This window comes from Clostridium sp. YIM B02551 (assembly GCF_022324735.1).
GTDB classification, from domain to species: Bacteria; Bacillota; Clostridia; order Clostridiales; family Clostridiaceae; genus Clostridium_T; species Clostridium_T paridis.
Window position 1 is genome coordinate 1 of the sequence record NZ_JAKGTF010000010.1, and the last position, 115,343, is coordinate 115,343.

Sequence of the window (115,343 nt, forward strand, 5' to 3'; positions counted from 1 at the left end):
TTATTCTATTATACATAAAAGTACCCCATAGAATAGGCTTTTTTAAATTGTCTATTCTATAGGGTACATTTTACATCTTCACTTCCATGGCTTTATATTTATTTCGTTATGTACAAACTATTTTCTATGAAGCTTCCAAGTTCTCCTTCATTTACTTCCTTCCATTCACCCTTTTCAACTTTTAGCTCAACTGTAATTGTTTTAGCTTCATCTGATATTTTAGGATTTTCAAAATATTTGCATACCTTATCTAAAGCTAAATCCTGTGCTTTTTTCTCTAAAGTTGCCTCATCTGTATATTCTTTAGCTAACTGTTTTATTTCATCCTGAGTTATTAACTTCTCTGGAGTTAAATCAGCTTCATCTATTACAACAGGATAAACTGTCATTTCAACCTTGGCACTCTTATTATCAGATTCAACAGTTTTAATATTATATTTTACTTTAGCTATTCCCTTCTTTGCTGATTCTATTAGCTTATTAGAACTTTCCTTGTCTAAACCACTTGAATCACTTGCTGCAATACTTTCATATTGCTTATCAATTTCATCAGTTAATTTCTTAACTTCAGAATCTGGTATGCCTAATTTCTTAGCATCACCTATTTGGTTTTTTACTGCTAAGTCCAAGAAAAAAGTTAAATATTGGTCTGGTGTAACTGCTGGTTTTTTACTACATCCTGCTATTAAAGCCATTGACATTACTACTGCAACAGATGCTGCAAAAACTCTAAAATATTTTTTCATATTGTTATCCCCCTTAGTTTAAATACCGATGCAATTATACCATAAAACGACTTCTTCTTTCAATTTTTTACACAAATCTCACTTTCTTCAACCTCATTAACATTAATTTAACACTACGCTTTTCTTATGTTAACACTACTATGCTATATTGGTTTTGCTTAATTAATTGTTATAAAGAAAGAGGCGTCTCAAATGATAAATAATTCCACAAACTTAATTACTTCTGATATTTCTAAAGAATTTAACTCAATTCTAGATAAGGATTCTATAATAACTCATTATCAACCAATTGTATCCCTTATAAATGGTGAAGTACTTGGCTATGAAGCCTTAACTAGAGGCCCTGAAGATTCTGTTTTGCGGAATCCTGAAAAGCTATTTGATACTGCTCATAAATTAAATAAAAGTTTAGAACTTGAACTTTTATGTAGAACTAAGGCTCTTAGAAATTCTAAGTCTCTTTCTAAGGATAAACTATTATTTATAAATGTTGATCCTAATATATTTAAGGATGAAAGTTTTAAAAAAGGACTAACAAAAGAAATTCTTAATGGAGAAAATATCTCAACAGAAAATATAATCTTTGAAATAACTGAAAAGACTTGTATAGAGGATTATAAGATTTTTAAAAAAGCTTTATTTAACTATCTTGATCAAGGTTATAAGATTGCAATAGATGATATGGGGTCAGGTTATTCAGGTTTAAAGATGCTTTCTGAAACTAGACCTCATTACGTAAAAATAGATATGGATTTAGTAAGAAATATAAATGAAGATCTGTTTAAACAGTCCTTAATAGAATGCTTTGTGAAGTTAGCACAAATTACTAATATGAAACTTATCGCAGAAGGTATTGAAACTCAAGAAGAATTACAAACTTTAATTTCTCTAGGCGTTTATGCTGGCCAAGGTTTTTTTCTAGGACTTCCTTCCCCTGAAATAATGGATATTGATTTAAAAATAAAAAACTACATTAGTGAATCAAACAGAATGAAAACTTCAACTTTTAGTGGAATACCTAACAACTACATTGGAGAAATTGTAAGAATAGATAAACCTTTTTCTCCGAATACTCTTTGTAAAGATTTAAAATCATACTTAGATTCAAATGAAATTACTGGTGCTGCAATTGTAAAAGATTCTATTCCCCTTGGTCTTGTTATGAAAAATTCATTAGATTCATTTTTGGCCACCCAATTTGGAGTTGCTGTATTTTCAAAAAGACCTGTTTCCTTGGTTATGGATACTAATCCCTTAATAGTTGATTATTTTACGCCTGTTGGAGAAGTATCTAGAATCGCTATGACTAGAAAAAATGATACAATATATGATTACATTATTGTAACTAAGAATTCAAGGTATTATGGTGTTGTTACTATTCAATCTCTACTTAATTTCACTACAAAAATAGAATACAATTATGCCCGGCAACTCAACCCTCTCACCGCTCTCCCAGGTAATGGGGTAATTGAAAAAGTTATTTCTGACTTTATCTTATCTAACTCATGTTGCTGCATGCTTTATTTTGATTTAGATAATTTCAAAGTATATAATGATACTTACGGTTTTGAAAATGGCGATAAAATAATAAAATTTACTGCACGCTTAATTGAAGATGAAGCATATAAGTTATCTCCTCAAGGTCCATTTGTTGGTCATATTGGGGGCGATGACTTTGTGTGCATTGTACAGCAACCCTATGAAGACTGTACTTCACTATGTAAGAGAATAATAGAAAGATTTGATACGGAAATACTTGATTTCTTTAGTGATGAACATAAGTCAGATGGATATATTGAATCTCTTGATAGAAAAGGTAATCATGAACGTTTCTCTTTAGCTTCCCTATCAATTGCCGGGTTATATGGAAGAATAGGTGCTTTAAATAATCCTGAAGATGTAGGCGTGTATGTGGCCTCAGTAAAGAAAAATGTGAAGAAAATTAAAGGAAGTTGTTTTTTAATTAATAAATTATAAACGAAAACTGATAGTTGCTAACTTCAACTATCAGTTTTTTTATATTAGTACTCTATCTTTTCTTATAATCTTTAATTATAAATGGAACAGTTATTGTTGCTATATTCTTATTCTTTAGTAATGATCTCTTTAAGAATATTGCTGTTTGATTATGAAGAATATTTCCCCACCATTTTTCAGAAGTAAATTGTGGAACAACAACAGTAACTATATCATCTTCACGTGTACAAAACTCGTCTGAGTTAATAAAGTTTACTAGTGGCTCAACTACATCTCTATATTCGGACTTCTTAATTACTAGTGGTATTCCCATATCATACTTTTCCCATTTTGCTTTTAACTTTTCAGTAACTTCATCATCTATGGAAATATGGAATGCTGTAATATCCTTTGATAAGCATTTAGCATAACTTATTGTTTTAATTACTGCTTCATTTAGTGATGCTACTGGCACTATAAATCTTCTAGCTTCATTTTTATTAAACTCTGGAAAGTAATTATTGTCTAAACTTAATTGTTCAGCAACTTTCTTGTAATGTCTATTTATTCTCTTCATTATAATTACGCCAACTGGAACTAAAATAAATACTACCCAAGCTCCGTGTATGAACTTATTCACTGATATTATTATTGCAGTACCTAAAGTTATTAATGCACCAAAACCATTTATAAATGCCTTATGTCTCCAGCCTGCTTGTTTACTTCTTATCCACTTCATTACCATGCCTGACTGTGATAATGTAAATGATACAAAAACTCCCACTGCATATAACGGTAATAAATAGTGATTTTCTCCTCTGAATATTACTACAAGTATTGATGCTGCGATAGAAAGTAATATTATACCATTAGAAAAGCTTAATCTTGAACCTCTCTGAGCAAATTGTCTAGGAGCATATCCATCTCTTGCTATAAAAGATAATAACAATGGGAAATCAGAAAATGCTGTATTTGCTGCCATAGTAAGTATTAATGTAGTTGCTATTTGCATAAGGAAAAATAAAAATGTATTTTGACCAAAAACTTGTTCAGCTATTTGTGATATAACTGTTTTATCTAAACTTGGTGCTGCATGATATACACTTGCAAGTAAAGACATTCCTCCAAATAATATAACTACTATTCCAAATAATAGGTATAAAACTTGTTTAGCATGCTTTGTTGCTGGAGCCTTAAAGTTAGGTACTCCATCACTTACCGCTTCTAATCCTGTTAATGCTGTACACCCAGCTGAAAATGCTTTTAAAAATAAAAGTATTGTTAAATCTCCAATTTGATTAGAAAGAACTACAGTTTGTGCAGGTTCAATTCCTAATATAAAATATTTATACAAACCCACTACAATCATTAAAATTGCTGTAAATAAAAATAAATATGTAGGTACACTAAAGAATCTAGCCGAATCTCTAATTCCTCTTAAGTTTCCTATTGCCATGAGTATTATAATGCACACAGCAAGTTCAATCTTAAAATCTAAAAGCCCTGGAATTGCTGATGTGATTGCTGCAACTCCGGCAGTTGTACTTACCGCAACTGTTAGCACATAATCTACTGTAAGTGAAGCACCCGCCACTAGGCTAGGTATTACTCCTAAGTTCTCCCTAGAAACTATGTATGAACCTCCTCCATTTGGATAGCTCTCTATAGTTTGTCTATATGAAAAAACTAGTATACATAATAATGCTATAATCGCTAATGATACCATTCCTAAATATTTGAAAGATCCTATTCCCATGATAGGCACAAGGACCCATAGTATTTCTTCACACGCATAGGCTACCGATGAAATTGCATCTGACGATAATACAGGTAATCCATTGATTACTGAAAATTTTTCGTGATGAATTTGAGATGATTTAAGTGGTTTACCAATCAGATAACTTTTTAAACTTGACATTGAAGCACTCTCCCAATATAAATAATTCTCTTAACTCAATAGATATTATCATCATTTAATTTACTATTCAAAATTATTATCAAGTTTAAAAGTAACTTAAAACCTTATCATTTATAGCATAGAAGAGTTATTTTCACTTGTTAGCCTATAACTAGGTGAAAACTCTGAAAATATTCAAATATTTAGGATAAGCTTTCATTTTTAAATATTAATTATTATAAATACATTTATTTATAGATTAAATTCGTTTTTCAGTTTAAAATATTGACTATATTTCAATAGAATTTTAAAAAATATTCAAATTAAAAGAGTGAATTACAATTCACTCTTTTAGTCTTTTTAAGAAGAAAATCTATTCTTGATTTACAATAAATAAACTTAGTATTTAGTAAGTCTCTTATATATCAGCGTTACACTCATCACATAGGCCGTCATTACGTTCATATTCTTCTTCTGATATTTCAGTTTCGCAAATGTCACAGGAGAATACTTCTTCTCCTTTATATTCAAAGTTTCTTAGGAATTGCTCATTGTTCTCCTCTTCCTCATGTTGATAATTTACTTTCATTTTATTTACCACCTTAATTCCTCCTATTTATTTAAAATTCAATTGTAAACTTAACTCCATTATCAATATTTTCAATCTTATAACCAAACTGATGTAATTCTAATATTTTCTTTACAATGTAAAGGCCTAAACCACTGCCACCAGTTTTTCTATTTCTAGATTTCTCTACCCTATAAAACGGTTCAAATAACTTATCCAAATGTTCCTCATCTATTGATGCTCCAGTATTTATAACATCCAAATAAGCTCTTGAATTATCTGACTTACTTAATTTAATTATTATATTTTCTTCTTCTTTAGAATATTTTATTGCATTAATTATTATATTTGAAAGTGCCTTATTTAGCCTGTTATAATCTCCTTCAATTGTAAACTCTTCGTCTATATCTATATTTAATCTAACCTTTTTTTCTTCGATGAAAAAGAACATATCCTCCATTATATCATCTACTATTTCTGAGAGATTTATTATGCTCTTATTTTCTAACTTATCATTGCTTTCAAGCTTATATATATCCAAAAGCTCATATACTAATTTCTCCATATCTTTCATTATAGAGAGAGATTTTTTCAAATATTTATCTCTGTCTTTATATGCTCCTATACTATAGAGCATACCTTCTATCTGCCCACTAACAGATGTTATAGGTGATTTTAATTCATGGGATATAGTTGCAACAAATTCTTGTCTTTCTTTCTCTCGTATTTTTTGCTTCTTTATGTCATCCTTAAGCTTCATATTCGCATCCTTCAAATCATCCATATTCTTTTGAAGATTACTAGCCAAAGTATTCAAACTACTTGATAACTCACCCATTTCATCCTTGCTAGATATTTCAGATTTAATACTAAAATCTAATTTTGATATTCTTCGAGCTACATCATTTAATGTTAATAGTGGGTCCGTTATCTTTCTTGAATAAACCAGTGCAGTCCCTAAGGCTATAATGACTATAAATAAAAACATGTACGGCATTAAATATAAAATAACCTTAGCAGCTTCATCAATTGGTTGAAGTGGAGCCTCTATCATTAAATAGTAACTACTAGGATCATCTTTAAAATATACCTTTTGGGTATAAGCATAGACTTCCGAGTTATTTTTTTTATTTATTATTTTACCTGATGCATTACTAGCTTCATCTAAGGGGGGGCCATCTGACTTCTTATCTTGAGACATACCTTTAAGCCATTCATTTCCCGAAAATCTACTAAAGGAGTTTGGCAAAAAAACTAAATTATTGCTATAATCTAGTAATACTAAAGATACATTATAGTTTTTCATAAAATTATGTAGCAGTGTTTGTGACTCCTGATTATCCTGAGATTTTATATTTGTCTTACTTAATTGCCCACTTAATGTTTTTATACCTTTTTCAATATTCTTCATTTTATAATTATAATAGTACTTTGGTAGCGCAAGATATAATGTTGTTAGAATTATCATTGTACAAACTATAAGAATTCCAGCTGTAGAAATAAAAATTTTAAATTTAATACTATTTCTCTTCATCTTTAAGCTCCAATCTATATCCTATCCCTTTTACTGTCTGTATGTATGGCAACTTAAGTTTCTTTCTAATATTTTTAATATGCGCATCAACAATTCTATTTTCTCCATAAAAATCGTATCCCCATATTCTATCTAAAAGCATTTCTCTAGTAAGAACCTTATGAACATTGCTCATTAACAAGTGCAATATCTCAAATTCCTTAGTTGTAAATTCTAACTCTTCTCCATTCTCATATATTTTATATGTTTCATAATCAAGTTTTAAATTTCCATACTCAATTATATTTTCTTCTTCCTTCTTTATTCTCCTTAGCACAGCCTCGACTCTTTTTATTAAAATGTTGAAGGAGAATGGCTTTGTAATATAGTCATCAACATTAAAATCAAAAGCCTTTAATTGGTCTTTCTCATCATTTAGTGCTGTTAAAATAATTATCGGAACATTAGATTTGTTTCTAATCATTTTGCAGGTAGAAAACCCATCTAAATTGGGAAGCATAAGGTCTAAAATAATCAAATCATACTCCCCATTTTTAAACTTATTTATACCTTCAACTCCGTCACTAGCTGTATCTACTTCATAATTTTCTGCCTTTAAAAATTCTGAAATCAATTCTTGTATATCTAAATCATCTTCGATTACTAAAATATTTGCTTTCATATCATCACCCATTATAATTTTAATCTTCTAATATGAAAATTCAATGAATTTATCACATATAATGCAAAAATCATATTACATCTTATAGGCTATATAAAAAGAAAAACAGAGGCAAGCCTCTGTTTTCATCTCAAAATTTCTGATTACTTGTTATTTTATATTCCTATCGCTTACCTTTTTCATAAGGTATTCCATCTGCTGCTGGTGCTTGTGTCTTTCCAACAAAACCTGCAAGTGCTACCATAGTTATTATATATGGGAATATTGCATATACTTCTGTTGGTAAATTGAATCCAAATGCTTGTGATTTTAATTGTAGTGCATTTGCGAAACTGAATAACAAACATGCCCACATAGTACCTACTGGCTTCCAGTTACCAAAGATTAATGCAGCTAGCGCTATAAATCCTCTACCAGCTACCATTCCATCTCTATATAATGGAGTCATTCCTAGTGATAATGCAGCTCCACCTAATCCTGCTAACATACCGGAAATTACTACACATATATATCTTGTTTTATATACATTTATTCCAAGAGTATCAGCTGCTTGTGGATGTTCTCCAACGGATCTAATTCTTAATCCCCATGGAGTCTTATACATAATAAAATGTGTAACTACAACTGCTATTATTGCAAAGAATACAAACCAGTTTAATCCAGAAACAAATCTTCCTACAACTGGTATATTTCTTATGATTTCAGGAACAGTATAATCTAGACCATTAACACCATCAGTTTGGCCCCCTTTTCCGAATAATTTAAATATTAGGAAAGCTGCCAAAGCTTGTGAAAATAAGTTTATTGCTGTACCAGAGATTACTTGTTCAGCTCTAAGTGATATACTAAGGAAAGCATGCACTAATGCAATCAATCCACCAGCTATTACTGCAAAAGCTAACCCAACTAACGCACTTCCAGTTATATGAGAACCATATACACCAAAAAATGCACCTATAATCATCATACCTTCAAGTCCGATATTTACTACTCCAGACTTTTCAGAAAAAACTCCTCCAAGTCCAGCAAAAATTAGTGGTGCTGCTAAAGCTAAAGTGGAGGCTAAAAGTTCTACTATAATATTAATGCTACCCATTTATCATTGCCTCCTTCTTCTTCTTTTCTGAGAAGTATTTTACTATATAATCTGTTGCTACAAATATAATTATAATTGCTTGAATTAAGTAAACTATCTCCTTAGGAATTCCGTTAAGTTGAAGAGTTTTTGAACTACTATCTAAAGCTCCGAATAAAACTGCTGCAAAGATACAGCCAACAGGATTACTCTTTGCTAACAATGCTACTGCCATTCCTGTAAATCCATATCCAGGTAAAGTACTTAAGTCATCCATATAGTACTTTCCACCTGCCAAATGCACAGCTCCTCCTAGTCCTGCTACAGCTCCTGAAATAACCATCGCTAGAATTACGTTCTTTGCTATACTTATTCCACCATATTCTGCACCAGAAGGATTTGTACCTACTGCTCTTAGTTCATAACCTATAGTTGTTTTCCATAATAACCATGCAATAAATACTGCTACCACAATACCTATAACAACTCCGTAGTTAGCTTGATATTTAGGTATAAATCTAGCTAACTTTGCACTGTCTTCAATAATAGGTGTAGCAGATTTTCCTGCTGCTCCTAAAGGAGTTCTTAAGATTACAAAGTTGGATACGTAAAGTGCTATATAATTCATCATAATTGTGTTAATAACTTCATTTGTACCGAACCTTGCTTTTAGGTATCCAGGTATCCCTCCCCAAAGTGCTCCTGCTAATATACCTACTAATATTACTAGTGGAAGATGGACTACTCCTGGCAATCCATGTATAGAACCAGTAACACCAGCTGCTAACATACCTACTACAAATTGGCCTTCAACGCCGACATTAAATAAACCAGTCTTAAAAGCTAATGCATTTGCAACTCCAGTAAATAATAATGGTGTTAAATAAAACACAGTGTTTAGTGTGTTCATCTGAGTACCAAAACTACCTTTCCAGACAGTACTAAATAAGTCTCCTAATGCCCTTGGATATTGTAAAATTGAATAACCTTTTGCCCAAACTACGAAAAATGTAGCAACAAATATAGATATTATAATTGCAAAAATCGGGAAAAGTGTAGGTTTTATTATTTCATAAATTTTATTTTCTTTATTATTTTTACTCAAGGTCTTTCACCTCTTTCTTTTCGTCCTTTAAACTTCCGCCTGCCATCAATATTCCTAATTTTTGTTCAGTTGCTTCTGCTCTATCAAGAATATCCACAACTTGCCCATCATACATTACTGCAATTCTATCTGAAAGAGCCATAATTTCATCTAGTTCTAATGATACTAATAAAACAGCTTTTCCTTTATCTCTTTCATCAATTATTCTCTTATGAATGTATTCAATAGCTCCAACATCCAAACCTCTAGTAGGTTGACATACTATTTGTAATGCTGGCTCCTTTGATATTTCTCTTGCAACTATTAACTTTTGTTGATTTCCTCCTGATAATGCAGATGCCATGACTTCATCATTCGGAGTTCTTACATCAAATTGTTCAATTAAATCTTTAGTGTGTTTTCTTATTTCCTTATAATCCATAACGATACCCTTTGAATATGGCTTCTTGTTATGGAATCCTAGAACTGCATTTTCAAAAAGAGAATATTTTAATATTAACCCTCTCTTGTGTCTGTCTTCAGGTACATGTCCAACTCCTGCTTCCATTACAGCTCTTGGAGATTTATTAAATATATCTTTACCATCTATTTTAATAGCTCCTGAAACTGCTTTCCTAAGTCCAGTAATTGCTTCTACAAGTTCTGATTGTCCATTTCCATCAACACCAGCAATACCTAGAACTTCTCCAGCCTTTACAGATAGGCTAAGATCTTTAACTGCTGGTAAATTTCTATGATCATTTACATTTAAATTAGATATACTTAAAACTTCATTTCCTATTTTAGCTTTTGATTTATTAATAACTAGATTAACTTTTCTACCTACCATCAATTCAGCTAATTGATCTATATTAGTTTCCTTTGTCTTAACTATACCAGTAACTTTACCTCTTCTTATAATTGTTACTCTATCACTCATTTTCATTACTTCTTTTAGCTTATGAGTAATAAGTATTACTGACTTTCCTTGTGCTTTTAAATTATCTATAATAACACCTAACTCTTCAATTTCTTGGGGAGTTAGTACTGCTGTTGGCTCATCTAATATAAGTATTTCTGCTCCTCTATACAAGGCTTTAAGAATTTCAACTTTTTGTTGTTGTCCTACTGTTATATCTTCAATAATTGCGTTTGGATCTATTTTAAACCCATATTTCTTAGAAACCTCTACTACGTCATCAATGGCTTTTTTCATATCAATTTTCATGCCTTTTTTAGGCTCATTACCTAAAATAATGTTTTCTGCTACAGTAAAATTGTGCACAAGCATAAAATGCTGATGTACCATACCAATACCTAGTTTTATTGCATCATTTGGATTATTAATTTGGGCAAGCTTTCCATTTATGTATATTTCCCCTTTTTCCTGTTGGTATAACCCATAAAGGATATTCATTAAAGTGGTTTTGCCTGCCCCATTTTCTCCTAATAAAACATGTGTTTCTCCCTTTTCCAAATCAAAATTAACATCGTCATTTGCAATAGTGCCTGGGAATACTTTGGTTATGTTTTTCATTTCTACCACTTTTGTCACTTTTTATCTCTCCCATTCTTAAACAAACTTTTTAATAACTTCCTAATAACTTTATAAGAGCTAGATAAATTTTTTCATCTAGCTCTTATATAATTGAAATTTTTACTCTGTCTTAAAAACTATTTTACATCTACTGGCTTAAATGCCTTTAACTCATCTATAGTTGATGGAGCTGTTATTTTTCCATCTTTTATAGCATCTTGATATTTTTGAACTAAATCAAGAACGTCTTTAGGAGTGTTCTTGCTTGAAGTTTCTGCTATTCCGATAGCTCCTTCTTTAATTCCTAATACTACATTTTTTCCACCTTGGAATTTATCATCTACAACACTCTTTGTAGCTTCATATGTTGCAGTATCAACTCTCTTAATCATTGAAGAAAGTATAATGTCAGCATATTGTGGAAGTGTTTGTGCTTGGTCCATATCTACTCCGATACCCCAAACTTTGTTACCTGCTTTGTTTGCTTCTTGAATTGCTTGGAACATTCCAACTCCAACACCACCAGCAGCATGGTAAATTACATCGCAACCTGAGTTAATAAGATTTTGAGCCGCTTGTTTTCCTAATGCAGCATCAGCAAAACTGTTAACATATGCAACGTTCTTTCTATTTAGTAAATCTGCAGCTGCAGTTGGGTTTACTGATTCAACACCAGCTACAAATCCTGCTTCGAATTTATTTATAAGTGCTTCATCTTTTCCACCTATAAATCCTACCTTGTTAGTTTTTGTAGTCTTTCCTGCTATAACTCCCATTAAGAAAGATCCTTCTTGTTCCTTAAATGTATAAGAAACTACGTTTGGTTTATTTACAACTGTATCAACAATTGCAAACTTTTTATCTGAGTACTTATCTGCTACATTTCCTAGAGCAGTTTCCATTTGGAATCCTATTCCAAAAACTAAATCTGATCCATCTGCAACTAATGCATCTAGATTTGATTCATAGTCATCTTTAGTTTTTGATTCTACTGCTTTATAACCTACTTTAAGGTCATTAACAGCTTTTTTGATACCAGCATCTGCTGATTGGTTAAATGACTTATCATTTAATCCACCTTCATCTGTTGAAAGTCCTACCTTTATTTCCTTTGTGGTTTTAGTAGTAGAATCATCTTTCTTTGCACATCCTGCAAACAAAGTTGCAACTACTGCTATTGCAGAAATTGATGCTATTAATTTTTTATTCATACCTCATACCTCCAATATGTTATCGCTTACGCTTAAATATTATCTCACTAAACTACCGTAGTCAATGAAATTTTTTAAAAATAATGGAAATACAAATTTTTTTTATATTTTATTAATTAAATTTCGTTTTTTTAACAAATTTTATTATTTCCACAGCAGTTTTTAATGATATTCTATTGAAAAAAGTAAATAATAGCTTTCTTTTTCCTATTATTTGTTAAATTAATAGACAATATACTCTAATTTTTTATTAAATTAATAAAAATTTCTTTATCCACTGTTTCGATTCAAGTATCACATATTTTTCTCTAAAAATCTAGTAGTATCTTAGATGTAATTTATTCATATTTATACATAATATTAATGAAGCTTACAATTAATTCATCAATTTAAAATTATTATCTGTTATTTTAAAATTATTTTTTAAACCTGAAGTAACATACACCTTATTATCTTTTGTGACAAAAATTGCCTCAATACCTTTTTGACTTTCAATAAATTTCAATCCATTATCTACACCGAAACAAAATGCTTTTGCTAGAGCATCTCCATCTATTGACTTATCGGTAATAATTGAAACACTTGCTAGTTCATTATCAACAGGATATCCAGTTGAAGTATCTAAAATATGATGATACTTCTTGCCATCTTTAATGAAGTATCTTTCATATATACCAGAAGTAACTACTGCCTTATCAGTTACCTCTATTGTTCCTAAATAATCTCCTCTTTCATTATTAGGATTTTGTACTCCAATTTTCCAGTCTGATCCATCAGTCTTAGAGCCTACAGTTAAAATGTTTCCACCTAAATCTATAATCGCATGACTTACTCCATTACTTTTTAGAACCTCAGCTACTGCATCACCAGCATAACCTTTCGCTATTCCGCCTAAATCTAAGGACATTCCTGGTTCTTTTAACATAACTTCTTTTGTATCTTCTTTTAAAAGAACATTTTTATAATTAACAAGAGACTTTGCTTGATTTATTTGTTCTTGCGTTGGAAGTGGTTCAGTATCATTTTCTTTTCTTTGATTTACATGCCAAAGTTTAACTAATGGACCTACACTAATATCAAACTTCTCATTAGTTAAATCTCCATATTTTATTCCTTCTTTTATAACATAGAAGGTATTATCAGATACTTTTACATATCCTTTTCCTGCTTGATTATTTACCGCAGAAATCTCACTATCCTCATTGGCTGCATTCATTTTTTTATCTACTTCTCTTAATTTGTCAAACGCCTTATCTAAAACATCACTTGACACATTATCATATATTGTTACTTTACAAGGTGTATCTAGTAATATTTCGCTTTTTGAAATAGGTTCTGTTGTCTTTTTACCACAAGAAACTAAACTTCCTATTAGGGATAATGTAACTGCTCCCAAAATCAGTCCTTTAAAAACTCTACCTTTAGTCATTTGTCTTCCTCCATTTTCGAAACTGTACTATAGATATTTTAACATAATGATTAATGAATTCAATAAAAGTATTTCTACTAATTCATATATTAATGTTAAAATAAATACTATTCATATAATAAAGGAGTATATAAAATGAGGAATACCTTAAATCTACGTAAAATACATCATGTTGCAATTATTTGTTCAAACTATGATATATCAAAAAATTTCTATGTTAATATACTAGGCCTAAATATTATTCGTGAAGTTTATAGAAAAGAACGGAACTCATATAAACTTGATTTGTCTATTGGTGAAAGTCAAATCGAACTTTTTTCATTCCCAAATCCACCTGAGAGGCCAAGTTATCCCGAGGCTTGTGGTCTTAGGCACCTATCTTTTGAAGTTGAGGACATTGATGCTTCAGTAAAATACCTCAATGCAAATAATGTAGAAACTGAACCTGTAAGAATTGATGAATTTACAGGCAAAAAGTTTACATTCTTTAGTGATCCCGATAATTTACCTATTGAGATTTATCAATTTTAAATTTTCAAAATATTCTTGACATTGTTTTTGCATAGTTATACAATACTAACAATAACCAATTTAATATCAAAGACTTTGATGAGGAGGAGTATATATTCTCTGGATTTAAAGAGAGGGAAAGCTTGGTGTAAATTTCCCATGAAGGAACTATAGAAGGTAGCCTCGGAGTCGTTAATCGAAATGTAAAGAGTAGAATTAAACGTAGTCTCAACGTTAAAGGAGAAGTAGTATCGGTATTATAAGTTTCAACTATATGTGCCCGTACTATATTTAAGAGTGTATTATTTTTATACAAAAATAGGTGGTACCGCGGAGATTCAACCTTCGTCCTTATATATAGGACGAAGGTTTTTTATTTTATAGAAATTTATATTATTTAAAGGAGTGTTTATTAATGAATTTATCTGGGGCTGAAATTACTATTAAACTTTTAGAACTACTTGGCATTGATACTATCGCCGGTATTCCAGGAGGTGCTAATCTCCCGCTTTATGATGCATTATACAAGAGCAATATTAGCCACATATTGGCTAGGCATGAGCAAGGGGCTGCTTTTATTGCTCAAGGTATAGCAAGGTCAACTGGCAAAGCTGCTGTATGTTTTGCTACATCTGGGCCTGGAGCTACAAATTTATTAACGGCTATAGCTGATGCAAAACTTGACTCTATACCTCTAATTGCAATAACTGGGCAAGTTCCATATTATGCAGTTGGAACTGATGCTTTTCAAGAAGTTGATACCTATGGGCTAACTATTCCAATTACTAAGCATAACTTTTTCATACATTCAATCGAAGAATTATTTGATATTATCCCGGAGGCTTTCAGGATTGCTGAAGATGGCAGGCCTGGCCCTGTGGTAATTGATATTCCAAAAAACATTCAAACTCAAATATATGAATTTAACTCTTGGCCAGAAATCAAACAACAAAAGTCATCTAAAATGCATATATCCTCACAAGATATTGATACTGCAGTAAATTTAATTAACTCCTCTAAAAAACCCATTCTTTATATAGGAGGAGGTATTATAAATGCTGAATGCTCCCATGACTTATTTAAATTAGCAAAGAAGAATTCTATTCCTGCTACCACCACCTTAATGGCTTTAGGTTCTTTTCCATATCATGATGAACTATATTTAGGTATGCTTGGTATGCATGGTGCTAGATTTACTAATCTACTATTGAATGAAGCAGATTTAATTATTGCTTTAGGTGTTCGATTTGACGATAGGGCTGTATGTAAGATATCTGAATTTTCTCCTAATGCAAAAATTATTCATGTAGATATAGATGAATCTGAAATAAATAAACTCAAAAAAGTTGACCTTTCCATAATTGGTGATATAAGTATTATAATTAAATATCTTATAAAGAAAGTAGATTTAAATCCAAGAGAAGATTGGTTAAAAGAAGTAGCTAACTGTAAAAAGTCATACCCCCTAGTTCTTCCAGCAGAAGAAGATTTGTTTCATCCATTAAATATAATTAAGCAGGTTTCTAAATTTTTAGATGAGGATGCAATAATATCTACTGACGTTGGTCAACATCAAATGTGGACAGCTCAGATATATCCTTTCAACAAACCTAGAACACTACTAACTTCTGGGGGATTAGGTACCATGGGATTTGGACTTCCTGCTGCTATCGGTGCAGCTTTAGCTAATCCTGATAAACAAATTGTTTGTTTTTCTGGTGATGGTTCTATTTTAATGAACATTCAGGAACTTGCTACCCTATGCGATCTTAATCTTAATATTAAAATAATAATTCTAAATAACAATCATTTAGGATTAGTTAAACAACAGCAAGAGTTATTTTATGATAAACATTTTATAGCTTCAAAGTTTATAACTAAAACAAACTTTGCCTTAGTTGCCAAAGGATTTGGTTTAAACTCATGTAACTTAAACTATGAACAAAATCCAATAGCTAAACTTGAATATGTTTTGAGCTTAAATGAACCTTATGTAATAAATATTGACATCAACCCAGAAGAAAATATATTTCCAATGGTTCCTCCTGGAGAAAGTTTAAACAACATGATCGGTGGTGAAAATATATGAATAATAAATATTTAATAATTGAATTATTAGTAAACAATCATCCCGGGGTAATGTCTCATATAACTGGATTATTTGCAAGAAGAGCTTTTAACCTTGAAGGAATATTATGTGGAGAAGTTGGTGACGGACTTAAAAGTAAAATGTACCTCTTGGTAAAAGATGATGTGTTTCTTGATCAAATAATAAAACAATTAAAGAAACTATATGATGTTTTACAGGTTGAGATCCATGACGACTATGAAGAAATAATATTTAAGAATCCAGAATTATTTTTAAAAGCAAGATAATATTTATAAAAGGCAATTGTAGTAACTTATAATTAAGACTGCTACAGTTGCCTTATTTTTCCCGAATAAATCCATTTATTTTCAGATTAATATTCGTAATTCCTATTGCTTATATCTAATTTATTTGATAATATATTCAAGTGATTTTTTTTAGGCGTAAAACAAAAGAAAGTGTATTGTAGAAACTTCAATAGATTTTTTTACAATTGCTTATGTGAAAAGGAGACATATATTCAATGTTAGAATCATTTTTTAAACTAAAGGACAACAAAACTACTGTAAAGACTGAAATATTAGCTGGAATTACTACATTTATGACAATGGCTTATATACTAGCAGTTAATCCTTCAATTCTTTCCGCAGCAGGAATGGATTCAGGTGCAGTATTTACAGCGACTGCAATATCAGCGATAGTAGCAACTTTGTTAATTGGGTTACTTGCAAAACTTCCTTTTGCAGCAGCTCCTGCAATGGGACTTAATGCATTTGTAGCTTTTACAGTTGTTAAAGGTATGGGATATTCATGGCAATTTGCTATGACAGCAGTTTTCTTAGAGGGAATTATATTTATACTATTAACAGTATTCAATATACGTGAAGCAATAATAAATAGCTTGCCATTAAATATTAAAAGAGCTATTTCAGTAGGAATTGGTTTATTTATCGCACTGATAGGTTTATCAGGTTCTCAAATAATTACTCATATAGATGGTAGTACTATCGTTTCACTTGGTGATTTAAAAAGTCCTGGCGTACTACTTGCAATTATAGGCATTATTATAACTGCCATTTTATTAGCTAGAAAAGTAAAAGGTGCTTTATTAATTGGAATAGCTCTAACTACAATAGTTGGTATACCACTGGGAATAACACACCTTCCTGGGATCCTTGTTAGTGCTCCACCTTCATTAGCTCCAACATTTATGAAATTTGAATGGACTCATGTTTTTAGCCCAGACATGGTTATAGTTCTTTTCACTTTATTGTTTATGGACATGTTTGATACTATAGGAACTTTAGTAGGCGTATCAACAAAGGCTGGTCTCCTTGATGAAAAAGGTAATGTTCCAAGAGCAAAGGAAGCCTTACTTGCTGATGCAATAGGAACTACTGTTGGGGCTTGTCTTGGAACTAGTGCATTATCCGCTTATGTTGAAAGTGCTTCTGGTGTATCCGAAGGAGGAAGAACTGGATTAACAGCGGTTTCAACATCTGTAATGTTTATACTTGCATTATTCCTTTCACCATTATTTTTAATGATACCTACAGAAGCAACTGCTCCTGCATTAATCTTAGTTGGATTATTTATGTTAGAGCCTGTTAAAGAAATTAACTTAACAGATTTTTCTGAAGCTATACCTGCGTTTATCGCATTGCTTTTAATTCCAATGAGCTATAGCATAGCTGATGGTATTGCATTTGGTATGATATCTTATGTAATATTGAAATTAACTACTGGTAAGTTTAAAGATATATCAATTGCTACTTGTGTAATATCCATAATATTATTAGTTAAGTTTTTCATTTAAAATGTTTATATTAAAAGAGGCCGTATATGGCCTCTTTTTAGTTACTATCTAACTTATATCCAGTGTGTTCAATACACCTTTTAATTTCTTCCCCTGTTGCAGGATTATTAAACTCTACTTCAACAGTTCCCCTGGCTAGATCAACTTCAACTTTATGAACTCCTTCTATTTTATCTAATGCATTATTTAATTTTGTTTTACTTTCAGAGCCTGCGAGTCCACTTACTTGATAATGAACATTATTCATATTGAAACCTCCTTAATAATTTATACATTATATTATGGAGAGCTACTTTGTTTTTTATCCATTATCAATATCTTAAAAAATAAACTAGCTGATGTAATTACAACTACTCCAATTATTATCCAACCTATTGATATAGAATAATCTTTTGCCACAAATCCCATGCCTAAAGAACCTATAAGTCCGCCCGATTTCATAAATAGAGATTCTAATGATAAAAGAGTTGCTCTATTCTCATTTTCTACATGATTATTAAATAGTGTATAATATGGTGATTCTGCCATTCCATTAATTGCATAAAGTAATAGATATACAATTACAAATGTTATTATATTTTTTTGAAAAGCTAGGATTATAAATGAAATCCCAAGTAAGGTCCTTATTAAAATCAATACCTTTAGTAAGTTTCCTTTAAACAATTTGCAAATAGGAGAAATAATTATACTTCCAATAGCACCAGCAAAAAAATATCCTGCATTTATAACTCCAAACACTACAATTTTAGTTTCTTCTCCTAATATATTCTTTACTTGTGGCTGCCAATAAACTTCTAGAGCTGAAAAACCTAATCCCCAAACTACTGTTGATAGCATCATAAAAAAAATAGCTTTATTTCTCACTACAATTTTAAGAGAATTTTTCAATGTCTTGGGTGATAATTTTAAGCTTTCTAGTATTTTAGCTTTTTTATTTTCATGAATTTCTTCAACTATTAATCTTTTTGTTAATATAATCTGAATAATTATAAGCAGTATTTCTACTATAAAATTAATTGAATAAATGCTTAAGTGTAGTTTTTCATGAAGTATAGTTCCAATGCTCATAGGAAGTATCCCCGCGAGCAATGAACTCCCTCCTAAGGATATTAATGTGAATACATTAGATTTAGCCAAGGCACTTTGCAAGTCACCCTTAGGAAACTCATTGTTAAATTCATCCACAAACCATGCATCTATTGTACCTGAAGAAAGTGCTTGTGCTATACCCATAAATACAATCCCTATAGATACTTGAAGCAACCCCATAGAAAATATATAAGTTATTGCTGCAACACACATCATCATCATAGAAATAATATAAACATTCTTTCTACCATAATTATCTGCTAGTGCTCCTGATGGTACTTCGAAGATTATAACTGTGGCTGATTGTATAGCTACAAGTAACCCTATTTGTAATAATGAAATTCCCTTATCCATAATGAATAGTGTTGATATTGGTAATATCATACCTATTATGCACCAATGAATAGTTTTATTTATTATAAATTTGTTTGTTAAACTTATTTTTTTCATTTAATAACCCCCTGTCAAATTAATCTTACTCTGTAGTGTTCAGACCATTTCAACAGGTATTTTAAAAAATTTTTCTACTAAAATAAAAAAAAGGTGGGGTCAACCCTACCTTTTACCATAATAATTATAAGTATATACCTTTTCACCTTTTTTAAAGTAATTCTCAAACGGCCCTCCTTCTTCTACATAATCAGAAGTCCTTTCCGTTTCTAACTTATAACCTAATTTATTTAAGTTCTTTTTAACATCTTCAAGAATGAAATTAATTCTAAACTTTTTCTCAACAAAACTATCAGCAACAAAATTTTTAAATAAAATATAACTTCCTATAAGCTCACTATGTTCTTTTACTTTATTATCTACTAAGTCCAATAGAAAATTCTTATTCTCAAAACCAAAATTACTTGTTCCTGAAATATCCATCACTATATCTATAGACTTATTTTTAATAGGCATATTTAAGAAATCACTACAAACAAATAGAATATTTCTCTCATAATTCAAATTTTCTAAGATTGATTTTAAAAAGATATGGGAATTTATATTTCTGTCTACAGCTATATAGGTGCTAGACTCAGGAAGTTCACTATATATGCTCCTTAAACAATATCCCCAACCTGTTCCCAATTCTAGAATTACCTTGTTATTAAAACTATTAAAATCAAGTTCTCTATGCAACCACTCATTTGTTTTATATAAGTTGTCTAAATATTCTTCACTTGTTTCTAATATATAATCCTTTATTGAACTTTCTTTAAAAAAATCCTCATTATTAGCAAGCTTATTTTCATCCATTAAAATACCTTCACTAATTATATATCTTTTACCACATTTGCAACTTAAAGTTCCATCTATTATCTTATTATCAGTTATACTTGCTTGTGTTAATGATAGTCCTTCGTTACAAAGACTGCAGCTAAGTAAGTTTAATACACTTATATCAACTCCAATTTTTCTCTGCTCAACATCTTCTGATAACTCCATTGTCTTTAGCTTTTCTTCAAGCTTATTTTTTATATCTGCAAGCCTTTCTAGCTCCGCTGAAATATCATTATACTTTCTTTTAAATATACCTTTATAATATTTCTTTTCTTCATTTTTAACCAAGCTAGCTAATTTTTTAAAAAAGAAAATTGTTTTGATTTCATTCAAACTAAAACCTAACGCCTTTAAACCCATTATCTCTTCTATGTCTAGTTGGCATCTTTCATCAAAATCATATTGTTTTCCATTTTTATTTGGTACCAACAATCCTAGGTTAATATAATGTCTTATAGAATCTAAAGTAATATTATTTTTCTTAGAAAAGGCACCTATTTTCATATCTTCACTTCCTAGTTTTTCTACTCTTTTTTCTTGAGAAAAATTCATTCCATAAATATTTTCCTATTTTAATAATTAAATAGATAATAAACAGGTACAAAAACCCCATTAATCCTGCAACTATATCCTCAAACTCCATGTTTCCTCTTTTAGTTATCTTTTGACCAATTTCTATGGCAAATACTATTACTACTAGTACTGTAAATGTGTATATAAATGATATAGCTGTGATGCTATACTTAGATAACTTTTTGAAAGCAAGTTGAGTAATAGCAAAAATACATATCCCAAGTAATCCAATTATAATAAAGTGAAGTTGCTTATCATTAAGTCCCACTCCCATTTTATTAAATATCTTTTGAAGAAAATCATGTAAATTATTAACTACGTTCATTAAAAATTGTATTACGCCAGCCATTATAACATCCTACCCCTATCTATTCATTTAATTTAACTTTTATTCTTACTAACTCTGATCTACTCCCTATTCTTATAGGAGGCCCCCAAGTCCCAAAACCGGAAGAAACTATTTCAGTGAAGTTTCCTTTTTTAAGCATACCCCAGTCAACCTCAAAAAGCTTTCCTGTTATTAGCTCTCCAGGGGCTAATTGTCCTCTATGCGTATGTCCAGAGACTTCTAAGTCCACTCCTGCTTCAACTGATTCCTGAAGATTCTTCGGTTGATGATCCATTAAAAATATAGGCTTACTTCTATCTACGTCCTTCATTATTTCTGATAAATCTTTTCTCTTCATTCCAGAATAGCTCATTCCCGATATATCATTTCTTCCTACTACGTAGAAGCTATCATCCACCTTAAAATATTCATCTTGAAGAACCTTAACTCCAGATTCCTCCAAAAAATCTACTAGTTTATCTGCTTTTCCACTTATATATTCATGATTTCCAGTAACTGCAAAAACTCCATATTTTGATTTTACTGCTTTCATATACTCACTTATATTCTCATCTATATATGGTTGTATATCATCATTTATTATATCTCCAGCAAGTAGGACCATATCTGGATTTTCCCTATTGGTCATCTCAACCAACTTTTCCATCCTATCCTTATATCCAACACTTCCGATATGAATATCTGATGCCATAATGATCTTTAAATCTTTAATAGCTCCTGCATTTTTATTTATGTTTACTTCATAATCCTTTATAACAGTGTGACTTGCATTCCAAGTTCCATAAACCAAAATAAACATAATAAAAATTGTTATAACTATACCTACAGTTGCCTTAAAGAAATCTGTTATTTGAAAAATACCTAGTTTACCATTTAATATTCTCAAAATATCTACTATAGGTAAAATTATTAGTAAATACATCATTACAGCCATATAATATGATCCTATGTAATCTAGTCCACCTATAACAGTTTTAGGTAGAATCTTAGGTAGTGCCATACTAAAAATATAGCTAAAAGCAATAACCCAAAAGATTACCCATAAAACTTTAGTATTTATACTCTTGTTTAAAAGTTGTACTAATTGAATTCCTCTTAACCCTATATAGTAATTAATGATAACATACAATGCTAAAGCAAAAATAATTGCTGCTATTTTCATTAAACTTATTCCTCCCAAAATTCCTGTGCTTTTATATTCACTGGATACATTCCCCAACTTATTATTATCCATAATTCTAACCTCTTTCAAATATCTTATAATAAATATTTCTATTACTATCTACTATACTTCAATTGCCAATTGTTCTCAACAATCATTGTTATTAATATTTTACTTTATAATGCAATAAAATACAGAAGCTTCCTACCATTAAGAAAACTTCTGTATTTTTAACTATTTTTCAATATGCAAATGGGTATTATCTTCTTTCTTCCCATTTATTATACTTAAGATATAATTACGTTGAAACATAGATGTATCCTTTTCCCAAAGTTTGAATCCTTCAGTGTTTTTTATTTCATCACCAATCTTATATTCAGTTCCTGCAAAATAATTAAGATTTACTATTCTCATTATATTGCTCATAGCTTTAATTTCTTCAACTGTATATTGTCCTGAACTAGCTAGATTTTCGTATGCCCTATCATATGCTTTATCCCCAAAATACCCTTCGGAATAAGATTTAAAATTAATTAGGTTTTTATCTTTTAATCCATTTTCTTTCGCATAGGCTTCAACATCAACAGATTTAGTACTATAATCGTATTCCTTTTCCTTATCATAATTTATGATTCCGTACTGCTGAGGATATACCGCCAATGAACTAGTTGCTATATCATAAATCTTGGTATTGTTATCTTGAGCGGAGTTTATATTTTGAATATGTATATGCCCTGTCAAAACCAAGTTTATTCCATCTTTTGTAAATTCATCAATAGCATCTTTACTATTATCTAAAGTATAATCTTTTTTCACCACTCCACTGTGATCCATTAAGTTGTGATGCATAACTGTTATTAACTTTGCATTATGAGCTTTTGCTAAATCACTACATTTTTTAATCCATTCAAATGTTTCTTTAGTAATCTGTCCCCCTACTTCTGGAGATCCATTTTTAATGTTATTCATATATTTTGCTGTATCTAGCATAAGAAACCAAGTATCTTCTGTTGGTGCAACCAAATAACTTAATGTCTTCTTATCTCTTGAAACAGCTTCATCATATCCAAAATCCTTATATAACTTTGGAAACTCTATATTTGTTATATAATCAGTTTTATATTGATCTTCTCCCCTAAAACTTCTTGCATTAGGATTCAAAATATCATGATTTCCTGGAATAACATATACCGAAGTCCCAAGTTCCTCTATCTTATGTAACTTCTTAATCAATTCCTCATGACTCGCCTTTTCACCATTACTTGTTAAGTCCCCACTTATTATAAGAAATTGAGGTTTACTTTTTTTAATATCATTTATAAAGGCATCTGTAATTTGTTCAATATAATCCGTTTGTTTCCCATCACCTAAGCTTACAAATCTTTGAAAAGCTTCCCCATGATCATTTATACTATCAGGTAAGTAATGTATATCTGATGTTACAAATATTGATACCGGTTCCCCTCTTTTAATCTTAGGATCCACTTTCTTATCCCTATTTGTATTTAAATTATAAATATAATAACCACCAGCTAAAAAGATTATCAAAATTAGAGACAAAAACAGCCAAGGTTTCTTTTTAATTTTCATATTATCCACTCACTTACTTATTAAAATGTTATGTTCTTAATATCTCATATTATTTAATAATTATAAAGAAATTTTTCAAAAAAGGATGGATTTTTTAATCATCCATCCCTTAATCTTAATATTCTATTCACTTATGTTTTTAAATTGGTTAAAGTACATATTAGAATATACCCCTTCTTTTTTAATAAGTTCGTCATGATTTCCACTTTCAATAATATTCCCGTTATCTATAACCATTATAGTATTGGCATCCCTTATAGTGCTTAATCTATGGGCTATTATAAAGCTCGTACGCCCTTTCATCATATTTAACATGGCTTCTTGTATTCTTCGTTCTGTTCTTGTATCAACACTACTTGTTGCTTCATCCAATATTAAAATACTTGGTTTTGATAAAATAGCTCTAGCTATAGCTAAAAGTTGTCTCTGCCCTTGGCTTAAGTTTCCTCCACTTTCCCAAAGCATAGTATCATATCCACTAGGCAATCTTTTTATAAAAGCATCTGCATTTGCCATAATTGCCGCTACTTCAACCTCTTCATCTGTGGCCTCTGGTTTTCCATACTTTATATTTTCCTTTATTGTACCTGAAAAAAGATAAGTATCCTGAAGAACTACACCAAAGGCTTTTCTAAGGCTTTCTCTTGTATATTCTCTTATGTCTCTTCCATCAATTAAAATTCTGCCCTCTGTAACATCATAAAACCTAGTAAGCAAATTAACTATTGTTGTTTTACCCGCTCCGGTTGGCCCTACTAGAGCTGTATCTGTGCCCTCTTTAGATTCGAAACTAATATTTTTAAGTATAGGAACGTCCGCTCTATACCCAAAGGATACATCTTCAAAAACTACATGTCCTTTAATATTTTCAAGGGAAATTGCATTCTCTATATCCAAAGGCTCCTCTTCCTCATCCAAAATATCGAAAACTCTTTCTGCACCAGCTACTGCTGATTGTAGTGTATTAAAAATATTTGCCAAGTCATTTAAAGGTCTAGTAAATTGTCTGGAATAACTTAAAAAGCTAGCTATTACCCCTACTGTAATAAGGTCGTTTACTGCTAAAGAACCACCAATACCAGCTACTACTGCAAATCCAACATTATTAATTACATTCATTAAAGGCATTAGAAACCCTGACCAAATCTGAGCCTTAAGGCCCACAGTGCATAAACTTGAATTTAGCTCCTGAAATTCTTCAATAGCCTTATCTTCATGATTAAAAGCTTTTACTACATCTATTCCTGAAATAGTTTCCTCAATATATCCATTTAATCTTCCTAACTGAACTTGCTGCTCTTTAAATAATACCTTTGTTTTCTTAGCTATTACCTTTGTAAGTAAATAAACTAAAGGAGCTGTTATTATGCTTGCTAAAGTTAATATTGGACTTAGGACTAGCATCATTATTAAAGAGCCCAAAATCGTAATTGCCCCAGACATAAGCTGAGTTGTTGATTGAGATATGGTACTACTTACATTTTCTATGTCATTAGTTAGCCTACTCATTACCTCACCATGAGGATGGGTGTCAAAAAAACCTATAGGTAATTTCTGCAGCTTACTAAATAAAGTTCTTCTAAGACCTTTTACTATTCTTTGAGATATACCTGCCATTAGCCAGCCTTGCAGAAAATTTAGAACCGCATCAATAAAATATGCTCCAAATAAGGCTATTATAATGTATGTTAATATTGAAAAATTCACTCTATGATTATTACTAGACATTGCATCTATGGACTTTCCAATTATATATGGAACTAAAAGTGTTATTACTGCATCAATAATTATAAATACAAAGGTTATTAACAATAGGTTTCTCTCTTTTCCAAAATAGTTCCACAACCTTTTCATAGTTCCTTTAAAATTCTTTGGTTTTACTACAGGTGCCATTCTATTTCCTTGGCCTGGACCTCTTCTCATCAATGATGGGGGAGTAACGTTATTTGAATTATCTTCCTTCATTCTTATATTGCCTCCTTCCCAATTTGTGACTTAAATATCTCTTGATAAGTTTCACATTCCTTCATAAGTTCCTTATGAGTTCCAATCCCTACAATCTCACCTTTATCTAAAACAATTGTTCTATCCGTATTCATTACAGAAGTAATTCTCTGAGCTATGATTATAGTAGTAAGCTCACTTGAGTATTTTCTTAATTCTTCCCTTATTTCAGCTTCTGTGGTAACATCTAGTGCACTTGTGCAATCATCTAAAATCAATATTTCCGGATCTTTTACTAACGCTCTCGCAATTGAAATTCTCTGTTTCTGGCCACCTGAAAAATTCACTCCACCTTGTCCTATTAAAGTATCATATCCATCTGGCAATTTCTCAATAAAATCATGAATTCTAGCAATAGTTGAAACTTTCTCTATATGCTCTTCAGTTGCCTTTTCATTTCCCCACCTAATATTCTCAGATATTGTACCAGTAAATAGAACTGTCTTCTGAGGCACAATAGCTATCTTTTCTCTTAAGACCTTAGTATCTAACTCCTTTACATCTATATCATCAACTCTTATTTCACCATCAATAGCATCGTAAAACCTTGGAATCAAATTCACAAGAGTGCTTTTACCTGAACCAGTAGATCCAATTATTCCTACAGTTTCTCCTTCTAAGCAACTAAAGGATATATTATTAAGTACTTTTTCCTCATAAGACTCTGAATAACTAAAGCTTATATTTATAAAATCTATCTTACCTTTTGAAGCAAACTCTTTTATTGGTTTGCCCTTTATAATCATTGTATTTTCTTTAGAAAATACTTCTTCTATACGCTCTGCCGAGGCTTTTGCTCTTACTAACATGTTAAATACATTTGAAATTATCATAAGTGAAAATAAAATTTGGGTCATATAGTTTACAAAAGCTATTATTTGGCCTACCTGCATTTGCCCTTGATTTACCTTTACTCCCCCTAGCCATATCACTGCAACTATTCCTAAATTTACAGTAAAGGTAATTGCAGGAGAAAATATAGCCATCCTCTTCATTGCTTTAGTTGATATTTCTGATAATTCTTCGTTTGAATTTCCAAACCTATTTTCTTCATAGCTAAATCTATTAAATGCCTTAACTACTCGTATTCCCGACAGATATTCTCTCATTATGCTATTTACCTTGTCTAAAGCTTTTTGCACTTTCCTAAACAAAGGATATCCTATCTTCATGTTCATAGAAATAATAATAAATACCACTGGAATTACTGCCAATAATATTAGAGCCAATCTATAATTTAATCTTATAACCATAAATAAACTTCCTATACATAATAAAGGAGCCTTAACAAAAATTCGCATAAGACCATTAGCAAAAACTTGGATTTGATTCACATCATTTGTCAATCTCGTAATCAGGGATGCTCTATCAAATTCATCTATGTTTTTGGAAGAAAAACTTTGTATCTTCTTATATAAATCTAGTCTTAATTCTGCACCAAAATTTTGAGAAACATTAGTTGCTATTATATTTCTAGTTGATGCCGCTATAGCTCCTACCAATGTTACTAAAAGCATTATGCCTCCTAGTTTTATTACATAGTCCATATTCTTTTCAGCTACTCCAATATCTACTATTCTTGACATTATTGTAGGCTGTAATAAATCACACAAAGCCTCTAATGTAAGGAAAAGAACTGCAAGAAGAAATAATCTCCAGTATTTTTTAATATACTTGTTTAAAAAATCCATATAGGTTTCACCGCCTCAAAAAAGTCATAGCGAGCATTGACTATACCCACTATGACTCTATCTATAATTCTAAAATCATTATACTCTTTTTTTATCTCACATTTACTACTTATGCAAAAACTTTACGGATAATTAAAAATTTCTAATGTATTTTTATTCATCTTTATTTAAAGGCAAACTAATAATTATCTTAGTTCCCTTATCTAAAGCACTCTTAACTGATATTTGTCCCTTATGACTTTTAACTATCCACCTTGCTATGGATAGTCCAAGCCCCGTTCCTCCTGTTTCTCTTGTTCTAGACTCATCTGCTCTATAAAATCTATTGAATATTTTAGGTAAATCTTCTTCTGATATCCCTATTCCATTATCTTCAATTAATATTAAAACTTCTTTCTTTTCTAAATAAGAGTTTAGCTTTATAGTTCCATCAATTGGAGTATACTTTATACTATTATCAATGAATATTCTTAGCATTTGCTTAATTAGCTTTCTATCACCATAAATTTCTACACTATCATTTCTTTCTAGAATTATATTGTGATTGCTATCAATTAATTGAGTATCCTTTAGTATTTCCTCCATTAAATTTTCTAATGTAAATATTTCAAAATTTATATCTTGTGTATTTTTATCTCCTCTTGCTAAAAACAAAAGATTCTCAACTAGCTTCTTCATATTTTCAGCTTCAGATTTAATTGCATCAATAGATTCTTGTAGAACCTTTTGATCCTCTTTTCCCCATCTATCTAGTAACTTTACATATCCTTGAATTACAGCTATAGGAGTTCTTAACTCATGAGATGCATCTGATACAAATTGATTTTGAACTTCGTAAGATTTTTGAATCCTATCAAGCATATCATTTACTGTTATCGATAAATCCTTAAGTTCATTTTGTGTCCCACTTATATTGAGTCTTGTATTCAACTCATTTATTGTAATATTCTTAACCGTATTATTCATTTCATCAATTGGCTTTAATATCTTCTTTGTTCCCTTAGTTGCTTTACTTAAAGATAATAAAATTAGTACAACCTCTACCAATATTAATATACTTAATATTATCTTTAACTCATTTAGCTCTTTAGCAAATCCATATTGAGCTACTACCTTGATATCTCCGTTCTCAGTAGTAAGCCTTTTTTCATATACATAATTAATATTTAATAGTGTATTTATTTTCTTATTTAAAGCTTCCTTTGAATTAAATGGATTTTCATTAGTTTTCAATGAATTTTCATTATCTATTTTAAAAACCGTATTAATTAATTCTGCAGTCTCACTATTATTTGCGTACATTAAATTATTATTTTCATCATAAAAATAATAGTTAATCCCCTCAGTATGTCCAACGCCTTCAATAATCCCTGTAGGCAGATCTTTTTGTTGTTTTTGTATTTGAGATATATAACTAACAGACTCAATTACCTTACTTTTATTTGTCTTATAAACTGCATAACCATAAATAATGCTAATTGCAATATTGAAAAAAATCAACATCCCAATTAACCGCAAGGTATACATAGTATTTAACTTTAAAACTATTGACAATCTAATCCTTGTAATTATTCCTTCTGAAGTTTTCTTAATTTCTTTTTTCACATTTTCAGCATATTCTTTGCTTATATCGTTAAATTTATTGTTATTCATCTTTCACTGAATACCCTACCCCTCTTACGGTATAGATTATTTTTTTATTAAACTTATCATCTAATTTACTTCTTAAATATCTTATATAAACATCTACTACATTAGTATCTCCATAGTAATCATAGCCCCAAACTTCTTCAACTATTTTTTCTCTAGATAATACTTTGTTTTTATTTTCTAGAAGATATTTTAATAGATCAAATTCTCTTTTGGTTATCTCTATCGCTTCTTGATCATAGCTTACAGTGTATTTTTCCAAGTCAACCTTAAGCTTTCCTGCAGTTAATATATTGCCCTCAATTCTACTTACACTTTTTCTCTTTAAAGCCACCCTTATCCTTGCTAATAACTCTTCAATCTCAAAAGGTTTTGTTACATAATCATCTGCCCCAAGATCAAGCCCTGTTACCTTATCTACAGTTTCGTCCTTGGCGGTTAACATAATAACAGGAATTTCTGATATTGCTCTTACACGTCTTAAAACTTCAATTCCACTCATTGTAGGCAGCATAATATCTAATAGAATCAAATCAAAATTTCCATTCTTAAATGTTTCAAAACCTATCCTTCCATCATGAGCCTTCTCTACTTCATACCCTTCATAATTAAGCTCTAATTCAACAAATCTTGCTATTTTAACTTCATCTTCAATAATCAATATTTTTCCCTTCATTATTTCAACCCCTCAAGTATTTTAATTAAATTATAACCTATCATAAAAATAAAATAAGGATATTTTTAAAGAATCTCGTATCTCTACTGCAACTCTTTAAAAACATCCCCTTGATTATTATTTAGCAAATTCACTTTTAATGTTTTCTGCTGTTGTGCTAGCTTTATCCATTGTATCATTAGCCCTAGTTTTCTCTATATCGTCTCCAATAAATTTAATTTTATGGCCTGTAAATAACGCTAATAATAGTAATGGTATTGAGATATATGGTGCTAATACAACTACTAAAACTATTACTGTTAGTGAAAGTCTTAGTATTACATTATCATTTTTCATAATCACTAAGTGGTTTGAATTGCCTTTTCTTAAAACATTCTTTGACCAAGAAATCACTTTGCATACAGCCTTTGTAAAACCATCTTGCTCTTCTTTTTGTTCTTTTTCGTGCTCTTCTTTAAACTCTTGTTTTTTTGAATTAACCTTATTATTTCTCTCAAGATATATTATAGCTTCTAAAATATCTCCTTGAGAGTTTTCTAATGCTTCTTTAGCATCTTCGTAAGTTACATCTACTCTTGCTCTTAATTCATCAATCATCTCTATTGTTATCATAATAATCCCTCCAAAATTTATATGTTTTTCATTTTTTTAAATCATTCATTTACTCTACACTTTTATTATAGATTTCATTAATTATAGAATGATTAATGAATTATTAGAATTTGATTAGAAAATTAATTTTATCGTAATTTTTTATTTATTTAGTTTAATGCTAAGATATTGTAATATAATATATATGATATTATGAAATCATTATTTATTAATTTTAGAGGTGCAGGATTATGACAAAAACAATTAATGAATCCCTTCATGAAATGAGAGGAAAATTACTTTATTACTCAAAATTATTAGAAAAGTTATCTAAAATCGAGAAAGAAATAATAAGAACTAAACATCAACTTATGGCATTAAGTGATATTTGGGATAACGAAGAATCAGATGTTAAGGAATTAAACTCTTTCTCTTTAACTACACTTTTTTTAAAGCTATCAGGTAAGTACGATAAGAAGATTTCAGAGGAAAATAGGGAACTTCTTGAAGCAAAAGCAAACTTTGAAAAGTGTAATAATTATCTAATGACACTTTTAGAAGAAAAAAAACAATTATCAGAAGAAGCTTCTAGCTACTATACCTTGGAACAAGATTATAATAAATTATTAAGTGAGAAAGAGGCATCTCTTTATGCTTCAGACAACCCTAGTAAAGAGAAATTAGTTGCGATTTCTAGCAATATTAACAAGCTTAACCTTGAACTTAAAGAAATTAATGAAGCTATTGATCAAGGTTCAGAGTTATATTCAGTATTAAGAAACTTAACTTCAGAATTAGAAGATGCAGAAAGTGTATTAAGAGAAACCAATCTTAATAAAGTTACAAGTCAACTTAAAATAGAAAACATTTCCGATTACATAAATCAAGTAAAATTACAATTAAGTAAGTATAAAGTAGAATTAAGTGATTTAGATGATACACTACAAGATACTATAAATCTAAATGAATTAGATTCTTTATGCGATAGTCTTTTTGACAACTTCTTTGCAGATCTTATGGTTGAAGCACCAATAAAAGATGCTCTACAAGATGTTAAAGCTTTAAGAACTGCTATTGAAAAAATTCAGTCTTCCTTAAGAGATGATAAAAAATCTTTACTTGAAAATATATCAAATCTAAAAACAGAAAAAGATACGATTTTAGAAAAATCTTAATCATAAAAGATGGAATAAGCTTATAGACTTATTCCATCTTTTTATATTACTCACTTATATCCTTTGAAAATAACCATTTCTTATCATTAAAGCTCCTGCCTTTTATTGTTACCTTGCCATTATTTACTTCCACGTATAGCCCTTGATTATAGTTTACATTCTGTCTGTTACCCGAACCATCTGTTACTATAGTATAGGCTACAGCTCCTGTATGGACTGTTGTAAATGGGAGATTAGTTTTTATACCTTTCTCATCTAACGGAGCATGCGTATGGGAGGTAAATAAGACTACCTCTGGATATCTCGATAGTATATCCTTAACTTGCTGCCCTTGTTCCACTCCTGTAAACCCTTTTCCATTATTATTTAATGGTTGATGTAAAAATACAAAAATAGGTTTACCCTTTACGTATTTTTCTGCTAGCTTTTCTTCCAACCATTTTAATTGTTTATCAGATAAAAATGCCTTCATAGATCCAAGTTCTTGAGTGTTTCCAGATTCCGAACCAAGAGATATAAAGTGATACTCTTTAATCCATTTATCATGATATACAAGTTCTTCTCCTGAAAAGTCTAGATATCTTTTTTTAAATACTTCAACTTGCTCTGGAGAATTTTGCTCTATATTATAATCAAAAAATTCGTGATTTCCTATATTACTTATTATTATCTTAGGTAAAATTGAACTCTTTTTATCCAATGCTTTTTTTACTGATTCATATTGACTTGGAATTCCTTGACCTACTACATCTCCATTCATTATTAAAGCATCCATTTGTGGATTTATTTCATGAAAATCTTCAGCTAATTTATAAAAATTATCTATTTTTTCGTGCAAATCCCCAATCACTCCAAATGAAACCTCTGAACTTGTAGATACCTCTTTAGCTGATGATACCTCCCTATCCATTGCAAGTTTTTCTTTATAACTAAAAAAGGCAATTGCCGCAATAAACATGATTATAACATCAAGTAATATTAATACTTTCTTCAAAATCCTCAACCCTTACAAATTAAATTTTTTCTATATTTTTCCCTTAAATTATCTTTGCATCTTTATTATATTTTTATTCATATAAAATATCAATTAATACCTATTATTAATATACAAATAATTGTATCCATACATTTTGCATTTTTTTTAAATTGTTTTAAGATAATAACATTAATAATATTAAGGGGGCAATCATCATGACATCAAACACAACAAACAAATCAAAAACAAGTGATATCGCGCTTTATGGATTATTTATTGCATTAATCTATGTAGCAACGAGATTCATAAATATTCCTGGACCTACTCCAGGTGGCCTATTTCATTTAGGAAATGTTATGGCTTTTACCATTGCAATAGTATTTGGTAAAAGAGCAGGAGCAATATCAGCTGCTTTCGGAATGGCACTATTTGATATAACAAGTTCATTTTTACCTTGGGCACCTTTTACTTTTATAATTAGGTTTGCCATGGGATATACTATAGGTTATCTATCTGATAAAGGCACTAATGGTAAGGCCTCAAAATCTTTATTTTTTAACCTTTTGGGAATAGCTTTAGCTACCATAATAATGATAGGTGGATACTATATAGCTGAAGTTATTCTTTACGGAAACTTATATGCACCTATACAATCAATTTGGGGTAATTTTATGCAATGTGTAGTAGGCACAGTCTTAGGTCTTCCTCTTGCAACTGCAGTTAAATCTGCTTTTATAAAAAGAAATTTATTAACTAGAGCTTAAGGAGATATAAATGGATAAATTAATTATGACTCCAGGTCCAACTTATATAAGAGAAAATGTAAGAGTGGCATTAAGCCAAGAAATTACTAACCCTGATTTGGACCTAGATTTTTATGAATTTTATAAAGAAACTTGTAATAAACTTCAAACTCTTTTAAAAACTGAAAATAATATCCTTATTCTATCTGGAGAAGGAATACTAGGTTTAGAAGCGGCTTGTGCTTCTCTAGTTGAAAAGGGCGATAAGGTATTATGTATTGAAAATGGAATATATGGCGAAGGGTTTGGAGATTTCTGCAAAATATACGGTGGGGAAGTTACTTATTTTCATGATGATAGAAGAAAGGGCATAGATTATGATAAGCTTGAAAACTTTCTACAAGAAAATCATGATTTTAAGATTGCAACCTTAGTTCACTGTGAAACTCCTTCTGGGATAACTAATCCAATCTCTGATATATGTAAGCTACTTAATAAGCATGGAATTATCTCTATAGTTGATGCTGTTTCTAGTATTGCTGGAGAAGAAATAAATATAGATGAATGGAAAATAGATGTGGTCATTGGAGGTTCGCAGAAATGTCTTTCTGCACCTCCAGGTTTAACCTTCCTATCTATAAGCGAAAGAGCACAAGATGCAATGAATAATAGAAAAACTCCTGTACAAGGTTTCTACACCAACTTATCTATATGGAAGAACTGGTATGAAGAAAAATGGTTCCCTTATACTCAACCTATTAGTGATATTTATGCACTAACTCAAGCAATAGATAACGTACTTGACGATAAAAACATTATTAAAAGACATACGCTATTTGCTAATGCTGTTAGAGGTGCACTAATAAACTCAGGATTAGAACTTTTCCCTAATGATCATTTTTCAAATACTGTAACTACAGTTCTTGTTCCTTCTGGAATTGAATATAAAGATATATTTAATAAATTAATCAAGGAGCATAATATAATAATTGCAGGTGGCTTTGATTTTTTACAAGATAAAATCTTTAGAATTGGCCATATGGGAGAAAATTGTTATGAAGATAAATTATATCTTACATTAAAGGCACTTAATACGGTATTAAAGGAACTAAACTTCGAACTTAAAGCAGAGCTTCACCAAGAATTTGTTAGATTGCTTCCATAGTTTCCATAAAATTGACTTATTTTAAAAGCTTATTATACAATGAGTATAATAAGCTTTTTATTTGAGAAAAAATTTATAAAAGTTGCATTTTACTTGGAGGATTAACATGACATCTAATCCCTTATCCACTAAAAAATTAACTGTATTTAAATTAACTTGGCCAATATTCATTGAAACCTTGCTTTTTATGCTTCTAGGCAGCGTAGATACCCTTATGTTAAGCAGATATTCAGATAATGCAGTTGCCGCTGTTGGTGTTTCAAATCAACTTATTACAATGATGAATATAATGTTTGGTATTCTTTCTACTGGAACATCAGTGCTTATTGCTCAAAACCTTGGTGCTGGGAATAGGAAAATGGCGTCTAAAGTTGCTACAGTATCATTAATTATCAACTGTATTTTTGGACTTTTCCTAAGCTTAATAATGTTCTTAGCTGCTCATGGAATTCTTAGTACAATGGGAATAAGACCAGAACTTATGAGCTTTGCAGCAGAATATCTTAAGATTGTTGGAGGATGTTTATTCCTACAATCAGTTATGATGACATGTACAGCAATTGTTAGAAGTCATGGTTTGACTAAAATATCTATGCTTGTTACCTTGGGAATAAACATTGTACACGTTATTCTCGATTATATCTTTATATTTGGCCCCTTAGGCTTACCTGTTTTAGGAGTACGTGGAGTAGCTATCTCTACTAATATTAGCAAATTATTAGGACTTATAATAATGCTTTATGTTGTATTTAAAAATGTAGAGCATGGCATAAGCATTAAAAATATAACCCCTTTTCCTAAAAATATTGTAAAAGACCTCCTAAAGATAGGCATACCTACTGCCGGGGAGCACTTTTCATATAATTTATCTCAACTTGTCATTACATATTTCATAAATTTCCTTGGAAATGAAGCCCTCACAACAAAGGCTTATGTTCAAAATATAGTTATGTTTGCATATCTATTTTCAGTAGCAATAGGGGAAGGAACTGAAATATTAGTGGGTCATTTAGTTGGGGCAGATGAAAATGAGAAAGCATATAAGACTTGCCTTAAAAGTTTACGTTTAGCTCTTATAATATCTTTTAGCATTGGAACTCTATTCGCCTTGCTTAGGATTCCGGTATTATCAATATTTACAGACAACCCTTCCATCCTCATTGTTGGTGGAACAGTTCTTATTATAGACGCAATTTTAGAACCGGGGCGATCATTTAATGTTGTTGTGATTAATTCTTTGCGAGCTGCTGGCGATGTTAAGTTTCCAGTTTATATGGGCATTTTATCCATGTGGGGTGTCAGTGTAACTCTTTCCTATATCTTCGGGATAAAGATGGGGTTTGGTCTTGCAGGAATGTGGGTAGCTTTTGCCTGTGATGAGTGGTTTAGAGGTCTACTTATGCTTTGGAGATGGAGAACCAAGAAGTGGCAAACAATGGCCTTTGTTAGAAAGCCTGTTTAATAAGAAAAGACTGAAAAACATGTGTTTTTCAGTCCCTTAATTATTTTTTATCTTTATTCTCTTTATTATTAGAGCCTTCTTTTCCATCACTTGAAGATTTCTTTGTTTCTACTTGATTATTATCATCATTTTTCTTACTTTTTGTATCTATATTACTATTCTTAACTTTGTCATCTTTATTCTGAACTTTATCTTTATTTTCCTTTTGTGTAGTAGCATTTTTATCACTATTTACTTCTTCAGAGTTTGAGTTTTCTTTCTTAGTTTCAGTTTTATCTTCCTTCTTAGCTTCATTTATTGCTTTCATAATTTCTTTTACAGGTTTATTAGCATATTCTTCTGCACTAACCCCTTGTTCTTCTGATTGAAGTTTTTCAATAAGTAACATCTTTCCTGGAGATATTCCTAACTTTTCTGCGTCTTCACGTCTTTCTAGGTTTAAGTTTTGTACTACTACTTCAGTTTTTCCTAGATCAGCGTCCTTTAACTCTTGTTTAAGCTCATCTTCTAACTCTGCTACTTTATCTTCACTATTTTTACTATTTGAAGACAATGTTATAGCAACTGCATTATCTTCTCCTACTTTTAAATATCCATTATCTTTAGCTGCCTTTATTAGTTCTTTAAGTGCTTCCTCTTCTTTTTCTCCTTTAAGCTTTAACCCACTATAAATTTTCTTTCCATCTTCATTTAATGGATTCACACCAATTACTCTTCCAAACATATTAGACTTTAATTCTACACTTGGGTTAATATCTAAAGATATATAAGAGCTTGGTTTTGCATAAGCATAGCCAAATGATACAAAAAGCATTACCATCGCGAAACTTGCCACTTTATATATTAGACTCCTATTAAATTTAAATCCTGAATTATTAATATATTCTTGCCCTATAACTAAGCTATCTATATTTTTAACTTTATGAAATTTTCCTTTTTCATCAAGAACTATCCCATATCCTTTATGTTTCTCTAATACTATTCCTTTCATCCTTATACCTCCAAATTAATGTAGTCTCTTAAATATTGATAATCTCCAATAATAACTACTAGCACTGCTATTATATATCTACGAGATCTTTCAATTTTTTTTCGGGGTAGGGATGTTAACTTTTCTAACTCCTTAATATTCAAAGTCTTTTTTCCAATTAATGCTTCCATGACTTCATTACTTTTCAGTGAAGCATTTATTATCTGATTATATATTTTTTTAGTTGTACCCCATTTAGGAGATGCTTTTACCAAGTCTTCAAATGTTATTCCATATTGCTTTAAATCTATTGTTAATTGCTCAATCTCAAGTTTTCTAAGATAGCTTATCCCCTCAGTTTGATAAACTTCCATTGCATTTTTGTCAAGAATATTAAAACTTTCGGATTCTTCATTTTCAAAATTTCCTTCAGTCAAAATATTTTTCTGCTTGCTTTCCTTACGCAAATAGTCTATTAACCTATATTTTATTATGTTTTGAGCAAAAGACAAAAAACCGCCTTTTTCGAAATTGTAAGTCTTAATTGCCTCATTAAATGCTAATAATGCTACACTATATTCCTCATCGTTATTATAATCAATATAATTATTAAGAAACTTACTTGCAGAGGAAACTATAAATGGTTTAAATTCTTCAATAAAAATATCTATTTCTTTATTATTATTTTTTATAGACTCAACTCTTTTATCTATACTTCTAATCAAGTTAATATCCTCCTGTAAAGCTTAATAAATGCACTCATTAATTTTTGAATGTAATTCATAATATATATTCGCACATTAGCCATACTTTTATGAGGTAGTATCAATTTTTTTTGTTTTGAATATTATTCTAATTATTATTACTAATATTAATACAGCTCCTCCACTGACTAAAAAACCAGCTGAAGCACCTATTTTATCGCATATCCATCCAGTAAGAAGACTCCCTATTGGTGTTGCTCCTGCAAAAACTAGCGAGTATATACTCATTACTCTTCCCCTATATTCATCCTTAGAATTAAGTTGTAATAAAGAGTTTGAAGTTGTAGAGAATGCGATATTAAAAAATCCAGTTATAATCAATAGTAAGCTTGTAAAGGCTAGACTCTTATTCAATCCATTTAATATAAGCATAGCTGATATAACGATAGAGCTTATAAATGCCACCTTCATCTTAGGACCTCTCTTACTCCTTATAGAAACATTTAAAGCTCCTACTAAAGAGCCTGCCCCTAAAAATGACATTAATAACCCATATGTCTTTTCATTACCATCTAAAACTAACTTCGTAAATGAAGGAACTAGAACATTGTAATTAAATGCAAATATACCTATTATGCATACCATTAGTAGGGTCTCTAAAAGCAGTATATCATTCTTCACATAAGATAAACCGTCCTTTATTTCGCTTATTATATTGCTTTTAACTCTTTGTTTAATATTGTTTCCATCTACATCAATATTGTAAAGTCCATACAACACTGCTAGATAGCTTACTCCATTGAAGAAAAAACACCAGGCTGCTCCAAAATAAGCCATAACTACTGCTCCTATGCTTGGTCCTAATATTCTTGCTAAGTTAAAGATAGATGAGTTTAGTGCAATAGCATTCATTAAATCTTCTTTTCCTGCAATCTCTACAGTAAATGCCTGCCTTGTTGGCATATCAATACAATTTATACATCCAAGTAAGAATGCCACTATTAATATATATTCATATTTAACAGTGTTACTAAACACCATGGCAGATAGTATAAATGCTAATATCATTGATGAGGCTTGCGTAAAAAGTAATAATCTTTTCTTGGGAAATCTGTCCACTATAACTCCAGCAAATAAAGAAAATATTGTTACAGGAATGAACTGAACTGTAGTAAGAATGCCTAATAAAAATGGAGAGTTAGTTATAGATAAAACAAGCCAACTTTGTCCTATATTCTGCATCCAAGTTCCAATTAACGAAGCACATTGCCCCATCCAAAAGTATCTGAAATTTTTATGCATTAATGCATGAAAATTTCTTTCTATAAGTTTCTTTACTCTCAAAATACCACCTTCTCTTTATGTAAAAGTTACCTTTTATTGGTTATCTATATCACGTTTAAAATCTCTTTTTATTTCTAGCATATGTTCAAAATCATTTAAATACTGAAAAAGCATTGCTCTGTTTTCAAACTCTTCCCTACTTTTAGGTAGCTCTTGTTTACTGCATTTCTTAAAGACTTCTTTTAAATCCAATAGCAATTCTTCTGCCGTATTATATTCATGCAGGGCTGCCGCAACTCTTTCTGTAAATGATGCTACCAATTCTGTTTGATAGTAAGCAATATAAAACTTTGTAAAATGTCCTCTCATATATTTTAACACCTGTAATTGCACTGTTCTCATTTGCATATACTTAACGTAATATTTGGCTTCATACAAAATATTATTGTTTAGATTTATGTATGCTCTTTCTGTAGCTTCTTTAAGTTTATCTTCTAACTTACTGAATAGTTCTTCCTCACTAATACTTACAGATTGATTTCTTAAACTCTCTGCCATACTTAATAGGATTCTTTTCATATAACTTTCAATCTCTTCCTGATCTGACTTAATTCTATCTTCTACTTTAGGCATATATGTATTTAGTAAAATTGCTATTCCTGCCCCTATGGTCATTAAAAGCAGCTCATTTTTTATCCAAAAGAAAGATATTGAATTTTCTACCAACAGATGTGTTACTAGTACTGAACTAACTACAATTCCATCCTGCATCTTAAATCTAACTGCAACAGGAATAAAAATAAGCAAATATAGACCGAAAGCTATCGGGTTGTATCCAACTATAGAAAATAATATTGCTGAAATTAGCAACGCTAATAAGGTAGATCCTAACCTTTGAAAGGCCAAAGTTATTGAATGTTTTTTTGTATTTTGAACACTTAGTATTGTTATTACCCCTGCAGACACTGCATATCTTAGCCCTAAGACTTCTGAAATCACTATAGCTATTGTGGCACCTACTGCTGTTTTTAATGTTCTAAGTCCAATAAACTTTTTCATAAAATCACCTACCTTTAAATATATTCACTTTATATCTTACACCATTTTGTCTGAATAAAAAAATAAGAGCCCCTAGTATTTTCATTATATTTCTAGGTGACTCTTTTATATTCATTTTATTCTACAGTTTACTTAGTATATCAGTTGATATTCCCTCAAAGCCTTTTATAACTAAATCTGCTTCAGAAAGATTCTCTTCACTCCCTACGCCTATAACCTTCATTCCTCCATTATGTGCTGCCCTAATTCCTGCTAATGCATCCTCAAATACTACACACTCTTCTGACTTTAACTCCATTTCCCTGACTGCTGCTAGAAATACCTCCGGATCTGGTTTTGCCTTACTTATTTTATTGCCATCTATTATGCAATCAAAGTAATTCTTCAATGCTAGTTTGTCCAATATAAATCTTGAATTCTTTGAGGCTGATCCTAATGAAATTTTTATTCCTTCATTTCTTAATTCCTGAAGAAATTCTTTAACTCCTGGAAGTATTTCTTCTTCTTTTAATTTATCTATACACTCAACGTACTTCTTATTTTTCTTATCTGCCAGTAACTCTTTTTCTTCTAGTGTCATTTTTTTATTTCCTAATGATAGTATTATATTAAGTGACTCCATTCTTGAGACACCCTTTAATCGCTCATTATCATCTTCATTGAATGCAATTCCTAACTCCTTAGCTAAGGAACTCCACGCTAAATAGTGATATTTTGCTGTATCAACAATAACTCCATCTAAATCAAAAATGCAACCCTTTATCTTATTCATAAATCTCACTCCAAACTACCTAGAATTACTTTTCCAAACAAAATATATAACATAAAAAGTCATTGCTTCATTAAAATTTCTTAAATCCATGGATATTTCTCTTTTTATTTTGTCTAATCTATATAGCAAAGTGTTTCGATGAACAAACAACTCCTTTGATGCATCGCTAATATTTAAATCTCTTTGAAAAAAAGTCTCTATGGTTTTTAACGTATCTGAATCTTGGCTATCTAAATAATTTTCATATGTGGCTATTATCTCTTCTTTTAAATTATTATTTATTCCATCCATGACTCTCTCAAAAATTATGTTACTTGAGGTTAATATCTCTTTTCTTATTCCAACCCTATCACTTAATTCAATTAAACTTTTAAGACTTTTTAAAACTTCTCCTATATTAGTTTTTCCGTAAAGAGCCTCTAAAGCTATTCTTGGACTTCTAATATTTAGTTCTTCAACATTATGCAAGATACTTTTGCAATGATCATAAACCTCATCAAAAATTCCTAACAGTACAACATACTCTTCCCAAATACAATACCTATATTCCTCTTCATTATTGTAAGAATATTTGACTATATCATAAACTTCCTTACAATGATTCTTCGCCTTAATAAGTATCAGTGTCCCTTTCTTCAAAATTTTGTTTATTATTTCATCATTTTCTTTAAAACTTGAATTTCCTTTGATAAGATTAAACAATTCATTTCCTTTTAACTCTTGAACCTCTTTTAATTTCTCTTCAAAAATGAATCTTAATAAAGGGATACTCGTTTCTTCTTTCTTTTCTATCTCAACATAATAAACGATATCATTGTATTGAATAGGGAAGTGTATACCTTCAAGTTTTTTAATTTTTGTTGACTCACAAATATAATCTCCATTCTTGTCTGTCACTTCGATAATATATGGAAACTTATTCATGAGTTCTCTCACATAATCCTTAAATGAGTCCATGTCTTTCACCTCTATTTAAAAGAAATCTCTTTTATATTTTTAAAGGCATATTTCTTATTACTCTTATATCCCTCACACTCCTTTTCTAGCTTTGCTTCATGGGCTGAATAACTAGCTCTGTATAAATTATATTGTCCCATTTTATAGTTTTTGCTTATCCCATCATCCTCATAAATTATTCCAGTGGCCCTTTCTCCATAAGGAATTAATGTCACCTTATCTGGGACATTGTCCATATTTAAGTAATTATCCTCATAAATCGGAATTATTGACCCCTCTTTCACAAATAGAAGAATCTCATCTAAATTAACTTTAAAGTTATAGAATTTAGTTCCTTGGTATTTTTGCCCATTAACCAAATTATACCAATTTCCCTTTGGTAAATATACCCTTTTTTGTCGTTCCCCTTCATATAAAACTGGTGCAACAAGTATACTCTCACCAAAAAGAAATTGCTCCTTCATATTTAATACCTTCATATCTTTGGGATAATCAAATACCATTGCTCTAAATACGGGTATTCCTTCTTTATAAGAATGATAGAAAGAAGTATAGATATATGGCATTAACTTATATCTCAAATTAATAAACTTTCTGCAAATATTTTCTACATCTTTACCAAAACTCCAAGGTTCTTGTCTTCTCGAAAGTACATCAGAATGATTTCGCATTATAGGTAAAAAACTCCCCAATTCCATCCATCTTATAAATAATTCTTCATTGGTATCTAAGCAAAATCCACCTATATCATTTCCTACAAATGAAAACCCTGACATCCCCAAATTAGCATTCATGGTCATACTCATTCTCATCTGACTCCAAAGACTTCTGTTATCACCTGTCCACACTGAGGAATATCTTTGTCCACCTGCAAATGTAGCTCTTGTCATGGAAAAGCTTCTCTTATTCTCCGTAAGTTCTTCTTGTGCCTCTTTTGAGCACCTGCTCATTTCTCTTCCATATAAATTATGGAATTCTTTATGCTCCACTACTCCGTAATCTCCGTCATGCAAACATTTTTCATCTAGAGTTCCCTCTTCATTAAATGCTGCTGGCTCATTCATATCATTCCAAATTCCATCTATCCCTACTGATATAAAATTCTTTAACTCATCTTTCCACCATTCTCTAGCATCTTTATTTGAGAAATCAGGAAATGCACTTATTCCTGGCCAAACTTTTTCAAAAGTTAATTTCCCATCATAATTTTTTACAAAATGATTTCCCTTTAATCCTCTATTATATACTTCATAATTTTCATCTAGCTTTACTCCTGGATCAACAATAGCGATGACCTTTACTCCGTTCTCATGAATTTTCTTTATCATTTTTTCTGGTTCTGGGAATTTATCTTTATCAAATGTCATTACCCTGTATCCGTCCATATAATGAATATCTAAATATATACTATCTAATGGTATTTCTTTTTCTATGAATTTATTTAGAATATCTTCTACTTCCTTTTGAGAAAAATAACTATATCTACATTGTTGATAGCCCAGTGACCACAAAGGAGGCATATCCATTTTCCCAGTTAATATCCCATATAATCCAGTGACCTCTCTTAAGTTATTTCCTAGCATAAAATAATATTCTATTTCTCCCCCAACAGCTCCAAAGAAAATTCTATCCTCAAAACTATTGCCCATATCAAAATAACTTCTAAAGCTATTATTAAAAAAAACTCCATAGGCTACGTCCTCCTTTAACCCTTGGAAGAATGGGATAGTCTTATAATATACGTAACTCTCATCATCCGTATCTGGTTCATCTGTATTATAATTTTCTATATACATTCCTTTTTTATTAAGATTTCCGCCCTTTTCACCAAAGCCATAATAACCTAATGCAGAATTATCCTTAGTAATAAATATATTCCCATTGCTATCTTTACCTGCTGGGGCTATATCTTCCAATACTATGTTTCCGTAATTATCTAGAAATTCTACTGTCCCACAATTTTTCGATACTATGGTTATAACTCTACTTCCTTTAAATGCTATGCTCTTTTCTGATTCTTCTATAGGAACTTGTACACTATTCATTTGCATTACTGATGAAGTTTCCTTTGGATTACTATGTTCTTCTCCTTGAAATATTCTTACTATGTCACCTTCAAAATATTCCACTTCAATTTTTCCTTTGGTAAACAATAATTGTGTTCTGTTTCCTATTTGTTTCATAGTTTCATATATTCCAATTGTAGAAACGGTTGCATAAGTTTGATGAATTATCTCGGATTTTTTCATTTTCATCTCCTCCTAATCTTTAAAATTACATTGTTTTATTTTAGTATATCAACGCCAGAAAACATTTTCAACCAAATTCATTATAAAGTATTGTTAAATTATCCATAAAATGCTATTATATTTATAACAACCCTTTCAATTGGGTATAAACCCATTAAATTTTTTTAACTGTTTTGTGCAACCGTTTTACTTACTATTAGTTTTGAGGTGATTAAATGAATAAAGATTACGTTTTACTTGATCCATGGCATATTATCCAAGATGGTTTTAATCCAAAGGATAATAGAATCTACGAAAGTCAAATGAGTATTGGGAATGGCTTTATGGGCATAAGAGGAAATCTTGAAGAAACCTTTTCTGGTAACTCCCTTCAAGGCACTTATGTAGCCGGAGTTTATTATCCAGATAAAACAAGAGTTGGTTGGTGGAAAAATGGCTATCCTGAGTACTTTGCCAAAGTCCTCAATTCCATAAATTTTATTGGAATAAAAGTTTTTTTAGGAAATCAGGAATTGGATTTAGATAAAGTTACAATAAAAGATTTTAGAAGAGACTTAAATATGAAAGAAGGAACCTTAACTAGAACTTCTACTATTATCGATCCAAATGGTCGAGAAACTAAAATAGAAAGTTTAAGATTTTTAAGTAAAAAAAGAAAAGAAATTGCTTGCATCAAGTACTCCATAACTCCATTAAATTATTGTGATACCATAACTCTAATACCATATTTAGATGGTAATATAGTTAATGAGGATTCAAATTATGATGAAACTTTCTGGGATGAGGTTGATAAGGGTTTCATCGAAGATTCAGCCTATCTAACACTAAAAACGAAGAAATTGGACTTTCATGTAACTTCAGCTACCTCATTTAAACTATTAAAAAACAAAACTGAAATAAACACTACTCCAAGCTCTTTAGTTGAAGATAAATATGTAGCTCATAAACTTAATATATATGCTTCACAAGGAGAGACTCTAACTTTAGAAAAATATGTCTCCCTAAGTTCAAGCAGATACTATCCTAAAGATGATTTAGTTGATAATGTTGTAAGATCTTTAAAATTAGCTAAAAATGATGGTTTTGATCTCCTATTGGACGAGCACATATCTGGATGGAATACGAGTTGGGAGAGTAATGATATTTTCATAGATGGAGATGTCAAAGCACAACAATCCATTAGATTCAATATATTTCAACTTCACCAAACTTATACTGGTGAAGATTCAAGTTTAAATATCGGCCCTAAAGGATTTACTGGCGAGAAATATGGAGGAAGCACATACTGGGATACTGAGGCCTATTGTCTTCCTTTCTATCTTGGAACATCCGAGGCACAAATCTCTAAGAATTTACTGATTTATAGATATAATCAACTCGGAAAGGCAAAAGAAAATGCAGCTAAGCTTGGTTTGAAAGGTGCTCTTTATCCTATGGTTACCATGAACGGTGAGGAATGTCATAATGAGTGGGAAATAACCTTCGAAGAAATCCACAGAAATGGCGCCATAGCTTACGCTATATATAATTATGTTAATTATACTGGCGATCATAAGCATCTTTTAGATTACGGTATTGATGTTTTAGTTGAAATAAGCAGGTTTTGGGAAGGAAGAGTTATCTATAATAAAAATAAAAACTGTTATATGATACTTGGTGTTACTGGCCCTAACGAATATGAGAATAACGTAAACAATAATTGGTATACAAATAGAATCGCATCCTGGACTTTAGAATACACGCTTCAAACACTTGAATTTATAAAGAATTCTTATTCAGAAAGTTATGAAGAAGTACTAAATAGATTAGCAATTAAAGACTCAGAAACTATCAAGTGGATGGATGTCATCAAAAAGATGTACTATCCTAAGGATGATAACCTAGGAATCTTTTTACAGCAAGATGGTTACCTTGATAAAGAGGATCTTCTAGTTAAGGATATACCTAAAGAAGACTTACCTCTAAATCAAACTTGGTCATGGGATAGAATACTTCGCTCCCCTTTTATAAAACAAGCTGATGTGCTTCAAGGTTTATACTTCTTAGGTCATCTATACGATTTAGAAACCAAACGTAAAAATTTCTATTTTTATGAACCTAGAACACTACACGAATCATCTCTTTCTCCTTGTGTTCACTCCATTTTGGCTTCAGAGCTTGGAGATAAAGAAAAAGCATATGATATGTATTTAAGAACAGCTAGATTAGATCTAGACAATCTTAACAATGATACAGATGATGGGTTACACATTACTTCTATGGCTGGAACCTGGATGTCAATAGTACAGGGGTTCGGCGGTATGCGAATTATTGATGGTACTCCTTCATTTAAACCATTTATACCTGACCAATGGATTAAATATTCCTTTAGAGTTCTTTTTAGAGAAAGAGTTTTAAATATAGAAGTTTCAAAAGATAAAGTGCTAGTGACCTTAGAAAAAGGTGACCCATTAAAAATTCTTCTATATGATTCAGAGATAGAACTAACAAAACAGCATTAATTCTATAGTGGTTTTAAATAATGCACACTTTAAAACCTCCATAATTTAAGGAAGTGTTAATTACCCGACACTTCCCCTTTTTTTATAAGAAATGAACCCTTACAAGATTAATTACAATCTGCAAGGGTCTTTCTTTTATATTCTAGAGTATTCCTTTAATTGATTCTCTAGCAATTAAATTAGTTTCTATTATGTAGTGGTTTCTCTCCAAGTTACTATCATTAAGACTTCCAAGCAAAAGCTTAGCAGCATAATATCCAAGCTTTTCTGCATTGATATCTACAGATGCTAATGGCGGATTTTGATATGCAGCTAATGGAGTGTTATTAAATCCCACTAAGGCAACATCCTTTAAGTTATTTTCATTAAGATATTTTAGTGCTCCAAAAGAAAACAAATCATCCGTAGTTACTACTACCTGTGGAATTTCACTTTCTGCTATCAACTTCATAGCATCATAGCCTTCTTCTTCATTGAATTTTATCCTCTGTACTATAAGGCTTTCATTTACTTGAACTCCGTGCACAGAATGAGCCTGAAGATATCCATTCAACCTATCCTTTGAAACATTCCATTCTTTATCTCCGCTTATAAAACCAATCTTTTTGATTCCCTTTTGCAAAAGCTTACTTACCACATTATACATGGCATTAAAATTATCATTATCTACCCAAAGTACTTCTGAAGTATCCTCTGGTCTACCAATTACTGAAAATGGAAATTCCATATCCTTTAAGTACTCTATGCATCGATCATTTGCCCTTGCTATTAATAAAATTACTCCATCTACTAAATTACTTGAAGTAAATTTTTTTACAAGCTCAAATTCCTCTTCCTCATTTTTACTAAAAGAATACATAATATAATAACCCATTTTTTGAGCACATATATTTATTCCTGTCATTGCGTTAATAAAGAAAGGGTTTTTAAACAAATCTTCAGCTTCATTAGGCAATACTAGCCCAATTGTTCTTGTAGAGCTTTTCGCCAGACTTCTAGCAATAGCATTTGGATGATAATCCAGTTCCTTTATCACTCTTTGTACCCTTATTTTTGTATCTTCACTTATTCTTGGGCTATTAGCAATAACCCTAGAAACCGTAGATGCTGAAACTCCAGCCTTCTTAGCTACATCCCTTATAGTTACCGACATCTATTTTCACATCCATTCTAGATAGAATAATATCTACATTCTTTTAAACATTTATAATTTTATCTTGCTAACTATAATTATTTTCTCATTATTATGTAATTTAGTAAACTATCCTATTTATACCTTTTATAAAATTCTACCAAATTACCTTAATGCAAGTAAATACTTATAATGCATATTAATTTCTTTTGTGATATCTTACATATTTTTTCTACCCATTTTATACAATTTTCTAAATTCAGCATATGGAATATTATTAAAGACCAGCAACTATGCCATTTATATTCAATATCCTTAGTATCTTATAAAAATAATTTTCTTTGCTTAATGGAATTTTTTGGTGTTATAGTATTAATATAATCACTTTATAGTATTTAGTTTTTTATTTTGGGAGGTACAGGTATGGCAAATCTATCATTAAAAAATATATGCAAAGTATATCCTGGAGATGTTACAGCTGTAAGCGACTTTTCTTTGGATATAGAAGATAAGGAATTTATTGTATTTGTAGGTCCTTCAGGTTGCGGTAAATCCACAACTTTAAGAATGATCGCAGGATTAGAAGACATTTCATCTGGTGAAATTTATATTGATGGAAACCTTGTAAATGACTTAGCCCCAAAGGATAGAGATATTGCTATGGTTTTCCAAAATTATGCCCTCTATCCACATATGACTGTATACGACAACATCGCTTTTGGATTAAAACTTCGAAAAACTCCAAAGAGTGAAATTGATGTAAAAGTTAGGAATGCAGCTAAAATTCTTGATATTGAACATCTTCTCGATAGAAAACCTAAAGCTCTTTCTGGTGGACAAAGACAAAGAGTTGCTATGGGCAGAGCCATAGTAAGAGATGCAAAAGTATTCTTACTAGATGAACCTTTATCAAACCTAGATGCAAAGCTTAGAAATCAAATGAGAGCTGAAATAGCTAAATTGCACCTAAGCCTAGGAACAACTTTTATATATGTAACTCATGATCAGACCGAAGCTATGACACTAGGTACAAAAATTGTTGTAATGAGAGATGGTATTATTCAACAAGTTGCCTCACCAACAGAAATATATAATCATCCCTCAAATATGTTTGTTGCTGGGTTTATAGGAAGCCCTCAAATGAACTTCTTATATGGACATGTTGTTATGGAAAATGAAACTGCTATACTTAAATGTTTAGATAGTAATATGGAATTAAACAAAAATAAAGCTACCATACTTAAAGATAAAAACTATATGGATCAAGAAATGATTATTGGTGTTAGACCTGAAGATATAAGGCTAGTAGACTCTAATTTAGGTTCGAGTACATTAAAGGGTAAAATTGAAGTTATTGAGAATTTAGGAGCAGAAGTTTTTCTTCATATAACTTCTGAAGACAGAAATCTTATAATAAAAACTACTCCTAAGGAAGGTCTATCTGTTGGTAGTGAATTATATTTCACTTTTAACATGGATAAAATTCATATTTTTGATAAAGAAGAGCAAAACACTATTTTTTAAATTTTTCCTCTAAAATTTAATTAATACCTAAAAATGCTGTAGCAAATGTTTCTGCTACAGCATTTTAATATACTAGATACTATACAATCTTAAACCCGCCTACAATTTCTTCTAAGTTATCTGATGAATATACCATTACTTCAGAAACTTGTTTTAATTGGATAATTTGCCTTAATATATCCTCTACAAGACCAAGAGATTCTTCACTACTACTTGCGTCTTGAAGTGTATTTTTTCTTATCACTTCGGCCATTTTATTTATCTCTATATCTACTTGATTAACTGCAATACTTTGATTATTGGTAATCTTAGATATAGACTCCATAGTTCTAGTTACCTCTGTTATATTATTTGATATTAACTCAAAAGATTTAATTGCTTCTTTAGTACTTATAACAGATTTTTTTACACTTGAATTAATCTGCACAATTGCTTCAGAAGTATTCTTTGTTTCTAATTGAATATTTCTTACAATTTCACTGATAGAAGCTGTTGATTCCTCTGTTTCAGAAGCTAACTTTGATATTTCTTGAGCAACTATAGAAAAGCCCTTACCTGCTTCACCTGCTCTTGCAGCTTCAATAGTTGCATTAAGTGATAGTAATTGAGTTTGTTTACTAATGCTACTAATAACACTTATAACTTGTGATATTTCACTTGATCTTTTTTGTAATAATCCTATACTTTTTAATGTTCTCTCCATTATCCTATCAAGTTCTTCCATAGAATTTAATACCTCTTCAGAAGATCCATTTGCTTCAACTGCATACTTACTTGTTTTTATAGCTTTTTCAGTAACTTGATTAATCAACTCGTCCATTTCCTTAATCGAAGTAGATATATTATTAAACTGTGCTTTATTATTTTGAATTAGTTCATTTTGATTGTTTGTATTTAATAGTAAACTTTCTACAGTCCCAGCTATCACCTTCATACTATTTTTTATATTTTCTGTTAACTCTGAAACTGCTTTTATTGATTGTTTTGTAGTTTTAGCTGATGTTCCAACTCTCTTAACCATATTCATTTGATTATTTATAAATTTATTAAACCATCTAGACAGCTCTCCTATTTCATCTGATGATAGCTTTTCTACCCTTTTGGTTAAATCTCCTTCTCCCTCTGCAATCATATGTAATATAGAAACAGTTGTATTTAAAGGCTTTACAATAATTTTTTTAGAAATAAAATACGTTGCTAATGTTATTATAATCCAAGTAGCTATGTCACTAACAATGCCAAAGTTCCCAACCTTTGCTGTTATTACTCTACTTACTATTAGAAATAACGCTGTTATTATAGATGTAACCAATGGAATTCTTAAATTTACACTTCTGAAATTATATATTTCAGCTATGTCTCCTTCACACATCATTCCCCAAACTTCATTAGAATATGGTGGTCTAATTATTGTTCCTTTTCCTCCAACCATGATGTGTCTATAATCCGGATATCCTGGCCAACAATCTAGATTCTCCTCGTTTCCCATGGTCTTTTGTATACCTGGATGAAGTTTTCCTGTAGCCGGATCATTAAAAATCACTTCAAACTCAGTATGTTTATTAATTTTTACTACTCCCCACTTGCTAGTCTTTACACCATCCTTTAAATTTTCACCCATTGTAAATGTATTATCTTCAAATCTACTTCTTGATATAGCTGTTCCTGGCAAAATATCTCTATCACTTTTTATCATGAATAGATAATTATCTCCAGAATCTTTATAAATATGAGTATCCTCATCTTGAATTACATTACTCATGTCATCATTCAAGACCCTTGTACATAATATTCTTCTCTCATTATTCTCATTTCTATAAGGAATTGAAAACAACAACGTAACTTCATCAAAAAACTTTTTATTAGACAGATTTAATTCCAAGGTTTTTTCATCATTGTATGGTCCATACATAAGCTGATTACCACTTATCCCCTCTTCAAAGTTAGGAAATATGCTCATATCATCTCCTATATGTTTTTGACATGTTGAAATAATAACTTTTCCAGCTTCATTAATAACTAAGAGTTCGCTAAAATCGTTGTAATATTTTAGTTTATCCTCAAGCTCTAAATTAATTTCCCTACTGTCTTCATCTAAGCTTTTAATTGTATTCATTGTGGTTTCTAATTGCACCCACTTATCCCTAAACCAATTTTCAAGAGCTTTCTTTCTCCCCCTAGAAATACCCTCAAAAACCATTTCAGAATGGCTTTTTAAGTTCCTATTCAGCAAATAATTTAACCTTAATTTCATTTATAGCCCCCCTTATTTTATAAAAAAAAGAGGGCATCCCCCATTAGGATGTCCTCTTTGACATGTATATACTTTTAAATATATAATATTTATTCTTTGTAGTCAATTTATTTATCAATTTTATCAGATTATTTGCTATCTTGGAGAGCGTCCCAACCTTCTTCTCCAGTTCTAATACGAATAACATTTGCTAATTCATAAACAAATATCTTACCATCCCCAATTTCACCAGTTCTCAAAACCTTTTTTGCAGTATCGACAACCACTTCAACTGGTATTTCACTTACTACTATTTCTACCTTTATTTTAGGCAGCAAATTAACTTCTACTGCTACACCTCTATAATACTCTTTATATCCTTTTTGCATTCCACAACCTAGTACATTAGAAACAGTCATTCCTGTAACCCCTATATGGTTTAATGCATCTTTAAGTTCATCAAATTTATTTGCTCTTGTTATAATATCAACTTTCATAAGCTTTTTATCCATATAACTTACCACCCCCATAAGTTCATAATACTATATACTTAATAGCATAGTCTACTATTTATACTTCCCCATTGAGTAAAAAAAATAACCTTAAGTAACTTAAGGTTATTTTAACTATCTACTATACATTTAATCCTGTATATGCTCCCTCACCATGTAATGATATATCTAATCCTTCTGACTCCTGAGACTCATCAGTTCTTATTTTCATAACAAAACTCATTACTTTTAATATTATAAAGGTTACTACTGCTGCATATAAAGCAACCGATACTGCTGAAATAAGGTGAACTTTCAATAATTCAAAGTTGCCATATATAACTCCATTTGCTCCTGCCGGATTAATATCTTTAGATGCAAATATTGCAGTTCCAATAGCACCCCAAATCCCCGCAACTCCATGGCATCCAAAGGCATCTAATGCATCATCATATCCAAGTTTTGCTTTTAATACTGCTATTGCAAGAAAACTTAATATTCCTCCAACAAATCCTAAGACAACAGCTGACATAGGGCTTACATATCCAGCTCCTTGTGTTATGGCCACTAGTCCTGCTATAGCTCCACTTATAGTTCCTAAAGCTGTAGGTTTCTTATAAAGAATCCATTCACAAGCAACCCAAGCAATTGCTCCTGCTGCTGCAGAAGTATTGGTGGTTACAAATGCATTAATTGCTACATAATTCATAGAAAGAGCACTTCCAGCATTAAAACCAAACCAACCAAACCACAAAATACCGCCTCCTAGTATTGCCATTGGTATATGATGAGGCTCAGGTTTTCTCTTTTTTCTTTTTCCAATAAATATTGCTGCAATAAGCCCAGAAACACCTGAATTTATTTCAACTACATTCCCACCTGCAAAATCCAATACCCCAAGTTTTTTTAGCCACCCCATATGCTCTCCATTACTTCCCCATACCCAGTGAGCGATAGGATCATAAACTAAGGTACTCCATAAAAGCATAAATATTAAGAATGCTGGAAATCTCATACGCTCAGCAAAAGAACCTGATATTACTGCAGCAGTAATAGCTGCAAACATCAATTGAAATATTACAAATTCTAAGTGAGGAATAGTACTTGCATAATCTGCATTAGGAGTTATTCCTACATTTTTTAGAAAACCCCAATCAAATCCCCCGATTATTCCTTTTATGTCTGGCCCAAAAGCCAAAGTATAACCTACTATTATCCATTGTATTGAAATAATAGCTAAGGCTGCATAACTATGTACTGTTGTACTTAACACATTTTTACTCTTTACCATTCCACCATAAAACAATGCTAACCCAGGAACCATTAGCATTACTAAGGCTGCTGAAATAAAGACAAAACCCATATCAGCTCCATTTAACATATTCATTTTTCTACCCCCATTTTCAATTAACTTAGCAATTCAACTTAATTTATTTTTTTGCATAAAAAAAGCGTAGACATCCCAAACAATATACACCCCCCAGTGTATATTAAAATTGAAATGAAAACGCCATAGTTTTCCTAAATTTTTATTTATCAACTAGTTCTAATTCTACTTTCATATTTTTTATATGTCAAGATTACTTTCTATATAATTGCCCCTGCCTATAATATTTAATAATTTGTTTAATATTTAGTATAATTTTTACTTTATATTAATGTCTGCAGAAGTGTCACTTATTGCTAATACGGTAAATAGCTTATTAATATCTAAGTTAGTTATAATTCCTTCTTCATCCCAATGATTTTTACATCCACAATAATTAAGAATTACACATTGAGGGATAAATCCTATACTCTTCGCCTTCATTCCTCCCGAGATGAGATTAAGTACACATGCCACACCAATAATGCCTATACTTTTATCTTCAATATTGGTGTTTTCATATATTAGAGATTCATGTGGAATTACAAAAACTTTAACTCCATATTTTTTACCCATTAATGATAACTTGCTCACAGCACAATCACTTTTGCAGTTAATGCATACATACCCGTATTCTGTTCTTATTCCCCTGCACTCTTCTTCTAAATTGTTTCTCATGCAGCCTGGTAAAAGAATTCTCTTTTCATCAGTCTTTAGGAAATCTTCTCTATATATTCTATTGAGTATTTCTGCTCCAACCATGTTTAAATGATATTGAACTTCTCTCTTTCCACAATATATAACATCCTCTTTCCAGGTATGACTAGGATAAACTTCTCTTAGAAAGCTCCCTACTCCCTTAGTATAAACGCCTAATGTAATTTTACTCTTTTCCTCAAATTCATTTGCAATTTTAATACTCCTAGTCAGAAATTGGTAAATTTCTTCTTTATTTTTTGTTTTTAAGTAATTACTCCATTCTTGTAGACACTTAACTTCATATATAAATTCTCCAGTTGCTTTTAACCATTGAATTAGTTTATTTAGATTATTAAAAGACCTGGTCACATCTTTTCTCAAGCTCTTATTGTTCTTAGAAATAATGGTAGAAAGAAAGCCTTTTATTTTTATTCTTACTTTTTTCATCTTCTTTCCTTTTACCCTAAAATATACAGTCTTAGTCAATATTGTTTTGGAGAGTAACCTAGATTTTATAGCATTATTAATGTATTCATTCCAAAGCACGCCTAGGATTAATATCTCTAAGTAATACTCTTCTTTCTTTTTTAGTTTTTTAGGATCAATTCTATTCTGGTATTCCATACGATTTTCTACAAATACTCCTACGTTTTCTTTAACATATCCTACTATCTCTTTTGAAAATCTCTTTATTACATCATAGTATTCTTCAGCTGAATTTTTCTCATCACCCAGATAATATGTTATTACTTTCCCCATATCCTCACCCACTAAAAATATTTACCACCTTTTTACATATCTGCTATATAATATTATTGTAAACTAAAAAGATGCATTGGGGGATATTTTATTTTGAAAACTACCAAAATTGATTTTTTAAATTCATATTATAGAAAACTTTGGTGGCAATCTGATACTAACTTACTTATAGACCTAAGAAAATATAGTTATTCGGATAAAAAATTTAACGAGAAAGATTTAAATATATTGATAGACACCATGATAAAAAAGCTTCAAACTTTTCCAAAGGAATCTGATAACCAAGTTCTTTGGAAAAATGACTTTAAAGACCATATAGATACTATCTTTAAAGAAAATATATTTTTTAGTGGAATAAGTTCAGAAATGAAAGATGCTTTTCTCATAAGTACAAGTAGATTTATAAAGGAATGTAAGTACTTTGATTCAACCTTGCCATTCACTGATATAGGGTAAGCCCTGCGGAATGTTTGGATAATTAATATTTTTCAAGAGGTATTGGGCAAAAAGATCGAATTTACTAGTGCTATTTTGGGTTACAGCCTTCTTTATCCTTATACAGATAACTTTCTTGATAATACTACTATCTCAATACATAGCAAAAAGACTTTTAATACTAACCTTTCCAAACGGCTTGAGGGAGAGTTGATTGCTCCAGCTTCTTCTCATGAAGAACAAGTATTTAACCTTATTTCTTTAATTGAGGCTAAATATAATAGAGAATACTATCCAAATGTCTATAATTCTCTACTATATATACAAAATGCTCAAGAAAAGAGCTTAATGCAGCAAGGATATAAAAGCATTCCTTATGAAGTGGATATCTTAGATATATCTATTGAAAAAGGAGGTTCATCGGTATTAGCTGATGGTTATTTAATTGATGGAAATCTATCGGAGGAAGAAGAAATATTTGCTTATGGATATGGATTTATTCTTCAACTCTGCGATGATCTTCAAGATTTTAAAAATGATTTGGTTAATAATCACATGACACTAATGTCTCAACTATCTGGCAAGTACCCGCTTGATACTATTGTAAGCAAATTAATTAATTTAACTACTCACATAATAGACTCTTCTACTTGTTTTCGCAGTAAAAATAGTAGCTTCTTAAAGTCATTTATTAAAAATAACTGTATTTTAATGATTCTTTTTGCAATTACAGATAGTAAAAACTTTTTTTCTAAAGATTATATTTCATATATTGAACAATTCTTACCTTACACCCTAAGGTATACAAGGAATTTAAAAAATAAGCTAATGAAGAAACTTAATAAATTAAATATATCTCTTACTGATTATTCTTTAGATTATATTATTATGTTCTTACTAGAATAGAAAAACCCAATAGCTTGTTAACCAGGCAAGCTATTGGGTTCTTAAATTAATATAAATGTCCCATTTTTTCTTTTTTAGTTTTAAAATATCTTTCATTATGAAGATTTGTCTCCATTACTAATGGAACTCTCTCTACAATATTAATTCCATGACCTTTAAGTCCAACTATCTTTTTAGGATTATTAGTCATTAATCTTATTTTCCTTACTTTTAATTCACTTAAAATCTGTGCACCAATTCCGTAATCTCTCATGTCAGCTGGGAATCCTAATGCTATATTAGCTTCCTCAGTATCCATACCCTCTTCTTGAAGTTTATAAGCTTTAATTTTGTTAATTAAACCAATTCCTCTTCCTTCTTGTCTTAAATATAAAAGTACTCCTTTTCCTTCTTTTTCAATTGCTGCTAATGCTGATGCCAATTGTTCTCCACAGTCACATTTTAAAGAATGAAAGGCATCTCCTGTTAAGCATTCTGAGTGTACCCTTACAAGAACTTCATCCTCTTCATTAATATCACCTTTCACTAGAGCTACATGATGTTCACCATTTAATTTATTAACAAATCCAATCATTTTGAAGTTTCCATAAGCTGTAGGTAGTCCAGCCTCTGCTTCTCTAACAACATAGCACTCACTCTCTCTTCTATATGCAATCAAATCCTCTATCGATATTATACTAAAGTTATTAGTTATGGATAGATCCACTAACTCAGATAGTTTTGCTAAAGAACCTTCATCATTCAACACTTCACATACTACTCCTGAAGGATTTAATCCAGCTAATGTAGCTAAATCAACTATAGCTTCACCTCTTGCAGCTCTTTTAAGTACTCCTCCTTTTAAGGTTCTAATTGGAAACACATGTCCAGGAACCCTAAAATTCTTTCTACTAATACCTGGTTCTATTAACTTCTTAATAGTTAAAACTCTATCCTGAACGTCTACTCCATTTTTTGCTTCTTCATAATCTACAGACAAAGTATAATCCCCTTTGCCCCTTTCAAGAGTCTTTTCTGCTATTTCTGGCAAATTAAGTTCTTCAAGTCTTTCTTCTGTCAATGCAACTGAAATAAGTCCTCCTCCATTTTTTATCATGAAGTTCAAAACTTCTTTTGTAACTTTTTCTGCTGAAGCTACTAAAACCCCTGTATTATCCTTATTATCATCATCTACTACTATAACTAACTTACCTTCTTTAATATCTTTTATTGCATCTTCAATCTTCGCAAACATATTTTTCCTCCTTTTATTCACCTAAATATATCCTTTAAAAATAACATCATTTCCTACAATCTCATGTTTAACATTTTTTAATACAATAGCATCCTTCATCCTTTCAATTCCAACTCCTCCAACAGGAGTTATAGCATCTTTTCCACCAATAATCTTTGGCGCTATTGCTGCATACACCTTGTTTACAAGTCCACTTTCAAAGGCTGATGCCAATACTGAGCTTCCACCCTCAATATAGAGAGAATCAATTTTCATTTCTCCTAAAGCTTTCACTATATCCTTAAACTCTATTCTATTATTTTTTTCTTTTATCTTAATTAACTGTACTCCTTTATTAACTAAAAATTTTTCTTTATCTTCTGGAATATTAATTGAACATATTATTAATGTTTTAGTATCACTATCTACCTTTAAGACATTTGCTTCAGGAGATATATCACCATACTTAGATAAAATTACTCTTAAAGGATTGGATATCTGAACACCTTCTAATCTAGTGGTAAGCATAGGATTGTCCTGCCTCACGGTATTTTCTCCTACCATAATTGCAGCAACTCTTTGTCTTAAATGATGGACAAATCTCAAACTTTCTTCTCCACTTATCCATTTAGAATCACCTGTTTTAGTTGCTAGCTTTCCATCCAAAGTCATTGCCCACTTCGTAAACACAAAAGGTGTTTTAAACAAAGTATAATGCTTATAGATTTCATTTAACTCTTCACAGTCTTCCTTTAGTATGCCGATATTAACTTCAATGCCACTTGATATAAACTTCTCTATATTACTTTTAGCCCTATCTGGATTTAACATTCCAATATATAACTTTTTTATTCCACTACTAACTATTATATCAAACTCAGGTTCAAGGTTTATATATAATTCTGATCCATCTATATCTTCTTTTATGGTAGATAATATTTCTTCTATTGCTGATGGAGCCCCATATTCTTTGTGATATCCTTCACCTATTACTCTATTATCTTTTACTAATACAGCTCCAACTAATGGATCTGGATTTACAAAACCTACTGCTTTTTCTGCAAGTTCAATAGCTCTTTTCATATAGAATTCCTTCATGATTTTATCCCCCCAAAGAATTCAAAAATTCACTAATATTTTACTTAATGTAGCACATGAAAATTTCGCTGTCAAGTTATTTGATAATTATTATCACCTGATTCAACTTATTCATTTATCTTTATCCATTTTTCTAGAAGGGTCTCTAACTTTTCCTGTAAGTTTTCCTTTATGGAAAGACATTTATTAAGCTCTTCATAATCACTTCCAAGCGAACTCATTCTAGCATCTAAATCTGTTATTTCTCTCTCAATATCATTTATATTATTCTCTAGTTCTTCTATTTGTCTCTTACTTGGAATGATCTCTTTTGTTCTATGAGACTTCTTTATAGGTTCTTCTTTCTCAATAAATACTTGACTTATTTTTCTTAAACTTTCATCTTTTTTTATCTTGTAGTAATCAAAATTCCCCTCATAACTAATAAACTTCTTATTACTAAGCTCAATAATTCTGCTACCAATTTTATTTATAAAATATCTATCATGGGATATAAAAAATATAGTCCCTTGAAAATCTTCTAGCGCATCTTCTAAAGTTTCTATAGAATCAATATCTAAGTGATTTGTAGGCTCATCTAATATCAATAAATTCACATCTTTAAATAGAAGTTTACTTAGCATTAATCTAGTTTTTTCTCCTCCAGATAGACTTCCAACCTTTTTATAAACACTCTCTCCAAAGAACATGAATCTTGCTAGATATTCTCTTGCCTTACCTTCCAAGATTTGAATATCTTCTCTAAAGCACTCTAGTATTGTCGCATTATCATTATTAAATTCAATACTTTGTGGTAAATAAGTTGCTCTTACACTTTCACCTAATTTTATTATTCCGCTATCAATATCCTCATATCCTAATAAGATTTTTAAAAATGTTGATTTCCCACATCCATTGGGACCAATTAAGGCAACTTTCTCTCCGTATGAAACATTAAAATCTCCATTAACAAATAGTTTCTTATCCCCAAATGTCTTATGAGCCTCTTTAACTTTAATTACTTCTTCCCCTGATCTTTCTTCTAGCATCATATTAAGCTTCATATTTTTTTTATTTAAATTAGGCTTATTAACCTTATCCATTTTATCTAATCTTTTTTGCATACTGGCTGCTCTTCTAAAAAATTTACCATTATCTCCTCTGATTGCCCAATCCCTTAAATTCTTTATAGACTTTTCCATTTGGTCTATCTTTTTTTGTTGGTCACTATATGCTTGATACTGCAAAAGCAAATCTTCATCTTTCTTTTTTACATAAGCAGAGTAATTCCCTTGATAAGAAGTACTTTTATTATCTTCTAATTCTACTATACTAGTAGCCGCCCTATCTAAAAAATACCTATCATGTGATACTATAATAATAGTTCCGCTATATTGCTTTATATAACCTTCAAGCCATTCTAACGACTCCATATCTAAGTGATTAGTTGGTTCATCTAAAAGTAATATATCCGGGTTTTCTAATAGTATCTTCCCTAGCATTACTGTGGTTTTTTCTCCTCCACTTAATAGATTAAATGTCATATTTAGCATATCATCACTTAGCTTAAGCCCCTGAGAAACCTTATTTAGTTTTTCTTCCTTATCATATCCCCCCAAGATCTCATATCTCTGTTGTACTTCACTATACTGACTAAATACTTTTTCTAATTCCTTTTCGCTGGAATTGCTCATTTTCTCTTCTAAATCAGCCATATCTATTTCAAGCTTATTTATCTCTATAAATGCAGTATTTAAGGCATCTCTTCCTGTATATTCTTCTGGGTAATTAGGTATTTGCTTTAAGTATCCTACTTTTGCACCTTTTCTAATACTTAAGGTTCCACCATCAAATTCTTCATGACCTGATATTATTTCTAATATGGTGCTTTTTCCACTTCCATTTCTTCCTACTAATCCTATTCTTTCTCCCTTGTGTACCTCAAAGCTTACTGATTCTAGAACTAAATTTGCTCCATAATACTTAACTAAATCTTTCAAAGCTATTTCTATCATATTTCTCTTCCTTTCTTAAATCAGGTAGGTGCTACTTTCCGAATCCACGTCTTAAGAAAGTTTTTATTCATATAAAACAAAAAATCCGGACAAGTATATTCCTGCCTGGATTCCATAAAAAAGTATATACTAACCCATATACTTTTAGCCATATAAAAACCGGGCAAGACCACCTTACCCGGATATCATTTCTTTTAATATAATATATCTGGTTATAGATGAATTACTTGCTTAATGTTGAAAATATACAATTTTAGACGCACTTATCCCGTTAAATAAAGAATTTGCTGAAATTCTTACAGATATTGCTCTAATTTTGTTCATTCTATCAACATAGCAATTATTCATTTTCTATCCTCCTTTTGATATATTTACTAAGATTATACTGTAAAATTTTAGTTAAATCAACAGTGTATTTAAAAACATAAAATTTCTATATCTGTACATTATATTATTTATACTTATATTTTGTTCATAAGGGGCCAATATTATGACTAAAAAATCACTTGTGAAGTTATTTATTTATATAAATTTTATCTTGTATTTTTCATTCCTATTAATGGACATATATAATAGGGATTCTTATAATTATGCTTCTATTTGCCTAAAATATTCTACAATATTACTTTGCTTTGTCTTAAGTTTATTTATAGGAAATGATTGCATTAATAAAAGGGATCTTTTATTTTTGCAATCTGCTAGGTTTTTTACACTTTTAGCTGATTTATTCCTTGTTCTCTCTGGCAAACTTTTTTTAGGAATATTCTTTTTTATATTAGTTCAGTACTCGTATTTATTTAGATCTTTAACTAAAAAATCCTTAGTACTTATTTCAATCATACTGTCATTGTTTTTGATTCCAACATTCATAGTATTTTCTTATAGACTCAGCAATATAAGTCTATTTATAATTGCACTATATTACGGAATATTACTACTAACAAATTTGATAATAGCCTCAAAGAAATACAAATATCACCATATAATTTTTTGGGGAATGCTCTTATTTTGTTTATGCGATATTAATGTTGCTCTGTATAACTTAAGCTCTAACTTTAATTTTACTAATATAAGCTTTATTCCATTTGGCTTTCTAATTTGGCTTTTTTATTTTCCATCACAATTACTGCTTACCCTTAGCGGATTTAAATCTAGCTACTTTGAAAGACTACTTTAATTCTTTATATAAGGTGTTGTATACTCTGCATTTCTCTGGATCTATAAGATTGACTTCTTTATAATATATCCTAGGAGTTTTCCAGAGTGAGATTAGTGCTGAAGACAAACTCATTTCATTATATCTTTCAGGCCAGTATTTAACTATATGTTGTTTAATTAATGGATAGTATTTAGGATTCATTCTAGGAAATAAGTGGTGTTCTGTATGATAAGAAAAATTAAAGTGTAATATATCAATCCACTTAGGAACCCTTACTGATAAACTATTGATTAAAGGATCATTTATCTCTACTAGCGGATTTAATCTATGATTTGTTGATATATATGCCATTACTATAAAGTTTCCTATTAACACAGGCATTAAATATATAAAGGTCCACTTAGTGATTCCTACATAAAACAATAATCCAATCCAGACTGTCCAAGGTACTATGAATTGTGCCCAAAGTGTCAACTTTCCTTTTTCTTTAATATCTAGAATATATTCTACAAACATTCTTGTTGAATGAATGGTAAAAGTAATACTTAGTGATATAAAGCTAACAAGAGATCTCAATTGCAAAGGAATTTTATATATTAATACTATAAATGGTCTTTTTAAATACTTCTCTAAACTCATCCACGCATCTGGATCCTTTTCTTCGTTTTGAGTATAGGCATGATGATTCATGTTATGCCACTTTACCCAAAGCTTAGGCCCTACGCTAAGAGGGAAAAAAGCAACGGCTCCTAAAAGGTTTTTAAGCCAAGAAGTTTTAACTACCGAACCATGGAGAATTTCATGACCTAAAAAACCCATTGCTGCAAAACTAAATCCTAGTACAATTGATATAATAAAATTACTGATTAAATTCATTTTTGTTAAAGCTATAATTAATATTCCTGTTATTATAACTATTGAATATGCAAGCCCTCCCAATAGTCTAGTGGGAGAAGTCTTAAACACCTTCTTAGGTAACTCAGGAATTATTTTGCTTGCATACCAACTTATATTATGAAGATTATTCATTGTCATTTCACCTCTTGAAAATTTAAATTTAAACTAATACTTTGATTGTCAAAGTATTAGTCTTTAATTAAATGATAATTTTTTTCAATTCATTTGTCAATAATTATTATCTCTTAATATATTTTATCAATTGCCTTTATTATATATTCCTATATTTTAATAAATACTTGAAAACTGTTTGCGAGAAGTGTTGATGAAACTCATCAACACTTCCTGCAAACAGTTTTGTAATGCAAATAATATCTATAACTTACTATTAAAAGAGCCAAGCACCACATTTAATATAAGTGGTGCTTGGCTCTTATTTTCTATTCTATAAAGTTCTTAACTTTAAAGGTGCCTGCTGTAAACAAGACTACTGCAAATAAGATTACTACTAGTGATAACCACGCATTACCTGTATTTATTGATTGTAATGCCCAATATTGTGGTGTGAATTTTGAAAGAACAGTAATACTCTTAGGCAAATATTCGATTGGCATGAAACTTCCCCCAACAAAGCAAGAAACCGAAATAACTATTTGTAAAACTGCTTGTAACATACTCTCATTCTTAATTATTCTTGATACAAATACTCCAAGACTTAATGATACCAATGATAGTGCTGCTATATTAATTAATATAACTGGAGCTTCGGAAGGATCTCCTAATGAGTTTATAGTTAAGTTTGCTAGATATACAATCCCATATCCTATTGCGGCTAAAATAAACATTGCCACTAAAACTCCGCCAATTATGGTTTTTGAGGTATTTGAGGTAGTAAAGCTTGTTGATAAAATATTTTGTTTCTTAAGTCCTAAAAGCTCTATTGTTATTCCTATGGCTCCAAAAAGTACAAAACTTATTATCATATTAAGCATTACTATATCTCCAGTTGTTTTTGCATTTTTACCAGTAACCTCAATGTTAGATTTATTATAACTTAAATCTTCTAGTGAAATCTTTTGTCCGCTCTTTTCAAATTTTTCTCTTAAAAGCATTTTTGTAACTATTGAATTAGCATTAAACTCAAAATTACTTTGTCCTCCACTTTCTAATTTTACAGCTTGAATTTGTGGTTTTTCTCCCTTGGATATCTCTTCAGTAAAATTCTCTGGAATTTCATAGTATACTGAGATTTGTTTTTTCTTTAGTTTTTCAACCCCTTCTTCTTTAGAATATTCTTTAATCGAATTACTCTTACTATATTCCTTTATAAACTCACTTCCGTAGCTTCCTTTGTCATTATTTACTATGATACTTTGATTATCACTACTTGAAAATTTATTAAAAGCATAACCTAGAGCTAAAGTCAAACTTAGCGGTATTAAAAAGCTTATAGCAAGATTTCTTTTATTTTTTAACATTCTTTTTAGGTTGCTTTTTAGTATTATTAAGAATCTCATAACTAATCCTCCCAGCTAGTTTTAACTTTAATTGTACTGATTACTAATAAACATGCAGATAAACCAATCATTATCATGATTTGAGTTAATGCTCCACTATAACTTTCAGTTATAGATAATCCTTTATATGCATTCAATATAAGTGAATTAGGGGCAAAGTTAGAAAGTACTTGAAGGACTTTAACCTCCATAATGTCTGCACTGTAAAATACTCCTCCAATTATCATTGGCAAAAAGATCAATATAGTCATTATTCCATTTGCAACTTTATCACTCTTAACTAATGCTATTATGGCTCCTATTACTGCTGCCTCAAGAATACTTTGAAGAAATACTATCATTAGCAAGTATAGATAATTTCCTGTAAATGCTGTTCCTAAAAATCTATTTATAGTTACATAAAGTATATTAATAATAAGCGCCATAATCATTGTAAAACTTACATATCCATAGAAGTAATTTAACTTACTATTTGGTGTGGAGAAAACTCTTTTTAATATTCCCTTTTTTCTTTCATTATAAAATCCTTTAATTAATAGACTAATAAGCATAATTGAAGTAAAACTAAATAGAGATATTGTGTAATACTCTCTTGAACCTAGAGTTCTATAGCCTTCTACTATCTTTTCCTTTACTGTAGGTGTATTAGAATTCTCTTGTAAGCTCATAAGAATGCTACTTGTCATCTGACTTTTATCCATAGGTGATAAATTAAGTTTCTCTACATTGGTTTGAATTATTTTATACTGATTTATATTTTCACTAAATGACTTCATAAAGGTTTTTATCATCTCAGTATCATTATCTGAGCCTTTTAACTTTTGTATATTTATATCATTAAAATCTTTACTAATTGTAACCTTGCATTTAAAATCCTCTGTAGCATCACTATTTATAAAGTCCTTTACCTCTTTATTTTTCAATATAGAAGTTAATAGTTCTCCTTCTTTGCTATCTTTATCATACCTAATTTCAACCTTTATAGGCTCAAAAGAGCTTTTTCCTGTAAACATATCTTCTTCCATGATTCCATAGATATATGCCATTACCATAGGAAAAAGAAAGAACGCTATTATAATTGTCATTTTATTTGTATTAATGTAAGATACTAAATTTCTTTTTATATGAGGAAATAATTTCATCACTACTCCTCCTTATCTCTTAAATTTTTACCTGTTAGGGTTAAAAATACTTCTTCTAGATTAGGTTCTTCTATTCCAATATTTCTTACCATAACTTTATGCTTTGAAATAACATCCAAAAGTTCATTTAAACTAATATTATCCTTAGCCACGACCTTAATTTCCATATCATTTATATCTACACCCTTAACAGAATTTAGTTTTCTTATATCAAACATTAAATCTTGAATTTCTCCATCTGCTCTAATCTTTATAACCTTATCACTTACTACCATTCTCTTTAGTTCATCTTTACTTCCATAAGCCAATTCCTTACCTAAATCAAGAATCATTATATTGTCACATAATATCTCAACTTCCTCCATGTAGTGAGATGTATAAATTACGGTAGTGTTATTCTCTTTATTCATCTTCTTAACCACATCAAAAATATGATTTCTGGATTGAGGATCAACCCCTACAGTAGGTTCGTCCATTATCAATATTTCTGGATGATGCATCATAGCTGCTACTATATTTAATCTTCTTTTCATTCCTCCAGAGTATTTTTTCACAGGTTTCTTTAAATGCTCTTTTAATGCAGCTAACTCCAAAGCTTCATTTATTCTTTCTTTTAATAAGCTTCCTTTTAATCCGTATAGTCCGCCCCAGTATTCAAGATTTTCTTTTGCAGTTAGACTTTCAAAAAGTGCTATTTCTTGAGGTACTAAACCAATCTTTTCCTTAGCCTTTAAAGGATCTTTTTTGATATTGTACTCTCCTACAATAACCTCACCTTTATCCATTTGTATAAGTCCTACCATTAAGTTTATAAGTGTAGATTTTCCTGCACCATTTGGACCTAACAACCCAAAAATCTCTCCTTTTCTTATTTCAAAAGATACATTATCAAGAACTAATTTATCATTAAATCTTTTAGTTAAATTTTTCACTTCTACAGCTTTCATATTTATTACCTCCATCAATCTTATACATTAATTATATTTTGTTTTAGTTCATTCTCCTATTAGCCTAGGTCATTAAGTGAGATGACTTAAGTCATTTTAATCAATGAAAAAAGCATGCCTAGTGGCATGCCATTTTACATATTTTAAGTTATCCCTAAGCAAGATTGTTTTTAAATGCAAATATAGCTATTTGCGTCCTATCTCTCAAGGATAATTTTGATAGTATAGTAGTAATATTATTTTTAATAGTCCCTTCGGTTAAATACATGACTTCGCCAATCTCTTTATTAGATAATCCTTTGGCTATCTCTATAATTATCTGAATTTCTCTATCCGTAAGACAGGTAGTCTTCTTTAACTCATCTATGTTCTTTTCCCCTTCTGTTTTCTCCACTTTAACTACAAGCTTTGAAACAATATCTGGGTGAACTACTACATTGCCTCCATATACAGCTTTAATTCCACCATATATAAGATCATATGAACTATCCTTAAGTAAATAACCAGATGCTCCATTCTTAAGAGCTTCCTCTATATATTCACTATCTTTAAAAGTCGTTAGCATAAGTATCTTTGTCTTATCACACACTTCTTTTATTAGCTTAGTTCCAAGTACCCCATCACATACTTCCATTCTTATATCCATTAATACTACATCTACATCATTATCTCTGCAAAATTCAAAGGCTTCTTTTCCATTTTCACATAGAGTTACTACTTCTATATCTTCATAGGTTGAAAGTATTATTTTTAAACCTTCCCTTATTAATTTTTCATCATCCACAATTATTATTTTTATCTTATTCATATTTAAACTTCTCCCCAAATTAGTTATACTTCATCTAAGTTAAGCTTAGATTTTTCCATTGTAACAATAAGTTCAAACCCTTTATCTTCATTTGTATGATATTCCAAGGTTCCTGCCCATGCTGCAACTCTTTCCTTAATGCTTCTAAGCCCTACTCCAGGAACTACTTCCTTTGATCCAATACCATTGTCTTTTAAATGAAGCCTTAATCCATCTTCTAAGAAATTTAAAAATATTCTAACTTCAGTAGCCTTCCCATGCCTAATAGAATTAGAGAGGAATTCTTGTATAATTCTATATATAACCATAGTTTGATCAGCATTTAGTTTCCATACTTTATTCGAAACTCTAAATTTTACGTTCACTGAAGTTAATTTCTCAAAGTTCTTAATCATCTCTGAAATAGCTACAATACCTTCATATTCTTCCAATTCTCTTGGTTTCATAGCCCTTACTGCACCCCGAACTCTTGCCATACTTTCTTTTGCAAATTCTCCAAGATTATTAGCCATTAGTGACGCTTCATCTCCATTAACTTTTGCTATTTTCTCTATTGCCCCAAGTTGAATTATAATGGTTGAAAGAGCGTGTCCCACATTATCATGAATTTCTCTAGATATCCTATTCCGTTCTCTTAATAAAGTGATTTCTTCAATTGTATTTACATAAGATTCTAATTCCTTATTAGCCTTCTTCAGTTCTTCATCTTTTTTTCTTAGCCTGTCATACAAATCCTGGGCTTCAACTTTTCTTTCCTCTTCATCCTTAATTCTGACCAATAGAATAATAATTGGTGATACACCTACTGCCCAATATATTATTAAATTGATGTTTTTTGTATATATTAACAATACTGTAATCGCAAGTACAAAAATATATGCGAATATGCTATTAAACTCATATATTATATCCATTAAAATTAAAATAAAAATTATGCTGCCATAGCTTCCTGCAAAATTAAACAAATAAAATGACATAATAATTTCCACCATAAATGATGGTATTGAGTATGCAAGTTTCTTCGGAAATATAAAATATCTTAATTGATTATTAATTATAAAAATCAATATAAGTATTATATAATTTATTCCAAGCTTATTACTATTTTCTCTTACAAAAGAAAATAAAAATATTAGTATGTATCCATATCTTAAGAAAAGCATGTACTTCTCTTTGTTTAGCTTTTCAAACATATATCCTCCTAATTTACTATTATTTAAAATTATGAATTATTTTTCCTCTTATTATATACTTTAACATCAACTTACTATTTATTGCAAAAAAAGTTAACAAAAAAGAGGCCTTAAATTGCCTCTTCCTAAAACATCTATTTATCTTCTAAAATTTCTTTTATAGTCTCTCCTATTATCCTAATTCCCTTTTCTATATCCTCCATGCTAACTCTAGAAAAACCTATTCTTAGAGTTTCTGACCCCTTATTATCCGTATAAAAAATATCCCCAGCAGTAAATACTACTCCTTTTTTATAACATGCCTCTAGGACTCTTCTTGAATTAACACCTTTTAACTTTACGAAAATGTGAAGTCCACCTTCTCCCATAATATATTCATATGGGATATATTCTTTTATTTTATCAAGAGTAAAATTATATTTTTCTCTGTAATGTCTTCTTACTTTCTTCACATACCTTCTAAAAGAATCACTTATCATATAATTGTAAAATATCCCTTGATCCAAAAAAGAAGTATGAATATTTCTTGTCCTTTTAACACTTTCTAAAGTGCTTATAAGCTTTTTATCTGCTAAAATCCAACCTAATCTCAAACCTGGAAATAAGATTTTAGAAAAACTTCCTATATAAATTACTCCATTTCCGTTGCTACATAAGCTAGCTATTGGAGGAACATGCGAACTTGAATATAAAAGTTCCTCATTAAAACCATCTTCTACTATTGGAACAGAGTATTTTTGGAAAAGTTCAAATACTTCCTTTCTCCTTTCACCCTTCATTACTATCCCAGTTGGATTATGGTAAGAAGGTATAATATATGCAAGCTTAGGAGGATTACTTCTTAACTCTTCACTTAATTTATCTATATTAATTCCTTCCTCATTCATATCTACACCAATAATGTCAAGCTCGCGTGCTCTCATAATCTTTAATGCTGTATTATGAGTAGGATTCTCACAAAGAATTCTATCGCCTGGTACTGTTAGTGAATTAATTACTATATCAAATCCTTCAGTAAAGCCATTTGTTATTAAGATTTCTTTCCCCTTTGTATTAACACCTTTGTTCTCCATATATTTCATTAGATATTCAATGAGAGCCTTATATCCCCTTGCATATCCGTAATTTAATAACTTTTCACCTTCAAGGGACCATGCATTCAGAAAAGCTCTTTTAAATTCATCTAAATCAAATAAGCTTTCATCAGGTGCTATGCTCTTAAAAGAAATCATCCCTTTTTCCCAAGGAATTTCTGTTTTAATGATATCTAGTTCTTCACAGGTGTGAGAATATCTATTAATCCTTGAATCCCAATCTATATTAAAACTCTTTTCTGCTACTTTCTTATTAGATGTTACAAAGGTACCTTTTCCTTTAATACTTTTTATTCTCCCCTCACTTTCTAGTATCTCATAAGCAGTTACTATAGTACTTCTGCTTACCCCCAATATACTACTTAATTCTCTTGTGGAGGGCAATTTACTTCCATTTTGAAGAATCCCTTTTTCAATATTATCTTTTATATGATTTTCTATTTGAATATAAATAGCCTCTTCTTTATTAAATTCAAAGGATGAAAAAATCAAATACAAACACCTCTTATACTCTAGGTTTTTTATCTCTTACAAGGAGTATTCAATAATCTTGTCTAACAACTCACCATACTCCATATTTACTCCTTTTGCACTTTTAGGGAATAATGAATTCTTCGTCATTCCTGGTAAAGTATTTAATTCCAATACATAAGGAATACCATCACTTACTATAATATCAATTCTAACATAAGCCTTGCAATTAAAAATATTCCAGCATCTTTCCCCAATTTCTTTCATCTTATTCTGCAAATCCTCAGTCAATTCTGCTATAGCTTTTTCAGAGCCTCCATCTGTATACTTAGAATTATAATCATAAAACTCTCCACTAGCTTTTATTGATAGTATGGGAAATATCTCTCCATTTAAAACAGGTATAGTATATTCATTTCCCGGCAAATATTTTTCTACCATAACTTCTTTATCAAACTTTAATGCTTCAGTGATTGCTCTTTCTAGTTCCTGATTATTCTTCACTAAGAAAGTTCCAACACTAGAACCACCGCCATTAGGTTTAACTACAACTGGATAACCTAGTTCTTTTATTTTTCCCAAATCAAAAGGTTTATCTTTTCTTACTAAAACTTCTGGTGCAACTGCTATGCCCTCACTTTTTAGTATCCTTTTGGTTTGCTTTTTATCCATACATAAAGCACTAGTTAAAATACCGCAGCCAGAGTAAGGCATATTTATACTTTCAAGTATAGCTTGAACTGCTCCATCCTCGCCAAAAGCTCCATGCAAGGCAATAAAAATAAAGTCCATCCCTTTAACCTTCTCAATCAATTCCTCTTTTGCATCTATAACAATAGGGAATACCTCATACTTATTTCTATCTAAATATTCCACTATACCTTTTCCTGAATGTAATGAAACTTCTCTTTCTGAAGAAACTCCACCCATTAATACTCCTATTTTCATATATATCCCTCCTTTTTCTAATATTATTATATTAATCTGAGAAGGGATATTTAACGTCCACCAATTAAGGAGTTTTGTAAACAAGTGGTAAGGTACTTATTGCACTCTCTTAAGCTTTAAAAAAATCTTCTTTCCAATTTGTATAATTGCTTCATCCTTTATCTCAATGGAATTAATATTATTTATTTTATCATTATTAACTTTTATTCCTCCTTGTTCCACTAGTCTTTTTACTTCCTTTTTACTTTTTATAATTTCATTATCTACTAGAATTTCAGCTAAATTTATTTCCTCTGATGTCACTTCTATCACATCAATGTCTTCTGGTATTTCTCTTTTTTGAAAAACTATCTTAAATCTCGCTTCTCCTTTTTGAGCACCTTCTTCCCCATGATATAATCTTACTATTTCTTTTGCTAAAGACATCTTTATATCTCTTGGATTTACAGCTCCCTTTTCTAGTTTGATTTTTATATCACTAATTACATCTGGATGTATATCAGTAACTAGTTCAAAGTACTTAATTATTAATGAGTCTGGAATTCTCATAGCTTTTTCAAACATTATTTCTGGTGCTTCATCAATACCTATATAATTTCCTAAACTTTTGCTCATTTTCTCTTTTCCATCTATACCCTCTAATAGTGGCATAAATATTGTTGCTTGAGCTTCATTCCCATAATGTTTCTGTAGCATCCTACCCATTAGTACATTAAATCTTTGATCAGTTCCTCCTAATTCAATATCTGATTTTAATTCTAATGAATCATACCCTTGCATCAATGGATAAAAGAATTCATGTATTGATATTGGCATATTACTTTCATATCTCTTTTTAAAATCTTCTCTTTCAAGCATTCTTGCAACTGTAGTTGTTGCGGCAAGATTAATTACATCTTGAAAGTTTAACTTTGATAACCACTCACTATTAAATCTCACTTCTGTTTTATCTTTATCTAATATCTTAAATATTTGTTCTTCATAAGTTTTGGCATTCTCTAGAACCTCCTCTCTTGTAAGTGCCTTTCTGGTTTTTGACTTTCCTGTAGGGTCTCCAATCATGCCAGTAAAATCACCTATAACTATGACTGCCTTATGTCCTAAGTCTTGAATTTGCTTTATTTTTCTAAGAACTACAGTGTGCCCTAAGTGTATATCTGGAGCGCTTGGGTCAAGCCCTAACTTTACAATAATTCGCCGATTCTCTTTATTTGCTTTTAGTAGCTTACTTTTAAGCTCCTCTAATCCTATTATCTCATCTGCCCCTTTCTCAATAATTTTTAATTGTTCTTCTAAATCGTTCATTATTATACCTCCTCAAAATAAAAAAGCTCTCATCCTTTATTAAAAAGGACGAGAGCATTACTCACGTGTTACCACCTAAATTCATTACTATTTCACAATAGTAACCTCTTCAAGTACGCCAATTATAAATTGGTTATACTCTAGCACTATAACGGGTGCAAAATCCGGAAACTGCCTACTAGATTACTAGAGTTTTTAAAACTCTCTATCTTTCAGAGTACTGCTCAGAGATGTATTCACATTAACTTATCTTGCCCCTCTCACCTACCGGGAACTCTCTTTAAGACTCTGCTTATGCTACTCTTTCTCCTCAACGCTTTCATTTATGAATTTATATCATTTTATATCAAATTAATCTGCTTGTAAATACATTGTTTAACTTTCTTATTTAAGCTCAGGAACTACATTAGGTGGTATTTTTCCTTGTACCCCTTTAACTAGGTTCCTAACTGCCACTTTAAACATATCTCTTCTAGTTTCTTCAACTGCAGAACCAATATGCGGAAGAGTTATCACGTTATTCATCTTTAGTAATGGATTATCCTTTTCTACTGGTTCAATTTTAAAAACATCTAATCCAGCCCCTAATATTTTTTTATTTTCTAGAGCTTCTATTAATGCTTTCTCATTTACAGTTTGCCCTCTTGAGGCATTTATAAATATAGCTGATTTTTTCATTAAACAAAATTCTCTATAACTTATAAGTTCCTTAGTCTCTTTAGTAAGAGGTGTCATAAGTACTATAAAATCAGAAGTTTTTAATAACTCATCAAATTCACAATATCTTACACCTAAGTTTTTTTCAGCTTCTAACTTTCTATTTCTATTATAGTAGACAACATCCATATCAAAGCCTAGCTTCCCTCTTTTTGCAACAGCTTCTCCTATTCTACCCATTCCAATTATCCCTAAGGTTCTGTGATGTACATTTACTCCAAATAAGTCATCATCCTCTTGAGGTTTCCACTCCCCATTTTTTACATACCTATCTAACTCAGGAATTCTTCGTGCTGAAGAAATAATAAGTCCAAATATTAAGTCTGCTACTGTATCATCTAATACATTTGGAGTATGCGTTCCTATAACTCCTCTTTTTTTCATTGCTTCTAAATCAAAATTATTATAACCAACTGAAATATTGCTAACTATTTTTAATTTAGGTGCACGATTTAATAATTCCTCATCAATCTTTGTTCCAACAGTTAATAACCCTTCTTTATCAGAAAGTCTATCTAATAATTCTTCTCTAGTTATCTCTAAATCCGAATCCCAAGTCTCTAAATCACAGTATTTTTCTAGATATTCTTTATTTTCATCTAGTATTTTTCTTGCTATAAAAACTTTTGGCTTATCCATCTTCATCCTCCTAGTTATATATGATTTATTATAAGCTGATTGAGATACTTTGTTAATTAATTTCCTCTACAGCTTTATTTTTATTATCCGCAAATTCTAATCCAAACATAGAAATAGTTCCTATTATCGCTACAGATGCAATTACTAGCCAAGAGCTCATAATACTATGATTCTCCATGAAGTTTCCCATTATCATTGGTCCAAAAGCAAAACCTGCACCAGATATAATTGGAAGTATTGAGCTTATCCTTCCTCTATGTGAAGCTGGTGTATGATTGGCCACAAATGCTCCATTATTTATAGCTATAAGTATTTCTCCAATTGTCATTAAAAATACTCCAAAGAAGAATAATGGCAATGCTTTTATAAATCCAAACAATCCAAAGGATAGTGCATATAATGCTCCACCTATCGCCATAGTTTTAATAGGATTTAGTTTTTGTGTAATAGATGTTAATAATGGAGTAAATGCTATAACTACAACTCCATTTAGGCCACCCATTAGCCCATAAATTCTAGCTCCATCTTGTCCTAAAATGGTTCCCATTTGTATAGGAAGTGCAAAACCCCATTGAGAATATGCAAAAGAATAAGCTAGCATTATTAAAGAGAATATAAGTAATATAGGTCTTTGTAATAGCACCTTAATTGCTGATCCTTCTACATGACTTTCTAGATTCTGCTCTTCTTGAGCATTAACCTCTCCTTTTTTAATCATTGTCTCTTTTATAAATATTACAAAAAGGCATAAAGAAATTAATGTTGTTACTGCATCCCCAATGAAAACAAGAGTTAAGAATTTTTTATATAACATACCACCTATAATAGGCCCTATTGCAAATCCTAGATTAAAACCCATATATAATAGTGAATATGCTGCCTGTCTGTTTTCTGGTGTTGTAAGATCAGCATTTAATGCATCATAGGCTGGTTGAGATATTGCATAAAAGCACGATGCTAATATAATAATATAAGTCATAAAAATTGAAGGTTTCATAAACCCACAGGAAATATATGCTGCTGAACCTAATAATTGAAATAATATAATAACCCTTCTACGGCCAATTGTATCTGCAAGTTTTCCTCCAAGCATTAAACATGGTACCTGACATACTGCAAGTAATGTAGCAAATCCTCCAGCTTGCCCACTAGACATACCTATCTTTTGTGTTAATATTAATGCCAACAATGGAAAAACAAAAGAACCCATGCTGTTAACCATTCTCCCAATGAATAAAATATACATCTCTTTGGGCAGTCCCCTATATTGTTTAAACATCTTTTCTAAAAATTCCATTTTATCCCCCATCTATCCTTAATAACAAGAATATAAAATATTTATCATACATAAACACTTAAATTATACAGTTATTTACCATGTATTTCAAATTCATGTAAATTATAATATAATTAATTAAATTTTATTATGTTGAAACTTTTTACACACTCAGTATCTCTAATATGTGTAACATCGATGTTTAAATATATTTTTGATTTAAAGGAGTACTATGGAAAACTTTATTGAGCTTAACGTTAAAGAAACTAATAAAAATGCTCTTGAGCTAAAACTTATAAAAAAAGCAGTTAAGGGCGATTCTTCTGCATTTATTGAAGCTATGAAAGTTTACAAAGGCTATCTTTATAGAACTGCCTATGCTTATGTTAAGAGTGAAGAAAGTGCTTTAGAGGTTTTGCATGAATGTACTTATAATGCATTTCTTAACATAAAAACTCTAAGAAACCCACAATACTTTAAAACGTGGATTACTAGAATATTGATTAATGCCGCTATTAAGTACTTAAGAAGAAATGAAAATATTTCATATATTGATGACACTATGGTACTTAAAGAACCAACATCAAATATTTCCATAGAGGAAAAACTTGATTTGTATGATGCCATTGATTTGCTTAGAGAAAATTATAAAACTGTTATAATCCTTAAGTACTTCAATGACTTATCCATAGAGGAGATTTCTTCTATTATGGATATTCCTCAGAATACAGTTAAGACTTATCTAAGAAGATCAAAAGATAATTTAAGCAAAATATTGATGGAGGGATATTTAGATGATTAATGAAAATTTTAATAATATACACATACCTGATAGTATAGATTCAACTATAGAAAATGCTGTTATTAAAGCAGTTAATGATAAAAAATTTAAAAAACCTAAAAGATTAAAAATTGCTTCCATTGCTGTTTCAGCAAGCTTTGCTGTATTATTTACTCTTGGATATAGCGATCCAGCTTTTGCTGCTAAACTTCCCATAATTGGTAGTGTTTTTGAATCTATCGAAAAAAATATAGTTTTTCCTGGAAACTATTCTGAATATTCTACATCTGTAAATAAATCAGCTGTTTCTAATGGAATTAAAATAACTATGTCAGAAATTCTTTGTGATGGCCAATCTCTATATGTAACTTATAAAGTAGAAAGTTCAACCAAGTTTAAATTAGGCGACGAATCACTGACAATGGATCAACTAATGACTTCTGACGCATATACAAAAGTTAGCTTTTCAAATAAGGAACCAGATCCCAATAGTGTTGCAGGACTTGAAGGGAAATTCCTAGACGAGTTCACCTTTATAGGAGTGGAAAAATACAACCTAGACTCATTAAACACATCCATCCCAGATAGTTTTGATTTTCAGGTAAAACTATCTAGTGTAGGAACTAAAGATTTAGAGAAAGATCAATTTATAAGGGGTACATGGGCATTTAAAATTCCTGTTAAGGTGGATAAATCTCTTATAAAGAATATTCCTATTTCTGATGCTGAAGCTAATGGCCAAAAGATTAAGTCTATTTCTATTACTCCTTTTCAGATAATGCTTAAAACTTATAACTCACAAGGTAATTATGAAAAAATTTATGACAAGAGAATATATGATGATAAAGGAAATGAATTGAAACATGATCTTAGTCGCATTGAGAATGGTATAGAAACATCTTTATTTGCTGCTCCAAGTAAAGACACTAAGAGTATTAGAATTATAATTTATAACGGACCGCTTAAAGCAGCTAACTCTCGAGATCCTAAAGATTTAAAGGATATAATATTATTAGATAAAACTGTTCCTCTAAACTAAACATTAATAAAGCCAGGCTTATTTGCCTGGCCTTTATTTATATACATCAGAGGAAAGACTTTCTAGCAGTTCTCCATCTATAACTTCATAATAGGTGTTTTTCTTTTTTATTACACCCTTATTACATAGAATATTTAGGGTTCTGAGCAAATGTCTATAACTTGTTCCTAAAAGTTCTGCTATTTCTGTAAGGTTTTCTTGAAATTTAAGTATCTCTTCTCCATTTATATTGGCCTCTTCTTTAGTCTCTAATATATATCTTGCAAGTCTATTTTCTAGCGGGTAAAGTAAATTAACTGAACTCTTTTTAGAGGAAACATGTAATTTTTCACTTAAGGATTCACAGGCAAATCTTAAAAATTTCACATCATTTACTAAATCCTCTTTTGCCTTGTTAAGTGGAATCCTTATGCAATAAGTGTCTGATATAATCTGTACATTTGTGGATGCCCCTATAGCGTGAAATAATTCTAAATCACCAAGCACTGCAAAATCTTCACAGAAGCTAAGTAGCAAAGACTTTCCGTTACTTAGCGTTGTAAATACTTTTGCTTTTCCTGATATAAATAGATATATACTTGTGAACTCCTCTCCTTCTCTACAAATATATTCCCCCTTTGTAAAGAGTATAAGTTCCATATATCTTCTCATATCTTTAGAAAATATTTTATTAATTTTATATTTATGTATTAATTTATCTAGTTTCTTGTGGTCTTCTATTTTTATCATAGTCTACTTCCTTAATGAAAATATTCTTTCTTTTAATATGACATATGTCCTACTTATTTTCAATAATACCATGATAAATTAATGTTATAAATTAAGGAGGAACAATATGAATAATTTATACGCTACATTATTTGGTATCCTAGCATCTATCATGATTCTTTTTAATGGAACCTTAGGGAATCTAACTGGAAACTATACTGCTAGTGTAATTATACACTTAGTTGGACTTATCTCTATTTGCATTATTCTTTTGGTTAAAAGAGCAAAGTTTAAGCTTCAAAAAGGCACTCCTCTATATCTATATTGCGCTGGAGTTATTGGAGTTTTTACAGTACTTTTTAATAACGTAAGTGTTTTAAATCTTGGTGTTGCTTTAACTTTAGCTTTAGGACTATTAGGACAATCTTTAACTTCAATAATATTTGACCACTTTGGTTTTATGGGTACCAATGTAGTAAAGTTTGAAAAGAAAAAAATTATTGGATTTATAATTATTGCTTTAGGAATATTTATAATGACAGTTTATTAATGGAGGTATTTTATGTTATATATAATTCTTTCAGTTTTGGCTGGAGTTTCTATAGTTCTCTCAAGAGTCATAAACTCTAATTTATCTAAAAAAATCGGTCTTTTTCAAGGAACTTTTTTTAACTACTTAACTGGATTAAGCTTTTCAGCAATTATACTAGTTATTAGTAAAGATGGTTTTAATACAAATGCTATTTTTTCAGGAAATATTCCCTTCCAAGCCTATCTTGGAGGCTTTCTAGGAGTGTTATTTGTTGCCTTTTCAAGCTATATAACACCTAAAATGTCTGCTTTTTATTTAACTTTATTTACATTTGTAGGGCAATTACTTGGAGGAATAATCATTGATTACTTCTCATTAAATATATTATCTACAGGAAAATTTGTAGGTGGTATCTTAGTTCTTATAGGACTTGCTTATAACTTATTTGTAGACAAGAGGTCAGAAACTGATGGGAATGTTAGTACAAGCTCCGTAGAATAATATTCAGGTATTATTGTGAATTCCACTTCATACAAAAGTGTTTGCATTAAGTGTTGATGGTACATCCCTTATAAACTTATACAAGCTAATAACATTTTTTACTGATTAATCTGAGTAATCTATGTCAACAATTTAAATAGATGATCTTAGGAGATGATTTATTTGAATCACTTAGCCACCTATTTTAGAAGAATGTCTTTAAAACCTGATGATGTTTTTAATAAAGCTCAGATTGATGAAATTACGAAAAGTATTAAGCCGAACTATCCCCATGAATGTCCTAGATGCAATAGTAATTGTATAAATAGAAATGGCAAGACAAAACTTAAAAAGCAGCGATATATTTGTAAAGCCTGCGGAAAGAGTTTTTCAGAAACAACGGGTTCTCCATTTATGTATAGCAAGAAACCTCTAGAAACTTGGATAAAATATATATTTTGTATTAAAGAAAACCTCCCTCTTAGAGACACTTCAAAATTACTTGAAATTAGTTTAAGCACAAGCTTTTATTGGAGACATAAAATTTTAAGTGTAGTTGGCGAGGATTTAAAAATTCCCTTTCTCTCAAATGTTATAGAGCTACACGAACTAAAATTAAAAGAAAATTTCAAAGGAAATCATTCAAAAAAACTACTACCTCCACTTAATGAAAGAGATTCCATTCTAATATTGAGTTCTACGGATTCATTTAATAATTCACTATTTAAGCCATCATGTAAAAATGTAGTTACAAGAGAAATTTTAGATGATATTCTTGTTCCCATTATTAAGAACGGGAAATTTCTTGGAGCACCAAGAAATCCTTTGTACATTAAGTTTGCAAGAGATAATAAGCTTGAACTTTCAATGTATGGACGTCTATCATATCTGGGAGACGGAGTAAATTTAGGTGCTGCTAGAAAACAATCTATAGCTTTCAAGCGTTTCTTATATGTTTATTCTGGCGTAGCTAGCAAGTATTTAAGTTACTATATTAATTTGTTTATTTTGAAATCTACAAATGCTGAAAACTTAGTAAAAGAAATATTTAATAAGCTTTTACTTGGTGTAAGGCAGCTGAAAATTAATTACTTTGATAAAATTCAGTTTAGTGGCGCTTTGAAGGCTTCTTAAAAATGTTGGTGATGATTTTAAATCCAAATTTATCAACACTTAACGCGAACAGAATTGTATAGAGCAAAACTAGAGAATATAGTTGCATAAATAAAGAACCTCTGAAATTAAAACTAATTATCAGAGATTCTAAACTTAATTATCTATTATCTATTTTTTCTGGGTACATATCATGTTGAAATAGACGATTCTTAGCCATTTCTTCAAACATTGTGCCTTTTTTGCCATAATTACAATATGGATCTATACTAATTCCACCTCTTGGTGTGAATTTGCCCCAAACTTCGATGTACTTTGGATCCATTATCTTAATTAAATCTTTCATTATTACATTTACGCAATCTTCATGGAAATCACCATGATTTCTGAAGCTAAATAAATATAATTTTAAAGATTTACTCTCCACCATTTTTTGACCAGGTATATAACTTATATATATTGTTGCAAAATCTGGTTGACCAGTCATAGGACAAAGACTTGTGAACTCTGGGCAATTAAACTTTACAAAATAATCATTATCTGGATGTTTGTTATCAAATACCTCTAAAATACTTGGATCATATTGTGTTTTATATTTTGTTCCTTGATTTCCAAGTAAACTAATTCCTTCTAGTTCTTCTTTACTTCTGCCTTCAAATTGCTTTTCCATAAGTCAATCCTCCTATTTATTTTTTGAATTTAAATAATCCTCTAAGCCTCTTTTTCTAAGCTTACAAGATGGACATTCTCCGCAACCATCTCCAATTATTCCATTGTAGCAAGTTAATGTTTTTTCTCTTATATATTCTAATGCTCCCATTTCATCTGCCATCTTCCAAGTTTCTTCTTTATTAATCCACATGATTGGAGTGTGAATTACAAATTGATAGTCCATTGCAAGGTTTAAGGTTACATTTAATGATTTAATGAAGATGTCTCTGCAATCAGGATATCCACTAAAATCTGTTTCACATACTCCTGTAATTAAATGGCGTGCACCCTTTTGCTTTGCGAAAACTGCTGCGAAGGTTAAAAATAACATGTTTCTTCCATCCACAAAAGTAGTAGGAAGTTCACCTTCTTCACCTGCTTTTATTTCTATATCACTTCTAGTTAAAGCATTTGGAGCTAGCTGTCCTAATAGCTTCATATCTAGAATATGATGTTCTACCTCTAATTCCTTTGCTATTTTTTTTGCACATTCAAGCTCTAAAGAATGCTTTTGATTATAATCAAAAGAAACTGCAATTACCTCTTTAAACTGCTTCTTTGCCCAAAATAAACAAGTTGTGGAATCTTGTCCACCGCTAAAAACTACTACTGCTTTCTCATTTCTCATCTTCTCTTATCTCCTTTACTAAAGTAATAATAAAAATTCTTGTCTTAAACTATCTTTCTTATCAAATTCTCCTCTAAATACTGTTGTTTTAGTGACTGAACCAGGCTTTTTAACTCCTCTTGAAGTCATACAACTATGTTCACCTTCTACAATTACTGCAATATCCTTTGAATCTGTGGCCATTTCAATAACATCCGCAATATCCATGGCTATTCTCTCTTGAAGCTGAAGTCTTTTCCCAACCATCTCAGCAATTCTTGCAATTTTACTAAGCCCAATTACCTTTTCGTTTGGTATATATCCTACTGACACCTTCATATTGTACATAAGTGCAATGTGATGCTCACAGTAGCTAAATATAGGAATATCTTTTACAATAACCATGTTTTTATGCTTCTCAAGAGCAAAATCCTCTTCCTCAAATGTAACTCCGAACTTTTCAGCTATCTCTTCGTTGGAATAAAGCATACCCTCGAAAACTTCTTCAAACATTTTTGCCACTCTCTTTGGAGTATCCTTTAATCCTTCTCTGTCAGGATTATCTCCTAGGGCAATAAGAATTTCTCTTATATTTCTCTCAATAGACTTCTTATCTATTTCCTTCTTCATATTCTAAACCCCCCTAGTTTCTGGTGACCATATTATCTTATGTAATTGAATTTGTAATCTTATGTTATTCATCTTATTCACTTTCATGAACTCGACTATTTCTACCGGCTTAATTTTTGTAGTTATTGGACTAAAATAAACTACACACTTTTCACTTAATTTATATTTCTCTATTACTTCCTTAGCTTTTTGTAGATCTTCCATTGATTCTATAACAAACTTACACACGTCCACAGCTCTAAGATTTTCATAATTCTTAGTGTCCGTCTTTTGTTCCATGTTACTACTTGGCAATTTATAGTCTAATATAAAAATTACATTATCTATTTTTTCGTATTTGTAAACTGGCATTGAGCCATTTGTCTCTATGTGAATTAACAATTCTTTATCCTTTGATAAAAAATCTATAAGTTCTTCTATGCCTTCTTGAATTAAAGGTTCTCCCCCTGTTAAGGTTACATTTTTAGTTCCATTGTCTTTTATGTATTTGTATATATCCTCTTTTGTTAGAGGTTCTCCTTTTACTGACTTAGGAATGGAATAAGCTGTATCACACCATGAACAAGCTAGGTTACATCCTCCAAATCTTATAAATGTTGCAAGTTCTCCAGCAGCTGGCCCTTCTCCATCAATTGATAAGAACTTTTCAATTACGTTATATAACATCTACTCATCCTCCCTATAGATACAGCTATTAGTAGGCGTTTCAAAAAGCTCAACTTCGTAAATATCTATTCCTTTTTCCTTTATCTTATTAAAAATATCTCTAGACATTTCTTCAGCTGTAGGTCTATAAGGAACTAAAACATATTCAAAATTTTGTGGGGTTCCTTCTAAACGCTTGATTAAATCCCTACCAACTTCATCATCTTCTATGATTAACTTGTGATCAAATAAGTCATGAATCTCCTTAAGTGCTACCTTTATATAATTGAAATCTTCCACCATTGCACGGTTTGTTCCAGTTTCCTTTAATTTATTTCCTTTAACTTTTATGACTAATCTATATCTATGTCCATGTATATTGGCACACTTGCCATTGTATCCTCCCAAATAATGCGATGAATCAAATCCAATTTCACTTTTTAAAATAAACATAAAGTCCTCCAAATTTTAATTTTTACAAATAAAAAAGGGCGCAAGAGCGCCCAAATAATATGCACAAAAAAAGAGAAAACACCTACTTCATACAAGCGTATGAGGAGAGCTTTCCCAGTTTAAACACGTCAAAAATAACTATTTTGTTCATATAAATAGTAATCGCCTAGTTTTATTTTACGACAGGAAGCTTACGAACTGTCCTATTAAGTTTTAAATTAGTTATACCAGAAAATCCATAATTAATCAACGGTATAAATTAACATATAAAGAAATATTGGAGCCAATAAATTATGACTCCAACAATTAAATATTAAAATTAAATATTAAACTTATCTATAGCTTCTTCTAATTTCTTAGCTAAAGAGCTTAAGCTATTTGTATTTGCTTCAATTTCTTCCATAGCACTTAGTTGTTCTTCAGTTGATGCTGCAACTTCTTGAGTTGATGCTGCTGATTCTTCTGATGCCGCAGCTATATTCGTAATTACATTTACAATTTCATCTTTTCTGCTATCCATTATGTTGCTATATCTATCAATTTCATTCATTTTAGAAGTTAATTCTTGTATTAAACTAGAAATCTTTTTAAATAATTCTCCAGTCTCCTTAACTGCTTCATTTTGTTCACTTACAACTTTTTCTGCAGATCTCATCATATCCACTGCAGTCTTGGCTTGTCTCTGAACTTCATAAATTAATGCACTTATCTCATTAGCTGATTCTGAAGATTGTTCTGATAATGTTCTAACTTCTTCTGCTACTACTGCAAAGCCTTTTCCAGCTTCTCCAGCTCTTGCAGCTTCTATTGCTGCATTTAACGCTAAAAGATTTGTTTGTTCGGCTATTTGTCCTATTGCCTCAATAATTGCTCCTATTTTATTAGCACTATCATTTACATCATCAATAGTTAAGCTAACTTCCTTGGTAGCCTTATTGTTTTCCTTTGTTTTTTCAATTAATACATCTACTGTTTGTAAGCCTTTGTCACTTGTTGTTTGGGCATTTACAGAAATATTTTTCATTTCAGTTGTTGCAGTACCTACAAGTTCTATATTTTCAGCTAATTCATTTACTTTAGCTGCTCCACTTTCAGTTTGTCTTGCTTGATCTTCTGCTGTCTTAGATATTTCTTCAACTGCATTTGCAACTTCATCAGTAGCTGTAGCTACTTGAGCTGTTGTTTTTGATAATGCATCTGATGAACTAACTATAACATCATTAGAATCCTTAATTTCTTTAATTAGTCCGCTAATGCTATCAACCATTTCATTAAAGCCTTTAGCTATTTGTCCAAATTCATCATTTCTTTCTAATATCTTTCCGTCTATAGGTGCATCCTTTAAGTTACCACCTGCAGCTAAACTAATCTTTTTCTTAATGTTAACTAGTGGGTTTGTTATATATTGAGCTAATTTATATGATACATAAATTGCTAGTAATAATATGAAAAATACGATTGAAACTATTGTCCAAATTAATGAAGTAACTCCTTTATTAGCTGCAGCAGAATCCATTTCTACTACAAGCCCCCAGTTTGCTATATCAATTGGAATATATGATGCTAATAATTTAGTTCCATTATTATCATACTCAACAGTACCTTGTTGTTTTTTAATAACATTTTGAACTGGTAATAACTTAGAATAATCAGACATCTTTTCAACTAAAGTCTTATCTTTATGAGCTATTACCTTTCCGGTTTTATCTACTATATATGCCTGACCATCATGTCCTTTCATTGCATCTGTAACAATATCACTAAATTTATCAAGGCTCATATTTGCATTTAATACACCAATAACTTTATTATCTTTTTTAATTGGTGCATAACAAACAACTATTGGCTTATTAGTTGACTTTGAAACTAGTACATCTGAAAATCCTGCCTGTCCATTCATTCCAGCTTTAAAATAATCTCTATCGGATCTGTCTCCTAATTTATCTTTGCCTAAGGAATTATAAACCTGCATTCCATTAGGTCCTACTATTCCTACATCTGAAAGTATTGAATTTTCTTTAAGCATTTCTTTAACATAGGCATCAGCTTTATCAAAATCCATAGATTGTACACTCTCTGAATTAGCAACAATATTTACTACTCCTTGTATCTTTTCCAATACAGCATTACTCTGCCCAGTTATTAAATCTGTGTTCATTAGCTGAGTGTCCGAAACATTGCTTTTAACTTCCATAACATTTTTCACACCTAAATACCCATTAGATGCTATAAGAGGTATTAATGCTAATGCAATTATTAATAGAGTAATTTTGAGTCTAAAACTTTGTTCTTTTACATTTACATTTACGTTGATTTTTGACTTCTTTCCTTCCATAAATCCTACCCCCACATAAATATTGTTAAACTTTTGTCTAATGTTTTTTTCGACAAAAATTACACTTTCTTTACATATTCCTACAAATATATGTAAGTAATATTATTTTCCTTATTAAATTATCAATTTGAAAATTACGCCCTTTACCAAATATATTTTTTTGATTTCAGCAGTTAAACCTAGAATTCTTATAGGTTTACGGTTATTTTTACACCCCTTTTATATAGCATTTTATAAATATTTTATTATTAGTTTAGAATTATTTAATAATTACTTTAATTCTGATTTATACTTGTCCTTTACAATAACACTATAGTTTTAAAACAGAAAATTTTTGGAGGTATTTATTATATGAAAAAGAAATTAATTACTTGGATTATCGTTGTAGTTGTTGTTGGTGGAATAATAACTGTTGGTACCTTAGGAAGAAAAAATAAAAATAATTTAGTAAGTGTAAAAACTGCTACAGTCTCTCAAGGAGATATTAAAGCTTATCTTTCAACTACAGCTACTATAAAATCAAAGAATAGTAAAGATTATTTCCCTATTCAAGGACAAGTTAAAAAAGTAAATGTAAAAGTAGGGGACTCTGTTACAAAAGGCCAAGTTTTAGCTGAGTTTGATGTGGCTGACCCAAATACAGCAGTTAAACAAGCACAATTAGCTTATGATAATGCTGTACTTACTAAACAAAATCAACTAAATAGCAATGATGCTGCTAAGAACAGTGTTGCAGATGTTGATAACCAGATTTCAGATATTGACAAACAAATAAATGCATTAAAAAACAATCCTTCGCAAGCAGCTCAAGTTACTCAATTGGAAAATCAAAAAGCAACACTAATGAATAAAAAGGATTCATTAAAGGTTCCATTTTCAGATGAACAATTAAAACAATCAGATAATAATATAGCTCTTCAAAAAATATCTTTAGATACTGCGAAGGACAATCTTTCAAAAAGCAAGAGTACAATTGTTGCTGACTTTGATGGAATAGTAACTGCTGTTAATTTAACAGAAGGTGCAACATCCTCTATGGCTACTCAACCAGCTATTACAATTCAGGATGTTAATAACTTGAAAGCTGTTATGTCTGTTGGTAAATATGATGCTTCAAAAATTAAAATAGGACAAGACGCTGTAATTAAGAATGGTCAATCAGAGTTAAAAGGAAAGGTATCTTTCATAGCTCCTACTGCTGCAAAAACTGCTTCTCCTACTGGAGCTGATACTACTCTAAATGTTGAAATTGACATTACTGATAAGCCTGATGGACTAAAAATTGACTTTGATACTGATGTTGATGTGTTATTAGGTGAAGTAAACAATGTTATTAAAGTACCTGCTGAAAGTATTGTTACTGATAAAACTGGTAAAACTTTTATATACACAGTAGAGAAAAATAAAGTTGCAGAAAAAGATGTAACCCTTGGTCTCCAATCAGATATGGAAGCTCAAATAGTTAATGGTGTACAAGATGGTGACAAGGTTATATTAAATCCAAGTGGAGATATAAAAACAGGTGAACTAGTTAAAGATTCTACAGGAGATGGTAAATAATGATTGAAATCAAAGATGTGGTTAAAAGCTATGTTAATGGTGAAATTAACTTCAAAGCGTTAAAAGGTATAAATCTTAAAATTGAAAAAGGCGAATTCACCTCCATAATGGGTCCTTCTGGTTCAGGAAAATCAACTATGATGAATATATTAGGATGTTTAGATAGATTAGACGAAGGTTCTTATACTCTCAATGGTAAAAATGTTTCTAATTTAACTGATAATGAACTAGCCTTTATTAGAAATAAGGAGATCGGGTTCGTATTTCAGGCATTTAATCTACTTCCAAGAATGACTATTCTAGAGAATGTTGAATTGCCTATGGCATATGCTGGAGTGCCACTAAAAGAAAGAAGAGAAAAAGCACTAACTGCACTAGATAAGGTTGGATTACTTGATAGAATAAAACACAAACCTAATGAGATTTCTGGAGGACAAAAGCAAAGAGTTGCAATAGCTCGTGCTATTGTTAATACCCCTGCCGTTATTATGGCTGATGAACCTACTGGTAACCTAGATACTAAGTCTTCAGTAGAAATAATGAAGATTTTTCAAGACCTAAATAATGAAGGTGCCACAATAATAATGGTTACTCATGAACCTGACATAGCAAACCATACTAAAAGAGTAGTTAGGTTTAGAGATGGAGAAATAGTTGATGATTATGAAGTAAAGGATAGAATTATTCTATAGGGGGTGCACGTATGAACATATTAGCTAATTTAGTAGAAAACTTTAAAATGGCCTTAGATAGCATTATTTCAAATAAAATGCGCTCCTTTCTTACAATGCTTGGAATAATTATAGGTATAAGTTCTGTTATAACCATTGTTTCACTTGGACAAGGTGGTCAAAACTCTATAACAGGCGAATTTGAGAAATTCGGTTCCTCAACAGTAAATATATCTATAGATTCTTCTAAAGCAGAACAAAGTGACCGTATTACTTATGAAGATATAAAGCAAGTTAAAAACAAAGTAGATACAGTAAAATATGTTGCTCCTTTTGTTTCAAAATCTGGTGTTGCAATTTCTGACACTGAAAATAAAAAAGCAAATATTACTGGAACAAATACTGACGGATTAACTATTCAAAACTTAGAGTTTTTATATGGAAGAGCGTTTAATGAAAGAGAATATTCAGAAGGAAAGAATGTTGTAATAATAGATGAAATAGCTGCTAAAACTTTATTTGGTTATAGTGATGCTACTGGAAAGACAATTAAAATTGGTTCTTCACAATCACCTATAAAAGCGACCATAATAGGGATAACTTCTTCCCCTATGGCTTCTTTTGGTGGTATGAGTAATCAAAGACCAGCAATGCTTTATGTTCCTGCTACTTTACTTCAAAATATGTATTCTAATGAATTTTCAATAGATAGAATTAGCGTTATGGCAACTGATAAAAACTCAACTGAAGATGCTGGAATAGGTGCGAAAAATATACTAGAAAGCAGACACAATAATAGAGGCAAGGATATGTATATAGCAGAGAATGCTATTAGCCAAATAGATCAAATTAATAATGTACTTGGAATTTTCACAGCATTTATAGGCGCTGTTGCTGCTATATCTCTTATAGTAGGTGGAATAGGTGTTATGAACATAATGTTAGTTTCAGTAACTGAAAGAACAAGAGAAATAGGTATAAGAAAAGCTATAGGTGCTACAACAGGCGCAATACTTCTTCAATTTTTAACAGAGTCTGTAATAATATCCATGCTAGGAGGAATAATTGGTATGCTTGTAGGTATCCTAGGTGCTTTCGGAATTGGAAAATTTGCTAACATAACTCCTTCCCTATCTCCTATTGTTATAATTAGTGCAATTTTATTCTCCTCTGCAGTTGGTATTTTCTTTGGAATTTATCCAGCTAGAAAAGCAGCTAACTTAGATCCAATAGATGCATTAAGATATGAATAATTCAATATCTTTAAATGAATATATTCTTATGCTAATATAAATATAATATTTACCTAAAACTTAATGAGCAAGTCTATCTAGTCTTGCTCATTTTTCTAAGCAATTTGAATGGAGGAATCTTACAATGTCTATTAAGTCACGATTAAAGTTTAGCTATATAGCTATGCTTCTTATACCCTTTATTCTCATAATATTTATTAGTAATATTTTTGTGTCTTATACTACTGAAAGTTCGAAATATAACTTAAGTGGTAATACTGCAATAAACAGCGCAGCTATATTTGGTAAGATTATTTCATCAAATACTAAGCTTTTAAAAAAGGTAAATAATCAACTTCTTGATAATCCTGATAAATTCTTAGATAAAGACTACCTTCTTCAACTAGAAAGAAGCGTTGATTTTAATTATTCAGGAATAATAGTAAGAAAAAATGATGAAATAGTATATTCTTCGGACTATATAAAAGATATTATAAATAGCCCATCATTACCTCCATTTAAATCAGATGTAATTAACAAAAGTAATAAAGACATACACATTTTGAGTCAGCAAGATTTTTATTTTAAAGATGGCAGTCAAGGTAGTTTATTTTATGTTGTGAACATGGACGATTTTAAAGATATGATTGCAAGAAATGCTATTATTGTAGTACTTTCAGCTCTAATTATTCTAATTCTTACTAATGGAATATTAACCTACTTTACATCTAAAAGTATACTTATTCCTTTAAAGGAACTAGAGAATGCAGCAAATAAAATAAAACAAGGTGACTTAGATTATAAGATAAATATCTCCACTAAGGATGAAATAGGAGAAGTAGGGAATTCCTTTGAAGAAATGCGCATGCAGCTTAAGGAATCACTCGAATTACAGAACCAATACGAGGAAAATAGAAAAGAGCTAATCTCAAGTATATCTCATGATTTAAAAACTCCTATTACATCCATAAAGGGGTACATTGAAGGAATACGAGATGGCATTGCAGATACGCCTGAGAAAATGAATAAGTATATTACAACTATATATACTAAAGCAACTTATATGGATAGCTTAATCAATGATTTATTTCTATTCTCTAAGCTTGATTTAGGAAGAGAAGCTTTTAACTTTCAAATGGTTGATATAAGAAATTATATAAATGATTGTGTTGAAGAAATTAATTTCGATCTAGACCATTCATTAATTAATTTAACTTCCAAGGTTCCTACAACTCCAATCTTAGTAAATATTGATGTTTATCAAGTTAAGAGAACAATTATGAATATAGTTGGCAACTCAATAAAATATAAATCTAATGATAAATTATTAATAGATATAATTGTAACGGAAAACTCTGATTATGCTGTTATTGAAATAAGAGATAACGGCAAAGGAATCGATGCCGAAGCCTTACCTTATATTTTTGACAGATTCTATAGAGCAGATTCCTCTAGAGAAACATCTATTGGAGGAAGTGGACTCGGCCTCGCTATAGCAAAAAAAATAATTGAAGAACATGAAGGTTCTATATGGGCTGAAAGCACCCTTGATAAAGGTACTTCTATCTTCTTTTCCTTAAAAAAGTATGGACAATAAACTTATTAAATGGAGGTCACTATGAAAAAGATATTAATAATAGAGGATGATATAAGTATTGCTGAATTAGAAATGGACTATCTTGAGATAAATGGATTTCAGGTTGAAATAGAAAATAATGGAGCCAAGGGGCTTGTAAAAGCTGAAAATGAAGATTATGATTTAATAATTTTAGATTTAATGCTTCCCAATATAAGTGGTTTTGAAATATGCAAAAAAATTAGAGCTAAAAAAGAAGTTCCTATTATCATAGTATCTGCAAAAAAAGAAGATGTCGATAAAATGCGTGGTTTAGGCTTAGGAGCTGATGACTATATGACTAAGCCTTTTAGTCCTACTGAACTAATTGCAAGAGTAAAAGCTCATATTGCAAGATATGAAAGATTAATTGATAAAGATAAAGTGTCCAACAAAGATATAATTGAAATTAGAGGTATATCAATTGCAAAACCCTCTAGAAAGGTATATGTAAATGGAAAGGAAGTTGAATTTACATCTAAGGAATTCGATTTATTACTTCTTTTAATAAGCAACCCTGATAGAGTTTTTTCAAAAGAAGAACTATTTGAAAGAATATGGGGGCTAGATGCAATAGGGGGAATTGCTACAGTAACTGTGCACATAAGAAAAATCAGAGAGAAAATAGAATTCAACCCATCCGATCCAGAATATATAGAAACTATATGGGGTGTTGGTTATAGGTTTGGGAAATAATAAAAACTCTTTTAGTCTTTAGTTATATAGACTAAAAGAGTTTTTTATTATTCAGAAACGTCTCCCACAGATGCCTTCTTAATTAAGACAGAACTTACCCTTCTATTATCACATTCTGTCACTATAAAATCATATCCTTTTAAAGTTACCTTAAGATTAACCTCTGGATATGAATCTAGCTGAGAGAACACCCATCCACCGATAGTATCTATATTTTCTTCATGAATCTCTGTTCCTAATAAATCATTAATATCTTCAATCAATACTTTTCCATCAACTAGATAACTATCTTCTTCTATTTTTATTATCTCGTCACTTTCTTCATCAAATTCATCTTGAATTTCTCCAACAATTTCTTCAAGAATGTCCTCTATAGTTATTAGTCCTGCAGTCCCGCCATACTCATCTATAATAATTGCCATTTGCTCTTTTTCCTTTTGGAACATTTTGAATAACACGCTTATAGACATTGACTCAGGAACGAATTTTATTTCACGCACAATACTCTCTATATCTTCACTCTTTCCTTCTATTTTCTGCTTATATAAATCCTTTATATGTATGAAGCCTATAACATTATCCTTACTATCTCTACACGCAGGATATCTAGTTAATTGTTCTTCTAGACATGTTTGTATTATTTCTTCAAAGGAATCCTCTAAAAAAATACAAGCCATATCTGTACGGGGTATCATTATTTCCTTAACTGTTTTCTCTGAAAAATCAAATATATTATCTAGAAAGGTTAACTCTGTTTTATCTATTAGTCCATGCTTATAACTCTCTTCTACTAATATTTTTATTTCCTCATCTGTATGAGCTGCTTCATGTTCATGAACTTGTGAGATCCCAAATATTTTTAATACTAAAGTAGTGCTATGGTTAAATGCCCACATAATTGGATAGCTAATTTTATAGAACATAATTAGTGGAAATGCAGTATGCATTGCTATGCTTTCTGCACTAATAATAGCTAATGATTTAGGTGCAAGTTCTCCAAGAACTATATGAAAGCCTGTTATTATTGCAAATCCAAGTATGAATGAAATAGAGTGAACTGTAACTTCAGATAAGTTAAATAATTTAAATAAAGGTGCTAATATATCTGCAACTGCAGGCTCACCTACCCAACCTAACCCTAATGATGCTAAAGTTATTCCAAGCTGACACGCCGATAAATAAGAATTAAGATCGTTTACTACCTTTTGAGTATCTTTTGCTTTCTTATCCCCTTCTAAAACCAAGGTATCTATTCTTGATTTTCTTACCTTCACCATGGCAAATTCCGTTGCAACAAAAAAGCCATTCATAGCTACTAATAAAAGTACAACTATGATGTTAAATAAAATAATCATGTACTTTTCCCCTTCCATAGTGAGATTATATTAAAATAGATTATATCATATTAATTAACTTTCATAATTATATATTATCTCATAAATTTCAATATTATATTAATAGAGGATAAAGTTTTAGCTTTATCCTCTTAAATTGTTTTAATATTTATTTTTATCACAACTTTTTTTCACTACTCTATATGGTCTCATCATATCATGATCCTCATGCTCTAAAATATGACAGTGCCATGGATATACTCCTAAATAGCCTTCAAATCTTGCTATAATGGATGTGATTTCGCCTGGGTTAGCCCTAACTGTATCTTTCCATCCTCTCTCATTTGAATCTGGATATCTAGCTGGCCCTGTATATTTTATTTCTCCTGTTGCATTATAGTATGCTAAATCATAAGGGCGCCTCTCTAATATCTGAAATTTTACTAGATGCAAATGAATTGGATGAGTATCAACAGTGGTGTTTACAAATCTCCATATCTCTGTACTATTGAGTACAGGTGTTTCAGTAATTGGATCATTCCAGTTCTGTCCAGTCAAAAGAAGCAATAGCCTGCCATATTGATCTGTACTTTCGTCAAGTGTAAGGTTTCGTATCTTGCATGCACAATCAGGATCTAATCTCTCAACTTCAACTAATCTATCTGGCATAGTGTTATTTTTATAGTTTTTAACAATATTACCTACTCTAAATTCCATAACATTAGCTGTTGTATTGGGGTCTGGATTTTCTCCCATTGGAAATGGAGTAGGTGCACTATTAGCTAGTATAAATTCTAGTCCATCAAGACCAGTAAAGTCTATTAATAGATCTGCTCTCTCTGCTGGTGCTAAAATTAATTCCATTAAGTGAACTGGTCTTTCTAGTAAGCCTTGGTCTGTTCCTATCTGCATAACATGAGGTGCCTTACCATTAACTGGGTTAAAATTAAGGGTATAGAATCTTGAATTAGAACCATTTAATAATCTAATCCTGTACAATCTTGGCTCTACATCGCAGTATGGCCATACTTTCCCATTTGCTAATATTGTATCCCCAAAGAATTCTGGAACAATTGATGGATATACATCAGGAACTGGTGGAGTTGGTTCAGCTGGATAGTATAAACTTCCATCCTCATTAAAACTTCTATCTTGAATAACTATTGGAATTTCATAATCACCTTTTGGAAGGTTAAGAGATTGCTCCTCCTTATCACGTATCATATAAAATCCTGCAAGTCCTGCATAAACATTCAAACGTGTTATCCCTATTGCATGATCATGATACCATAAACAAGTCGCCTGCTGATTATTAGGATACAAATAAGTTTTTCTTTCAAAATCTGGTCCAACTTCTTTAAAGCCATTAGTAAACCAAGCCTCTGGGTATCCATCATTATCATGAGAGACTTTTGCTCCATGAAGATGAACAACTGTCCTAACGTGTGGATTAGGTGGCTCAGCACCGTGTATTGTTGTATCTACTGGCAATAAGTGTCTATTAACTGGAAGTTCGTTTGTCCACTTAACTAATATTGGATTATCCTTTCTCGCCTCAATAGTAGGCCCAGGATAGCTTCCATCATATCCCCATAATTCTGTAGGTGGTAAATCTCTATGAAGACTTTGCTTTATTACCTCCATAGGAACTTCATAATACTCTAACCTATCAACTGATCCTTTTGGTTTTAATACTCTAGGTCTTGGGAGTTCATCTACAAACTTTTCTAGTTGCATACTATTTCCTCCTCATTAGTTTAAGTCTAAAAATTTACATATTTTATCTTGATATAATATATGTTCTCATCCCCTAAATGTTTATTTTTAGTATAATTAGAATAAGAATAATTTTTATGGAGGATTTCACTATGTTAAATAAAAATATTAAAATTGGCTTTATAGGCACAGGTGTTATGGGTGCATCCATGGCTTCAAATATATTAAAAGGCGGCTATGAAGTTTTGGTTTATAATAGAACCAAAGAAAAAGCTATGGACCTAGTAAAGAATGGCGCAAAATGGATGGATTCTATTGCTGAACTTTCTTCTGCTTCTAATGTTATTATAACTATAGTTGGATATCCTAAGGACGTTGAAGAAGTTTATTTATCTGAAAATGGAATCCTTAATAATGCAAAAGAGAACAGCTATATAATTGATATGACCACTTCAAAACCATCTCTAGCAAAGAAAATATATGAAGTTGCAAATTCAAAAAACATTTATGCTCTTGATGCTCCTGTATCTGGAGGAGATGTTGGTGCTAAAAATGGAACTCTTTCTATAATGGTAGGTGGTGACTCCAAGGCATTTAATGATTTAAAGCCTCTTCTTGAATTGATGGGAGAAAACATTGTACTTCAAGGTCCCTCTGGGGCTGGTCAACATACAAAGCTATCGAATCAAATTGCTATAGCTGGAAGCATTATGGGTGTGTGTGAGGCTTTATCTTATGCTAAAAAGTCAGGTTTAAATATAGAAGATGTATTAAAATCCATTGGTTCTGGTGGCGCTGCTAGTTGGCAACTAAATGCTTATGCCCCAAGAATAATAAAAGGAGACTATGCTCCTGGTTTCTATATAAAACATTTTGTTAAAGACCTTGGAATAGCAATTGAGGAAGCAAACTCTATAGGACTAGAAACACCTACTATTAACTTATGCAAGTCTCTTTATGATAAGCTTATACAGCAAGGAAAAGAAGATTTAGGTACTCAAGCATTATATCAATTATACCTAGATTAAAAAAAAGCGACTTAGTCGCTTTTTTTATATTTTAAACCTATATCCCGTTCCCCATAAGGTTTCTATAAATTCTGGATTAGATGGATCCTTCTCAATCTTTTTTCTTATTTTTTGTATATGAACTGGTATTGTTGCAGTATCTCCATAATACTCATCGCCCCAGATTCTATCAAAAATATGTTCCTTTGTGAATACGACATTAGGATTTGAAGCAAGAAGTAATAAAATCGCATATTCTTTAGAAGTCATTTGAACCTCTTTTCCATAAACAAATATTCTATGAGAGGATGTGTTTATCTCTAATCCTCTATGAGTTATCAGCTCTGGTTCTGCGATACTAGTACCCTTTAGTCTCTCATATCTATTAATATGGGATTTAACTCTTGCTGTTAGTTCAGCTGGACTAAATGGTTTAGTTAAATAGTCATCAGCTCCAAAATCTAACCCTCTTATCTTATCAATATCTTCTGTTCTTGCTGAAACAACTATTATTGGTATCTCAAATCTCTTTCTTATCTCTTTTATTATTTCATAACCATCCTTACCTGGAAGCATTAAGTCAACTATTATCAAATCATATATCCCCTGCATTGCTAGCTTTAGCCCTTCAACTCCATCATTAACTATTTCAACCTTATATCCATTTAACTGCAAATAATCTCTTTCCATTTCTGCAATATTTATATCATCCTCAATAATTAATATCTGTTTCATAGCTATTTCTCCTCTCTAATTTGTTTTTATAGGAAGTTTAATAGTAAAGCAAGTACCTACACCTTTTTCACTTGCGGCAGTAATTTCTCCACCATGTGCTTCAACTAACTCTTTAGCTATTGCAAGCCCTAACCCAGTACTCATTAAATCTTTAGTTCTAGCATAGTCCACTCTATAAAATCTATCAAATATATATGGAAGCTTATCTTCTGGTATACCTTCACCATTGTCTTCTATATCTATAAATACAAATTCTTTATTACTATATAGCTTTACATTAATCTTTAAGTTATTTTCTGATCCATACTTCACTGAATTTCCAATTATATTTTTAAACACTTGATGTATTCTTTTTCGGTCAATATTAACATAATATTTATCTTGAATTTCATCACTATATGTAAAATCTATATTTCTTTCCTCAAGTTCAAAGTTAAATTCCCCCATTAAATCTTCCATAAAAGCATTTACATTTATATTTTCTAATTGAAGTTCTAACTTTTGCATATCTAACTTAGAAAATAAAAATAAATCATCTATTAGCTTATTCATATAGCCAGCATTGCTATATATTATTTGATGATACTTTTCTATTATCTCTTTAGGCAAATCATTTCTATCTGTCATAGTTTCAATATATCCTTGAATGGATGTTATTGGTGTTTTTAAATCATGTGAAATATTTGCTATTAAAAGTTTTCTATTTTCCTCATACTCCTGCTTTAATCTTTCACCATCTTGCAATTTCTTAGCCATTTCATTAAAAGAATCAATAAGCACATTTATCTCATTACTAGCATCAGAATCAACATAGACTTCATAATTTCCTTTTGCGATTTCCTCCACGCCTAGTTTTAACCTGCTTATAGGTTTAAGAATTCTCTTCTCCAAGCTAACAAGGAAAAGTAATTGCATAATTCCACCTATACCAATTATTGTTGCAACAGTAATACCAATAGATTTCATGCCTAAATTTCTAAATAATATATAGCATATAAAAAGATTAAATATTATGATGAGTGGCCTAGTTAATTTAATATGTCTATGATACCACTGAAAATCATTTCTTCCTCTATATAACTCATGTATTCTTCTTTGAAATTCTCTTTCTAATCTATGCTTCTCTATATGCCTTCTTCTTACTTCTCTCATATGTTTATTCCATCTATTAAAATTATCGTTATATTCGTTCCTATTACTCATCTTTACCCCCTAGATTACTATCAATATATATTAAATTTATTTTATATATAAATAATAAAAATATCTTAAAGCATTTATAAAGATTTTATAAAATCCTTATGCTACTTTCAATCAAATTCTGTTTAAAAACTTTTTATACTTCTTTATAAAATCTTTAAATTTGTTTTAAATTGATTTTAAAATTTACCATTATTATTATCCTGTAAACAGAACAACAGGAGGTTACAAATATGTCAAACATTATTGATGTTAAAAATTTTACTAAGAAATATGGAGATTTTACTGCTGTAGATAATATTTCATTTAATGTGGAAGAAGGCTCTATATTTGCTTTTCTTGGTCCAAATGGTGCTGGGAAAAGTACTACCATTAATACCCTTTGTACAATAATAAATAAGTCAGAAGGAACCCTAAATATTAATGGTTATGAAGTGTCTAAACATAAAGATAAAGTTAGAAATGATATAGGAATAGTTTTTCAGGAGTCTGCACTAGATGGAAAATTAACTGTTGAAGAAAACTTAAAGTTTCACTGTGAATTTTATAATGTTCCTAAGAATGATATTAAAAACAGAATTGATTTTGTATTAGATTTAGTAGATCTTAAAGATTGGCGAAAAGCACCTGTAAATAGCCTTTCAGGCGGTATGAAGAGAAGAGTGGAAATAGCTAGAGGATTGGTTCATTACCCAAAAGTTTTATTTCTAGACGAACCAACAACAGGACTTGATCCTCAAACAAGGGCAAATATATGGGATTATATTTATAAGCTTCAGAAGCAAAAAAATATAACTATCTTCTTAACCACACACTACATGGATGAAGCTGAAATTTGCGATAAGGTTGCTATTATGGATCATGGAAAGATTGTAGCCTTTGACACACCTTCTAATCTTAAAAAGCAATACACTGGTAGCATAACCAAGCTTGAGGTGTTACAAACTTATTTATTAATTGAACATCTAAACATACATTCTATCAAGTATAAACAAGAAGATAATGTATTTACAATTTATTCAAATAACACTACTGAAATTATAGAACTTATAACTAAGTTTAAAGATATAATTGTAGATTTTGAAACAACAAAAGGAACTTTAAATGATGTATTCTTATCTATTACTGGAAAGGAGATCAGAGAATAATGCGCAGAATGATTGCAATTTTAAAAAGAAACTTAACTAACTTTACAAGGGACAGGCTAAGATTATTCTTTTCTATATTTATGTCTTTGTTTTTCCTATTTATATTTTCATTCGTTATGAAATCTAGTACTGTAGGTGTCGAACAACCTTTAAACTATTTAATATCAGGAATTATTATTATGACGGTTTTCCAAGCGGCCTTAAGCAACTCAACTAACATAATAGAAGATATCTCCATGGGATTCATGAAAGAAATTATAGTATCTCCTATACCTAGATGGCAAATATCTATTGGGCAAGTTCTTTCTTCCACTACAATAGCTGTTATCCAAGGTATACTAGTAGTAGTTGTTGCACTATTTATGGGGCTTAACATAGATTTCTTGCAATTTGTAGAAATGGTTGGAGTAATGTTGCTAGTAGGCGTAACCTTCAGCTCCATTGGGGTATTCTTAGCTAGTGTTGCAAAAAGTTCAACTACTTTCCAAATAATGATTACTGCCTTTACTATGCCATTAACATTTTTATCCGGAGCTTATATCCCAACCACTGTTATGCCAAAGTTACTTAGACCTTTTGTCTACATAAATCCATTAACCTATACAACTTCTATATTTAGATATATTACTTTAAAGATGCAAAATCTCTCTTCTGCTGAGCTAGTAAAAGAAGGTGTATCCTTTAACATCAATGGATTTATAATTGAACCTTATATGGGATTATTCATTATCTTATTAATGGGACTTATATTCTTTGTTCTTTGTGTACTTCAATTTAACAAAGCTGATTTTTCAAAAGTTAAGGTCTTTGATCCTCATAAGCAATAGATTCTCTCTTTATACAAATCTGTTTGCTTTAAGTGTTGATAAAATATAACTAAATAGCATCTATATTATTAGATTAACTCGTTTAGAGCCTAATTATCGTAAGATAATTAGGCTCTAATATTATATGTAATTCTTTATCTTGTATTTGAGAAATTTTTTCTGCAAAGATTCTACTTTTATAAATAAACTTATAATAACTTGCATAATTATTAATGTTATCAATTTACTCCTAGATAATTATTAACTTAATATATATGAATATGTAACCTTTTATATACAGTTTCATACACTAATATAGGATAAAAAATAATTAACTAAGGAGATGTGTTTTTATGGCATTAACTGTTAACTTTGATACTCCTCAATCAGCATCAAGCCGTGTTGTTACAGCTTCTGGTTCTGTTGCTGCTGGTTCAATAGGTCATCTAAAAATAATTTTAAATGTTACTACAGGTGCAACTATTAATCGTTCATTTTATAGAGATATAGACTATGATAACTCAGCTGCTACAACTGTAATGACTATTACAAGTGTTCCTTATACCTTAACAATTACTCCAAAGATTCTTACAACAGAAACTGTAAATGAAACTACTGGTGTACTAACATCATGGTCATATACTGAGCCATAAACTATTAAACTTAGCATGGAGGCATAAATACCTCCATGCATTACCCTATAAATAGAAAGGAGGTAAGGAGTTTGTCAAATTTGCTAATCCCAGCTACTAAAAGTTTAACTGTTACAAATAAAATTCCTAATGGAAATATAAATGATGATACAATTCTTGTGGGTAATGATGGCGAATATATTTATCTTAGTTATCTATTTTTTGATATTTCAGCTATACCTAAAGATTCGGTGATTTGTAATGTAGATTTGATTTTATTTAAAACTAATAACTTTTATAATAACAGAACGCCTTTCTATATAAGCCCTTTAAAGGACTTTTTTAGCACCTATACCACTTTTAATAATCGTCCTGAAGTAAACACAGTTATAAGAGGAACCTTTTATCCTTTAACTTCAAAGGTTGCCATTACGACTAATTTGACATATCTTGTTTCATATTGGCTAAAAAATAGAACATCAACTACTTCCATTGCATTGTACTCCAAAGAAAGTAACATTGTTTGCACATTTGGATCAGCAATATCTAAAGACCCCTATCTTACCCCTTTTCTTAATGTATCAATTAGTCAAGCCTCCTACCCTAGCAAAGGAAAAATCATAGGTTGTTTAAATCCATTTCCTAATCCTCAACCTCAACCTCATAGTCTTGAATATGTTGATGTAACTGGACTTGTAGCTCCAGAATCAGTCTATGCATCAGTTGTAAATGTTCAGGTAACAAGAAGTGGAACTGGAAATAAAGATAATTACTATGTTTCTCATATATATGACAATTCTTCAAGTCTCTCTTCTCTATCAGTAAATGCAACTTATACTGTAGCTATAGTCCCACCAATACAACCTGGTGATACTGTAGACGGTGCAGTGTTCGGCTCATACAAAGAATAGAATAAAAAGTTACGTCCTAGTAATCACACATAAATAAAAAGAGGTGCTCAGTCAAAACTATAGCAATGTCCTTAATAGACTCGCACCTTTTTATTCTTATCTATATTAGTTTTCTTCATAAAGATTAACTCATTAACATATTTAACCCTACCCTATCATACACTTCAAATTCTTTTATTGACCTAAGTATTTCTGTTTTCCCTAACTCAATAAATCCTTGATTATAATATAATTTTCCAAGCTCAAGTAAGGCTGATTTATTACTTATCAAATTCAATAAATTTACTGCTATATTGAGATCTTCAAATTTGTCATTTATAAGCAGTACCTCACAAATTTCTAAAATCATTTCAAGGCATTCTGTCTCATTTTCGTCATTAGATATTTCTGAAACTTCCCCATTCATGAAAATATTCATGCACTGTGTATATACTTTTATAAGTTTTTTATTATAATCCGACAAACCCTCACCATTAAGGCTACTTATTAGTTTTAATGCATTTTCATTTTTATTAGTTAATATGCTGCTAAATACTTTATGAACTAAAAAATATATATAATATTTACTCTTTATATCCATGTCCTCAAGGTTTATGCATTCCTCAAATTTACCTGTTCTTACAAGACATCTTACTTTAAGAATGACCATCTCTTCTTTAAGCACTTTTGTTTGTTCATATTTAGTTATATATTCTAATGCCACTTTATAGAGGCCTTGAGAATAGAACAATTCTGCCATAACTTTATCAGCTTCACTATAATTATCTAAAAGCTTCTCAAGTATTTTTTTAATTTCATCTATTGGTGTATTTTTATTTTTTAATATAAATACAATTGAATATATAGGACTGATAAAATCAATATTTATAGCCTTTTCATAGTAATTATATGCAGTCTCATAGTCCTTAAAATTAAAATAAACATTTCCTAATTCATAATAAGCCTTAAAATCACCTACTCCAAATATGCATCTATATTGAATAGGTGACTCCCCTAATTCTATACATTTCTCTAATTCACTAATTTGCTTAATGGGCATATTCATATCCTTGTAAACTAGTGACCTTAAAAAATATAATTCTGTAAACTTAGGATAATGCTCTATTCCAATATTAATAAATTTTAAGGTGGTCTCGTAATCTTTAATTTTATAATTTTCAAAAGCTATCCTAAATATCAACAAATAACTATATCCTTTTCGGGGATTAAATTTTTCATAAGATTTATAATAATGCTGTAAAGCTTTTTCTGAATCATCTAGTCTAGAATATTCAGTTCCTAGATTAAAATGGGCAAATGCATTGTTTGGATTCTTTCTTATTTGCTCTTCTAAGAGATTTATATTTCTATCTTGCTTATTCTTTGTGTATATGCTTTTATTTAAATACCCATAATGATAGATTTTTATATCTTTGCATATTACACCATATTTTTTTTCTGAATAAATTAATTGATTATGAATTTCTCCTTCATAATGTGTTCCCTGATTGTTTTTAAACAACCTTGGATTTAAATTTATATTTATAGACGCTTTATCTATCGAGTCTCCATAATAGCTTAAAGTTTCAAAAAAATAAATAGTATCCTCATTTAACGAACCATCTAATAATTTCTTAAAGTTTTCTACAGATTCATTTCTTAATTCCTCATCTGCATCAAGAATTAGTATCCAATCTTTAGTTGCATATTTTAATGATTCATTTCTGGCTTCACTAAAGCTATTATTCCATTTATAATAATGTATCTTTGCATTAAAACTTTTAGCTATAGCTACAGTTCTATCTGAAGACCCTGTGTCAACAACTATAATTTCATCGACAATATCCTTGGCACTTTCTAAGCAGGTTGCTAAATACTCTTCTTCATCCTTAACAATCATACACAAGCTTACTTCATTACTCACACCATAATCCTCCTAAGCCGCTTATAATAACATTCATACGTATATTATTATGATATGTAGGATTATTACAAAAGTTCTTTAGCTTCTAATCTTGTGCTATATATTTAGTTGTTAACTTATAAAATATTGCCTTAGAATAATCTACAATTTCTCCATCAATTATCTTTTTTATCCCATCTAAAAAAGAATACTTAGGATACCAGTTTAATTCTCTATTAGCTTTTGTTATATCAGCAACAACATCATTCATTTCATTTTTTCTTTGACTATCCTCACAAATTATTTTCTTCTCAATATTTAATATTTCTAGGACAACTTCAATTACTTGCTTTACACTAATTGAATAAAACTCACACAATTGCTCTGCTATATACTTAGAATGCTCATAAGGATTATTCGGACATATAGCCGAAGATTCTGAAATAGGCATGGTTTTAGGTTGCCCGTAGATATATGAACTAATAAATGTTAAATCAATATTATATTCCTTACATAGCCCAATATATTCAAAGTTCCAAAGGAGTTAACTTTATAGAACTCTTCTGGTTGAGTCCAACTCTCTGGAACAAATGCTTTTGCTGCCAAGTAAAAAATATGACTTATCTTTTCAAAATTAAACGTTCTTAAAGTTTCTATACTTGTAATGTCTCCATTTGAAGAATTCAATTCCAAAACATCATATTTTAACTCTATCAATTTTTCTTTTAACCTTCTTCCAATAAACCCATTTGCTCCAGTTAGCACTACTTGTTTCAAATTACTCACCTTCTTTTCTACGCTTATTGAATAGAATCTTTACCTATTTTCGTGAACATCTTAATTGCCTTCTCATAATCATCTGGTCTTCCAATATCTAACCAATATCCATCAAATTCAAAGCTATATATTCTATCACGATTTTGAATCATATCTAATACTAAAGAATCGAGCCCATATGGAATTCCTTTTTTTACATATTCTAATACTTCAGGTTCAAACACATAAATCCCCATACTTACGTCATAGTTATATTCTGGTTTTTCTATAAAACCTGTAATAAGTCTATCGCCATTAAAGCTTAGAACTCCAAAATCAATCTTTGATAATCTTTTATTTGTAGCTATCGTAGCTTTTGCTCTTTTTTTCTTGTGAAATTCTATTAATTTATTAAAATCTATATCCGTAAGTATGTCCCCATTCATTACAATAAAGGTTTCGTTTAAATCTTCTATAAATGCTAATGGTCCAATTGTACTTAATGGCTTTTCTTCATAAATAAAATCTATAGGTATTCCAAACCTCGAGCCATTACCGACATAAGCCTCAATAAGATTTCCAAGATACCCCAATGTTATAGTTACTCTATCGAAACCTGCCTTCTTTAATTTCAAAATTACAAATTCTAATATTGCTATATCTCCAATTGGCATAAGTGGTTTGGGAATTACAGTTGTATATGGTTTAAGCCTCTCGCCTCTTCCCCCGGCCATTATTATTGCTCTCATGAGTTCACCTCTTTATATATTGTAAATATCCGTTTTATAGTACTCCATATTCTCTACGCGCTTCTAAACTATTTGTAGATCCTTATTCCTTATAAATGTTTCCCCATGTATCTATTGTTTTTTCCCAAGAAGCCATATTCCAAATTTTATCCTTGTTTTCTTCACAATTAACTATTAACTTTTCTAAATTCTCAATGGCATATATTACTTTCTCTCCCACATCTTTAACCCTATCTACTTCTAATAAATAAACATCTTCATTTTTAAATATTCCATAAGGTAACCAGCTACCTACTATTACTACATTCCTTGCATAAATATACTCTTGCATGGAACCACTTAACTGATCAGTCGTTTGTACATGGATCATAATATCCGAAATTACTCTAAGCTTTGCTACATCTTCATCACTTAAAAATTCATCTATAATCATATACTTTAATCCTGATTCACTAAGTTTCTCACTTACCTCGTTAACTACAGCCCCATCCCCATATGTCATAGGAAATAGGAAATAACAACTATCCGGTATTTTGTCTTTTATTCTTATTAATGACTCAATTAACAAAATATGATTTTGCGCAGGTGAGGCATTATGCCCGCAAGTTACTATTATAGAGTTTTGTGGACATTTTAGTTCATTCTTAATCTTGTCCTTACCTTCTTTCATAAAACGCTTAATGTAATCTAATTGTATAAGTCCAAATCTACATACAGAAAGTTTTTGACTATATCTGTTATTATAAAAGTTATCAAATTCTTTTAATGTATCTTCATTTCCAAAATTAATATCGTCTGCTACTTCTATTATCTTTTCTTGATATTTTTTGTCTTTATCTATTGTTCTATAAAAATCACTTCCCCACACTGTTACAACTAATTTAGTACATTTTTGCCTAATTTCATTAAATACTTGTCCATAGAATGGTGCTAAAAAATGAATATGAATAATATCATACACTTCAATGTTTCTAAGTATAGCTATCATTTCATCTAGACTTTTATAGATAAAAACTTCATTTAAACTGTCACTTATCCTATCCTTCTTATAATTCTCATCCATAGTTAATAAATCAAATTCAATATCAAAACCAGCCTTTAAATTTATTAAGAAATTTTTAGTATACACTGAAAAAAAGTGACATATTACTAAACATTTTTTTTTATTGTTCTCATGTATTATATTTTCAGAGCTTTCCATTTTTTCTTCTCCTATAGCCTCAGAGTATTATGATTTAATATAGTATATTTATCTAAAAATGAATTGTGCTTATTTTACTTATCTCTAAAATAAGAGAATCCCACTCAAAAGTATTTTTTAAGTAGGATTCTTTTAAATTAAAGTATTATTTTTAATGTTCCATAGCAGCTACATTAGTCTCAGAGTAGTGTTTATAATCTGAATTCCATTTTGCATACCTTATATCACTCCGATGATCTACTAAGCTATAATTTTCTTTTAAGAATTCTCCCAAATCAGTAGTTACTTTATTAGCGCCCCAAATGTTTAGATGCCCTGCATTATTCATATCTGTTTTAAAGTTAAAACCTATTTGTTCAAACTTATCACAGTAATTTATAAATGTTATATTATTATCTTTTGCTATCTCAGACACTTTATTAAACATTTTAGCTGGTTCCCTATTCCAATTGTCACTCCCTGATGTACTTGCATAATCATAAGGAGCATTAGTAAATATAAGTTTGAAGCCTTCTTTTTTAGATAAATCTATAATTTTATATAAATACCTTTCTGCCTTTGGTGGAATAGTCCCTATTTCTTTAGTAGTTATATCCCCTTTTCTATCTTCACCATACATTTCATTACCTGCTGAAAATCCTTTTTGATAATACGAACTTCCAATGTTAAAGCTAAAATCTTGTTTCGTTAGTTCCTTCCATCTATTATGGTACTTAATCATCGGGAAAAGAAAGCTAGCCCACTGATCTTTAGGCGTGGTATTAATGATTGCTTCAACTTTATTTTTTGACAATCTCATATTATCTAGGACGTATCTAACATATCCTTCACTTCCAAATTCATCAGTCAATCCTAAGTAATACAAATCAACTACAACAATAGGATTTTTATGTTTCTTTAATACTTCTTTTAATAAATAATATGTAACATCTATTGGCTGGCCTCCAGTTCCATAATTGAAGCTGCTTATTCCATATTTACTCCACAATATATTAGGATCAATACCCCCATTCATGTGGCTTGAACCTAGCAAAACAACATCATATTGATCATCTATGTTTTCATACAATCCTTGAATCAACTTGCTCCTATGATTTATCTTAATAACAAATATCGAATTTAGAATAGAAATAACAATCGTTAATAAAATACAAAAAATTGACCCCTTTAGAATTGCTTTTCTAATCATTAATATCCCTCCTAAAACTGGGAATAGATAAATTGTTGTGGATTATATCCTTCTCCATATACTCCAAAAACTAATATAAAAATAATACAGCTAAAGTATACAACCCACCTAAATACTGTATTTTGTTCTTCCAGTTTACCTCTCAAGCTCCCTTTTGCTTGCATTACATTTATAATTAATACAATTGCTATACCAAGTATTGATATCAAGAAATCCTTTGAGTCCATACCCAATTTGCTGATAGAATCAGCTGAAAGCTGCCATGGATTAAAATAAGTCATATTTCTAATCATAATTTTCGCTGTGTTGAATGAGTTTGCTCTGAAAAATATCCATGCAAAATTCACTAATATAAATGTCACTAAGACTTGAAGTAGTTTATAGCTAAATACCTCTGTTCGCACCTTGCATATACTAGTGAGTTTCACTTTCATTGGCTTAAATATATCTCCTAGTACTTGATAAGTTCCATGAAGTACGCCCCAGATTATGAAATTTATTGCAGCACCATGCCATAATCCACTTAATAAAAAAACTACCATTAAATTTGTATAGGTCCTTAGTTTACCACATCTATTCCCCCCTAGTGGTATATATAAATAATCCTTAAACCATTCACTTAATGAGATATGCCATCTCCTCCAAAAATCTTTTATAGATCGCGAAAAATACGGTTGTTTGAAGTTATATTTTAATCTAAAACCCATAACCTCTGCCGCTCCAATAGCTATATCTGAGTAAGATGAAAAGTCACAGTATATCTGAAATGTGAAAAATACCGTAGCTATAATTGTTTGGAAGCCTTTATAATTCCCTGGATTACCGTATACAGTATTTACCAGGACTGCTAACCTGTCTGCTACAAATAACTTTTGAAAGAATCCCCATAGCATTAAAAGTAATCCATTTTTTACTCTATCATAATCAAAATAATGTTTTTCATTAAACTGATGTAATAAATTTTTAGACTTCTCTATTGGTCCTGCAACTAATTGAGGAAAAAAAGATACAAATAAGGCGTATTTACCTAGATTTTTTTCAACTTTTACGTCTCCTCTGTAAACATCCATGGTATAACTTAGTGCTTTAAATGTATAAAAGGATATGCCCACTGGCAATAAAAAATCAAAAGTTGGTGTTGCTATTGATATATTAAATAGAGAAAATACTCTTTTTATATTGAAGTTAAAAAAGTTATAGTATTTAAATAAAAATAACACTCCTAAATTAATCATAAAGCTCATAAAAACCCATGTCTTCTTTATCATTCTGGACTTTTTTTCATCACTTATCTTATCTGCATTTTCTATTAATATCCCACTTAAATACGTGACTATAGTTAAAAACCCTAATACTAATGCATATTTAGGACTCCAACACATGTAGAAATAATAGCTAGTTACTAATAACCATACCCATCTAATCTTAAAAGGTATTATGAAGTAAATAATGGTTACAACAGGAAAAAATATTAAAAACCTAATTGAATTAAATATCAAAGTGATATTCCTCCTTAAGTATACAATTGCTTTTCATATGTAATATTCCTAATTTGGTAATTTTTATACTAATATATATCTCACAAATGTTAAATATTTTACATATTATAAGAGAAGAAGGTTTTCCAAAATCTTATATTTTAATGGGGGATGTGATCGAAATGGAAGACTGTACAAATTATAGGAACTCAATTATTTTGCCCAATCCAATAACTCAAGTTGCTAGCATGGCTAACCCTTTATTTTTGTCACTTCAAGGCAAATACTTTGTAGGATATGCTGATAATATGGAGTTTGAAAGTGGAAACATTGCCTGGGCTGGATTAATTAATCCACCTAACTCTGGAGTAAATCTTTTTGCTTTTGTTTGGACAGTTACAAATATTGGAGAAGCTCCACTAATTGCTAGGGTATGGGTTAATGCTACCCCTCCTAGTACCCCAACAAAATCTGAATTCGTTACTCCTGCTAATACTGCTATTCATCCATTGCCTGTGCCAAAAGTATTACTACTCCAAGGAAATAATGCATTAAGTGAACCTGAAGATGGAACTAATGTATATGTAAGAGAAGTTAATCCTGAGGTTACAATTGCTAGTGATGAAAATGGTAGATTGATATTTTCTCCTGGAGGCTCATTAATTGTTACTATATCTTATCCCAAAGGAACAATAGGAACTGGAATGGGACGTGTTGCCTTTGGATGGAGTGAAGAAAAAACTAATGAAAATAGGAGGTGCCTATAGAATGGACTTCTGTAATAAATTCCAAAGCTCTATAAACTTGCCCAATCCAATAACTCAAGTAGCCAGTATGTCCTATGATTTATATCAGTCTATTCAAGGGAATTTTTTCTTAGGATCTACAGATGAATTAATCTTTGGAAATGGAACAAGAGCATGGGCTGGTTTATTTAATCCATTTAACTCAAATGTTAATTTCTTCGTTTATTCTTGGGAAGTAGCGAACACTGGAAATTCTCCAATAAGGGCTCAAATATGGTTTAATAGTTATCCAACAGGCCAACCAATGCGCGTATTGACTGTTGCTCCTGGCAACACAGCTCTATGTCCACTACCAAAACCAAAGGTAAAATTTCTTCAAGCTACTAATGTAACTAGCGAGCCTGAAGATGGCGTCAAAGCTTTTGTTAGAAGAGCTCAAGCCAACACTACAGTTGGAGATGTAGAGTTTGGTAAATTCATATTTGCTCCTGGCGGCTCTTTCTTAATTGATTTATCCAATCCAGAAGCACCTAATGAACCTGCCAAAGCAATTGTTTCCTACACCTGGTTTGAAGAAAAAATTAACTGTTGAATTAAATAAAAATGGGAGGATGCTCACTCATTGTTATAAATGAGAAGCACCCTCTTTTTACTATGTTTTCTTTTAGCAGTGATGTTCGCTGCTTTGACAACTTTTATCCCAAAATAGTAGAATTATTTAATAACATTCTTCCCTGTGGTTTTCTATATCTAAACGCGTATAATCTTCATATCATCAAATATCAGGATTTTCTTATCCTAATTAATATTTAATTATTTTCTAATAATATTTTAATCTTTATGTATGATAATAATTGAGAAGAACTGATTTATATATATTTAAAGTGCATAATTAAGGATGTGATACTTTGCACACTGTATTAGAATTAATTAATCAATATGGATATATGATTTTATTTTTTGCTTTAACTTTAGAATTAATTGCCTTCCCTCTACCTGGAGAACTTATAATGACCTATTGTGGGTTTCTTGTATATGACTCTAAAATGAGCTGGCCTTTAAGCATATTAGTAGCATCTTCAGGAGCAGCCTTAGGAATAACAATTTCTTATTTTGCAGGAACTAAACTCGGATTAAACTTTTTTAAGAGATACGGTTCATATATTCATCTTGGGCAAGAAAGACTAGAAAAAACCTCATCATGGTTTAATTCCTATGGAAATAGATTGTTGATTTTTGCTTACTTTATTCCTGGAGTTAGACATATAACTGGCTACTTTTCAGGAATAACACAAATATCTTATAAAAAGTTTTCTACTAATGCATATGTTGGAGCACTAATATGGGCATCTACTTTTATTTCCTTAGGTAAATTTCTAGGGCCCAATTGGGAAAAATTCCATGGCTATATATCAAAATATCTACTTATCGGAAGCTTAGTTATTCTAATTATTTTGGTTATTATTTATTCTTATAAGAATCATAAAGATCAAATAATAGAATTCGCCTATAAGTATATGGCGAAAGCTCTCACTACATTTCATTCTCTGGGAAGGATAAAGGTTACTATAGCTTTTATCTCTGTTGCTTTTTTAGGTTTTTTCGCTCTTGTAATTGGATTAATTCAAGACTACTTAGCCAATGAACTTCAACAATTTGATAGGATTACTACTTACTTAGTAAGTGTAGTTTTTGATGAAAATTGGGACTTTTTAATAAGCCTTCTAAGTTATTTGACTTCTATTAAAGTAATCATTCCATTAATATTTCTTATGATTATATATATTGCTAGAAAAGGCATTGATAAGTTTCTTGAAATACGATTTTTGCTTATTACAATTGTTGGTGGAGAGGTCTATCTATCAATCCTAAGATATATTTTTAAACGTATAAGTCCATCATCAAATATATTAGGAAATATTCAATATAGCTTCCCTAGCAAGGAATCGTTAATAGCGATAATTACGTACTCTTTTATTACCTTTATACTAATACGTCACGCTAAGAAAACTTGGATTAATACTGCACTAGTTTTAATAACCATATTAGTTTGTATTTTATCTGGTCTTAATCCACTATATTTTCAAACTGAATATCCAAGTGATGTATATGCAGGATATATTTTCGGTGGTGTATGGGTATCTTTAAATATTATTCTACTTGAAATATATAGAATAATGCCTAAAGTAAAATCTTAAAAAGGTAATATAAAAGCAATCTAGAATTACTCATTCTAGATTGCTTTTATACTTTAATAAAGTATTATTTCTTTTTCTCATTCAAAATCTTTCTTAGTTCATCCTTTGTAATCTTCTCATCATAATAATCTAACTTTAAGTCTACTAAATTAAGAAGTTCATTATACTTCTTTAACTGTTCCTCTATTACATTTTTTTGATCAAGTATTATCTTACGCCTTTCCGATATAGTATCTTCACCCTTAGCACAAAGATCAACATATTTTTTTATATAAGCAATAGACATTCCTGTTGCTCTCATGCAATCAATAATCTGAATCCATCCTAAGTCATCCTCTGTATACAATCTTCTACCACTCTCATTACGCTTAATTGATGGGATTAACCCTTCCTTTTCGTAGTACCTTAATGTATAAGATGATATATTAAACTTTTGGGATACTTCTTTTATTGAGTAACTCATACACTCACCCCTTAAGAATAATCTTTGTTTTAACTAAAATATAGTACTCATTATAAACGTTGTTATAATTAAAAATCAACTTCTATAAAATCCCCATTGACTTAGAGTGTACTCTAAGAAATATACTTATATCATCATGAAAAATTTGATTTATAGAAAGGATGAATACTATGGATAAAACCATTCAAACACCAATAAACTCAGAATATAACTTTTATACAACTGCAAAAGAAGTTATTAAAGGAATAACCTTACAGAGTAAAGTTGCAATTGTTACAGGAGGGTACTCGGGAATTGGGTTAGAAACAGCTAAGATATTAGCAGAAGCTGGGGCTAAAGTGATAGTTCCTGCAAGAAGCATTGAAAAAGCTAAAGAAGCAGTGAAAGGAATTGAAAAAATTGAATTAGAAACCCTAGATCTTATGGATCCTAATTCTATTGATGCCTTCGCTGAAAGATTTTTAGCCTCTGGAGAACAATTAGATATTTTAATAAACAGTGCAGGAATAATGGCACCTCCTCTAATGAGAGATAAAAGAGGATACGAGTCTCAATTTGCTACCAATCATCTTGGACACTTTCACTTAACTGCTAAACTTTGGCCAGCCTTGAAGAAATCTGGAGAGGCAAGAGTTATTGCTGTATCTTCTAGAGCCCAACGTTTAGGAGGTGTTAAATTCGAAGATCCAAACTTTCAAAATACTGAATATGATAAATGGAAAGCTTATGCTCAGTCTAAATCAGCAAATGTGCTTTTTGCCGTAGAGCTTGATAGACTGGGTAAAGAGTATGGAGTAAGAGCATTTGCAGTCCATCCTGGATTAATTCCAACAACTGATTTAGGAAGATTTTCTGAAGACGGGAAAGTCGCTCCAAAGCAAATAGAAAGTAACAACAAAAAACTTAATGAAAATAAAAATGCTGATGCGTTTAAAAATATTGAGCAAGGAGCAGCTACAAGCGTTTGGTGTGCAACCAATCCTAAGCTTGAAGGATTAGGGGGAGTTTACTGTGAAGACTGTAATATAGCTGAAGCTGTTCCATCAGATAGCTTGAAAGGAAATGGGGTTCGTCCATGGGCTATAGATTCTGAACTAGCTAACAGGCTATGGCAGCTTAGTGAAAATCTTACTGGTGTTAAATTTAACATATAATCTACTATAGCTTTACAGAAAAAGAAGAATCTAAAATAAATAGATTCTTCTTTTTGCCTCATATAAACATTAATAAATCCTGAAAGTTATCAATAACATAATCATATTCTTCAACATCCCCAAAACCATATCTTGCATAAACAAAAGGTATACCTGCAACTTTTGTTGCTTTTAAGTCTCCTTCGGTATCTCCTACATACACAGAAGCCTTTAAATTATTTCTTTCTATTATTAATTTAATGTTTTCCCCTTTATTTAATCCAGTATTTCCAGAACTCTCATGATCTTTAAAGTACTTCTCAAGTCCATGATACTTATAAAACGCTTCTATATACCCACACTGACAGTTGCTTACAATGAATAAATCATACTTCTTTGATAATTTTTCTAATGTTTCCTCAACTTTATCATATAAGATTGCTCCACTCTGTTCCAAGTGTTCACATTCTCTTTTGCAACAATCTTCCATTATTTCAGCCTTCTTAGCATCATCAAGGTATGGAAATAGCTTTTTTCCAACCTCTTCTTGAGTTAATCCCATTATACCTTTCATATCATCAATGGTTAATTTATTATTTACCTCATCATATTTATCTAAAGTTTTATTCCAGCAATCTATAATACTGCTTGTTGAATCCCATATAGTTCCATCCAAATCAAAGATAATACTATCTAATTTCATATTTCCTCCTATCTATCAAGACTCTATAAATTTATTACTATAATATTTTCAATTATAGCATAACTCATTCGTATATATTCATACGCATAATTAGTCCACTTAATATTATTAACTTGAGCCTATACGACTATAAAATTAATTGGTATAATGTACCAAAGGTTGTAGTTAGGAGATTTTTTATGATTAATACTGTTTTAGGAAAGATAAAGTCCTCTCAATTAGGCATTACTTTAATGCATGAACATATAATATGGGATTGGAGTGGTGCCAAGAATACTAGAGAAAATCTATATTCTCTTGAGGAAGTTGTTACTACCATGGAACCTTATCTACTTGAATTAAAGAAACTTGGGTGTCAAACATTAGTGGAGGCTACTGCGTGTGGATCTGGAAGAGACGTTGAGGTTTTAAAGGCTTGTGCTGAAAAAACAGGTCTAAATATAATAACAAATTCTGGAGCATGGGATGGTGGAAAACATAGAGGTAAATTTATACCTGATGAGATTAAAAATAGAGCTATAGATGAAATTTCAGCAGCTTGGATTAATGAATTTGTAAACGGAATAGACGGTACAAGTATTTATCCTGGCTTTATTAAACTAGCTTTAGGTGACGAAGGTTTTATTTCAGAATTACAGGAAAAGCTCTTGAGAGCTGCAGCTAGGACAAGTCTTGCTACAGGTTTACCAATAGAATGTCATATAGGTTCTTCCAAAAGTGCAATTAAGGCAGTAGAAATTATCGAAGAAGAGAACCTTCCTTTTGATAAGTTTATATGGTTACATGTAGATTGGTCAAATGACTATCCAACGGTATATAAACTAGTTAAGAAAGGTATATGGGTAGAAATTGATGCCATTAGCGCCTTCCCTGAACCTTATGAAATACAAATAAATCTTTTAGAAAAGCTTATTAGTGATAATCTAATTGATCGATTATTAATATCACAAGATGCAGGCTGTTATGAAATTGGAGTAGTTAAGGATAGTAAACTAAGATCTTATAACAATATATTTACCAAATTCATTCCTATCTGTAAATCAAAGGGGATCTCAGAAACAGTTTTCAATAAAATTCTTATAGAAAACCCTACTAAAATATTAAACATTGAGTAAAAAATCTATTAAATATATTTTAGAAGGCTGAGTAGTATAAACTCTAATTCATACTACTCAGCCTTTTATTTCAGTTATTGATATAATTCCCTAGGAAATTATATCAGTACTAATTATTTGCATTTATTATTTCTTTTAAAGTAACATTTTGATTAATAAATCTTGCTGTACCTTTTTCCTTTTTAAGTCTTATGGCTCTTTGCGGACAATTATGTGCACAAGCCAAACACTGCTGGCAATTATTATTGAATACAGGCTTTCCTTCTACTTTTATGTTATTAACCGGACATACCTTTTCACAGGTTTTACACCCATTACAACTATCTTCCACTATAAAATTCTTTTGAAATTCATTGTCATAAGTTAATTTTTTATTTAATCTTCTAATACCTTCAGCAATAATAGAATGCTTCTTTATATACTTTTTTTCTTCATTAATTTCTTTGATTATTCTATTTATATTTTCTTCAATATTCTTCTTAGGTTCACTTTTCTTTTGTTTTTCCATATCAAATCCTGGAAGATAATTATCAATCATTAGCAGTTGATCTATATATGAAAATTCTATTCCATTTCTTTTCCCAATCTCAAATAAATGCCTAGTTGCTGATGCTGCATACATTCCATAAGTAGCTATTCCAAATATATAATTGCTTTTAAATTTAGCTTTACTTAAAAACTTTTCTACTAGTTTAGGTACTCCACCATTATAAACGGGAAATACTATTCCTATTTTTTCGTCTTCAAAGTCATATTTTCCTTCCTTTATTAGTTTTGGAATTGAATAATACTCATCCCCTATTCTCTTTGCAACATATAAATTGTTTCCTGACGCTGTAAAATATAATATTTTCATAATATCCTCCTAATTTGCTGTTACATTTGTAACGCTACTTTTTGTATAGTATAATGTAGCTATAAAAACATTTCAATAGTACAAGTACGAAACGTTACAAAAGAGAGGATATTGTTATGGCTAATAAAAAAAGTAACATGCAAAATAAGCTAACTAAGGAAAGTATTTTTACTGCTCTTATGATTCTAATGGAAAACAAGCCTTTTAATGAGATTTCTATTACTGAAATAACAAAAAAGGCTGGTGTGTCAAGAATGGCCTTTTATAGAAATTATTCTGTTAAAGAAGACATTATTAATACTTATATAGAAGAACTGTTTCAAGAATACTTTAGCGAGATAAAACCACATGAAGATAAATTTAACTATGAAAATGTTCGATTATACTTTTCGTACTTTAGAAAACATGATAAGTTGATTTCCAACTTGATTAAATCAAATTTATCCAATATGCTCCTTGAGAAATGTATAGAAGCTTTTTATGTTTTATCTCAAGATATTTCATGTAATAGATCCTATCCTCCTGAAAAACAGAAACTATGGATTGCGCTTTTAGTAGGTGGACTATACAATGTATTAATTGAATGGGCAAAAGATGGAATGAAACAAAGTGATGAGTATATGGCTCAAACAGTATGTGAATTTATGAACGAGTAATTATAAAAAAGCAATCAGTATAATATTGAATTATACTGATTGCTTTCTATATTAACGTATGAAATTAGTGCCTTGTCTTGGTTCTCTTTCTGGTAACTTAACTCCATTTTCTTTTCCTACTTGTATGCACTTTAAAAGCCATGCCATATTTCTACCTAAGGTTCTCATTGTCTGCATCCCTTCT

General features: G+C 30.5%; 103 protein-coding genes, 1 pseudogene and 2 other annotated features (1 of these 106 running past the window's edge). Of the genes and pseudogenes, 34 read left to right on the top strand and 70 right to left on the bottom strand.

From position 1 onward, the window contains the following. Nucleotides 1-98: 98 nt before the first annotated feature. Nucleotides 99-746 carry a DUF5105 domain-containing protein gene (locus L1S47_RS12750; protein ID WP_238883917.1) on the bottom strand — a complete coding sequence of 216 codons (648 nt, stop codon included), beginning with the start codon at nucleotides 744-746 and terminating at the stop codon, nucleotides 99-101. A 192-nt stretch (nucleotides 747-938) separates the two neighbouring features. Between L1S47_RS12750 and L1S47_RS12755 the strand changes: the two genes are divergently transcribed. Then, nucleotides 939-2,723: a GGDEF domain-containing protein gene (locus L1S47_RS12755; protein WP_238883918.1), complete on the top strand. Its 1,785-nt coding sequence runs from the start codon at nucleotides 939-941 to the stop codon at nucleotides 2,721-2,723. Nucleotides 2,724-2,775: 52 nt separating this feature from the next. Here the strand turns inward: L1S47_RS12755 and L1S47_RS12760 are convergent, their stop codons facing one another. The 9 genes from L1S47_RS12760 to L1S47_RS12800 all read right to left on the bottom strand — a co-directional run bounded on the left by L1S47_RS12760 (nucleotide 2,776) and on the right by L1S47_RS12800 (nucleotide 13,698). Then, nucleotides 2,776-4,620, bottom strand: a complete 1,845-nt coding sequence (locus tag L1S47_RS12760; RefSeq protein WP_202766689.1) for an APC family permease — start codon at nucleotides 4,618-4,620, stop codon at nucleotides 2,776-2,778. A 397-nt stretch (nucleotides 4,621-5,017) separates the two neighbouring features. After that, a complete protein-coding gene (locus L1S47_RS12765; RefSeq protein WP_238883919.1) occupies nucleotides 5,018-5,188 on the bottom strand; it encodes a hypothetical protein in 171 nt (56 codons plus the stop codon). A 31-nt stretch (nucleotides 5,189-5,219) separates the two neighbouring features. Then, on the bottom strand, nucleotides 5,220-6,701 hold the full coding sequence (locus L1S47_RS12770; protein WP_238883920.1) for a cell wall metabolism sensor histidine kinase WalK: 1,482 nt from the start codon (nucleotides 6,699-6,701) through the stop codon (nucleotides 5,220-5,222). Then, nucleotides 6,688-7,362 (bottom strand): response regulator transcription factor, encoded by a 675-nt coding sequence (locus tag L1S47_RS12775; protein WP_238883921.1) that lies wholly within the window; start codon nucleotides 7,360-7,362, stop codon nucleotides 6,688-6,690. The genes L1S47_RS12770 and L1S47_RS12775 overlap by 14 nt, the downstream gene beginning before the upstream one ends. Nucleotides 7,363-7,525: 163 nt before the next feature. Continuing rightward, a complete protein-coding gene (locus L1S47_RS12780) occupies nucleotides 7,526-8,458 on the bottom strand; it encodes an ABC transporter permease (RefSeq protein WP_238883922.1) in 933 nt (310 codons plus the stop codon). Then, entirely contained in the window at nucleotides 8,451-9,542 is a 1,092-nt protein-coding gene (locus L1S47_RS12785; protein WP_238883923.1) for an ABC transporter permease, read from the bottom strand. The genes L1S47_RS12780 and L1S47_RS12785 overlap by 8 nt, the downstream gene beginning before the upstream one ends. Further along, nucleotides 9,535-11,076 (bottom strand): ABC transporter ATP-binding protein, encoded by a 1,542-nt coding sequence (locus L1S47_RS12790; protein ID WP_238883924.1) that lies wholly within the window; start codon nucleotides 11,074-11,076, stop codon nucleotides 9,535-9,537. The genes L1S47_RS12785 and L1S47_RS12790 overlap by 8 nt, the downstream gene beginning before the upstream one ends. Nucleotides 11,077-11,195: 119 nt before the next feature. Next, on the bottom strand, nucleotides 11,196-12,269 hold the full coding sequence (locus tag L1S47_RS12795) for a BMP family protein (RefSeq protein ID WP_202766682.1): 1,074 nt from the start codon (nucleotides 12,267-12,269) through the stop codon (nucleotides 11,196-11,198). Nucleotides 12,270-12,645: 376 nt separating this feature from the next. Then, nucleotides 12,646-13,698, bottom strand: a complete 1,053-nt coding sequence (locus L1S47_RS12800) for an FAD:protein FMN transferase (protein WP_238883925.1) — start codon at nucleotides 13,696-13,698, stop codon at nucleotides 12,646-12,648. Between the two features lie 135 nt (nucleotides 13,699-13,833). Between L1S47_RS12800 and L1S47_RS12805 the strand changes: the two genes are divergently transcribed. The 4 genes from L1S47_RS12805 to L1S47_RS12820 all read left to right on the top strand — a co-directional run bounded on the left by L1S47_RS12805 (nucleotide 13,834) and on the right by L1S47_RS12820 (nucleotide 18,113). Continuing rightward, on the top strand, nucleotides 13,834-14,229 hold the full coding sequence (locus L1S47_RS12805) for a VOC family protein (protein WP_238883926.1): 396 nt from the start codon (nucleotides 13,834-13,836) through the stop codon (nucleotides 14,227-14,229). A gap of 66 nt (nucleotides 14,230-14,295) precedes the next feature. Beyond that, nucleotides 14,296-14,564 (top strand) — a binding site (T-box leader). A gap of 59 nt (nucleotides 14,565-14,623) precedes the next feature. Then, nucleotides 14,624-16,297, top strand: a complete 1,674-nt coding sequence (gene ilvB, locus L1S47_RS12810) for a biosynthetic-type acetolactate synthase large subunit (protein ID WP_238883927.1) — start codon at nucleotides 14,624-14,626, stop codon at nucleotides 16,295-16,297. Further along, nucleotides 16,294-16,584, top strand: a complete 291-nt coding sequence (gene ilvN / locus L1S47_RS12815; RefSeq protein WP_238883928.1) for an acetolactate synthase small subunit — start codon at nucleotides 16,294-16,296, stop codon at nucleotides 16,582-16,584. Before ilvB ends, ilvN begins: the two co-directional genes overlap by 4 nt. Before the next feature lie 236 nt (nucleotides 16,585-16,820). Then, nucleotides 16,821-18,113: an NCS2 family permease gene (locus tag L1S47_RS12820; protein ID WP_238883929.1), complete on the top strand. Its 1,293-nt coding sequence runs from the start codon at nucleotides 16,821-16,823 to the stop codon at nucleotides 18,111-18,113. A gap of 37 nt (nucleotides 18,114-18,150) precedes the next feature. Here L1S47_RS12820 and L1S47_RS12825 read toward each other — a convergent pair whose 3' ends face one another. The 11 genes from L1S47_RS12825 to L1S47_RS12875 all read right to left on the bottom strand — a co-directional run bounded on the left by L1S47_RS12825 (nucleotide 18,151) and on the right by L1S47_RS12875 (nucleotide 30,778). After that, a complete protein-coding gene (locus L1S47_RS12825; protein WP_238883930.1) occupies nucleotides 18,151-18,360 on the bottom strand; it encodes a heavy-metal-associated domain-containing protein in 210 nt (69 codons plus the stop codon). A gap of 32 nt (nucleotides 18,361-18,392) precedes the next feature. Next, on the bottom strand, nucleotides 18,393-19,652 hold the full coding sequence (locus tag L1S47_RS12830) for an MFS transporter (RefSeq protein ID WP_238883931.1): 1,260 nt from the start codon (nucleotides 19,650-19,652) through the stop codon (nucleotides 18,393-18,395). 105 nt (nucleotides 19,653-19,757) lie between these two features. Beyond that, the gene (locus L1S47_RS12835) at nucleotides 19,758-21,023 is read right to left on the bottom strand and encodes a MerR family transcriptional regulator (protein ID WP_238883932.1); all 1,266 of its coding nucleotides are present in this window, start codon (nucleotides 21,021-21,023) and stop codon (nucleotides 19,758-19,760) included. Continuing rightward, on the bottom strand, nucleotides 20,980-21,393 hold the full coding sequence (locus tag L1S47_RS12840; protein ID WP_238883933.1) for a hypothetical protein: 414 nt from the start codon (nucleotides 21,391-21,393) through the stop codon (nucleotides 20,980-20,982). The genes L1S47_RS12835 and L1S47_RS12840 overlap by 44 nt, the downstream gene beginning before the upstream one ends. A gap of 19 nt (nucleotides 21,394-21,412) precedes the next feature. Beyond that, a complete protein-coding gene (locus tag L1S47_RS12845; RefSeq protein ID WP_238883934.1) occupies nucleotides 21,413-22,627 on the bottom strand; it encodes a metallophosphoesterase in 1,215 nt (404 codons plus the stop codon). 162 nt (nucleotides 22,628-22,789) lie between these two features. Beyond that, complete coding sequence (locus L1S47_RS12850; RefSeq protein WP_238883935.1) at nucleotides 22,790-24,145, bottom strand: metallophosphoesterase; 1,356 nt, start codon at nucleotides 24,143-24,145, stop codon at nucleotides 22,790-22,792. A gap of 123 nt (nucleotides 24,146-24,268) precedes the next feature. Next, nucleotides 24,269-26,110, bottom strand: coding sequence for an ABC transporter ATP-binding protein (locus L1S47_RS12855; protein WP_238883936.1), 1,842 nt, complete (start codon nucleotides 26,108-26,110; stop codon nucleotides 24,269-24,271). Nucleotides 26,111-26,112: 2 nt separating this feature from the next. Further along, nucleotides 26,113-27,840: an ABC transporter ATP-binding protein gene (locus tag L1S47_RS12860; protein WP_238883937.1), complete on the bottom strand. Its 1,728-nt coding sequence runs from the start codon at nucleotides 27,838-27,840 to the stop codon at nucleotides 26,113-26,115. A gap of 153 nt (nucleotides 27,841-27,993) precedes the next feature. Further along, complete coding sequence (locus L1S47_RS12865) at nucleotides 27,994-29,493, bottom strand: HAMP domain-containing sensor histidine kinase (protein ID WP_238883938.1); 1,500 nt, start codon at nucleotides 29,491-29,493, stop codon at nucleotides 27,994-27,996. After that, nucleotides 29,486-30,166, bottom strand: a complete 681-nt coding sequence (locus tag L1S47_RS12870; protein WP_238883939.1) for a response regulator transcription factor — start codon at nucleotides 30,164-30,166, stop codon at nucleotides 29,486-29,488. The genes L1S47_RS12865 and L1S47_RS12870 overlap by 8 nt, the downstream gene beginning before the upstream one ends. Before the next feature lie 117 nt (nucleotides 30,167-30,283). Then, nucleotides 30,284-30,778, bottom strand: coding sequence for a DUF4342 domain-containing protein (locus tag L1S47_RS12875; RefSeq protein ID WP_238883940.1), 495 nt, complete (start codon nucleotides 30,776-30,778; stop codon nucleotides 30,284-30,286). 230 nt (nucleotides 30,779-31,008) lie between these two features. Between L1S47_RS12875 and L1S47_RS12880 the strand changes: the two genes are divergently transcribed. Further along, nucleotides 31,009-31,932, top strand: coding sequence for a hypothetical protein (locus tag L1S47_RS12880; protein ID WP_238883941.1), 924 nt, complete (start codon nucleotides 31,009-31,011; stop codon nucleotides 31,930-31,932). 46 nt (nucleotides 31,933-31,978) lie between these two features. Here L1S47_RS12880 and L1S47_RS12885 read toward each other — a convergent pair whose 3' ends face one another. After that, nucleotides 31,979-32,926, bottom strand: coding sequence for a metallophosphoesterase (locus tag L1S47_RS12885; protein WP_238883942.1), 948 nt, complete (start codon nucleotides 32,924-32,926; stop codon nucleotides 31,979-31,981). Between the two features lie 197 nt (nucleotides 32,927-33,123). Here L1S47_RS12885 and L1S47_RS12890 point away from each other — a divergent pair, with 197 nt between their 5' ends. The 3 genes from L1S47_RS12890 (at nucleotide 33,124) to L1S47_RS12900 (ending at nucleotide 36,278) form a co-directional block, all read left to right on the top strand. Next, on the top strand, nucleotides 33,124-33,672 hold the full coding sequence (locus L1S47_RS12890) for an ECF transporter S component (RefSeq protein ID WP_238883943.1): 549 nt from the start codon (nucleotides 33,124-33,126) through the stop codon (nucleotides 33,670-33,672). A gap of 10 nt (nucleotides 33,673-33,682) precedes the next feature. Further along, nucleotides 33,683-34,816, top strand: a complete 1,134-nt coding sequence (locus L1S47_RS12895; protein ID WP_238883944.1) for an alanine--glyoxylate aminotransferase family protein — start codon at nucleotides 33,683-33,685, stop codon at nucleotides 34,814-34,816. Nucleotides 34,817-34,922: 106 nt separating this feature from the next. Continuing rightward, the gene (locus L1S47_RS12900) at nucleotides 34,923-36,278 is read left to right on the top strand and encodes an MATE family efflux transporter (RefSeq protein WP_238883945.1); all 1,356 of its coding nucleotides are present in this window, start codon (nucleotides 34,923-34,925) and stop codon (nucleotides 36,276-36,278) included. Nucleotides 36,279-36,318: 40 nt separating this feature from the next. Here L1S47_RS12900 and L1S47_RS12905 read toward each other — a convergent pair whose 3' ends face one another. From L1S47_RS12905 to L1S47_RS12935, 7 genes are all read right to left on the bottom strand, one after another. Beyond that, on the bottom strand, nucleotides 36,319-37,269 hold the full coding sequence (locus L1S47_RS12905) for a hypothetical protein (RefSeq protein ID WP_238883946.1): 951 nt from the start codon (nucleotides 37,267-37,269) through the stop codon (nucleotides 36,319-36,321). Nucleotides 37,270-37,271: 2 nt separating this feature from the next. Continuing rightward, nucleotides 37,272-37,973, bottom strand: coding sequence for an RNA polymerase sigma-I factor (gene sigI / locus L1S47_RS12910; protein WP_238883947.1), 702 nt, complete (start codon nucleotides 37,971-37,973; stop codon nucleotides 37,272-37,274). Nucleotides 37,974-38,060: 87 nt separating this feature from the next. Beyond that, nucleotides 38,061-39,296 carry an MFS transporter gene (locus tag L1S47_RS12915; protein ID WP_238883948.1) on the bottom strand — a complete coding sequence of 412 codons (1,236 nt, stop codon included), beginning with the start codon at nucleotides 39,294-39,296 and terminating at the stop codon, nucleotides 38,061-38,063. Nucleotides 39,297-39,329: 33 nt separating this feature from the next. Then, nucleotides 39,330-40,295: an aromatic acid exporter family protein gene (locus L1S47_RS12920; RefSeq protein ID WP_238883949.1), complete on the bottom strand. Its 966-nt coding sequence runs from the start codon at nucleotides 40,293-40,295 to the stop codon at nucleotides 39,330-39,332. Between the two features lie 121 nt (nucleotides 40,296-40,416). After that, nucleotides 40,417-41,067, bottom strand: a complete 651-nt coding sequence (pgmB, locus tag L1S47_RS12925; protein ID WP_238883950.1) for a beta-phosphoglucomutase — start codon at nucleotides 41,065-41,067, stop codon at nucleotides 40,417-40,419. A 15-nt stretch (nucleotides 41,068-41,082) separates the two neighbouring features. Continuing rightward, the gene (locus L1S47_RS12930; protein WP_238883951.1) at nucleotides 41,083-41,991 is read right to left on the bottom strand and encodes a CdaR family transcriptional regulator; all 909 of its coding nucleotides are present in this window, start codon (nucleotides 41,989-41,991) and stop codon (nucleotides 41,083-41,085) included. A 44-nt stretch (nucleotides 41,992-42,035) separates the two neighbouring features. Further along, on the bottom strand, nucleotides 42,036-44,273 hold the full coding sequence (locus tag L1S47_RS12935; protein ID WP_238883952.1) for a TIM-barrel domain-containing protein: 2,238 nt from the start codon (nucleotides 44,271-44,273) through the stop codon (nucleotides 42,036-42,038). Between the two features lie 215 nt (nucleotides 44,274-44,488). Here L1S47_RS12935 and L1S47_RS12940 point away from each other — a divergent pair, with 215 nt between their 5' ends. After that, nucleotides 44,489-46,774: a family 65 glycosyl hydrolase domain-containing protein gene (locus tag L1S47_RS12940; RefSeq protein WP_238883953.1), complete on the top strand. Its 2,286-nt coding sequence runs from the start codon at nucleotides 44,489-44,491 to the stop codon at nucleotides 46,772-46,774. Between the two features lie 142 nt (nucleotides 46,775-46,916). Here the strand turns inward: L1S47_RS12940 and L1S47_RS12945 are convergent, their stop codons facing one another. Next, nucleotides 46,917-47,927, bottom strand: coding sequence for a LacI family DNA-binding transcriptional regulator (locus tag L1S47_RS12945; protein WP_238883954.1), 1,011 nt, complete (start codon nucleotides 47,925-47,927; stop codon nucleotides 46,917-46,919). A gap of 402 nt (nucleotides 47,928-48,329) precedes the next feature. On the opposite strand from L1S47_RS12945, the gene L1S47_RS12950 reads away from it, so the two are divergent. Next, the gene (locus L1S47_RS12950; RefSeq protein WP_238883955.1) at nucleotides 48,330-49,430 is read left to right on the top strand and encodes an ABC transporter ATP-binding protein; all 1,101 of its coding nucleotides are present in this window, start codon (nucleotides 48,330-48,332) and stop codon (nucleotides 49,428-49,430) included. A gap of 79 nt (nucleotides 49,431-49,509) precedes the next feature. Here the strand turns inward: L1S47_RS12950 and L1S47_RS12955 are convergent, their stop codons facing one another. The 4 genes from L1S47_RS12955 to L1S47_RS12970 all read right to left on the bottom strand — a co-directional run bounded on the left by L1S47_RS12955 (nucleotide 49,510) and on the right by L1S47_RS12970 (nucleotide 54,978). Further along, nucleotides 49,510-51,684 (bottom strand): methyl-accepting chemotaxis protein, encoded by a 2,175-nt coding sequence (locus L1S47_RS12955; protein ID WP_238883956.1) that lies wholly within the window; start codon nucleotides 51,682-51,684, stop codon nucleotides 49,510-49,512. A 128-nt stretch (nucleotides 51,685-51,812) separates the two neighbouring features. Further along, nucleotides 51,813-52,175 (bottom strand): P-II family nitrogen regulator, encoded by a 363-nt coding sequence (locus L1S47_RS12960; RefSeq protein ID WP_238883957.1) that lies wholly within the window; start codon nucleotides 52,173-52,175, stop codon nucleotides 51,813-51,815. 121 nt (nucleotides 52,176-52,296) lie between these two features. Then, nucleotides 52,297-53,541 (bottom strand): ammonium transporter, encoded by a 1,245-nt coding sequence (locus L1S47_RS12965; protein WP_238883958.1) that lies wholly within the window; start codon nucleotides 53,539-53,541, stop codon nucleotides 52,297-52,299. Between the two features lie 258 nt (nucleotides 53,542-53,799). Beyond that, entirely contained in the window at nucleotides 53,800-54,978 is a 1,179-nt protein-coding gene (locus tag L1S47_RS12970) for a DUF116 domain-containing protein (protein ID WP_238883959.1), read from the bottom strand. Between the two features lie 93 nt (nucleotides 54,979-55,071). On the opposite strand from L1S47_RS12970, the gene L1S47_RS12975 reads away from it, so the two are divergent. Beyond that, entirely contained in the window at nucleotides 55,072-55,434 is a 363-nt protein-coding gene (locus tag L1S47_RS12975) for a hypothetical protein (protein WP_238883960.1), read from the top strand. A gap of 42 nt (nucleotides 55,435-55,476) precedes the next feature. Then, nucleotides 55,477-56,319, top strand: a complete 843-nt coding sequence (locus tag L1S47_RS12980) for a hypothetical protein (protein ID WP_238883961.1) — start codon at nucleotides 55,477-55,479, stop codon at nucleotides 56,317-56,319. A 46-nt stretch (nucleotides 56,320-56,365) separates the two neighbouring features. Here L1S47_RS12980 and ribA read toward each other — a convergent pair whose 3' ends face one another. The 15 genes from ribA to L1S47_RS13055 all read right to left on the bottom strand — a co-directional run bounded on the left by ribA (nucleotide 56,366) and on the right by L1S47_RS13055 (nucleotide 74,758). Continuing rightward, a complete protein-coding gene (ribA, locus tag L1S47_RS12985) occupies nucleotides 56,366-57,553 on the bottom strand; it encodes a GTP cyclohydrolase II (protein ID WP_238883962.1) in 1,188 nt (395 codons plus the stop codon). A gap of 21 nt (nucleotides 57,554-57,574) precedes the next feature. Further along, on the bottom strand, nucleotides 57,575-58,630 hold the full coding sequence (ribD, locus tag L1S47_RS12990) for a bifunctional diaminohydroxyphosphoribosylaminopyrimidine deaminase/5-amino-6-(5-phosphoribosylamino)uracil reductase RibD (protein WP_238883963.1): 1,056 nt from the start codon (nucleotides 58,628-58,630) through the stop codon (nucleotides 57,575-57,577). A 107-nt stretch (nucleotides 58,631-58,737) separates the two neighbouring features. Continuing rightward, entirely contained in the window at nucleotides 58,738-60,624 is a 1,887-nt protein-coding gene (abc-f, locus tag L1S47_RS12995; RefSeq protein WP_238883964.1) for a ribosomal protection-like ABC-F family protein, read from the bottom strand. A 588-nt stretch (nucleotides 60,625-61,212) separates the two neighbouring features. Next, on the bottom strand, nucleotides 61,213-61,371 hold the full coding sequence (locus L1S47_RS13000; RefSeq protein ID WP_238883965.1) for a hypothetical protein: 159 nt from the start codon (nucleotides 61,369-61,371) through the stop codon (nucleotides 61,213-61,215). 421 nt (nucleotides 61,372-61,792) lie between these two features. Then, the gene (locus L1S47_RS13005) at nucleotides 61,793-62,812 is read right to left on the bottom strand and encodes an acyl-CoA desaturase (RefSeq protein WP_238883966.1); all 1,020 of its coding nucleotides are present in this window, start codon (nucleotides 62,810-62,812) and stop codon (nucleotides 61,793-61,795) included. 308 nt (nucleotides 62,813-63,120) lie between these two features. Continuing rightward, nucleotides 63,121-64,197: an ABC transporter permease gene (locus L1S47_RS13010; protein ID WP_238883967.1), complete on the bottom strand. Its 1,077-nt coding sequence runs from the start codon at nucleotides 64,195-64,197 to the stop codon at nucleotides 63,121-63,123. Between the two features lie 2 nt (nucleotides 64,198-64,199). Further along, nucleotides 64,200-65,339, bottom strand: a complete 1,140-nt coding sequence (locus L1S47_RS13015) for an ABC transporter permease (protein ID WP_238883968.1) — start codon at nucleotides 65,337-65,339, stop codon at nucleotides 64,200-64,202. Nucleotides 65,340-65,341: 2 nt separating this feature from the next. Next, nucleotides 65,342-66,286 (bottom strand): ABC transporter ATP-binding protein, encoded by a 945-nt coding sequence (locus L1S47_RS13020; protein WP_238883969.1) that lies wholly within the window; start codon nucleotides 66,284-66,286, stop codon nucleotides 65,342-65,344. A gap of 154 nt (nucleotides 66,287-66,440) precedes the next feature. Next, the gene (locus L1S47_RS13025) at nucleotides 66,441-67,094 is read right to left on the bottom strand and encodes a response regulator transcription factor (protein WP_238883970.1); all 654 of its coding nucleotides are present in this window, start codon (nucleotides 67,092-67,094) and stop codon (nucleotides 66,441-66,443) included. A gap of 23 nt (nucleotides 67,095-67,117) precedes the next feature. Continuing rightward, entirely contained in the window at nucleotides 67,118-68,287 is a 1,170-nt protein-coding gene (locus L1S47_RS13030) for a sensor histidine kinase (RefSeq protein WP_238883971.1), read from the bottom strand. Nucleotides 68,288-68,421: 134 nt separating this feature from the next. Beyond that, nucleotides 68,422-69,870 carry a PLP-dependent aminotransferase family protein gene (locus L1S47_RS13035; protein WP_373689083.1) on the bottom strand — a complete coding sequence of 483 codons (1,449 nt, stop codon included), beginning with the start codon at nucleotides 69,868-69,870 and terminating at the stop codon, nucleotides 68,422-68,424. A gap of 39 nt (nucleotides 69,871-69,909) precedes the next feature. After that, nucleotides 69,910-70,800, bottom strand: a complete 891-nt coding sequence (locus tag L1S47_RS13040) for a D-alanine--D-alanine ligase (protein ID WP_238883973.1) — start codon at nucleotides 70,798-70,800, stop codon at nucleotides 69,910-69,912. A gap of 96 nt (nucleotides 70,801-70,896) precedes the next feature. Next, a complete protein-coding gene (gene tyrS, locus L1S47_RS13045) occupies nucleotides 70,897-72,105 on the bottom strand; it encodes a tyrosine--tRNA ligase (RefSeq protein WP_238883974.1) in 1,209 nt (402 codons plus the stop codon). Between the two features lie 41 nt (nucleotides 72,106-72,146). Then, nucleotides 72,147-72,428: a binding site (T-box leader), on the bottom strand. Between the two features lie 61 nt (nucleotides 72,429-72,489). Further along, a complete protein-coding gene (locus L1S47_RS13050; protein WP_238883975.1) occupies nucleotides 72,490-73,461 on the bottom strand; it encodes a D-glycerate dehydrogenase in 972 nt (323 codons plus the stop codon). A gap of 52 nt (nucleotides 73,462-73,513) precedes the next feature. Further along, nucleotides 73,514-74,758 (bottom strand): MFS transporter, encoded by a 1,245-nt coding sequence (locus tag L1S47_RS13055; RefSeq protein ID WP_238883976.1) that lies wholly within the window; start codon nucleotides 74,756-74,758, stop codon nucleotides 73,514-73,516. Nucleotides 74,759-74,969: 211 nt separating this feature from the next. On the opposite strand from L1S47_RS13055, the gene L1S47_RS13060 reads away from it, so the two are divergent. Together L1S47_RS13060 and L1S47_RS13065 are read left to right on the top strand one after the other, a co-directional pair. Beyond that, a complete protein-coding gene (locus L1S47_RS13060) occupies nucleotides 74,970-75,539 on the top strand; it encodes a sigma-70 family RNA polymerase sigma factor (protein ID WP_238883977.1) in 570 nt (189 codons plus the stop codon). Further along, nucleotides 75,532-76,557: a DUF4179 domain-containing protein gene (locus L1S47_RS13065; protein ID WP_238883978.1), complete on the top strand. Its 1,026-nt coding sequence runs from the start codon at nucleotides 75,532-75,534 to the stop codon at nucleotides 76,555-76,557. The genes L1S47_RS13060 and L1S47_RS13065 overlap by 8 nt, the downstream gene beginning before the upstream one ends. 33 nt (nucleotides 76,558-76,590) lie before the next feature. On the opposite strand, the gene L1S47_RS13070 is transcribed toward L1S47_RS13065, so the two are convergent. Beyond that, nucleotides 76,591-77,286, bottom strand: a complete 696-nt coding sequence (locus L1S47_RS13070; RefSeq protein WP_238883979.1) for a cyclic nucleotide-binding domain-containing protein — start codon at nucleotides 77,284-77,286, stop codon at nucleotides 76,591-76,593. A 106-nt stretch (nucleotides 77,287-77,392) separates the two neighbouring features. Between L1S47_RS13070 and L1S47_RS13075 the strand changes: the two genes are divergently transcribed. The 3 genes from L1S47_RS13075 (at nucleotide 77,393) to L1S47_RS13085 (ending at nucleotide 79,411) form a co-directional block, all read left to right on the top strand. Next, on the top strand, nucleotides 77,393-77,815 hold the full coding sequence (locus L1S47_RS13075; RefSeq protein ID WP_238883980.1) for a DMT family transporter: 423 nt from the start codon (nucleotides 77,393-77,395) through the stop codon (nucleotides 77,813-77,815). A gap of 12 nt (nucleotides 77,816-77,827) precedes the next feature. Beyond that, the gene (locus L1S47_RS13080; RefSeq protein WP_238883981.1) at nucleotides 77,828-78,298 is read left to right on the top strand and encodes a DMT family transporter; all 471 of its coding nucleotides are present in this window, start codon (nucleotides 77,828-77,830) and stop codon (nucleotides 78,296-78,298) included. Nucleotides 78,299-78,460: 162 nt separating this feature from the next. Continuing rightward, on the top strand, nucleotides 78,461-79,411 hold the full coding sequence (locus L1S47_RS13085; protein ID WP_238883982.1) for a hypothetical protein: 951 nt from the start codon (nucleotides 78,461-78,463) through the stop codon (nucleotides 79,409-79,411). A gap of 139 nt (nucleotides 79,412-79,550) precedes the next feature. On the opposite strand, the gene queF is transcribed toward L1S47_RS13085, so the two are convergent. The 6 genes from queF to L1S47_RS13115 form a co-directional block, all read right to left on the bottom strand. Further along, nucleotides 79,551-80,060 (bottom strand): preQ(1) synthase, encoded by a 510-nt coding sequence (gene queF / locus L1S47_RS13090; protein ID WP_202766629.1) that lies wholly within the window; start codon nucleotides 80,058-80,060, stop codon nucleotides 79,551-79,553. Nucleotides 80,061-80,072: 12 nt separating this feature from the next. Continuing rightward, nucleotides 80,073-80,729: a 7-cyano-7-deazaguanine synthase QueC gene (queC, locus tag L1S47_RS13095; protein WP_202766628.1), complete on the bottom strand. Its 657-nt coding sequence runs from the start codon at nucleotides 80,727-80,729 to the stop codon at nucleotides 80,073-80,075. 18 nt (nucleotides 80,730-80,747) lie between these two features. Beyond that, on the bottom strand, nucleotides 80,748-81,338 hold the full coding sequence (gene folE / locus L1S47_RS13100) for a GTP cyclohydrolase I FolE (RefSeq protein ID WP_238883983.1): 591 nt from the start codon (nucleotides 81,336-81,338) through the stop codon (nucleotides 80,748-80,750). 3 nt (nucleotides 81,339-81,341) lie between these two features. Further along, entirely contained in the window at nucleotides 81,342-82,004 is a 663-nt protein-coding gene (gene queE, locus L1S47_RS13105) for a putative 7-carboxy-7-deazaguanine synthase QueE (RefSeq protein WP_238883984.1), read from the bottom strand. Beyond that, on the bottom strand, nucleotides 82,005-82,436 hold the full coding sequence (locus tag L1S47_RS13110) for a 6-carboxytetrahydropterin synthase (protein WP_238883985.1): 432 nt from the start codon (nucleotides 82,434-82,436) through the stop codon (nucleotides 82,005-82,007). It abuts the gene before it with no gap. A 319-nt stretch (nucleotides 82,437-82,755) separates the two neighbouring features. Next, nucleotides 82,756-84,771, bottom strand: a complete 2,016-nt coding sequence (locus tag L1S47_RS13115; RefSeq protein ID WP_238883986.1) for a methyl-accepting chemotaxis protein — start codon at nucleotides 84,769-84,771, stop codon at nucleotides 82,756-82,758. 351 nt (nucleotides 84,772-85,122) lie between these two features. On the opposite strand from L1S47_RS13115, the gene L1S47_RS13120 reads away from it, so the two are divergent. From L1S47_RS13120 to L1S47_RS13140, 5 genes are all read left to right on the top strand, one after another. Then, the gene (locus L1S47_RS13120; protein ID WP_238883987.1) at nucleotides 85,123-86,331 is read left to right on the top strand and encodes an efflux RND transporter periplasmic adaptor subunit; all 1,209 of its coding nucleotides are present in this window, start codon (nucleotides 85,123-85,125) and stop codon (nucleotides 86,329-86,331) included. Next, the gene (locus L1S47_RS13125; RefSeq protein WP_238883988.1) at nucleotides 86,331-87,023 is read left to right on the top strand and encodes an ABC transporter ATP-binding protein; all 693 of its coding nucleotides are present in this window, start codon (nucleotides 86,331-86,333) and stop codon (nucleotides 87,021-87,023) included. The genes L1S47_RS13120 and L1S47_RS13125 overlap by 1 nt, the downstream gene beginning before the upstream one ends. Before the next feature lie 11 nt (nucleotides 87,024-87,034). After that, complete coding sequence (locus L1S47_RS13130; protein WP_238883989.1) at nucleotides 87,035-88,255, top strand: ABC transporter permease; 1,221 nt, start codon at nucleotides 87,035-87,037, stop codon at nucleotides 88,253-88,255. Between the two features lie 124 nt (nucleotides 88,256-88,379). Beyond that, complete coding sequence (locus tag L1S47_RS13135) at nucleotides 88,380-89,831, top strand: cell wall metabolism sensor histidine kinase WalK (protein ID WP_238883990.1); 1,452 nt, start codon at nucleotides 88,380-88,382, stop codon at nucleotides 89,829-89,831. Between the two features lie 21 nt (nucleotides 89,832-89,852). Continuing rightward, nucleotides 89,853-90,545 (top strand): response regulator transcription factor, encoded by a 693-nt coding sequence (locus L1S47_RS13140; protein WP_238883991.1) that lies wholly within the window; start codon nucleotides 89,853-89,855, stop codon nucleotides 90,543-90,545. A 47-nt stretch (nucleotides 90,546-90,592) separates the two neighbouring features. On the opposite strand, the gene L1S47_RS13145 is transcribed toward L1S47_RS13140, so the two are convergent. Together L1S47_RS13145 and L1S47_RS13150 are read right to left on the bottom strand one after the other, a co-directional pair. Further along, complete coding sequence (locus L1S47_RS13145) at nucleotides 90,593-91,900, bottom strand: hemolysin family protein (protein WP_238883992.1); 1,308 nt, start codon at nucleotides 91,898-91,900, stop codon at nucleotides 90,593-90,595. 141 nt (nucleotides 91,901-92,041) lie between these two features. Next, nucleotides 92,042-93,616: a multicopper oxidase family protein gene (locus L1S47_RS13150; protein WP_238883993.1), complete on the bottom strand. Its 1,575-nt coding sequence runs from the start codon at nucleotides 93,614-93,616 to the stop codon at nucleotides 92,042-92,044. Nucleotides 93,617-93,747: 131 nt separating this feature from the next. Here L1S47_RS13150 and L1S47_RS13155 point away from each other — a divergent pair, with 131 nt between their 5' ends. Further along, nucleotides 93,748-94,623, top strand: a complete 876-nt coding sequence (locus L1S47_RS13155; RefSeq protein ID WP_238883994.1) for an NAD(P)-dependent oxidoreductase — start codon at nucleotides 93,748-93,750, stop codon at nucleotides 94,621-94,623. A 24-nt stretch (nucleotides 94,624-94,647) separates the two neighbouring features. Here L1S47_RS13155 and L1S47_RS13160 read toward each other — a convergent pair whose 3' ends face one another. Beyond that, nucleotides 94,648-95,337 carry a response regulator transcription factor gene (locus L1S47_RS13160; RefSeq protein ID WP_238883995.1) on the bottom strand — a complete coding sequence of 230 codons (690 nt, stop codon included), beginning with the start codon at nucleotides 95,335-95,337 and terminating at the stop codon, nucleotides 94,648-94,650. Between the two features lie 15 nt (nucleotides 95,338-95,352). After that, complete coding sequence (locus L1S47_RS13165; RefSeq protein WP_238883996.1) at nucleotides 95,353-96,540, bottom strand: cell wall metabolism sensor histidine kinase WalK; 1,188 nt, start codon at nucleotides 96,538-96,540, stop codon at nucleotides 95,353-95,355. 230 nt (nucleotides 96,541-96,770) lie between these two features. On the opposite strand from L1S47_RS13165, the gene L1S47_RS13170 reads away from it, so the two are divergent. The 4 genes from L1S47_RS13170 to L1S47_RS13185 all read left to right on the top strand — a co-directional run bounded on the left by L1S47_RS13170 (nucleotide 96,771) and on the right by L1S47_RS13185 (nucleotide 100,034). Further along, nucleotides 96,771-97,685, top strand: coding sequence for an ABC transporter ATP-binding protein (locus L1S47_RS13170; RefSeq protein WP_238883997.1), 915 nt, complete (start codon nucleotides 96,771-96,773; stop codon nucleotides 97,683-97,685). Then, entirely contained in the window at nucleotides 97,685-98,512 is an 828-nt protein-coding gene (locus L1S47_RS13175; RefSeq protein ID WP_238883998.1) for an ABC transporter permease, read from the top strand. Before L1S47_RS13170 ends, L1S47_RS13175 begins: the two co-directional genes overlap by 1 nt. Before the next feature lie 332 nt (nucleotides 98,513-98,844). Next, a complete protein-coding gene (locus tag L1S47_RS13180; RefSeq protein ID WP_238883999.1) occupies nucleotides 98,845-99,144 on the top strand; it encodes a hypothetical protein in 300 nt (99 codons plus the stop codon). Between the two features lie 71 nt (nucleotides 99,145-99,215). Further along, nucleotides 99,216-100,034 (top strand): DNRLRE domain-containing protein, encoded by an 819-nt coding sequence (locus tag L1S47_RS13185; RefSeq protein WP_238884000.1) that lies wholly within the window; start codon nucleotides 99,216-99,218, stop codon nucleotides 100,032-100,034. Nucleotides 100,035-100,158: 124 nt separating this feature from the next. On the opposite strand, the gene L1S47_RS13190 is transcribed toward L1S47_RS13185, so the two are convergent. The 6 genes and pseudogenes from L1S47_RS13190 to L1S47_RS13220 form a co-directional block, all read right to left on the bottom strand. Continuing rightward, entirely contained in the window at nucleotides 100,159-101,937 is a 1,779-nt protein-coding gene (locus tag L1S47_RS13190; protein ID WP_238884001.1) for a glycosyltransferase, read from the bottom strand. Between the two features lie 85 nt (nucleotides 101,938-102,022). Continuing rightward, nucleotides 102,023-102,702, bottom strand: a pseudogene (locus L1S47_RS20770) (NAD-dependent epimerase/dehydratase family protein). A gap of 14 nt (nucleotides 102,703-102,716) precedes the next feature. Then, entirely contained in the window at nucleotides 102,717-103,421 is a 705-nt protein-coding gene (locus L1S47_RS13205; protein ID WP_238884003.1) for a sugar phosphate nucleotidyltransferase, read from the bottom strand. 82 nt (nucleotides 103,422-103,503) lie between these two features. Further along, entirely contained in the window at nucleotides 103,504-104,622 is a 1,119-nt protein-coding gene (locus L1S47_RS13210; RefSeq protein ID WP_238884004.1) for a glycosyltransferase, read from the bottom strand. 151 nt (nucleotides 104,623-104,773) lie between these two features. Further along, nucleotides 104,774-105,811, bottom strand: coding sequence for a hypothetical protein (locus tag L1S47_RS13215; protein ID WP_238884005.1), 1,038 nt, complete (start codon nucleotides 105,809-105,811; stop codon nucleotides 104,774-104,776). A gap of 11 nt (nucleotides 105,812-105,822) precedes the next feature. Then, complete coding sequence (locus L1S47_RS13220) at nucleotides 105,823-107,310, bottom strand: MBOAT family protein (RefSeq protein WP_238884006.1); 1,488 nt, start codon at nucleotides 107,308-107,310, stop codon at nucleotides 105,823-105,825. 161 nt (nucleotides 107,311-107,471) lie between these two features. On the opposite strand from L1S47_RS13220, the gene L1S47_RS13225 reads away from it, so the two are divergent. From L1S47_RS13225 to L1S47_RS13235, 3 genes are all read left to right on the top strand, one after another. Further along, nucleotides 107,472-108,056 carry a DUF6143 family protein gene (locus L1S47_RS13225; protein WP_238884007.1) on the top strand — a complete coding sequence of 195 codons (585 nt, stop codon included), beginning with the start codon at nucleotides 107,472-107,474 and terminating at the stop codon, nucleotides 108,054-108,056. Nucleotide 108,057: 1 nt separating this feature from the next. After that, nucleotides 108,058-108,627, top strand: a complete 570-nt coding sequence (locus L1S47_RS13230) for a DUF6143 family protein (RefSeq protein ID WP_238884008.1) — start codon at nucleotides 108,058-108,060, stop codon at nucleotides 108,625-108,627. A gap of 316 nt (nucleotides 108,628-108,943) precedes the next feature. Beyond that, on the top strand, nucleotides 108,944-110,233 hold the full coding sequence (locus tag L1S47_RS13235; RefSeq protein ID WP_238884009.1) for a VTT domain-containing protein: 1,290 nt from the start codon (nucleotides 108,944-108,946) through the stop codon (nucleotides 110,231-110,233). A 64-nt stretch (nucleotides 110,234-110,297) separates the two neighbouring features. Here L1S47_RS13235 and L1S47_RS13240 read toward each other — a convergent pair whose 3' ends face one another. Continuing rightward, the gene (locus L1S47_RS13240; RefSeq protein WP_238884010.1) at nucleotides 110,298-110,696 is read right to left on the bottom strand and encodes a MerR family transcriptional regulator; all 399 of its coding nucleotides are present in this window, start codon (nucleotides 110,694-110,696) and stop codon (nucleotides 110,298-110,300) included. Between the two features lie 170 nt (nucleotides 110,697-110,866). Between L1S47_RS13240 and L1S47_RS13245 the strand changes: the two genes are divergently transcribed. After that, complete coding sequence (locus tag L1S47_RS13245) at nucleotides 110,867-111,850, top strand: oxidoreductase (protein ID WP_238884011.1); 984 nt, start codon at nucleotides 110,867-110,869, stop codon at nucleotides 111,848-111,850. A 58-nt stretch (nucleotides 111,851-111,908) separates the two neighbouring features. Here L1S47_RS13245 and L1S47_RS13250 read toward each other — a convergent pair whose 3' ends face one another. Next, nucleotides 111,909-112,532, bottom strand: coding sequence for an HAD family hydrolase (locus L1S47_RS13250; RefSeq protein WP_238884012.1), 624 nt, complete (start codon nucleotides 112,530-112,532; stop codon nucleotides 111,909-111,911). 179 nt (nucleotides 112,533-112,711) lie between these two features. Between L1S47_RS13250 and L1S47_RS13255 the strand changes: the two genes are divergently transcribed. Next, nucleotides 112,712-113,647, top strand: a complete 936-nt coding sequence (locus L1S47_RS13255) for a phosphotriesterase (RefSeq protein ID WP_238884013.1) — start codon at nucleotides 112,712-112,714, stop codon at nucleotides 113,645-113,647. A 109-nt stretch (nucleotides 113,648-113,756) separates the two neighbouring features. Here L1S47_RS13255 and L1S47_RS13260 read toward each other — a convergent pair whose 3' ends face one another. After that, the gene (locus L1S47_RS13260) at nucleotides 113,757-114,503 is read right to left on the bottom strand and encodes an EFR1 family ferrodoxin (RefSeq protein WP_238884014.1); all 747 of its coding nucleotides are present in this window, start codon (nucleotides 114,501-114,503) and stop codon (nucleotides 113,757-113,759) included. Nucleotides 114,504-114,619: 116 nt separating this feature from the next. Here L1S47_RS13260 and L1S47_RS13265 point away from each other — a divergent pair, with 116 nt between their 5' ends. Beyond that, on the top strand, nucleotides 114,620-115,159 hold the full coding sequence (locus tag L1S47_RS13265; protein ID WP_238884015.1) for a TetR/AcrR family transcriptional regulator: 540 nt from the start codon (nucleotides 114,620-114,622) through the stop codon (nucleotides 115,157-115,159). A gap of 51 nt (nucleotides 115,160-115,210) precedes the next feature. Here L1S47_RS13265 and L1S47_RS13270 read toward each other — a convergent pair whose 3' ends face one another. Then, a protein-coding gene (locus L1S47_RS13270; RefSeq protein WP_238884016.1) for a flavodoxin family protein crosses the window boundary here: on the bottom strand, nucleotides 115,211-115,343 show its end. Its footprint extends 494 nt past the window's final position; the window shows 133 of its 627 coding nt (coding positions 495-627); its start codon lies beyond the right edge, outside the window; the stop codon is at nucleotides 115,211-115,213.

Excerpts from the sequence above, each read along its gene's own strand:
- L1S47_RS12750 (WP_238883917.1), bottom strand. The coding sequence starts at position 746 with ATGAAAAAATATTTTAGAGTTTTTGCAGCATCTGTTGCAGTAGTAATG.
- L1S47_RS12755 (WP_238883918.1), top strand. The coding sequence starts at position 939 with ATGATAAATAATTCCACAAACTTAATTACTTCTGATATTTCTAAAGAA.
- L1S47_RS12760 (WP_202766689.1), bottom strand. The coding sequence starts at position 4,620 with ATGTCAAGTTTAAAAAGTTATCTGATTGGTAAACCACTTAAATCATCT.
- L1S47_RS12765 (WP_238883919.1), bottom strand. The coding sequence starts at position 5,188 with ATGAAAGTAAATTATCAACATGAGGAAGAGGAGAACAATGAGCAATTC.
- L1S47_RS12770 (WP_238883920.1), bottom strand. The coding sequence starts at position 6,701 with ATGAAGAGAAATAGTATTAAATTTAAAATTTTTATTTCTACAGCTGGA.
- L1S47_RS12775 (WP_238883921.1), bottom strand. The coding sequence starts at position 7,362 with ATGAAAGCAAATATTTTAGTAATCGAAGATGATTTAGATATACAAGAA.
- L1S47_RS12780 (WP_238883922.1), bottom strand. The coding sequence starts at position 8,458 with ATGGGTAGCATTAATATTATAGTAGAACTTTTAGCCTCCACTTTAGCT.
- L1S47_RS12795 (WP_202766682.1), bottom strand. The coding sequence starts at position 12,269 with ATGAATAAAAAATTAATAGCATCAATTTCTGCAATAGCAGTAGTTGCA.
- L1S47_RS12800 (WP_238883925.1), bottom strand. The coding sequence starts at position 13,698 with ATGACTAAAGGTAGAGTTTTTAAAGGACTGATTTTGGGAGCAGTTACA.
- L1S47_RS12805 (WP_238883926.1), top strand. The coding sequence starts at position 13,834 with ATGAGGAATACCTTAAATCTACGTAAAATACATCATGTTGCAATTATT.
- ilvB (WP_238883927.1), top strand. The coding sequence starts at position 14,624 with ATGAATTTATCTGGGGCTGAAATTACTATTAAACTTTTAGAACTACTT.
- ilvN (WP_238883928.1), top strand. The coding sequence starts at position 16,294 with ATGAATAATAAATATTTAATAATTGAATTATTAGTAAACAATCATCCC.
- L1S47_RS12820 (WP_238883929.1), top strand. The coding sequence starts at position 16,821 with ATGTTAGAATCATTTTTTAAACTAAAGGACAACAAAACTACTGTAAAG.
- L1S47_RS12825 (WP_238883930.1), bottom strand. The coding sequence starts at position 18,360 with ATGAATAATGTTCATTATCAAGTAAGTGGACTCGCAGGCTCTGAAAGT.
- L1S47_RS12830 (WP_238883931.1), bottom strand. The coding sequence starts at position 19,652 with ATGAAAAAAATAAGTTTAACAAACAAATTTATAATAAATAAAACTATT.
- L1S47_RS12835 (WP_238883932.1), bottom strand. The coding sequence starts at position 21,023 with ATGAATTTTTCTCAAGAAAAAAGAGTAGAAAAACTAGGAAGTGAAGAT.
- L1S47_RS12840 (WP_238883933.1), bottom strand. The coding sequence starts at position 21,393 with ATGGCTGGCGTAATACAATTTTTAATGAACGTAGTTAATAATTTACAT.
- L1S47_RS12845 (WP_238883934.1), bottom strand. The coding sequence starts at position 22,627 with ATGGATAATAATAAGTTGGGGAATGTATCCAGTGAATATAAAAGCACA.
- L1S47_RS12850 (WP_238883935.1), bottom strand. The coding sequence starts at position 24,145 with ATGAAAATTAAAAAGAAACCTTGGCTGTTTTTGTCTCTAATTTTGATA.
- L1S47_RS12855 (WP_238883936.1), bottom strand. The coding sequence starts at position 26,110 with ATGAAGGAAGATAATTCAAATAACGTTACTCCCCCATCATTGATGAGA.
- L1S47_RS12860 (WP_238883937.1), bottom strand. The coding sequence starts at position 27,840 with ATGGATTTTTTAAACAAGTATATTAAAAAATACTGGAGATTATTTCTT.
- L1S47_RS12865 (WP_238883938.1), bottom strand. The coding sequence starts at position 29,493 with ATGAATAACAATAAATTTAACGATATAAGCAAAGAATATGCTGAAAAT.
- L1S47_RS12870 (WP_238883939.1), bottom strand. The coding sequence starts at position 30,166 with ATGAAGGGAAAAATATTGATTATTGAAGATGAAGTTAAAATAGCAAGA.
- L1S47_RS12875 (WP_238883940.1), bottom strand. The coding sequence starts at position 30,778 with ATGATAACAATAGAGATGATTGATGAATTAAGAGCAAGAGTAGATGTA.
- L1S47_RS12880 (WP_238883941.1), top strand. The coding sequence starts at position 31,009 with ATGACAAAAACAATTAATGAATCCCTTCATGAAATGAGAGGAAAATTA.
- L1S47_RS12890 (WP_238883943.1), top strand. The coding sequence starts at position 33,124 with ATGACATCAAACACAACAAACAAATCAAAAACAAGTGATATCGCGCTT.
- L1S47_RS12895 (WP_238883944.1), top strand. The coding sequence starts at position 33,683 with ATGGATAAATTAATTATGACTCCAGGTCCAACTTATATAAGAGAAAAT.
- L1S47_RS12900 (WP_238883945.1), top strand. The coding sequence starts at position 34,923 with ATGACATCTAATCCCTTATCCACTAAAAAATTAACTGTATTTAAATTA.
- L1S47_RS12905 (WP_238883946.1), bottom strand. The coding sequence starts at position 37,269 with ATGAAAGGAATAGTATTAGAGAAACATAAAGGATATGGGATAGTTCTT.
- L1S47_RS12920 (WP_238883949.1), bottom strand. The coding sequence starts at position 40,295 with ATGAAAAAGTTTATTGGACTTAGAACATTAAAAACAGCAGTAGGTGCC.
- pgmB (WP_238883950.1), bottom strand. The coding sequence starts at position 41,067 with ATGAATAAGATAAAGGGTTGCATTTTTGATTTAGATGGAGTTATTGTT.
- L1S47_RS12930 (WP_238883951.1), bottom strand. The coding sequence starts at position 41,991 with ATGAATAAGTTTCCATATATTATCGAAGTGACAGACAAGAATGGAGAT.
- L1S47_RS12935 (WP_238883952.1), bottom strand. The coding sequence starts at position 44,273 with ATGAAAAAATCCGAGATAATTCATCAAACTTATGCAACCGTTTCTACA.
- L1S47_RS12940 (WP_238883953.1), top strand. The coding sequence starts at position 44,489 with ATGAATAAAGATTACGTTTTACTTGATCCATGGCATATTATCCAAGAT.
- L1S47_RS12945 (WP_238883954.1), bottom strand. The coding sequence starts at position 47,927 with ATGTCGGTAACTATAAGGGATGTAGCTAAGAAGGCTGGAGTTTCAGCA.
- L1S47_RS12950 (WP_238883955.1), top strand. The coding sequence starts at position 48,330 with ATGGCAAATCTATCATTAAAAAATATATGCAAAGTATATCCTGGAGAT.
- L1S47_RS12955 (WP_238883956.1), bottom strand. The coding sequence starts at position 51,684 with ATGAAATTAAGGTTAAATTATTTGCTGAATAGGAACTTAAAAAGCCAT.
- L1S47_RS12960 (WP_238883957.1), bottom strand. The coding sequence starts at position 52,175 with ATGGATAAAAAGCTTATGAAAGTTGATATTATAACAAGAGCAAATAAA.
- L1S47_RS12965 (WP_238883958.1), bottom strand. The coding sequence starts at position 53,541 with ATGAATATGTTAAATGGAGCTGATATGGGTTTTGTCTTTATTTCAGCA.
- L1S47_RS12970 (WP_238883959.1), bottom strand. The coding sequence starts at position 54,978 with ATGGGGAAAGTAATAACATATTATCTGGGTGATGAGAAAAATTCAGCT.
- ribA (WP_238883962.1), bottom strand. The coding sequence starts at position 57,553 with ATGTTTGCGAAGATTGAAGATGCAATAAAAGATATTAAAGAAGGTAAG.
- ribD (WP_238883963.1), bottom strand. The coding sequence starts at position 58,630 with ATGAAGGAATTCTATATGAAAAGAGCTATTGAACTTGCAGAAAAAGCA.
- abc-f (WP_238883964.1), bottom strand. The coding sequence starts at position 60,624 with ATGATAGAAATAGCTTTGAAAGATTTAGTTAAGTATTATGGAGCAAAT.
- L1S47_RS13005 (WP_238883966.1), bottom strand. The coding sequence starts at position 62,812 with ATGAATAATCTTCATAATATAAGTTGGTATGCAAGCAAAATAATTCCT.
- L1S47_RS13010 (WP_238883967.1), bottom strand. The coding sequence starts at position 64,197 with ATGAGATTCTTAATAATACTAAAAAGCAACCTAAAAAGAATGTTAAAA.
- L1S47_RS13015 (WP_238883968.1), bottom strand. The coding sequence starts at position 65,339 with ATGAAATTATTTCCTCATATAAAAAGAAATTTAGTATCTTACATTAAT.
- L1S47_RS13020 (WP_238883969.1), bottom strand. The coding sequence starts at position 66,286 with ATGAAAGCTGTAGAAGTGAAAAATTTAACTAAAAGATTTAATGATAAA.
- L1S47_RS13025 (WP_238883970.1), bottom strand. The coding sequence starts at position 67,094 with ATGAATAAGATAAAAATAATAATTGTGGATGATGAAAAATTAATAAGG.
- L1S47_RS13030 (WP_238883971.1), bottom strand. The coding sequence starts at position 68,287 with ATGTTTGAAAAGCTAAACAAAGAGAAGTACATGCTTTTCTTAAGATAT.
- L1S47_RS13040 (WP_238883973.1), bottom strand. The coding sequence starts at position 70,800 with ATGAAAATAGGAGTATTAATGGGTGGAGTTTCTTCAGAAAGAGAAGTT.
- tyrS (WP_238883974.1), bottom strand. The coding sequence starts at position 72,105 with ATGAACGATTTAGAAGAACAATTAAAAATTATTGAGAAAGGGGCAGAT.
- L1S47_RS13050 (WP_238883975.1), bottom strand. The coding sequence starts at position 73,461 with ATGGATAAGCCAAAAGTTTTTATAGCAAGAAAAATACTAGATGAAAAT.
- L1S47_RS13055 (WP_238883976.1), bottom strand. The coding sequence starts at position 74,758 with ATGGAATTTTTAGAAAAGATGTTTAAACAATATAGGGGACTGCCCAAA.
- L1S47_RS13060 (WP_238883977.1), top strand. The coding sequence starts at position 74,970 with ATGGAAAACTTTATTGAGCTTAACGTTAAAGAAACTAATAAAAATGCT.
- L1S47_RS13065 (WP_238883978.1), top strand. The coding sequence starts at position 75,532 with ATGATTAATGAAAATTTTAATAATATACACATACCTGATAGTATAGAT.
- L1S47_RS13070 (WP_238883979.1), bottom strand. The coding sequence starts at position 77,286 with ATGATAAAAATAGAAGACCACAAGAAACTAGATAAATTAATACATAAA.
- L1S47_RS13075 (WP_238883980.1), top strand. The coding sequence starts at position 77,393 with ATGAATAATTTATACGCTACATTATTTGGTATCCTAGCATCTATCATG.
- L1S47_RS13080 (WP_238883981.1), top strand. The coding sequence starts at position 77,828 with ATGTTATATATAATTCTTTCAGTTTTGGCTGGAGTTTCTATAGTTCTC.
- queF (WP_202766629.1), bottom strand. The coding sequence starts at position 80,060 with ATGGAAAAGCAATTTGAAGGCAGAAGTAAAGAAGAACTAGAAGGAATT.
- queC (WP_202766628.1), bottom strand. The coding sequence starts at position 80,729 with ATGAGAAATGAGAAAGCAGTAGTAGTTTTTAGCGGTGGACAAGATTCC.
- folE (WP_238883983.1), bottom strand. The coding sequence starts at position 81,338 with ATGAAGAAGGAAATAGATAAGAAGTCTATTGAGAGAAATATAAGAGAA.
- queE (WP_238883984.1), bottom strand. The coding sequence starts at position 82,004 with ATGTTATATAACGTAATTGAAAAGTTCTTATCAATTGATGGAGAAGGG.
- L1S47_RS13110 (WP_238883985.1), bottom strand. The coding sequence starts at position 82,436 with ATGTTTATTTTAAAAAGTGAAATTGGATTTGATTCATCGCATTATTTG.
- L1S47_RS13115 (WP_238883986.1), bottom strand. The coding sequence starts at position 84,771 with ATGGAAGGAAAGAAGTCAAAAATCAACGTAAATGTAAATGTAAAAGAA.
- L1S47_RS13120 (WP_238883987.1), top strand. The coding sequence starts at position 85,123 with ATGAAAAAGAAATTAATTACTTGGATTATCGTTGTAGTTGTTGTTGGT.
- L1S47_RS13125 (WP_238883988.1), top strand. The coding sequence starts at position 86,331 with ATGATTGAAATCAAAGATGTGGTTAAAAGCTATGTTAATGGTGAAATT.
- L1S47_RS13130 (WP_238883989.1), top strand. The coding sequence starts at position 87,035 with ATGAACATATTAGCTAATTTAGTAGAAAACTTTAAAATGGCCTTAGAT.
- L1S47_RS13135 (WP_238883990.1), top strand. The coding sequence starts at position 88,380 with ATGTCTATTAAGTCACGATTAAAGTTTAGCTATATAGCTATGCTTCTT.
- L1S47_RS13140 (WP_238883991.1), top strand. The coding sequence starts at position 89,853 with ATGAAAAAGATATTAATAATAGAGGATGATATAAGTATTGCTGAATTA.
- L1S47_RS13145 (WP_238883992.1), bottom strand. The coding sequence starts at position 91,900 with ATGATTATTTTATTTAACATCATAGTTGTACTTTTATTAGTAGCTATG.
- L1S47_RS13150 (WP_238883993.1), bottom strand. The coding sequence starts at position 93,616 with ATGCAACTAGAAAAGTTTGTAGATGAACTCCCAAGACCTAGAGTATTA.
- L1S47_RS13155 (WP_238883994.1), top strand. The coding sequence starts at position 93,748 with ATGTTAAATAAAAATATTAAAATTGGCTTTATAGGCACAGGTGTTATG.
- L1S47_RS13160 (WP_238883995.1), bottom strand. The coding sequence starts at position 95,337 with ATGAAACAGATATTAATTATTGAGGATGATATAAATATTGCAGAAATG.
- L1S47_RS13165 (WP_238883996.1), bottom strand. The coding sequence starts at position 96,540 with ATGAGTAATAGGAACGAATATAACGATAATTTTAATAGATGGAATAAA.
- L1S47_RS13170 (WP_238883997.1), top strand. The coding sequence starts at position 96,771 with ATGTCAAACATTATTGATGTTAAAAATTTTACTAAGAAATATGGAGAT.
- L1S47_RS13175 (WP_238883998.1), top strand. The coding sequence starts at position 97,685 with ATGCGCAGAATGATTGCAATTTTAAAAAGAAACTTAACTAACTTTACA.
- L1S47_RS13180 (WP_238883999.1), top strand. The coding sequence starts at position 98,845 with ATGGCATTAACTGTTAACTTTGATACTCCTCAATCAGCATCAAGCCGT.
- L1S47_RS13205 (WP_238884003.1), bottom strand. The coding sequence starts at position 103,421 with ATGAGAGCAATAATAATGGCCGGGGGAAGAGGCGAGAGGCTTAAACCA.
- L1S47_RS13210 (WP_238884004.1), bottom strand. The coding sequence starts at position 104,622 with ATGGAAAGCTCTGAAAATATAATACATGAGAACAATAAAAAAAAATGT.
- L1S47_RS13215 (WP_238884005.1), bottom strand. The coding sequence starts at position 105,811 with ATGATTAGAAAAGCAATTCTAAAGGGGTCAATTTTTTGTATTTTATTA.
- L1S47_RS13225 (WP_238884007.1), top strand. The coding sequence starts at position 107,472 with ATGGAAGACTGTACAAATTATAGGAACTCAATTATTTTGCCCAATCCA.
- L1S47_RS13230 (WP_238884008.1), top strand. The coding sequence starts at position 108,058 with ATGGACTTCTGTAATAAATTCCAAAGCTCTATAAACTTGCCCAATCCA.
- L1S47_RS13240 (WP_238884010.1), bottom strand. The coding sequence starts at position 110,696 with ATGAGTTACTCAATAAAAGAAGTATCCCAAAAGTTTAATATATCATCT.
- L1S47_RS13245 (WP_238884011.1), top strand. The coding sequence starts at position 110,867 with ATGGATAAAACCATTCAAACACCAATAAACTCAGAATATAACTTTTAT.
- L1S47_RS13250 (WP_238884012.1), bottom strand. The coding sequence starts at position 112,532 with ATGAAATTAGATAGTATTATCTTTGATTTGGATGGAACTATATGGGAT.
- L1S47_RS13255 (WP_238884013.1), top strand. The coding sequence starts at position 112,712 with ATGATTAATACTGTTTTAGGAAAGATAAAGTCCTCTCAATTAGGCATT.
- L1S47_RS13260 (WP_238884014.1), bottom strand. The coding sequence starts at position 114,503 with ATGAAAATATTATATTTTACAGCGTCAGGAAACAATTTATATGTTGCA.
- L1S47_RS13265 (WP_238884015.1), top strand. The coding sequence starts at position 114,620 with ATGGCTAATAAAAAAAGTAACATGCAAAATAAGCTAACTAAGGAAAGT.